This window comes from Paraburkholderia phenazinium (assembly GCF_900141745.1).
GTDB lineage: Bacteria > Pseudomonadota > Gammaproteobacteria > Burkholderiales > Burkholderiaceae > Paraburkholderia > Paraburkholderia phenazinium_B.
Map to the genome: position 1 here is coordinate 3,730,440 of NZ_FSRM01000001.1, position 115,343 is coordinate 3,845,782.

Below are 115,343 nucleotides of genomic sequence, written 5' to 3' on the forward strand. Positions count from 1 at the left end.
TCTCCGCCGTCGAACTTGCTCCCCGCGACCCGATCCTGGGCCTGAACGAAGCTTTCAACGCCGATACGCGTACCACCAAGGTCAACCTGGGTGTGGGCGTGTACTTCAATGAAGAAGGCAAGATTCCGCTGCTGCGCGCCGTGCGCGACGCGGAAAAGGCGCGTGTCGAAGCGGCGCTGCCGCGCGGCTACCTGCCGATCGAAGGCATTGCGGCTTACGACGCGGCCGTCCAGAAGTTGCTGCTCGGCAACGACTCGCCGTTGATCGCCGCGGGCCGCGTGGTCACCGCGCAGGCATTGGGCGGCACGGGCGCATTGAAGATCGGCGCCGACTTCCTGAAGCGCCTGAACCCGGCCGCCAAGGTCGCGATCAGCGATCCGAGCTGGGAAAATCACCGTGCGCTGTTCGAAAGCGCCGGCTTCGAAGTCGTGTCGTATCCGTACTTCGACGCGAAGACCAACGGCGTGAACTTCGAAGGCATGCTGAGCGCGCTGAACGGCTATGAGGCAGGCACGGTCGTCGTGCTGCACGCCTGCTGCCACAACCCGACCGGCGTCGACCTGAGCGCGGCCCAATGGCAACAGATCGTCGAAGTCGTCAAGGCGCGCGGCCTGGTGCCGTTCCTCGACATCGCCTATCAAGGCTTCGGCGACAACATCGAATCGGACGCGTCGGCTGTGCGTCTGTTCGCGCTGGCTGAACTGAATGTGTTCGTGTCGTCGTCGTTCTCGAAGTCGTTCTCGCTGTATGGCGAGCGCATCGGCGCACTGTCGATCATCACGGCCAGCAAGGAAGAGGCTTCCCGCGTGCTCTCGCAACTGAAGCGAGTGATCCGCACGAACTACTCGAACCCGCCCACGCACGGCGGCTCGGTAGTCGCAGCCGTTCTCGCTTCGCCGGAACTGCGCGCCACGTGGGAAACGGAACTCGCCGAGATGCGCGACCGTATCCGTGCGATGCGTAACGGTCTGGTGGAACGTCTGAAGGCAAGTGGTGTGGACCGCGACTTCAGCTTCGTGAACGCGCAACGCGGCATGTTCTCGTACTCGGGGCTGACGTCGGCGCAAGTGGACCGTCTGCGTGAAGAATTCGGCATCTATGCGGTGAGCACGGGCCGCATCTGTGTGGCTGCCCTGAATACGCGTAACCTCGATGCTGTCGCCAACGCGATCGCTCACGTTCTGAAGTAATGCTTTGAGGGAGAGCGGCGCGGTTAAGCGCCGCTCTTTCTCTAGTCAGGTTGTATGAACAACGGCGCCCATCACCTGGGCGCCGTTTTCATTTGGCCAGCGTTAGCGTTGTTGCCAGGAAACCTCAGCGTTGGCCTAGCGTTTGTCGCGGTGAATGTCGTGCGTGACGAAGCCAGCGTCGTTATCGGGCATTGCGAGCCAGTCGGGTTGTGCCAAAGAGGCCCGGATATCTTCCAGACCGCTTTCCCAATGTTCGCGCATGGTGGAGAGGCCGAACTGAAAATCCTTGAAATGCCCTTCGTACTCCTTCTGACGATAGATCAGATGGACAACGTTGTAGCGCTTCGAGCAGGAGAGTTCATCGGCGACCTTGCACCAGGCGTCCTCGCGATGTTCCGGTGCCACGCGGTCGAGCACTTCGCGCAGCACATGCCGGAAGCGTTGCGAGCGTTGCAGCATGTCGGTAACGAGACGCGTGCGGCTCGAATACTGGATGTCCTTCATGCGGCCCTGCACGTCCGTTATATTGTCCGGTACGGGCCCGATGGCACTCCACAGATCCACCTGAAACGCGAGTGTGTCGCGCCGCGGCGTGCTCTGCACGACTTCGTAGAGCGGCGTGTTCGACATCAGGCCGCCGTCCCAATAGTATTCCCCGTCGATTTCCATCGCGCCGAAGCCAGGAGGCAGCGAGCCGGATGCCATGAAGTGCTCCGGCCGCAGTTTCATCCGCGTGTTGTCAAAGTACGCGAAATTACCGGTACCGACGTTCACTGCTCCCACCGAGACGCGCGTTTCGCCGGAGTTGATCCGGTCGAAATCACACAGTCTCTCGAGCGTCGCCTTCATGGGCGACGTGTCGTAGTAGCTGGCATTTTGCGGCGGCCCGGAGACGGTGGGCATGGGCGGCGGAAAGCGCGGTACAAAGAATCCCTGCTGCCCTTGAACGATCGCGCCGGTTGCCTGCGCGGCGGTGAAAGCCTTGCGGACCGTGTCGCCGGAATTGAATAGCAGCTGCTCGAGGAACGGCGGCAATGGCGGCGCAAAAGCCGGTTGACAGATCGTCTCCCAGAATTCGAGCAGCCGCGTCACGCGATGTTCCGGCGCATTACCGGCAATGATCGCCGTATTGAGCGCGCCGATCGAGATTCCGGCGATCCAGTTTGGGTGAATACCGGTCTCGTGGAGCCCCTGATAAACGCCTGCCTGATAGGCGCCCAGCGCGCCGCCGCCTTGCAGCATCAGCGCGATGGTTTCGTACTGGGGTAACTGGGTATGCCGGCTGGCGCGAACGCCAGCCGCTGCTCCGGCGTGCTCGCCATCCCCGTCGCCGAGGGTGCCAGCCCGCGCCCGCTTGACATTGCGTTGCGCCATAGCGGCCTCCTTATTGCATGAACCAGCCGTGGCTCACAATGAAGGACTGACCGGTCAAGGCCGCGCTCGGGAAAGTGGAGAGGAACAGCACGGTTTGCGCGACGTCTTCCACCGTGGTGAAGATGCCATCCACCGTGCCGCCGAGCATCACATTGCGAATCACATCTTCTTCGCTGATGCCCAGTTCTTTGGCCTGCTCAGGAATCTGTTTGTCGACCAGCGGCGTGCGCACAAAACCCGGGCAGACGACATGCGAGCGCACGTTGTGCTTCGCGCCTTCCTTGGCCAGCACGCGCGCGAGACCCAGCAAGGCATGCTTGGCCGCGACATACGCCGACTTCAGCGGCGAGGCTTCATGCGAGTGGACCGAGCCCATGTAGATCACGATGCCGCCGCGATCGTCTTTATACATGTGCTTAAGGGCGGCCTTGGTGGTGAGGAACGCACCATCGACGTGAATGGCCTGCATTTTCTTCCAGTCCGAAAATGCATAGTTCTCGATAGGATTGACGATCTGGATGCCTGCGTTCGAGATCAGGATGTCGATCGAGCCGAATTCAGCGGCGACCTTGTCGATGCCCTGATTGACGGCTTCTTCGTTGGTGACGTCCATGGCGACACCGATGGCCTTGCCGCCGGCCTGTTTGATCTCTTCAGCAACGGCGTTCGCGCCATCCTGATTCAGATCGGCAATCGCGATGGCAGCACCCGCGGCCGACAACGTCAGCGCGATCTGCTTGCCGATTCCGCTCGCCGCGCCCGTAACAACCGCGACCTTGCCATTCAGATTCGTATTCAGTGACGACATCCAGAACCTCCATTGGGTTGATGAGCAATGAAACCACGGCACGCAAGCGGCGTGAAGCTAGCCGGACGGCATAGGCCGTTCGGACGAATGCTGCACTGCGGCCAATTTTGCTATTGTGCATGAAGCCCGGCAAAGGCATCCGGAATTCACGCGCAAATGCATATCTCTTTAAACTGTGCGTTTCGCGTCCGAATCTGCGTCTGAAATCAGCGCCGGATTCCACTGGCAGACCTGGATGCCCGTTGCATCAACTCGCAAGGAGAAATGCATGAACTATCGACGACTCGGCCGTTCCGGCCTGCAAGTCAGTGAACTATCCATCGGTTCCTGGGTGACCTACGGCAACCAGGTGGACACGCACGCAGCGCGCGAATCGCTGGCGGCCGCCCGTGACGCCGGGGTCAACTTCTTCGACAACGCCGAGGTCTACGCCGCCGGCAAGTCCGAAGAAATCATGGGACAGGCGTTGAAGGAACTGGCATGGCCGCGCATCAGCTACGTAGTGTCGACAAAGTTTTTCTGGGGCCTGCAGGAAGCGCCGAATCAATATCACACGCTTAACCGCAAGTATCTGCTGAACGCGATCGACGCGTCTCTTAAGCGGCTGCAACTCGACTACGTGGATCTGGTGTTCTGCCACCGCCCGGACCCAAATACGCCGGTCGAAGAAACTGTCTGGGCGATGAGCGACATGATTGCGCGCGGCAAGGCGCTTTACTGGGGCACGTCCGAATGGAGCGCGGACGAGATCCGGGCGGCCTACGAGATCGCGGAACGGCATCATCTTCATAAACCTGTCATGGAACAGCCACAGTACAACCTGTTCCATCGCAAGCGCGTCGAACAGGAATACGCGCGGCTCTACGAGGACATCGGTCTCGGACTTACAACGTGGAGCCCGCTTGCATCAGGCCTCCTGACCGGCAAGTACCGCGACGGCGTACCGGCGGACAGCCGGGCGCAATTGCAGGGCTACGACTGGCTGCGCAAGCAGGTGACGGATTCGGGCAAAAACGGCGTTGTCGGCAAGCTCGGCAACCTGGCGGACGAACTGGGCTGCACAGTCGGCCAACTCGCAATTGCATGGATTCTGAAGAACCCGCATGTCAGTACGGTGATCACCGGCGCGTCGCGGGTCGAGCAGATCGCCGAGAACATGAAGGCGCAGGACGTGGCGGCGAAAATCACGCCGGAGGTCAAGCTGAAGATCGAAGAGATCGTTGGGGACTCGTACGACTGATCTGGAGGGCGATGTGAGCGGTGGCTGCTGCGCGAGGGGAATCGGCCACGGGTGCCTTGAGCCCTTGATCACCCGGTCGCAGGGCCACTGCTGGCCCTTGGCTCGAGGCTCGGCCCACCCACCGTTCGGACCGCCGCGCCGGCTCGCGTACAATACCCGACCGTACTGCCCGCGCATCTCCGGTCACAACGCGGCGCCCCCGCACGGCCGGACCCGAATGCGTCCGGCCAGAAACGCCAATCGACCGGCACGCCCTCTTTCGAGTCTCACCTCATCATGCTTAGTTACCGCCACGCCTTCCATGCAGGCAATCATGCCGACGTCCTGAAGCACGCCGTCGTCGTGCAACTGCTGCGCTATCTCGCCCAGAAGGACAAGGCGTACTGGTACATCGATACGCACGCGGGCGCCGGTGTCTACTCTTTGCAGGAAGGCTACGCTACCAAGACCGGCGAGTTCGAGACCGGCATCGCCAAGCTGTGGGGACGTAAGGACCTGCCGCCCATGCTGGCCGACTATGTGGATGAAGTGGCGGCCCTCAACGCGGATGGCAACCTGCGCTTTTATCCCGGCTCTCCGTATCTCGCATGGCGGCTGATGCGTGAACAGGACCGCATGCGTCTGTTCGAACTGCACACCACGGAAATCGACGTGTTGCAGCACAACTTTCGCGATGCCGGCCGGCGCGCCATGCTCTACGCAGGCGATGGCTTCGAAGGCGTGAAGGCCTTGCTGCCGCCACCGCCTCGCCGGGCGCTGGTGCTGATCGATCCTTCGTTCGAAGACAAGCGAGACTACTCGCGCACGCTGAATTGCGTCGAGGAAGGTCTCAAACGCTTTGCGACCGGTACTTACGCGATCTGGTATCCGCAGGTGACGCGCCTTGAATCGCAGCGCTTTCCGGATCAGCTAAAGCGCTTGCAGGAACGCAACTGGCTGCATGTGTCGCTGACCGTCAGCAATCCGCCGTCGGATGGTTTTGGACTGTTCGGCAGCGGCATGTTCATCGTGAACCCGCCCTACACGCTGGCAAAAACGCTGAAAGAAACCATGCCGTGGCTAGTGCAGACACTAGGCCAGGACAAGGCCGCGCAATTCAAGCTGGAGCATCGCGGCGATTGAAAGATGAGCTGCCTGGCAGCGCATTCGCCCTGCCGCACATATCCGAATCGGCGGGCTCCCGAAGGCCGGTCCGGCGTCTACTGAGATGACTGCGCCGGCCTCACCTGCGATTTCGAATGAGACGATGACGTGCTTCCCCCGGCAGGCAACTGAACATACGGGGCAACGATGATCGGTGTGGACGAGTTCGAGTTGAGCTCGGTGGGCGTCGCGATCGGCTTCGCCTGAACGATGCGCTCGTGCGAAAGCGGTGCAGTCTGCAGCACCGTGCCGCTGTGGCCATCGCTGATACCGCTTTGCGTATCGAGTATCAACGGCTTCCCACCGCTGGACGAATCCGCAAACGCGGCTGGCGCACCGAGCATAAGCAGCGACGTCGCGGTAAATAGCGCGGGGACAACGGCGCCCTGAAAGGCGCGAATCAATCGGACAGGAGCCATGAGCGGACCGGGTTGGTTGCGGGAATGCCGGATTGCGCAAAAAACGCTTTACCTTACCGCGGTGGCAACGTTCAAGCTAGTCGATATTGAACGACGTGTGGACGTGAGCTGGTAGACGGACGCTGAGCGGCTAATCAACTGGCTGGCTAACGGCTCTGGCTAACGCAGACTCCAGATATGACAAAGCCCCGTCTACACGGGGCCTTACGCTCTACTGCTGCGACTGCGCGAACTGCGCTGCCGCGGGTCAAACGGACTTCAGACTGCTTTACAGCGAATAGCCGTTCGTTTCGAGCGAGCGGATGCGCTGTTCGAGCTGGACGATATCCGACGACGATGCGAGGTAAGCCTCACGGCGGCTACGTTCAGCGGTCTCAAACCAGGTGCTCAGCTTTTCAAGAAGGTATGCAAACATGATGTTCTCCAAGGATCAGAAATGAATCCCCGGTGGATTGGACATCAGGGATTTCCCTTATGAAGGGTTAACCCGGATTATAGCCTTCTGGTGCAACCTGGCTAGTGAAATGCCCGAATGACGTGCATTCCGTTTTGGAATGGTGCATCCGAAATTAGGCGCCAAGTGACTGATTTTGATAGATTAAATGGCCTTTCAATGCAGATTTCATGCGATCTGACGTCCAAAACGCACCAATTAGGTGCGAATGCGTGGCCTGGTTGCAACGAGTTGACGTCGAGGTTGCACCTTTCATCGTCAATCGGCATGACAAGTATGGCTAACGGCCGTCGCGGGATCCGCCAGACCCTCGATGATCGGGCAATCGGGCCGCTCGTCACCATGGCAGTGATCGGCCAGGTGCGAAAGCGTGTCGCGCATCTCCGTCAGTTCGGCGATGCGGCGATCGAGATCGGCCACGTGTTCAAGCGCGATCGCCTTGACTTCGGCGCTGGCGCGTGAGCGGTCCTGCCACAAAGCCAGCAGACGGCGGATGTCTTCGACGAGGAAGCCCATACGCCGCGCCTGGCGAATGAAGCGCAGCGAGTGCACTTCCTGCGAACCGTAAACCCGATAGCCGGCCGTGGTGCGAGCCTTTGCCGCCAGCAAACCGACACTTTCGTAGTAGCGAATCATCTTCGCCGTGACGCCCGATGCGCGGGCCGCTTCACCGATGTTCATGACTGTTTCCCTTGTCGACCAGAGTTCGCGCTTCAACTGGCGAGCAGAGTTCACGCTTTGGCGCATGACTCCGCTTCCATGCAGAACACTTACTCTGGTCCGTGCAATTCGCTAGTGATGTCTGCCGATCGTACACCTTCCCACCGTGGGAAGGTCAGTCCTCCAGTTGCGGTCTGGCAGGCATAATTCAACCGTTACACCATTCACGTTTCTCGAGGCAAAGCAGATGACGATCGAATTTCAGGTAGAAGGTATGAGCTGCCAGCACTGTGTGGCGGCAGTCACCAACGCGATTCGCGAGCAAGACGCCACGGCGCAGGTCAAGGTCGATCTGGAGACGGGCCGGGTGGCGGTCGAATCGACCCAACCGGTCAATGCGCTCAAGGCGGCGATCGACGAGGCCGGCTACACGGTCGTCGATACTCACTAAGGTGAGCGCGCCTATGTTCAAGGTTGCCGTGATCGGCGCGTCGGGCTTGCTAGGCTGCGCACTCGCTGACGAGTTGGCGCAGCAAGCGGACTGGCAGATCGTTTCGACGGCTTTCCGGCACGCCGGGCCGCATCACATCACGCTCGATATCCGTGATGCACAGGCGGTCGAGCAGTTTGTCGAGCGCGAGGCTCCCAATGCGATCGTGATTGCGGCGGCTGAACGCCGTCCCGATGTCTGCGAGCATGACCCGGCGCTGGCCCGTGCATTGAACGTCGACGCTGTGCGTACCTTGGCTGCAATGGCCAGGAAACGCGACGCCTGGGTGCTGTCGATCTCCACGGACTATGTGTTCGACGGCGCTCACCCGCCTTACCTCTACGATGCCCAACCGTCACCGATCAATGCCTATGGCCGCAGCAAGCTCGACGGTGAGCGAGCGCTCACTGAGACGACCGATCTTGGTTGCGTGCTGCGTCTGCCTCTTCTGTATGGGCCAATTGTCGATTGGGCGGAATCGGCAGTGACCAGTCTGGTACCGGCCATTGCCGCATCGGCGAGCTCTTCGCCGAACCCAAAGGCAGCCGTGATGGATGCATGGGCAATCCGTTATCCGACTTTTACGCCCGACGTTGCGTTCGTCATCCGTCAGATGCTCGAACGGCATGCGCATGGGGAAACCATTCGCGGCATCGTGCAGTGGTCGGGCAATGAGCCGATGACGAAGTACGAAATTGCGCTACGTCTGGCCGAGGCGCTGCAACTTGAGGCTCAGCTCACGCCGCAACGCACGCCGACGAATGCGACGCCGCGCCCGCACAATTGCCATCTGGATTCGAGCCGGCTCGAAGCGCTGCAGATCGGCCGCCGTACGCCGTTCGATACGGCGATCAGGCAGGTATTGGCGAAGTTTCCGTGGCAAGGAAGATGACGGAAGTGTACTCGGCGCAGGTCGGCATTGCGGCTCGTTATTACGAGCTGCAATAAGCCGCCATGGCCCGTTCGGACGGCGCGCCCTGCTCGCCGCCCAAGTCCGCCTGGTAGCGCAAGTTAAATCCGGTAAACAGGCAATCAGCAAAAATCCCTGCTGGTGGACTGCAGCCCACCCAGCAGATGCGACATATCTACCAGGTGATGCGCAACGAGGTGCTGCACTTCCCCTTCACGCTGCCAGACGCCGTACACCGCGAGCAGCGATGCCCCCAATACTTCCTTGCGCTGTCTCTCGAGCAGAGCTGGCCACACGATCACATTGACATTGCCCGTCTCGTCTTCGATTGTTACGAAGATCACCCCTTTCGCCGTACCTGGCCGCTGCCGAACCGTAACGATCCCGCAGGCGCGCGCCAGTCGTCCGTTAGGATAACTGCGTAGTATCGATGCCGGCATCAGCCGGTTGGCCAATAATTGAGGCCGCAGCAATTGAAGCGGATGACGGCCGAGCGTCAACCCCACCGAGCGGTAGTCCGCGACGATCTCATTGCTTTCCGATGGCGCGCCCAGTTCCGGCGTCTCATCCTGCACGGCAGCGATGGCCAGCATGTCCTTGTCGGGCACGGCGGCCACCGAATGCCACAAGGCCTCGCGACGATTGCCTGCGAGCGCAACCAGCGCATTCGCATCGGCCAGCACGTGCAGATCGTGGCGGTTGAGCTGCGCGCGGCGGGCCAGGTCATGCACGCTCCTGAACGGCCGCACCGCGCGAGAATTCTCAATGCGCTCTGCGGCGTTGTCTTTCATGCCGCGCAACAGCGATAGCCCCAAACGAACCGCAGGGCGCTCTGCATCTTCGATCGTTTCGAGCGTCGAATCCCATCCGCTGACGGTCACATCGACCGGCAACACCTTGACGCCATGCCGTTGCGCATCCTGCACGAGTTGCGACGGCGAGTAGAAGCCCAGTGGTTGACTGTTGAGCAGGCCGGCGAGAAATGCCTCCGGCTCATGACACTTCAACCAGCTACTCGTGTAGACAAGCAAGGCGAAACCCGCTGCGTGACTTTCCGGAAAGCCATATTCGCCGAAGCCCTTGATCTGTTCGAAGATCGCTTTGGCAAAGCCTGGATCGTAGCCATTTTTTTGCATCCCGGTCATGATGCGATCCTGGTACTTCTCCAACCCGCCCTTGCGCTTCCATGCGGCCATTGCACGGCGCAGTTCATCGGCTTCGCCTGCCGTGAAATCGGCCGCGATCATAGCAACCTGCATGACCTGTTCCTGGAAGATAGGCACGCCAAGCGTGCGGCCCAAGGCAACCTCCAGTTCTTCACTCGGATACGTGATGAGTTCCGGCTTCTGTCGCCTGTTCAAATAAGGGTGCACCGCTCCACCCTGAATCGGGCCAGGCCGCACGATGGCCACCTCGATGACGAGGTCGTAATATTCGCGTGGACGCAACCGCGGCAGCATACTCATCTGCGCTCGCGATTCGATCTGGAACACGCCGATGGTGTCAGCGCGGCAAATCATGTCGTACGTCTTTTCGTCACCCTCTGGTATGTCTTGCATCTCGATGCACTCACCTCGTCGCTCCGATACGAGATCAAGCGTGCGCCGGATCGCCGACAGCATGCCGAGCGCCAGGACATCGATCTTTAGCAATCCAAGCGATTCAAGATCGTCCTTGTCCCATTGAATCACCGAACGATCCGCCATCGCCGCGTTCTCGACTGGCACAAGACGCGTGAGCTTGCCGCGGCTGATTACGAAACCGCCGGAATGTTGCGACAGATGCCGCGGAAAGTTGAGCAATTGTGACGCGAGTTTCGCCCAGGCCTGAATCAACTGATTTTCTGGGTCGAGTCCTGATTCCTCGAAACGCTTTAGCAGATCATGACCGTTGTCGAACCAATGGTGTGACTTTGCGACCGCATCGACGATTTGCGGATCGATCCCCAGTGCCTTGCCCGTCTCACGCAATGCACCACGCGGCCGGTAGGTGGACACAGCAGCCGCAATTGCCGCGCGATCACGCCCATACTTGTCATAGATGTACTGAATGACTTCTTCGCGCCGCTGATGCTCGAAGTCGACGTCAATATCCGGCGGCTCGCCGCGCTCTTTGGAAATGAAACGCCCAAACAGCATGTTGCTGCGCTTCGGATCCACCTCGGTGATGCCCAGGCAAAAACATACGACAGAGTTTGCTGCCGACCCTCGCCCTTGACACAGAATGTGCTGACTGCGCGCGTAACGAACGATGTCATAGACAGTCAGAAAATACGGTTCGTATTCCAGGTCCGCGATGAGCGCCAGTTCGTCCTCAATCTGTTGCTGGATGCTGGCCGGAATGCCGGAAGGAAAGCGCCACTGTGCGCCGATATACGTCTCCTGACGAAGGTACACCGTAGGCGTGAAACCTTTGGGCACGAGTTCATCGGGGTATTCGTAGGCTACATCCTTCAGCGAAAATGAGCAGCGTTCGAGCACGTTGATCGTTTCGCGTACAGTGTGTTCAGGATAAAGATTTTCAATACGCAGCCGCGAGCGTAAATGCTGTTCGGCATTCGGCGCGAGATCGTAACCGCACTCATGAACCGGTTTGCCGACACGGATTGCCGTCATCGTGTCTTGCAATGGTTTGCGCGAGCGTACGTGCATCACGACGTTGCCGAGTGCGACGACGGGCACGTTCTGACGATCCGCGACATACTCCATTGCACCGCGATGAATATCGTCCATCGCGCGTTGATGCAGCACAAGACCCGCCCATGCGCGTCCGGGAAAAGTCCCGTCGAGCCATTCGATTTGAGCTTCCAATGCCTCTTCTTTGGCGGGAAATGTGGGCACCAGAATCGCGAGACAGTCAGGCATGCCACGCAGATGAACGTTTTCACGATCAGGCCGTGACAGATCGTGCGGCGTCAGCCGGTATTCCCCCTTCGGCGCACGGGTCCGCGCAAGTGTAATCAGCTCCGACAGGTTGCCGTAGCCCTCACGGTTTTGCGCAAGCAGGATGAGTCCGAACGCGGGCGTACCGTCGGCATTACGCAACTGAAAATACGACCCGATAACAAGCGGTAGCTCCGCTTTCCCAGCAGCGACGTGCGCGCGAACCACGCCCGCGAGCGAGCATTCATCCGTGATGGCCAATCCCGCGTAACCGAGTTGCTTTGCGCGCTCGACGAGTTCTTCCGCATGCGACGCGCCGTGCAGGAACGTGAAGTTGGAGAAGCAGAACAACTCGGCGTACGCCGGTAGCGAAGTGGAGGTGGGATCCATCGGGCGTCATCCGAACAGGCCGTGAAGGAACCAGCGTTGCTCTTCTTCGGCATCGCGGCTGCTGACGCGCTCACAATAGATCCAGTAGCAGGTGCGGTCCTCTGCTTGCGCAACGAAATAGTCGCGCGTGACGAGTTCTCCGTCGAACCAGCCGGCTTCGATACGCTCAGCCGGCGACATTGTCCGCAGAGACGAGCCATAAAACGGCCGATGCTGGCGCATCAGCAGACGCATGGGCGTAGCCAGCATCCATGTCGGACGCGGCAGGCTATCGGGAAACGTGCTGTTATTCGCCGTCTGGCTAACCGGCACCCACCGATTCGCGACCTCCGGCCGGTAATCCGCAGTCGGCGCAGGACGCAGCACGTTCTCGTCGCCAAGCCGCGCGATCAGCAATTCAATCAGACGTGCATGATCCTCCGGCGAGCCCCCGGGTTCGGGAAACAGGCTGTTTGTATCAGGCGTGGCCGCGTCGACCTTCGATGCATCGAGGCGCAACGCAATGGCCGGCGCCGCGAGCTCCACACGATGCAACCGCTCCTTCACGAGACGCAGCAGGTGGTCTTCATGCCACGTCGGTTCGCCGAGCGCAATTTCGATCAGCGTCGGCGCAAGCGCCTGCCTGCCTCGTTCGTGTTCGATAGACAGCGTGATCGCAGTGACCGCCAATTGCTTCGCGCACAACCATCCGCACAACTGCACGATCATCCTGTGTGCGGCGAATATTGCGCCGTCCGCATGTTCGAGCCGGTCGGGCAATTCGATGCGCGCGGAAAATGTGGGCGGCAACTCGAGCCAGTCGAACAACTCTGGCGCTGTACCGAAGGCACGATCCAGCGAATCCAGCAAATGTTCGCCGCAGCGACGCTGCAAACCTGCACGCGGCAAGCGACGCACGTCGCCAATCGTCTCGCTGCCAAGGCCCGAGAACCAGTCGGCGAACGGGCGAATCTCGGGCACTGCGAGCATAGGCAACGGGTGCAGCACGCGCTCGAGTGAGGGCAGCTGCACTACTCTGCGCGCACCACCACGTCCCTGTCCGTACTTCGCCAGTAGCCATGCGCCCTGCCCCGTCGGCGCAACACTGATGCGTGCGGTCAAACCAAACGTGTCGAGCATCGACTTAGCCTGCCGGCACAACGACAGCAGGCCGCCGAAAAGCCGTAGACTCGCGCCGACTTCGACGATTACCGTCGCCTCATCTAGCAACGCGACATCAGGCGAAAACCTCAGCAGCGCCATACCGACGTCCCACTGTGCAGCGGCCTCACGTGCAATGTCGCGCTCGTACATTGCGGTTTCCGGCGATAACGTCAGGACTCCACCGCGCTTCATGCCAAGCAGGACACCCGCTTCACGCGCCGCCCTGTCCGCGATCACCACCTTGTCTTTCTCGAGCACGGCACTGCCGTGCGCCGGTTCAGGCGACCACCTCGGCCGGAAGACTTCGAGGGACAACTTCGGCAAGTGAACGGCGAGAAAGACGCGCATGACGGGAAAACAAAACTGGAGTGGGTTGAAGAGAAATCGGCAGAGGCTCCGCGCGTATTGGACCTCGTCGTTTCACGATATCGACGATCAGGCCTTCTGCGGCCGGTCGTAAAGCCAGCCGCAGTAACGCCGGCGATGAATCCTGGGCCGCCGTGAGTGGCCGGACCATGATGAATAGCGTCTCAGATGATTGCGCAGCCAGATGCAGACGCCGCAGCGATGACGACTGCGCGTGTTGTGCCCACAAAATCAGCGCGCCACAGCTGCCGGCACGCAAAATCTGTTCGGCCGACCAAAGGACATCAGTTACCTTTGGCGGCTTGATTTGCAGCAGGCGATCGAGCGATAACCCGATATACCGGAGTCCCAATCCGTCAGGAATGTGCGGCGGCTGGACCAGCGCAATCGGCCGCTCTCCGAGCGAGCTAAGCGCAGGCTGCAAAAGCCGCATTTCCCCGACGCCGGGCTGCTGAACCAGCAGATCAATTAGCGCGCCAACTGGCCAGCCACCGCCGGGCAACTCCGTCGAAAGTGCTGGGTAGCCGGTGTCCACCATGTGGCCACGCCCACGCGCAAGCTGTGAGGCTCGCCAGAGCGACGGGTGAATCTCTTCGGCACTGATGGCGGAGACTGACATGGCGTGCGGGAACCTGTATATATATACAGTATCCTACACGGAAATTTCCTGCCGTGAATTGGCACTTTTAAGGGGATGGCGAGAGTTGCCAAGTGCGAGAATGCTGTTTATTTGGACAGCATTTTGAGGAAATTAGACTGCGTCGTTGGAAACTGGCGGGGAGCTTTGTTAGACCGGCCTTTGGTGGGTTCGCGGCCTTATGCGAGGAGCGTCAAGACGGTTGCGGTAATGCTAGGCGATTGCGTGGTTTTGCGCGCGTAAACGCAGAAACCCCACCTTTTCGGGGTGGGGTTTCTGATGCTGCTAGGGAGCCTGACGATTACCTACTTTCACACGGGTAATCCGCACTATCATCGGCGTGGAGTCGTTTCACGGTCCTGTTCGGGATGGGAAGGGGTGGTACCGACACGCTATGGTCATCAGGCATGACTTGTTGCTGCACTGCTCATGGAGCAGTACGGCCAATCGGGAAGAAGTAGTTTCTGGTGATGCTCACCAGCGGGAGCGTTCTGGGGTTGTGTTGTTTCTGGCACAACATCGATCACTCAACCGTGCGTTCTGCTACCCCCGTCTGGGGGTTCACACGCATCCCCTTCGGGGATCGGACCCGGGTAGGCGCTAAAGCGCCAACCCGGGTCGAGACACACCTGTTATAGGATCAAGCCTTACGGGCAATTAGTATCAGTTAGCTTAACGCATTACTGCGCTTCCACACCTGACCTATCAACGTCCTGGTCTTGAACGACCCTTCAAGGGGCTCGAAGCCCCGGGGATATCTCATCTTAAGGCGAGTTTCCCGCTTAGATGCTTTCAGCGGTTATCTCTTCCGAACATAGCTACCCGGCGATGCCACTGGCGTGACAACCGGTACACCAGAGGTTCGTCCACTCCGGTCCTCTCGTACTAGGAGCAGCCCCCTTCAAATATCCAGCGCCCACGGCAGATAGGGACCAAACTGTCTCACGACGTTTTAAACCCAGCTCACGTACCTCTTTAAATGGCGAACAGCCATACCCTTGGGACCGGCTACAGCCCCAGGATGAGATGAGCCGACATCGAGGTGCCAAACACCGCCGTCGATATGAACTCTTGGGCGGTATCAGCCTGTTATCCCCAGAGTACCTTTTATCCGTTGAGCGATGGCCCTTCCATACAGAACCACCGGATCACTATGACCTGCTTTCGCACCTGCTCGACTTGTCGGTCTCGCAGTTAAGCACGCTTATGCCATTGCACTATCAGCACGATTTCCGACCGTACCTAGCGTACCTTCGTACTCCTCCGTTACACTTTGGGAGGAGACCGCCCCAGTCAAACTGCCTACCATGCACTGTCCCCGACCCGGATAACGGGTCAAGGTTAGAACCTCAAACAGACCAGGGTGGTATTTCAAGGTTGGCTCCACGCAGACTGGCGTCCACGCTTCACAGCCTCCCACCTATCCTACACAGACCGGTTCAAAGTCCAATGCAAAGCTACAGTAAAGGTTCATGGGGTCTTTCCGTCTAGCCGCGGGGAGATTGCATCATCACAAACACTTCAACTTCGCTGAGTCTCGGGAGGAGACAGTGTGGCCATCGTTACGCCATTCGTGCAGGTCGGAACTTACCCGACAAGGAATTTCGCTACCTTAGGACCGTTATAGTTACGGCCGCCGTTTACCGGGACTTCAATCAAGAGCTTGCACCCCATCATTTAATCTTCCGGCACCGGGCAGGCGTCACACCCTATACGTCCACTTTCGTGTTTGCAGAGTGCTGTGTTTTTATTAAACAGTCGCAGCCACCAGTTTATTGCAACCCCTTCACCCTTTGCCCGCAGGGGCATCAAGCTACAGGGGCGTACCTTATCCCGAAGTTACGGTACCAATTTGCCGAGTTCCTTCTCCCGAGTTCTCTCAAGCGCCTTAGAATACTCATCTCGCCCACCTGTGTCGGTTTGCGGTACGGTCTTGTTAGACTGAAGCTTAGAGGCTTTTCCTGGAACCACTTCCGATTGCTTCTTCACCGAAGTGAATGGCCTCGCACCCTTGAATTCCGCGCCCGGATTTGCCAAAGCGCCTTCTCCAATGCAAGGACCGGGACTTCCAACACCCGGACAACCTTCCGCGATCCGTCCCCCCATCGCATCTAACAATGGTGCAGGAATATTAACCTGCTTCCCATCAGCTACGCATTTCTGCCTCGCCTTAGGGGCCGACTCACCCTACGCCGATGAACGTTGCGTAGGAAACCTTGGGCTTACGGCGAGGGGGCCTTTCACCCCCTTTATCGCTACTCATGTCAGCATTCGCACTTCCGATACCTCCAGCACACTTTTCAATGCACCTTCGCAGGCTTACGGAACGCTCTCCTACCATGCATATAAATATGCATCCGCAGCTTCGGTATATTGCTTAGCCCCGTTACATCTTCCGCGCAGGACGACTCGATCAGTGAGCTATTACGCTTTCTTTAAAGGATGGCTGCTTCTAAGCCAACCTCCTGACTGTTTTAGCCTTCCCACTTCGTTTCCCACTTAGCAATATTTGGGGACCTTAGCTGGCGGTCTGGGTTGTTTCCCTCTTGACACCGGACGTTAGCACCCGATGTCTGTCTCCCGTGATTGCACTCTTCGGTATTCGGAGTTTGCTATGGCGAAGTAATCCGCAATGGACCCTTCAACCATGACAGTGCTCTACCCCCGAAGGTGATACACGAGGCACTACCTAAATAGTTTTCGGAGAGAACCAGCTATTTCCAGGTTTGTTTAGCCTTTCACCCCTATCCACAGCTCATCCCCTAACTTTTCAACGTTAGTGGGTTCGGACCTCCAGTACGTGTTACCGCACCTTCATCCTGGCCATGGATAGATCACCTGGTTTCGGGTCTACACCCAGCGACTGAATCGCCCTGTTCGGACTCGCTTTCGCTACGCCTGCCCTAATCGGTTAAGCTTGCCACTGAATGTAAGTCGCTGACCCATTATACAAAAGGTACGCCGTCACCCCTTGCGAGGCTCCGACTGTTTGTATGCATGCGGTTTCAGGATCTGTTTCACTCCCCTCCCGGGGTTCTTTTCGCCTTTCCCTCACGGTACTGGTTCACTATCGGTCGATCACGAGTATTTAGCCTTGGAGGATGGTCCCCCCATCTTCAGACAGGATTTCACGTGTCCCGCCCTACTTGTCGTACACCTAGTTCTTCCTCGCTGTTTTCGTCTACAGGGCTATCACCTGCTATGGCGGCACTTTCCAGAGCCTTCGACTAACAATGAAGATAAAGAGTACAGGCTGGTCCCATTTCGCTCGCCACTACTCTGGGAATCTCGGTTGATTTCTTTTCCTGCGGCTACTTAGATGTTTCAGTTCGCCGCGTTCGCTTCGCACAGCCTATGTATTCAGCTGCGGATACTCCATACGGAGTGGGTTTCCCCATTCGGACATCTACGGATCAAAGCTCGTTTGCCAGCTCCCCGTAGCTTTTCGCAGGCTACCGCGTCCTTCATCGCCTGTGATCGCCAAGGCATCCACCACATGCACTTGTTCGCTTGACCCTATAACGGGTGTGTCTCATGCCGCATCCGCTGGGAATGCAACGCTTGCCACATCGTTACAGGTTGAGTATTCGTGTTGCGCCGTATTCCAAGGCAATCTTTCGATCACCTTTTCATACATTGATACAATCACAACCCTGATTCACCTACTCAATCACCCATCTCTAAGTGATCTTTCGTGAATCTCTTTACTACTTCTTCCTGATTGTTAAAGAACGACAGCCGATATCGCAATCTCTGATTGCGTATCACTCTGACTGGCTCAATCGCCAATGCTTGTTTCACTGCACCGCAAACATCTTTCAATGTTCGCTGCAGACAAACCAGCATTGAGGATTGGTGGAGGATGACGGGATCGAACCGACGACCCCCTGCTTGCAAAGCAGGTGCTCTCCCAGCTGAGCTAATCCCCCAGTCACACAGACATCTCTATCTGTATTGATGCCCCAGGGGTTTCAGTCATTAGCGCAGCCACCGCAGAAACAGTGGTGGGTCTGGATGGATTCGAACCATCGACCCCCGCCTTATCAAGACGGTGCTCTAACCGACTGAGCTACAGACCCCTGAGTCTGTCTTAAATCACAGCCGATAAGCGTGAGCGCTCAACGTTTGACACGTTAGCTCGAGAAAGGAGGTGATCCAGCCGCACCTTCCGATACGGCTACCTTGTTACGACTTCACCCCAGTCATGAATCCTACCGTGGTGACCGTCCTCCTTGCGGTTAGACTAGCCACTTCTGGTAAAACCCACTCCCATGGTGTGACGGGCGGTGTGTACAAGACCCGGGAACGTATTCACCGCGGCATGCTGATCCGCGATTACTAGCGATTCCAGCTTCACGCACTCGAGTTGCAGAGTGCGATCCGGACTACGATCGGTTTTCTGGGATTGGCTCCCCCTCGCGGGTTGGCGACCCTCTGTTCCGACCATTGTATGACGTGTGAAGCCCTACCCATAAGGGCCATGAGGACTTGACGTCATCCCCACCTTCCTCCGGTTTGTCACCGGCAGTCTCCCTAGAGTGCTCTTGCGTAGCAACTAGGGACAAGGGTTGCGCTCGTTGCGGGACTTAACCCAACATCTCACGACACGAGCTGACGACAGCCATGCAGCACCTGTGTATCGGTTCTCTTTCGAGCACCCCCACCTTTCAGCAGGGTTCCGACCATGTCAAGGGTAGGTAAGGTTTTTCGCGTTGCATCGAATTAATCCACATCATCCACCGCTTGTGCGGGTCCCCGTCAATTCCTTTGAGTTTTAATCTTGCGACCGTACTCCCCAGGCGGTCAACTTCACGCGTTAGCTACGTTACCAAGTCAATGAAGACCCGACAACTAGTTGACATCGTTTAGGGCGTGGACTACCAGGGTATCTAATCCTGTTTGCTCCCCACGCTTTCGTGCATGAGCGTCAGTATTGGCCCAGGGGGCTGCCTTCGCCATCGGTATTCCTCCACATCTCTACGCATTTCACTGCTACACGTGGAATTCTACCCCCTCTGCCATACTCTAGCCCGCCAGTCACAAATGCAGTTCCCAGGTTAAGCCCGGGGATTTCACATCTGTCTTAGCGGACCGCCTGCGCACGCTTTACGCCCAGTAATTCCGATTAACGCTTGCACCCTACGTATTACCGCGGCTGCTGGCACGTAGTTAGCCGGTGCTTATTCTTCCGGTACCGTCATCCCCTCAGGGTATTAGCCCAAAGGATTTCTTTCCGGACAAAAGTGCTTTACAACCCGAAGGCCTTCTTCACACACGCGGCATTGCTGGATCAGGCTTGCGCCCATTGTCCAAAATTCCCCACTGCTGCCTCCCGTAGGAGTCTGGGCCGTGTCTCAGTCCCAGTGTGGCTGGTCGTCCTCTCAGACCAGCTACAGATCGTCGCCTTGGTAGGCCTTTACCCCACCAACTAGCTAATCTGCCATCGGCCGCCCCTATAACGAGAGGTCTTGCGATCCCCCCCTTTCCTCCGTAGAGCGTATGCGGTATTAATCCGGCTTTCGCCGGGCTATCCCCCACTACAGGACACGTTCCGATGTATTACTCACCCGTTCGCCACTCGCCACCAGGATTGCTCCCGTGCTGCCGTTCGACTTGCATGTGTAAGGCATGCCGCCAGCGTTCAATCTGAGCCAGGATCAAACTCTTCAGTTCAATTCCTGTTACTGTTTTCGGTTCAATCAAGAACCGGTCGCTCACTCAACGTACTGACGAATTGTTCAATCATCTTGCGATGAAAAAACCTTCCTTTCATTACTGTGTGAGACTTGATACTTTCGCTTTCGCAGCAAACCCCGAAAGGCCCACCGCCGCGTCGCCATCAAGCGCCCACACTTATCGGCTGTTAATTTTTAAAGATCGGTTACGCATTCACCACCAAACCGGCACCGCGTTGCATCACCTTCACAACCCTTCGGTACCGCTTCGTTCTGCGTCGCTGCATCAGCAGCAGAGAAACGAGATTATGAAGAACTTCCGCTACGTCGTCAACAGGTTTTTTGCACCAGCCTGACCTGCCCAACCCGCCGAAAGCCTTGCCACTGCTGGCTCTCCCGCTCCCCGCGCTCCGCTGTCCGAAGCGCGAAAGAACGAGATTCTAGCGACCCAGCACATGGCTTGCAAGCGCTATCAGGAATTTATTTCACGGGGCCTTTTGAACCGGCTGCGCTTCCTCAATCGCTGCCGGCCCTGCCTTCGGAGCCAAGGTGCGTGCAGTCGAAGAGCCGATCGTCCAGTCATGCAGCACGGTGTATGCGACGGCTAGCAACGTGGGCCCAATAAACACGCCCAGGAAGCCGAACGCAAACGCACCACCAAGAATCCCCAGCATCACCAGAATCAACGGCATATCGCTGCTCTTGCCAATCAGGATAGGCTTGATGACGTTGTCCGACATACCCACCGCGACGACTCCCCAGATAACGAGAAAGATTGCCCAGCCGGTCGCGCCACCGTGGTAAAGCCAGATTGCGGCCGGCAACCAGACTATGACCGGACCGCCCGGAATGACGGACAGAAAGAAGGTTGCCAACCCAAGCAACGCGGGCGCCGGCACACCGGCGATCCAGCAGCCGAATCCGGCTAGTACCCCCTGCACCAGCGCCGTACCGAGAATGCCGTAGACAACGCCTCGCACCGTGCTACCCGCCAGCGCCAGCAGATAATCCGCCCGCTCGCCAGCAATGCGGCGCATGCCGGCGTTCAACCATGCTGCCGCACCCTCACCGCCGGTGTAGAAAAAGAACGCCAGCACAATACTGAGCGCCAGCAGCCCCAACCCATGCGTCACCGCAATCGCAGCAGCCAGAATCCATCTACCCGCAGGCGCGGCAAGGGTTCGCATCTGCGCAATCAACTCGGAATTGCCGCTTGTCAGATGCGCCCAGAAGGCCTCGATATTAGGACCGACCAGCGGTATCCTCACCACCCAGTCCGGCAGATCAGGCAAGCCGTCGTCGAACAGCTTGTGCACCAGAGCGATGATCTCGTGTACGTGGGCGCCGAAAGCAAATCCCGCGTAGACGAACGGACCCAGAACTACCACCAGGATAATGAGAACAATCAGTAACGCCGACAGCTTGCGTCGACCTCCGACGACCGCCGTCAGCTTGCGGTACAACCCCCAGGAGCTATAGCTAAGAATGGCGCCCCACAGCAATGCAGTCGTGAATGGCGCCAGCACAAGTAACGAACCGCCTACCAGTACGATCAATGCAAACACAGCGGCAAGCCGCTCGATCAGTTGGTCCGATTTCACTTTGAATCCCCTCGTTGTGTCAGACCACAACGCCACTCGGGTGCACACTCATAGGCGCGACGCCGAAGGCGGTCGGTATGGAAGTCCACCGCTTAACGACCTCTACCTTGCGTCAACCAGGACGTCCCGGTCAACCCGCCGGATGGCCTAAGACAGGTTGCTCCAGTCCTCCGCGACCACGCCTGCGCCGGGCTGCACGCGGCGCGATCCGCCACGGGTGACATACAAATGATAGGACGGCACAGAAAAGACTAGAATATACGGTTCTGTGCCCCCATTCCTGGATTTATGCGCTCGCGAATCGCCAAACGTCTCCCCCCTGATGCCGACAAGCTGGTCGGTCTTTCGCTCGCGCTATTCGCGTCGGGCAGCCGCACCGAAGACCGCTTCTGGGAAGCGAAGCTCGATGCGCTGCTAACCAAGATCGTTCGCAACGCCAACCAGACAACGCTGGACGCCGCGCTCGACCATCTCCAGCAGAATCATCCGGATGCATACGGTGCGCTCGCCGACATGGCGGAAACGCATAGCGAATCGTTCATCATCGAGCACGAGGGCATAACCTACGAAGCGTTGCTGATCGCCGCACCGGTGCTGGCCTGGACCCGCTATGCCATCCCGTCGGGTCCGCTGAAGAACGACTCGGCGGACGCGCTGCGCGCCCATCTGCAGGCGCACGTACTTGCCGCCGGCACACGCGTGGCCCTGGCGCCATTCCTGTACAGCATCGATCAGTTGCCCCGCCATCACGTCGAAACGTGGCGCATCGCGCAGCAACTCACGCAAGCGGCGCTCGGCGCAGGCGCTGTAAAAATCAATTTCGGCGAACTGCCCGAGACCTCGCCGATCCTGGCCGATCCGCGCTTTCTGCTGGCTGTGGTCGCGGCGCCCGTCGGCGCGCCGGTATTTCGCTGGCAGGAAGAGGAGCACGGCAACCGCATCGAGCGCGGTCAATGTCTCGAGCAATGGGCTACGCAAGGGGGTGCCAATCTGTCGCTGGCGCTTCCGGGTTGCGAATTCGAGTGTTTGTTGCCGGACGCCTACTATTCGGCTTGCCGCGACGCAGACGAACGCGTGCGTCCGCATACCGTGCGCACCGCCGTGCGCTATCTGTTCGACACCATCAGCGCGGCGCCAGCCGATTTGCGAGCGGTGGTCGCGGGCTTCGGCGAGCGTCGGATCGACGAATATCGCGTCGGCTTCACCCGCCGCGGCAGCAATGATGTGATCTACGGCGTCGTGTGGCCGTTGTACGGCCGTGAAAACGGCGAGCCGGGCATCGACGAGGAGCCGCAAGAAACGGCGGCCGACAACGGCCCGCTCGAAGAAATCGTCGCACTGCTGAAGGAAACCGGCGTAACGGACATCCGGCGTCACGCGGGCCGTTTCGAGCCTGAATATTGCGACGACTGCGGAGTGCCGCTCTACGCGGACCCGCTCGGCGAAATCGTACACGCCGAAATGCCGGAAGACGCAGAACCCGCGCAACCGCATTTCCACTGACGCGACCAACGGTGACCGCGCAAGCGGCACCAGGCTGGCGCGGCCAAACCGCCTGCCACAATGAAACGGCCCGATCGGCTTGCGCTGATCGGGCCGTTCGCTTTTTTCAGGACACCAGCACCGGCCATGACAATCATCCTATGTCTTCTGGCCAGGCCGTCAAGAAGCAAGGAATTTGTCATCATGGCGCTGGTGGCGCATCGCAATGCAACCGGCTTCCTCTGCCGCAAGCGAGCATCGCGCCACCACGAACGATTCATATGGAGGCATGGCATGCGATTCTTGGTTCTCAACTCCGACGCGGAACGACGTGACGGGCTCAAGGCTCTGTTGCGGCAAATCGACCGTCAGGCGCGTTTTAACGAAGCACAGGACTGGCGCCAGGCTGACCGGGCGTTGCGGCGGCAACCGCCCGATCTGCTGCTGATCGACTGGCAGGACTGGATGTCCGTCGCCGAAGTACGCCGGGTGTTGGCGGAGCACGCCGGCCTGAGAATCGCGGTGCTGACCCACGATACGTCGCCCAGATGTGTGCGCAGCCTGCTGGACAAAGGCGTGCTTGGCGTGGTGCTGCGCGACACCGACCCGCGCCTGATCGTGCGTGCGCTCGAGATCGTGCTGCTCGGCGGTCACTATGTCCCGGCCGGGGCACTGTCACTGCCGCCACCACCGCAAGCGGAACCCGGCCCTCGCGAACCCGAGGTCGTCAACATCAAGCCGCCGCCGAAGCGCACCCGGCTGGCGAGCGGCCTGTCGCCGCGCCAGGAGCAGATCATGCGTTGCGTGCACATGGGCAGCACCAACAAGATGATCGCCCGCACACTCGGTATCAGCGAAGGCACCGTCAAGATCCATCTGTCCAGCATCTTCCAGCAGCTTGGCGCTCCCAACCGGGCCGCCGCCGTGGCGCTCTACAACGGCTGGCTATCCGCCCAACTCGAAGTGCTGCGCAGCGACCAGAACGGCCCTGCGCGGCCGGTAATGGGCGAGCCCGGGGTGGTCCCGCTGCGCCGCCGCAGGCCGGCGCAGTTCACTTACCCGTTGCCGGCCAACGACACCACGGACACCCTGCCGATGGCCGCCGAAGCCGTCGTTCCATTTGGCGATCCCGAGCCCGACGAATCGACCTGACGCCCACCGGCAGGGCGCTTAAGAAGTTTGATCTGAGCCAGGCAAGCCGTGTCTTCTCCCGGCTGGCACGGAATCCGCTCACACCTTTTTCCGTCCAACGAGTAATATGAGATGTATGGGTTTCCTCTACACACCGCTTCCGCTATGGGTCGCTGTCGGTGGCTGGGTCGCCACCGCGCTGCTGCTCGCGCTCGCGCTGTGGAAAAATCCGTTCAAACGGCTACAAGACGGCACCCTGCAACACGTCTGGCTGGCGATCATCGTTGCCGTCTCGGTACTGTGGGCGAGCAATGCATGGCTCGACGACGGCACCGTGATGCATCTGCTCGGCGCGACGCTCGTCGTCACGCTGTTCGACTGGGCACTGGCACTCATCGCCATGGCTGCGGTCACTGGGCTCGCGGCGGTCGTGTTCGATGCACCGTGGCAAGGCATCGCGCTCACTTTTATCGTCTACGGTGCATTGCCGGTCGGTATCTCGGCGTTGCTGCAACGGGCTTGCATTGCCTGGCTGCCGCGCAACCTGTTCATGTTCATCTTTGGGCAAGGCTTCGTCTCGCCCGCTATTGCCGTTGCTCTAACCGCGAGTGCCGCGGTGGGCGTCCACATCGCGGTCTCCGGCGGCTCGATGACCGTCATACCGGTCGGCTACGCGTTCAGCATCTTCCTGCTGGCGACCGGCGAAGCATGGTTCACCGGCATGTCCACGGCGTTGATCGCAGTGTATCGGCCTGCGTGGGTCACCACGTACGACGTACGCCGCTACCGGCTCGGCGGCCCGCGCATCTGACGCACAACATCACGCCGGGCCACGGCATCTCTTCGAAGAAGAAGTTCCCGCGCCGCATCAGCATCAATCTGCTGCTACCGGTGGCAATCGACAGTAATAATCCGTCGTCTCCCAAGTACGATTGGAGAACGGCTACCACGACAAGTCAAAAATTTTGTGTCAGGATTGAACTCCTCCCTGCCGTCAGGCATCTTACGTGCCTGATGTCTCAATAGCGCCTACCGAACTAGATGGATCGCACCAACGTACCGCGCCGATTGCTGCGGGTGGCCGGCCGGTTAGCGACATATGCAGCAAGTCTCTCGCTCATGTGCATCGCTCCCGCATTCGCCGACCAACTCGAACAGCACAACGAACTCGTCCAGAAATTCGTCAATGATATGCACGCCGACCCGCTCGTGGCCGACTGTGCAGCGCATGGCAGTTTTGTCGCCAGCACCTCGACCGTTTTCGATCACGTTGAATTCCCGCCGAGCTCCTTCGATAGCGCTCATTCCGCGGTCACGCCGTGGAACGATTCGTTCGACGAAGGCAAGCAGCATGTCAAGGTCGACAGCATCGTCACCGTCGAAGGACTCGGCGTACGCAACGATGGCGGTGGCGACCCCTCCGACCTGAAATTCCGCTGCGGTTATCTGGGCAGCCAGATGCTCGCGTTTAGCTGGAACGATCCAGTGCCCATGCCTAAACCGCGCGCCGAGCCGTCATCCGGCAAACACAAAGGCGGTAAGGGCAAGCACTCGACGGGCGGCAAGTCGACGAAGAAATCGTCCGGCAAGAGTTCGAAGAAAAGCCACCACTAGCAAGTGCCGCAGCAGGAAAGCTGCGGCGAACCCGACGCAATGGCGCGCTAGCGCTTAGGTAAGCGCGCTTCCAGCAACCGCCCTAAGCAAACGTCTCCACGTGCCGCAAGATTGCCTGCAGCATCGCGGCGCCCAACGACGCACTGCGCTCGCCATTCCAGCCCACCCGCTCATCCGGCAGATTCGCGTTGTCCTTGAACGGCATCTCCAGCGTCAGCGACAGGCAACCGAACTCTTTGCCGATGTACTTCGACGCCAGCTTCAGCGCATCTTCACGATACTTGCTCGCCGCGTAGCCGTACTTGTCCTGGAAGTCCGGACTCGCGTGCTTGAACGCCTCGATAAAAGCCTTCTGCTCCTGTCCCTGCCGCTCGGTGAAGCCCGGCAACATCTCCGAACCCGCCACGAACACATACGGCAGCGCTTCATCGCCATGAATGTCGAAGAACAGATCGCAACCGGTCGCATGAATGGCGTCGCGCACCACCAGCACTTCAGGGCTGCGGGCCGCATCGGGCTCCATCCACTCCCGGTTCAGATTCGCGCCGGCCGCATTGGTCCGCAGATTGCCATGCACGCTGCCATCCGGATTCATGTTCGGCACGATGTAAAACACCGCATGGTCGTAGAGCTTGCGCGCGACCGGGTCGCCCGCCCAATCGCCCCAGCCGGCGAGGCGCTTGACCATCCCCTCGACGAACCATTCGGCCATCGTTTCGCCAGGATGCTGACGCGCGATGATCCAGATTTTCTTTTTCGGCACATCACCGGTTTGCGGCGTGCCGAGTGTGAGCAAGGACATCGGCCGGCCTTCGACCGTCACGCCGAGTTCGGTCAACGTCGCCTGCGGCATCTGTTGCACGGCGCCGAGAAACTCCGAATGACGCTCTTCGCCATACGGCTCGAAGTACGCGTAGTAGATACGGTCGAAGTCGGGCGTGTGGTCGATCGTCAGCACGCGGCCGTCGTACGAGGTCGGCACGCGGAACCAGTTCACGCGGTCATAGCTCGCCGCCGCCTGATAGTTGCGCCAGCCTTCGGGGAAGGTGCAGTCGGCCGCATTCTCGAAGGTCATCACGCAGCGCTCGCCCTGTGCGCCGGACAAGCGGAAGTAGAACCACTGCGCGAAGTCGGCGCGGCTGTCGGGCCTCACGCGCAGACGGATGTTGTCGGCCTGCTCGCAGGACAGAACTTCGATCGCGCCTGCGTCGAAGTTGCTAGTAATAGAAAGTGTCATGATCTTTTTCCCGGGTGATGTACCCGTTGCAGTCGGTGCGGTCCGCGTTCCTGCTCAGTATGAGCGCTCATCGGGCCGCTCACCTGGAGGCTCGCCCGGTCTCATTCGGCAATACGGCGGCGGAATACGTAAGTCGAATCGTTCGATGCGTCGGCGTCGAACGTATAACCCTCGGCATCGAAGCCCTTCAGTTGCTCAGGCGCGTCGAGACGGTTCTCGACCGCATAGCGCGCCATCAGGCCGCGGGCGCGCTTCGCATGAAAGCTGATGATCTTGAAGCGGCCGCCCTTCCAGTCTTCGAACACCGGCGTGATCACAGGCGCTTCGAGCAGCTTCGGCTTGACCGACTTGAAGTACTCGCCCGAAGCGCAGTTGACCAGCACCCGTGCCGCGCGCGCGTTCTTCTTCAGTTGCGCATTCAGGGCCTGCGTAATGCGCTCGCCCCAGAACGCGTACAGATCTTTGCCGCGCGCGTTGACAAAGCGCGTCCCCATCTCGAGCCGGTAAGGCTGTAGCAGATCGAGCGGCCGCAGCAGCCCATAAAGCCCAGACAACACGCGTACGTGCTTTTGTGCAAAGTCCAGATCCGCTGACGACAACGTCTTCGCGTCGAATCCTTCGTAGACGTCACCGTTGAACGCGAGCACCGCCTGCTTGGCATTGCGGGTGTCGAACTTCGGCGACCATTCGGCATAGCGCTGGAAGTTGAGCTGGGCCAGCGGATCGGAAATGCTCATCAGCGTGGAGATCTGTTGCGGCGACAGATGACGCAACCCGCCGATCAATTCGGCAGCGTCATCGACAAAATCGGGGATCGTATGCTTTTTGACGTGCGGAGGGGTTTCGTAGTCGAGCGATTTCGCCGGCGACAGAACGATTATCATAGAGGCTTGCAGGCACGCCGTGCCTGGCGTTAATGACGAAAGCCAGATTGTAACGAATGCCCGCCTCCCCTGCCGCACCCGCCCTGCGCGTGGTCCTCGATTCGAATGTCTGGATCGACATCCTCGTGTTCGACGATCCGCATACGCGCCCTATCCGCGCCGCCCTCGAGCGCGGCGCGCTCGAAGCGTTGATCGACGCCCGCTGCCTGGCCGAACTCACTTACGTGCTCGACTACCCGCAGTTCGCGAAGCGCGAGATCGACAAGGCGGCCGCCCTCGCCACCGTGACGCGCCTGACGCAACTCGTCGAGGTAGCGCCCGAACCGGAACCCGCAGAGACGGCTACGCCCGCTGAAACTCCGCGCCCGCTGCCAAAGTGCAAAGACCGCGACGACCAGAAGTTCCTCGAACTCGCCCATGCCGCAAAAGCCGACTGGCTGGTGTCGAAGGACCGCGCGGTGCTGAAACTCGCGCGCCGCATCGCCCGCGACTTCGGTTTCCAGATTGCCCAGCCGGCGCCGTTCGTCGCCGCCTGCGCGCTGCAGGCCGACGAGCCCGCGCCGGCCTGACGCACGCGGCGCGCCCCAATTCCCTACAATCGAAGTTCGCCCGTCTTCAAAACCACCGCATAAACACCGACAGCGCCATGAATTCACCGCACGACACGCCGATGATTCCGTCGTTTCCGTCCCGTCTGCCAAGCGTCGGCACCACGATTTTTACCGTGATGAGCGCGCTCGCCACGGAAAAAGGGGCCGTCAACCTCGGTCAGGGTTTTCCGGACTTCGATTGCGATCCGCGTATCGTCGACGCGGTGGCCAAAGCCATGCGCGACGGGCACAACCAGTACCCGCCGATGGCAGGCGCCGCACCGCTGCGCCAGGCCATCTCCGACAAGCTCGCCAACCTGTACGGGCGCCGCTACGACGCGAACACCGAGATCACCGTCACGGCGGGCGCCACCCAGGCGTTGCTGACCGCGATTCTGTGCGCAGTGCATCCCGGCGACGAAGTGATCGTGGTCGAGCCGACCTATGACAGCTACCTGCCGTCCATCGAACTCGCCGGCGGCAAGCCGGTGTTCGTGACGCTGGACGCGCCCGAGTACAAGATCCCGTTCGACGAGCTCGCCGCCGCGATTACGCCAAAAACGCGGCTTCTGCTGATCAACACGCCGCACAATCCGACCGGTACGGTCTGGCGTGCCGAAGACATGCGCAAGCTCGAAGAAATCGTGCGCGGCACCAACGTGCTGATCCTCTCCGACGAGGTCTACGAGCACATGGTGTATGACGGCGCGCCGCACGAAAGTGTTTCGCGCTATCCGGAGCTCGCGCAACGCAGCTTCGTGGTGTCGAGCTTCGGCAAGACCTATCACGTGACGGGCTGGAAAGTCGGCTACGTAGCCGCGCCAGCAGCGCTGACCGCTGAGTTCCGCAAGGTCCACCAGTTCAATGTATTCACCGTCAACACGCCGATGCAGGTCGGCCTCGCCGAATACATGCGCGACCCGGCGCCGTATCTGGACCTGCCGGCTTTCTATCAGAAGAAACGCGATTTCTTCCGCGCCGGCCTCGCGAACTCACGCTTCAAGCTGCTGCCCTGCACCGGTACCTACTTCCAGTGCGTCGACTATTCGGCGATCAGCGATCTGCCCGAAGCCGAGTTCGCACAATGGCTAACCAGCGAGATTGGTGTCGCGGCCATTCCGGTGTCGGCGTTCTATCACGAGTCGCATGAATCGGGCGTCGTACGCTTCTGCTTCGCGAAGCAGGAAAGCACGCTCGCTACCGCGCTCGAGCGGCTGGCGCGTCTCTAGCATGACGCCCGCGATGCCGCGAACGAACCCGCGTTCTTCGCCATCGCATGGGGTTGCGGCGCGCGCATGCGCGCCGCTGCCGCTGATGCACGCAGATCGCGCTTCAGGCCGCTCACTGCTTCGCAGTTGCCGCGATATAAGCCTTGCGATCCGCCGTCACGCGTTGCGCCGCCGGCCGTTCGCCGATCGTCTTAACATAGGCCTTCCAGTCGATACCGGCTTCGAGCAGAAAGTCGCGTCCGTAGATATTCTTCGTTGCCATGCCGACAAGCGGCAGATTCACAAAGCCCACGGCATCGGCCACACTGAATTTCTTCCCGCGCAGGAACGGCGCGAACGTCGCGAGCCGCTTGAACCCGGCAACGTGACGCGCCAGCCGCTTTTCCACGCGCCCTTTGGTCGCCTCGGTCAACGTGCCGCCGAAGAAGGCCTCCTTGTAGAGATCGCGCGCCACGAGTTCCAGATGCAGGTCGATGAACGTAATCAGCTCGCGCTCTTTCGCCGCTTCCCACGGGTCCGCGGAGAAAATTCCTTTCTCGGGAAAGCACGCGTGCAGATACTCGATGATGGCCTGCGACTCGCACAGATCGCCCTGCTCGGTCTGGATAAACGGCACCTTGCCGAGCGGCGAATGCACCAGCAGCGACTCGTCCTGGCTCGTCATCACGAAGCTTTCCTCGAATGGAATCTCGTGTTCAAGCAGCACGAATTTGACTTTGTTGTAGTAGTTGGACAGTGCAAAGCCGCACAGTTTGATCATCGGGTGTCTCCGTCTGACAGGTGGTCTAAGCCGCTCAATGGAATTGCGCTAGCGGCCTGTGAATCAATCATCCAGTAAATTGCACGAGCGTGCTATTCTAAAATAACCATGGAGTCGAGCAACCCAATGACCTCTCGCAATTACGCCATCGAGACTATCGGCATTGTCGGAACCGGCGCAATGGGGCGCGGCATCGCGCAGATCGCCGCCCTCGCAGACCTGAAGGTGCGTCTGTACGACACCAACCCGGCCGCCGTGAGCGCGGCGCTCGATTATCTCGCCGGCACCTTCGCCAAGCTCACCGCTAAAGGCAAGCTCGACGAAGCGCGCTCGGCAGCGGCTCTTGCCAACGTCGCCGGTGCGCAAACCATCGGCGATCTGGCGGATTGCGATCTGGTGGTCGAAGCGATCGTCGAAAAACTCGACGTCAAGCGCACGCTCTTTCGCGAACTCGAAACCGTCGTCAGCGGCCGCTGTGTGCTGGCGTCGAATACGTCGTCACTGTCGATCACCGCGATTGCCGCCGGCTGCACCGACCCGTCGCGCGTGGTCGGCTATCACTTCTTCAATCCGGTGCCGCTGATGAAAGTCGTCGAAGTGATCGACGGCCTGCGCAGCGATCCCGCAGCCGGCGATGCGCTGATGGACCTCGCGCGCCGCATGGGCCACACGCCGGTGCGCGCGAAGGATATGCCGGGCTTCATCGTCAATCACGCCGGCCGCGGGATGAATACCGAAGGCCTGCGGGTGGCGGGCGAAGGCGTCGCGGGCTTCGTCGAGATCGATCGCATCATGCGCGAGCAGGCGGGCTTCCGCCTCGGACCGTTCGAACTGCTCGATCTGACTGCGCTCGACGTCTCGCATCCGGTGATGGAGTCGATCTATCACCAGTTCTATGAAGAGCCGCGTTTCACGCCATCTCCGATCACCGGCGCTCGACTCGCGGGTGGCCTGATCGGCCGCAAGACCGGCGAAGGTTTTTATCGCTACGACGACGGCAAGCAGCAGGTGCCCGCCGAAACGCCCGCGCCGACGCAATTGCCTAAACGCGTGTGGGTCAGCAAGCGTCACCCCGAAGCACGTGAGGCGGTGCTGGAACTCGTAGCGAAGGCCGGCGTGACGCTCGATGAAGGCGACGCGCCTGCTGCAGACTCGCTTATCGTCGTCACGCCGTTTGGTTACGACGCGACCACGGCCGCAGTCGAAGAAGGTCTGGACGCAAGCCGCGTCGTTGCCGTAGACGCGCTATTCCCGCTCGTCGCCGCACAACGCCGCACGTTGATGACCACGCCGGCAACGACGCGCGCCGCGCGCGATACAGCGCATGCATTGCTCGCTGCAGACGGTGTCCCCGTCACCGTGATTCGCGATTCGACCGGTTTCGTCGCGCAACGCGTGGTGGCGACGATCGTCAATATCGGCTGCGAGATTGCGCAAAAGCAGATCGCCACGCCCGAAGACATCGACCTCGCCGTGACGCTCGGACTGGGCTATCCGCGTGGCCCGCTCGCGCTTGGCGACGCACTCGGCGCGAAAACCATCCTCACGATTCTGCGCAATATGTTCAGCGTGTTGGGCGATCCGCGCTACCGTCCGTCGCCATGGCTCGCGCGGCGTGCGCAACTCGGCCTCTCGCTGACGCAAGGCGATGCAGCCGACGCATCTGATGCAGCCAACCCTGTCAAAGCGGAGAACCAGTCATGAGCGCCGAACTGCTGACCTCGCGACCGGCCGAAAGCGAATCGACGCTCGTCCTGACGCTCTCCAACCCCGGAGCACGTAACGCGTTGCATCCCGACATGTACGCCGCGGGCATCGAAGCGCTCGATAGCGCCGAGCGTGACCCCTCCGTGCGCGCCGTGGTCCTGACCGGTGCCGATCGGTTCTTTTGCGCCGGCGGCAATCTGAACCGGCTGCTCGAAAATCGCGCGAAAGACCCTTCTGTGCAGGCGCAAAGCATCGACATGCTGGGCGAATGGATTGGCGCGCTGCGCGCTTCGTCGAAGCCGGTGATCGCAGCGGTCGAGGGTGCAGCAGCCGGCGCCGGCTTCTCGCTCGCGCTCGCCTGCGATCTGCTGGTCGCCGCCGACGATGCCAAATTCGTGATGTCCTACGCGCGAGTCGGTCTTACACCGGATGGCGGCGGTTCATGGTTCCTCGCGCAGGCCCTGCCCCGCCAGCTCGCGACCGAAGTCCTGCTTGAAGGAAAGCCGATTGGCGCGGCACGCCTGCACGAACTCGGCGTGGTCAACCGGATCGCCAAGCCCGGCGCGGTGCGCGATGCCGCCATCGCCTGGGCCGAGGATCTCGGCAAGATTTCGCCCAACGCCACGGCGCGCATCAAGACGCTGATCGCTGCCGCGGGTGCGCAACCCCTCGCCGAACATCTGATAGCCGAACGCGACAACTTCGTCGCTTCGCTGCACCACGGCGACGCGCTCGAAGGCATCACCGCGTTCCTCGAAAAGCGCGCCCCGAAGTACAAATGAGCCCCCTGACCCCGCGGATAAGCCAGTGAACCAGCGAGCCCGTCATGCCTGACTATCAACTGCCGAAGCGGCGCCGCATTTACCTGATGCGTCACGGCGACGTGACGTACTTCGACGCCACCGGCCGCGCGATCGATCCTGAAACGGTGCCGTTGAATGCGAGCGGTCGCGACCAGGCCAGCGCGGCTGGCCATGCCTTCGCCGCGCAACAGATTCGCTTCGACCGGGTGATCGTCAGCGGCTTGCCGCGCACCATCGAAACCGCTCAACGCGTGCTCGCCGAAACTCATCAGCACATCGAACTCGAAATCGAGCCCGCACTGCAGGAAATTCGCGGCGACAGGCTGAGCAACATTCCGGCGGCCGATATCGAAGCCGCATTCCTCGGCGTGTTCGACGGCGTTGTCCCCGAGAGCACGCGTTTTCTGGGTGGCGAGACGATCGGCGAACTGTTCGACCGCGTGCTGCCGGCAGTTGCGGCACTGCGCGACGACACCTCGTGGGACACCGTGCTGCTGGTCCTGCACGGCGGCGTCAATCGCGCCATCCTGTCGCACGCCATCACCGCGGGCGGGCGCACATTCTTCGGCCATCTGTCGCAAGCCACCGGCTGCATCAATGCACTGGACGTCGGCGCCACGCCGCGCGACTGGGTGGTGCGCATGCTCAACTACTCGCCGCCGTCGCCGCTGCATCGCGACGTGCGGAATACGACCATGGAAATGCTCTACGCCCAGTTCATCCAATACAGGCGCGAAGCGTAGCGAACTCTCTACTGGAGGAGACAATGGGCGAAGCCACGAAGACGGGCGAACCTGAACACAAGTCCGATTACTCAGCATTCGAGGGAACACGTCCAGTCAACGAGCGGCAACGCTTCGACAACGACGCGCTCGCTGCATGGCTCGCGCAGCATGTCGACGGCTTCGCCGCGCCATTGACGGTCGAACAGTTCGCCGGCGGCCAGTCGAATCCCACCTTCAAGCTGATCACGCCGTCGCGCACCTACGTCATGCGCGCAAAACCCGGGCCCTCGGCGAAACTGCTGCCGTCCGCGCACGCGGTGGAACGCGAGTACCGCGTCATGCATGCGCTCGCCGGCACCGACGTGCCGGTCGCGCAGATGCTCGCGCTGTGCGAGGACGAAAGCGTGATCGGCCGAGCGTTCTATGTGATGGAGTTCGTCGAAGGTCGCGTGCTGTGGGATCAGTCGCTACCAGGCATGACGCCCGCTGAGCGCAGCGCCATCTACGACGAGATGAACCGCGTGATCTCGGCATTGCATAGCGTCGATGTCGCCGCAATCGGGCTCGCCGATTACGGCAAGCCCGGCAACTACTTCGCACGACAGATCGGCCGCTGGAGCAAGCAATACATCGCCTCCGAAACCGAGCCGATCGAAGCCATGACCCGCCTGATCGAATGGCTGCCGCAGCATATGCCGGAGGAGACCGGTGCGCGCGTCTCGATCGTGCATGGCGACTACCGGCTCGACAATCTGATCTTCCATCCGGACGAGCCGCGTGTGCTCGCCGTGCTCGACTGGGAACTGTCGACGCTCGGCGACCCGCTCGCCGATTTCGCCTATCACTGCATGGCATGGCACGTCGACCCAGCGCAGTTCCGCGGCATCGCAGGGCTCGACTGGGCCGCGCTTGGCATCCCCGACGAAGCGCAGTACGTGCAACGCTATTGCGAGCGTACCGGCTTCGAGATTCACGGCGACTGGAATTTCTATCTGGCCTACAACATGTTCCGGATTGCCGCGATCCTGCAAGGCATTATGAAACGCGTCGTCGACGGCACCGCGGCGAGCGCGCAAGCGCTCGACGCAGGCCGGCGCGCAAAGCCCATGGCAGAGCTCGCCTGGCGCTACGCACAGAAAGTGCGCTAACCGAAACCCCCGTCATCCGCGAGGTCTTACATGAATTTCGATTACACCCCGAAGGTTCAGGCACTGCGCGAGAAACTGCTCGCCTTCTTCGACGAACACATTTACCCGAACGAACGGGCCTTTGCCGAAGAGATTGGACGCAACCGCGCCAACGGCAACGCCTGGTTGCCAACCGAACTGATCGAACAACTGAAGCAGAAAGCACGCGACGCCGGTTTGTGGAATCTGTTCCTGCCCAACTCGGAACGCGGCGCGGGTCTGACCAACCTCGAATACGCGCCGCTATGCGAGATTATGGGTCGCGTGCCCTGGGCGCCGGAGGTGTTCAATTGCAACGCGCCCGACACCGGCAACATGGAAACCATCGAGCGCTACGGCAGCCCGGACAACAAGCGCCAGTGGCTCGAACCGCTGTTGCAAGGTCAGATCCGCTCAGCGTTCCTGATGACGGAACCAGAAGTGGCATCGTCCGATGCCACCAATATCCAGACGAGCATCACGCGCGATGGCGACGATTATGTGATCAACGGTCACAAGTGGTGGTCGTCGGGCGCGGGAGATCCGCGCTGCAAGGTGTATATCGTGATGGGCAAGACGGATCCGGAAGCGCCACGCCATCAGCAGCAATCGATGATCCTCGTTCCTGCCGACGCGACCGGCGTCACGGTGCATCGTCCGTTGACGGTGTTCGGCTATGACGATGCGCCGCATGGCCACATGGAGATCACGCTCGAGAACGTGCGCGTTCCGGCGTCGAACATGCTGCTCGGCGAAGGACGCGGCTTCGAGATCGCGCAAGGCCGGCTAGGACCGGGACGTATCCACCACTGTATGCGGCTCATTGGCCTTGCGGAACGCGCGCTCGAGTTGATGGCGAAGCGCTCGCTGCAGCGCGTCGCGTTCGGCAAGCCGGTCGCGGCGCAAGGCGTCACGCAGGAGCGCATCGCCGAGGCTCGCTGCATGATCGAACAGGCGCGGCTGTTGACGCTCAAGACCGCATATATGATGGACACGGTCGGCAACAAGGGCGCGCGTGGTGAGATCGCGATGATCAAGGTCGTGGCGCCGAATATGGCGTGCCAGGTGATCGACTGGGCCATTCAGGCGCATGGCGCGGGCGGACTCAGCGACGACTTCCCGCTCGCCTATGCCTACACTTCAGCGCGTACGCTGCGCTTTGCCGACGGTCCGGATGAAGTGCATCGCAACGCCATCGCGAAGCTCGAACTGGCACGTCATATGGATGTCGACGCTGCGTCGCGCGTGGAGATGCCGATCACGCGTTCGTGATTTGATGCGGAGATTTGGAGAGGGCGTGAGCCGCATAGAGCCGCTCACGCCTTTTCGTCTTCTGTAACGCGCAGGCGGCGCTACGACGCCGTCATACGCACACATCACACCTCGACGGCTCGTTGCGTGCCGCTAAAAGCCGTCACTCGTCCAGCCAGCGCTAGAAGTAATGCCGTGTGATGAATTCCGCCACGCACACCGGCCGTTCATTGCCCTGGCGCTCCAGTGTCACGTTCCACACGACCTGCACTCCGGCGTCATCCACCTCGTCCACGCTTGCTACGGAAAAACGCCCGCGCACCTGCGAGTCGACAGGCACCGGCGCAGTGAAACGCACGCGGTTCAGACCATAGTTGACGCCCATGCGCTGCTTGAGCACCACAGTCTGTTGCAGCAAAGCAGGGATCAGCGACAAGGTCAGAAAGCCATGCGCAATCGGCCCGCCGAACGGAGATTCGCGCCGCGCCCGCTCAGGATCGACGTGAATCCATTGGTGATCGCCCGTGGCTGTGGCAAAGCCGTTCACGCTTGCCTGATCGACCGTCAGCCATTCGCTGATGAGCGGCTCGCCACCCACTAGCGAACGCAGCGCCTGCGCGTCGAGTCCTACCGAATCTCGCTTCATGCGGCCGCTCCCGGATGACGCAAGCCGAACAGCCCCTTCGAGCGAACGGTGATCACCGTCTCGCCGTGCTGGTTGATACCCTGCCATTCGGTGGAGACGAGGCCGCGGTCCGGCTTGCTCGACGAAACACGTTTGTCCAGAACCAGATTCGTCATGCGGATCGTGTCGCCGACGCGCACCGGCTTGAGCCAACGGATTTCATCGATGCCGGGCGAGCCCATCGACGTGGACCCGGCAAACGCGTTGCGCACCAGCAATCCCATCATCACCGAGCAGGTATGCCAGCCGCTCGCGATCAATCCGCCGAAGGGCGACGCGGCAGCCGCGTCGTCGTCGATGTGAAACGGCTGCGGATCGAACTTTTCGGCAAACTCCACGATCTCCTCACGCGTGAACGTGTGTTCGCCGCATTCGATGACCTTACCGACTTCCATATCTTCGAAACTCAATCCCATGGTGACACCTCACTCGTTAGGACCGGCCACCCCCCTCAAACTTCGGCGGTGGCAAAACCAGGTAGCGCGGCGAACCGCGCAAGATGATGGTCGACGTCGCCCAGCGTGGTTTCGATAATCGCGAGGCGCTTGAACAGATGGGCCGCCGCCACTTCGTTCGTCACACCCATGCCGCCGTGCAACTGCACCGCCTGCTGGCCTACGAAACGCGCCGCTTGGCCCACACGCACCTTCGCTGCGGAGACGACACGGCGCCGTTCATCGGCATCGGTGCTGGCGTAACGTCCCGCCGCCAGATAGGTCACCGAGCGCGCCTGCTCCGCGTGAATCAGCATCTCGACCATGCGGTGCTGCAAGGCCTGAAAACGTGCGATTGGCTGGCCGAACTGCTGACGCGTTTTCGTGTATTCAACCGTGGCGCGGTTTAGCGCATCGAGCGCGCCCACCGCTTCCGCGCACAACAGCACGGTGCCGTAGTCGGCGATCTGCTCGAGCGCCGCGGCTCCGGCATGCTGACCACTGAGGCGACGCGCGGCCGTGCTTTCGAACGACAACGAAGCAGCGCGTTGCCCGTCGATGGTGCGGTAATCCGTGATCTGCGTACCGGCTGCCTCGCGTGCGACCACGAACAGAGCGATCTCGCCGTTCAGGCGTGCAGGCACGATCCAGTGATCCGCCTGAGCGCCATGCAGCACGACCGATTTCTTACCGCTCAGCGCGTAATGCTCGCCTTGCTGCGTCGCCGTGGTATCGACGGCGAACAGATCGTAGCGGGCATGCGGCTCGTGAAAGGCGACCGCGAGCTTGATCTCACCTTGCGCCGCGCGTTCGAGCAGCGCGGCATCTTCGCCCTGCGCCGAACCTGCAACGCGCAATGCCTCGATGCCCACAGCCGTCGCCCAATACGGCTCGACCACCAGGGCGCGGCCCAGCTCCTGCATCACGACCAGCATATCCACAGGACTGCCATTGAAGCCGCCCTGCTCTTCCGGCACAGGCAACGCCGTCAAGCCAAGTTCCGTGAACGCCGCCCAATGCGTATCCGATGCGCCCGCGTCCGAATAAACAATAGCCTGACGCGCTTCGAAGCCGTAGTTCTTGTCGAGGTAACGGCGCAGTGCATCGGCGAATTGCTGCTGTTCGTCGGTAAAATTGAAGTCCATGCGCCGCTCCTCAGAGTCCGAGAATCATCTGCGCGATGATGTTCTTTTGAATTTCGTTCGAGCCGCCGTAGATCGACGTCTTGCGGAAGTTGAAGTAGTACGCGGCCAGCGGCGCGGCGTCATCGTCGCCGGCAATGCTGTGGGCGCGTTCGCCTTCGAGGAACGACACGTCGAACGGCGCGGCCAGTGGGCCGATGGCTTCAAACATCAGTTCGGTGAGGCCCTGCTGGACCTCAGTGCCCTTGATCTTCAGCATCGACGCTTCCGGTCCCGGCCCGCGCCCGCCTGCTTCATTGGCAACGACGCGTTGCACCGTGACTTCAAGCGCCATCAATTCGATTTCCAGACTCGCGACTTTTGCGGCGAACACCGGGTCGAGCAGAAGCGGCTTGCCGTTCTTCTTCTGGTCGAGCGCGAGGCGCTTCAGGAACACAAGTTCGCGCTTCGACTGACCGACGCGCGCAATCCCCGTACGCTCATGGCCCAGCAGATATTTAGCGTAGGTCCAACCGCGATTTTCGTCGCCGACCAGATTCTCGACCGGCACCTTCACGTCTTCGAAGAACACTTCGTTGACTTCATGATCTTCATCGAGCGTGATGATCGGGCGCACGGTGATGCCCGGCGTCTTCATATCGATCAGCAGGAACGAGATGCCCTCCTGCTTTTTCGCGCCGCTGTCGGTACGCACGAGGCAGAACATCATGTCGGCGTGCTGGCCGAGCGTGGTCCACGTCTTCTGACCGTTTACGACGTAGTGATCGCCAACCCGCTCGGCGCGCGTGCGCAGCGAAGCGAGATCCGAGCCCGAACCGGGTTCCGAGTAGCCCTGACACCACCAGTCCGAGCCGTCCAGAATCCGTGGCAAGTAGTGACGCTTTTGCGCCTCGCTGCCGTATTTCATCAAAACGGGCGCAACCATCGACACACCGAACGGCAACACCGAGGGCGCACCGATACGGGCGCACTCTTCGTCCCAGATGTGCCGTTGTGTAGCATCCCACCCCGGGCCGCCGTATTCGGTCGGCCAGGCGATCACCGACCAGCCGCGCGTGCCGAGCAGCTTGTGCCAGTTCGCGAAGTCTTCGCGATTCAGACGCTTGTGATTGAGTACTTTGTCGCTCAGCTCGTGAGGCAAATTCGCTTCGAGCCAGGCGCGGATGTCGGCGCGGAACGCGTCGTCAGCGGGGGAATAATCCAGATTCATGCGCAGTGTCTCCTGGCCGCGGCTGTCCCGCCGCCAGTGAGCCGCTGCGCTATTGCAACGGTTCCTTCAGAGCGGCCGGGATCGGCAGCGACATCACTTCAATGCCTTCTTCAACCAAGGCTTTGGCATCTTCCGGTGTCGTAACACCGCGAATGCTGCGTGCAGGCGCTTCATTGTAGTGAATGCGCCGTGCTTCCTCGGCGAAGCGGTCACCCACGTTCTCAGTCTTTTCCAGTACCTCGCGCAACGCGCGCATTACACGCGCCTGCTGCTCTTCCGTGCCCGCAGGGGCTTGCGCCGCCGCGCTCGCACCCGACAGATTCAGCCGGGGCGCCGACGGCAAACGGCTCACTTCGGTCGCGCCGCAAATAGGACATTCGACAAGCTTGCGGGACAACTGCGACTCAAAGTCTTCGGCGGAGGCAAACCAGCCTTCAAACCGATGGCCATGCGGGCACTGTAGATCGAGGACCTTCATGTGGAATCAGGGCTTGCGTATGAGTTTAGCGCAAAATAGAAATTTGTGAACGGTCGTTCGTAAATTTTGCTTGGGCGACTTCGGCACTCGGCTTTGACACATTTCCGTGCCCGGGAGCAATCGAGTGTGCGTGCGCGATTCTAACGCTTTGCGCCAATGCCCGCCGACACGCCATAAAACGGGGCTGCTAACGGGGCTACCAACAACAACGGCAGCCTTGTGGGCTGCCGTTTATTTGATCTCGTGACTCGTGGGTGCTCGCCTCGCGCCGCGCCGCTCGAAGCGGCCGCACGCGGTCAACCCATGTGATCGCCGGTCAGTCAGGTTCAGGCTCCGGCGAAACCCACGTGCCCGACAACACCTTCTCCAGCCAGAACGTGCCGATAATCGTCTTGACGTCGGTGATCTTGCCGGTCCGCACCCACTCCAACACCTCAGGCACCGTCGCAGTGAAGAGTTCGAGAAACTCTCCCTCGTCGAGTTTGCGATCGCCGGCAGTCAGGCCGCGTGCGAGGAAGATATCGATAAATTCGGTCGAGTACGAAATGATCGGATGGATGCGCGCCAGGTAGACGTATTCGCGCGCCGTGTAGCCGGTCTCTTCCTGCAGCTCACGCTTCGCGCAAGCAAGCGAGCCTTCGCTCGGATCCAGTTTTCCAGCCGGATACTCGTGCATCACCTTGCCGATCGGATAGCGATACTGGCATTCCATCAGCACGCGGCCATCGTCGAACAGCGGGATCACCATCACGGCGCCCGGATGTTTGACGTACTCGCGAGTCGCGCTCTTGCCGTCCGGCAAACGGACGGTGTCGCACTTCAGAGTCAGGAATGGACCTTGATGGAGCGTCTTGCTCTCAAGACAGGTCTCGGTAAGCGTAGCGTCGTGATCGGGAAGTTCAGCCATGTGCGACCTCAGGACAGCGTGGTGCGCGACGGCTCATGCCGTCAGCGCCGTTTGACGAGATACTGGAAGGTGAAGCCGGGGAACGCAAACACCAGAAACAGACTGAAGGTGATCGCGTAGAACTGCCAGCCCTGCTCGAAGCGGTTACCCGCCCGCGCTTCGAGCATAAAGCCGAACGCGCCCACGACAAAATAAAGCACGATCAGCTCGCCGATCCGCAGCCAGGCGCTCTTCCTTGCCGCCTTGAGCGGCACGAAGGCGAAGAGGCGTTGATTCACGAACGGCAGGTTGGCGCCCGCGAGCGCCAACAACACAATAAACCAGCCAGCAGCTGACATCAGAATGTCAGGGTGTGGGTGATCGCTTGCAGGCAAACCTTCAGCAGCGGATCCGGCACGATACCGAGCACTAGCACAGCCAAACCGTTAAGCGCCAGCAACGCACGGTTGCAGGTATCGGCCTGGATCGGCGTGGTGTCGAGCGGATCGTCGAAGTACATCAGCTTGACGATACGCAGGTAGTAGAACGCGCCAAACAGCGAGGTGATCACGGCCAGCACGGCGAGCCACGTCAGACCGGCGTTCATCGTCGCTTGCAGCACGGCGAGCTTCGCGTAGAAGCCGACTGCGGGCGGAACACCCGCGAGCGAGAACATCATGATCATCATCACGAACGCGAACACCGGACTGCGCTGATTGAGACCCTTGAAGTCGTCGAGCGTCTCGGCTTCGAAGTCGCGGCGCGCCAGCAGCATGACGATGCCGAATGTGCCGAGCGTCGTCACCAGGTAGACAATGCTATAGAACATCGCCGAGCCGTATGCGCTTGCCGCCCCGCTCGTCTTGCCGTCCACCACACCAGCCAGCAGGCCCAGCAGCACGAAGCCCATGTTCGAGATGGCCGAGTAGGCGAGCATCCGCTTGATGTTGCGCTGGACGATACCGGTGATATTCCCCACGATCAGCGACAGCGCCGCGAGGATCACCAGCATTTCCTGCCAGTCGACCGCCAGCGGCAGCAGACCCATCACGAGGAAGCGCAGGCCCCACGCGAAGGCGGCCACCTTCGGGCCACCGCCCGTCAGCAGCGTCATGGCGGTCGGTGCGCCCTGATACACGTCAGGCACCCACATGTGGAACGGCACCGCGCCCATTTTGAACGCCACGCCGGCCACCACGAAAATCACGCCGAACAGCAGCACCACGTCGTTGATACGGCCCGAAGCCACGGCCTTGAACACTTCGTTGATGTCCAGCGAACCGGTTGCGCCGTACAGCATCGAGATGCCATACAGCAGGAAACCGGATGCCAGTGCACCCAGCACGTAGTACTTCATCGCCGCTTCGTTCGACTGCGCAGCATCGCGGCGCAGCGCGATCACCGCATACAGCGACAGCGACATCAGTTCCAGACCGAGGTACAGCGTCAGGAAGTTGTTGCCCGAGATCATTACCAGCTGACCGAGCAGCGAGAACATGCCCAGCAGGAAGAAGTCGCCGCGGTACAGTTCGCGGTCTTCAAGATACCTGCGCGAGTAGATGATCGACACCGTGTAACCGAGCGACACCACCGCCTTCATCACGCTGCCGAAGGCGTCGACCACGTACATGTGCCCGAAGAAGTAATACACGTGCGGGTCGAAAGCGTTCACGCCGAACCAGATGCCCGCTATCAGCGTCGAGAACAGGGCGATGAAGTACGTGGTCCGTCGCGCCGCCTGGCCGAAGAACGTGTCGTTGAGCCACGCGAGAACTACGGCGAGCATCAACAGGCCGTCGGGCAACAGGGCAGTCATAGGTGCGTTTTGCATGGTGTTTAAATTCCTCCGCTCTGCGTTACTGTGGCAACGGCAGTTTCGACTGCGCAACGTGGGAGAGGAGGTTTTCCACGGATACGTGCATCACATCGGTAAAGGGCTTCGGATACAGGCCCATGAACAGCGTCAATACGGCCAGCACGATCAGCATGAAAAACTCGCGATTGTTGATATCGAGCAGCTTCTTCACGTGGTCGTTCGCCACCGCGCCAAAATACACGCGCTTGTACATCCACAGCGTGTAGGCCGCGCCGAGAATCAGCGTGACTGCGGCGCCGCCTGCAATCCAGAAGTTGTACTGGACCGCAGCCAGAATCACCATAAACTCGCCGACAAACCCGGAAGTGCCCGGCAGGCCGCAATTGGCCATCGAAAACAGCATCACCAGCGCCGCGAACTTCGGCATCACGTTGACGACACCGCCGTAATCGGCAATCTGGCGCGAGTGCAGGCGGTCATACAGCACGCCGATACACAGGAACATCGCGCCCGAGACGAAACCGTGCGAGATCATCTGCACGATCGCGCCTTCCGCACCGAGCTGATTGAAGATGAAGAAGCCGAGCGTGACGAAGCCCATGTGCGCAATCGACGAATACGCCACCAGCTTCTTCATGTCCGCCTGCACCATCGCAACCAGACCAATGTAGATAACCGCGATCAGCGACAGCGTGATGACGACTGGCGCCAGGAAGTGGCTGGCGTCCGGCGTGACCGGCAGCGAGAAGCGCAGGAACCCGTACGCGCCCAGCTTCAGCATGATGGCGGCCAGCACGACCGAGCCGCCCGTCGGCGCTTCCACGTGGGCGTCAGGCAACCACGTGTGGACCGGCCACATCGGCACCTTCACAGCGAAGGCAAGGAAGAACGCTATGAACAGCAATATCTGCGGCGTCATGGCGATCTTCGTGGTCTGCCAAGTCGCCAGATCGAAGGTGCCCGTCTGCGTGTACAGGTAGAGCAGCGCGACCAGCATCAGCAGCGAACCCATCAGCGTGTACAGGAAGAACTTGAACGCCGCATACACGCGGTTCGGTCCGCCCCACACGCCGATGATGATGTACATCGGGATCAGCGTTGCTTCGAAGAACACGTAAAACAGCATCCCGTCCGCTGCGCTGAACACGCCGACCATGATGCCGGACAAGATCAGGAACGAGGCGAAATACTGGCCCACGTTCTTCGTAATGACCTGCCACCCGGCAATCACGACGATCACGGTGATCAACGCGGTCAACACCACGAACCACATCGAGATGCCGTCTACCCCGAGATGATAGGCAATGTTGAAGCGCTCGATCCAATGCACATTTTCAACGAACTGCAGATCCGCCGTGCTCGAATCGAAGCTGGTGAACAGCGGAATCGTGACGATGAAGCTGAGAACCGAACCAACCAGCGCGAGCCAGCGCGCCGGACCAGGATTCTTGTCAGAGCCGATAGCAAGGACCAGGAGGCCGAACAGGATCGGCAACCAGATCGCGATACTTAAAATCGGATACGTGTGCATTGTGTGGTGTCCCCTCGCCTTCTCTTATTTGCCGCCAAGCGTTACAAACAGGGTCAGGAGCCCCAGCATGCCGATGATCATGGCAAACGCGTAATGGTAGATGTAGCCCGACTGGAGGAAGCGGATCACTCCGGCAAACCAGCCGATAAAGCGCGCGCTGCCATTGACGATACCGTCGATGACCACCACGTCGCCTTCTTTCCAAAGGCCCCGGCCGATCGCCACGGCGCCGCGCGCAAACACGACTTCGTTAATCTTGTCGAGGTAGTACTTGTTATCGAGCAGCGTATAGATCGGGCCAAAGGCGCGGCGGATAACCGGCGGCAGATCCGGACGCTTCAGGTACAGGAACCATGAGACGACCACACCGGCGAGCGCCAGCCAGACCGGCAGCCCCGACACCGAGTGCAGGCCCATCAGCACCCAGCCCTGGAACTCTTCCGCCATCTCGGACACCGCGGGATGGTTCGCGCCGATGTAGATGACCTTGTCGAACACCACGCCGTGCGCGAAGAAATCGCCGAACAGGAGCGGGCCGACCGCGATCGCACCGATGATGACCGACGGAATGGCCAGCAGCACCAGCGGCACCCATACCACCCACGGGCTTTCATGCGGCTCGTGCGCGTGGCCGTGATCGTCGTGGCCGTGCCCGTGCGCATCGTGGCCGTGGCCATGGTCGTCATGACCGTGCGCAGCGTGAGCGGCGGCTTCGATACCCATCGGCGAATCCGGATGCTTCGGCTTGCGGAAGCGCTCTTCACCGTGGAACACCAGGAAGTACATACGGAACGAGTACAGCGCCGTGACGAACACGCTCGCCACCACCGCGAAGTACGCGAAACCCGAACCCGGCAGATGCGACAGCTTCACTGCGTCGATGATCGAGTCTTTCGAGTAGAAGCCCGAGAAGAACGGCGTGCCGATCAGCGCCAGCGAACCGATCAGCGACGTGATCCACGTGATCGGCATGTACTTGCGCAGGCCGCCCATGTTGCGCATGTCCTGATCGTGGTGCATGCCGATGATCACCGAACCCGCGCCGAGGAACAGCAGCGCCTTGAAGAACGCGTGCGTCATCAGATGGAACATGGCGACCGGATAAGCCGAGACACCCAGCGCCACCGTCATGTAACCGAGCTGCGACAGCGTGGAGTAAGCCACCACACGCTTGATGTCGTTCTGGACAATCCCGAGGAAGCCCATGAACAGCGCAGTAATCGCGCCGATGACCGTCACGAACGACAACGCCGTATCCGACAGTTCGAACAGCGGCGACATGCGCGTGACCATGAAGATACCGGCCGTCACCATGGTTGCCGCGTGAATCAGTGCGGAGATCGGCGTCGGGCCTTCCATCGAATCCGGCAGCCAGACGTGCAGCGGGAACTGCGCCGACTTACCCATTGCGCCGATGAAGAGGCAAATACAGGCAACCGTCAACAGGCCCCAGCTGGTGCCCGGGAACGTCAGCGACGCGAGCTCATGGCTCTTCGCGAAGATGTCGCCGTAGTTCAGCGAGCCGCCAAACGCCAGCAGCAGGCCAATGCCCAACAGAAAACCGAAGTCACCCACGCGGTTCACGATAAACGCTTTCATGTTCGCGTAGATCGCGCTTTCACGCGTGAAGTAGAAGCCGATCAGCAGGTACGACACCAGACCCACCGCTTCCCAGCCGAAGAACAGCTGCAGCAGGTTGTTGCTCATCACGAGCATCAGCATCGAGAACGTGAACAGCGCGATGTACGAGAAGAAGCGCTGGTAGCCGTCGTCGTCGGCCATGTAGCCGATCGTGTAGATGTGCACCATCAGCGACACGAAGGTCACGACACACATCATCATCGCCGTGAGCGAATCGACGAGGAAACCGACTTCGAACTTCAGCTTGCCGACCGACATCCACTCGTAGATCGTCGCGTTGAAGCTCGCGCCGTTCATTACGTCGAAGAAGACGATGGCCGAAAGCACGAAGGCGATCGCAACACCGAGGATCGTGACCGTGTGGGCCCCTGCGCGCCCCACCGCCTTGCCGAACAGCCCGGCAATCAGAGAGCCGGCCAGCGGTGCAAGCGGTACCGCCAGCAACAGGTTTTCGTTGAGTGTGGTTGACATAACAGTCTTGCCTCGAGATTAACCTTTGAGCTGATCGAGATCCTCGACATTGATCGTGTCGAGACTACGGAACAGGGTCACCAGAATCGCCAGCCCGATCGCCGCTTCTGCCGCTGCAACCGTCAGCACGAAGAAGACGAAGATCTGGCCATGGACGTCGCCGAGGTAATGCGAAAACGCGACGAAATTGGTGTTCACCGCCAGCAGCATCAGCTCGATCGCCATCAGGATAATGATGACGTTGCGGCGGTTCAGGAAGATACCTACGACGCTGATCGCAAACAGGATCGCGCCGAGCACCAGGTAATGAGCAAGGGTCAGCATAATTTTTCTCCTGTCTCCTCTCAGCTATTCTTGGCTGCGGCCGTGGCCGTTGCAGCAGCCGCGGCTGCGGCGGCCGCAGCGGCTGCCGCGTCTTCTGCTGCGATAGTGGCTGCGGTCTTTTCCGACGGCATCTTCACCACCCGCACGCGGTCTTGCGCCCGCACCTTGACCTGATCGCTCACGCGCTGGCGCTTGCTGTCCTTCGCGTGACGCGTGGTCAGTGCGATCGCGGCGATAATCGCCACCAGCAGTACCAGACCGGCGACTTCGAACGCGAAGATGTAGTCGGTGTAGATGACTTTACCGATCAGGCGCGTATTCGACCAGTCAGCCATTGCGCTGCCAGCCGCCACCGTCGTATCGCGCAGCGGCGTGACCGTGGCGCCAAAGCCGTGCCACAGGATCAGCGCGGTTTCGATCACGATGATCGCCCCCACGACAGTCGCCACCGGCACGAAGCGTTTGAAGTCGCGGCGCAGCACGTCGAGGTTGATGTCCAGCATCATCACCACGAACAGGAACAGCACCATCACCGCGCCGACATACACGAGCACCAGCAGGATCGCGAGAAACTCTGCCTGCAGAAGCATCCAGATGGCCGCCGCGTTGAAGAACGCGAGCACCAGGAACAGCGCGGACGCCACCGGGTTGCGCGAGGTGATCACCTTCAGCCCGGACACCACCAGGAGCAGAGCGAAGATGTAGAACAGTACGGTCGTGAATTCCATGATTACCGGTTCATCGTTAGGCCATCGTCAGGCGTTGTTCTTTGGCACAAGCGCGCCACGCTACAGCGGTCAAGCAGCAGCCTACGGCCTGACTGCAGGCCGGTACAACGTGATACGTCAAACAAAAGCGTTTCAGTCAATCAACGATACGGCGCATCCGCTGCCTTGTTTGCCGCGATCTCCGCTTCGTAGCGGTCGCCCACGGCCAGCAACATGTCCTTCGTGAAATACAGGTCACCGCGCTTCTCGCCGTGATACTCGAGAATGTGCGTTTCGACGATCGAATCGACCGGGCAGCTTTCTTCACAGAAACCGCAGAAGATGCACTTGGTCAGGTCGATGTCGTAACGCGTGGTGCGACGGGTGTTGTCCGCGCGCGTTTCCGATTCGATCGTGATGGCGAGCGCCGGGCACACCGCTTCACAGAGCTTGCAGGCGATGCAGCGCTCTTCGCCGTTCTCATACCGGCGCAGTGCGTGCAGACCGCGGAAACGCGGCGAAATCGGGGTCTTCTCTTCCGGGAACTGCACCGTGATCTTGCGCTGGAACGTATAACGTCCGGTCAGCGCGAGACCTTTGAGCAATTCCGTGAGGAAGAAGGTCTTGAAGAAGTTTTGGATTGCGGTCATAGGTTCATCCGCCCTTTATTTCCAGATATTCAACGGCGACATGATCCAGAAGCCGACTACGATCAGCCACACCACGCAGACCGGAATGAACACTTTCCAGCCCAGACGCATGATCTGGTCATAACGGTAGCGCGGGAACGTGGCGCGTGCCCAGATGAATACCGACAACAGCAAGAACACTTTCAGGACCAGCCAGAAAATGCCCGGAATAAACGACAGGAAGCCGAACGGGGCACTCCAGCCGCCCAGGAACAGGGTCGATGCGAGCGCCGAGATCACGATCATGTTGATGTACTCGGCGAGGAAGAACAGCGCGAACGCCATCCCCGAGTAATCGATCATGTGGCCTGCGACGATTTCCGACTCCCCTTCCACCACGTCGAACGGGTGGCGGTTCGTTTCGGCGATGCCCGAGATGAAGTAGACGACGAACATCGGCAGCAACGGCAACCAGTTCCACGACAGGAAGTTCAGGCCATAGCTCGCGAACATACCGCGCTCCTGCGACCCGACGATGTCCGACAGGTTCAGGCTGCCCGAAGTCATCAGCACGACGACGAGCGCGAAGCCCATCGAGATTTCGTACGAGACCATCTGCGCCGCGGCGCGCATCGCACCGAGGAATGCGTACTTCGAGTTCGACGCCCAGCCGGCGAGAATCACGCCGTACACGCCGATCGACGAAATCGCCATCGCATACAGCAGACCCGCGTTGATGTCGCCAAGCACCGCGCCCGCCTGGAACGGAATCACCGCCCAGACCGCGAAGGCCGGCACCACCACCATGATCGGCGCGATCAGATAAGTCCAGCGGCTCGCCTGGGCCGGCTGAATCACTTCTTTGAGCAGCAGTTTGAGAACGTCGGCGATCGGCTGCAGCAAACCTGCCGGGCCCACGCGGTTCGGACCGAGACGCACGTGCATCCAGCCGATCAGCTTACGTTCCCAGAGGATCAGGTAAGCCACGCACAGCAGGATCACGACGGCTACCACCAGGATGCGCACCAGTGCCCACACCGTGGGCCATGCCGCACCGAGAAGTTGAGTGCCGCCCGAGTTGATCGATTCGAACATTTACGCCTTCTCCACCAGCAGTTCACCGAACAGGCTGCCCAGCGCTGCACCGGCAGGCGTGGCCGCCGATACGCGGACGACTGTCTCCGCAAGATTTGCATCGCGCACGGCCGGCAATTGCACCGAGTGCTCACCCTGGCGTACGCGCACTGCGTCGCCGTCTTTCAAACCCAGCTTGTCGAACAGCGCAGCCGGCAAACCGACCGACTTCGCCGCGCGTGCGGCTGCCGTCAGATGCAGCGATTCCGCACGACGCACCAGCGGATCGGCGTGATAGATCGGCACATCGGCGATGCGTTCAAAGGCGCCTTCAGCCGCCTTCGGCGCTGCACCGCGTGCGATCGCAACACCCGTCTTGTTCGACAGGCGCGCGCTCAGATCGCCGTCGCCGAGTGCCGCTGCGCGTACTTCTTCCGACGTATCGAATTCGAAACCCGGCACGCCGAGCAGGCTGCCCAGCACGCGCAACACCTTCCATGCCGGACGCGTGTCGCCAAGCGGGCGCACTACGCCGTTGAAGCTTTGTACCGTGCCTTCAGCGCTGACGAACGTACCGGCCGTTTCCGTGAACGGGGAGATCGGCAACAGCACGTCGGCGTATTCGGCGCCGGTCTGGAACGGCGAAAGCACGACGACCATTTCAGCCTGGTTCAGCGCGGCCAGTGCCTGCGCCGGATTGACCGTGTCGAACTCCGGTTCGACGTTCAGCAGCACGTAACCCTTGCGCGGCTGTTCGAACACTTCGCGAGCGTTCAGGCCACCCGCGCCCGGCAGCGCGCCGACGAGGTGAGCGCCAACCGTGTTGGCCGCTTCCGTGAGGAAGCCGAGCTTGGCGCCGGTGGTGTCTGCAATCCATTGAGCCGCGGCGTGGATACGGGCGAAGTCCGGATGACGGACCGCGCCGTTGCCGAGCAGCACGAGACGCAACTCGCCCGCTGCGAGCGACGTTGCAACCTGCTTGTGCGCATCGTTCGCTTGCGTGCCCGAGAACGCTTCCGGCAGCGCGACGCCGCGTGCTTCCGAAACCGCGGCAGCGATGCCGGCGATTTCATCGAGCCATGCGGACGGTGCAGCCACCACGCGTTGGGCTTGCGGAATCAGCGCATCGTCGTTCGTGGCCTGCACGAGCGTCAGCGCGGCACCATTCTTGGCGGCCTGGCGCAGGCGCGCAGCAAACAGCGGGTGATCGCGACGCAGATCCGAGCCGATGACGATCGCCGCGTCGACGTTCGACAGATCGGCGATCTTCGTGCCGAGCCACGGCGTGCCATTCACAGGCGCCGAGAAATCCGACTGACGCAGCCGGAAGTCGACGTTAGGCGTGCCGACCGCTTGCGCGAGTTGCTTGACGAGGAACAGTTCTTCGACGGTGCTATGCGGGCTGGCCAGTGCAGCGAGCGCTTCTGCGCCGTGGTCGTCCTTGATGCCCTTCAGGCCCTTGACGACGTACTCGAGCGCGGTCTGCCAGTCGGTCTCGACCCACTTGCCGCCTTGCTTGAGCATCGGCTGCGTGAGGCGTTCCGGGCTGTTCAGGCCTTCGTACGAGAAACGGTCCTTGTCCGAGATCCAGCATTCGTTGATGGCTTCGTTCTCGAACGGCAGCACGCGCATCACGCGGTTGTTCTTGACCTGCACCACGAGGTTCGCGCCGACGGAATCGTGCGGGCTCACCGACTTGCGGCGCGACAGTTCCCACGTACGGGCGCTGTAGCGGAACGGCTTGCTGGTGAGTGCGCCAACCGGGCACAGATCGATCATGTTGCCCGACAGTTCGGAGTCGACCGTCTTGCCGACGAACGAGGTGATTTCCGAGTGCTCACCGCGGCCCAGCATGCCCAGTTCCATCACGCCGGCCACTTCCTGGCCGAAGCGGACACAACGCGTGCAGTGAATGCAGCGCGTCATTTCTTCCATCGAGATCAGCGGGCCGACGTTCTTGTGAAACACCACGCGCTTTTCTTCGCTGTAGCGCGAGGCGGACTTGCCGTAGCCCACCGCCAGATCCTGCAACTGGCATTCGCCGCCCTGGTCGCAGATCGGGCAATCGAGCGGGTGGTTGATCAGCAGGAATTCCATCACAGCTTGCTGACCCTTCACGGCCTTGTCGGACTTCGTCCGCACGATCATGCCCGCCGACACCGGCGTGGCGCATGCAGGCACGGCCTTCGGCATCTTCTCGACATCGACCAGACACATCCGGCAGTTGGCCGCAATCGACAGCTTCTTGTGATAGCAGAAGTGAGGAATGTACGTGTCGACCTTATGCGCAGCCTGGATGACCATGCTGCCTTCGGGCACCTCTACCTTCTTGCCGTCTATTTCAAGTTCAACCATGATGGTCAATCTTCCTTAACCTGTTACCGCTCAATCGTTCGCCCGTTCACCGCCACTTGGCGATGACCCCCGCGGTTGACGCTTCCAGTGACCCGCCTTAGGCGGCCACCGTTTCCGAAGCCGTTGCTGCGCCGGCATGTCCGTCCACGAGGCAATGCTTGTGGGCGACGTGATATTCGAATTCGTCCCAGTAGTGCTTGAGCATGCCGCGCACCGGCATGGCCGCTGCATCGCCGAGCGCGCAAATCGTGCGGCCCATGATGTTTTCAGCCACTGAGTTCAGCAGATCCAGATCTTCCTGGCGGCCAAGGCCGTGCTCGATACGATGCACGACGCGATACAGCCAGCCCGTACCTTCGCGGCACGGCGTGCACTGACCGCAGGACTCTTCGTAATAGAAGTACGACAGACGCAGCAGCGAACGGACCATGCAGCGGGTCTCGTCCATCACGATGACCGCGCCTGAACCGAGCATCGACCCCGCCTTGGCGATCGAGTCATAGTCCATGTCGGTATTCATCATCATCTCGCCCGGGATAACCGGTGCAGACGAGCCGCCCGGAATCACGGCCTTGATCTTCTTGCCGCCACGCATGCCGCCGGCGAGTTCCAGCAGCTTCGCGAACGGCGTGCCGAGCGGCACTTCGTAATTGCCCGGCAGCTCGACGTCGCCCGACACCGAGAAAATCTTGGTGCCGCCGTTATTCGGCTTGCCGAGTTCGAGGTAAGTCTGCGGACCGACCGTCAGCAGGAACGGCACGGCTGCGAACGTTTCGGTGTTGTTGATCGTGGTCGGCTTGCCGTACACGCCGAAGCTCGCCGGGAATGGCGGCTTGAAGCGCGGCTGACCTTTCTTGCCTTCCAGCGACTCGAGCAGCGCAGTTTCTTCGCCGCAGATATACGCGCCGTAACCGTGGTGCGCGTGCAACTGGAACGAGAAGCCCGAGCCCATGATGTTGTCGCCGAGATAACCGGCGCGGCGCGCTTCTTCCAGCGCTTCTTCGAAGCGTCGATACTCAGCGAAGATTTCACCGTGGATATAGTTGTAGCCCACCGTGATGCCCATGGCGTACGCACCGATGGCCATGCCTTCGATCAGCGCATGCGGGTTCCAGCGCAGGATGTCGCGATCCTTGAACGTGCCCGGTTCGCCTTCGTCCGAATTGCAGACGAGGTACTTCTGTCCCGGAAACTGACGCGGCATGAAGCTCCACTTCAGGCCGGTCGGAAACCCAGCACCGCCGCGACCGCGCAGACCCGACGCCTTGACTTCGGCAATCACCTGCTCGGGCGGAATCTTCTCTTCCAGAATACGGCGCAACTGGACGTAACCGCCGCGCGACACATAGTCTTCGAGATGCCAGTTGTCGCCGTTCAGGCCAGCGAGAATCAGCGGTTTGATGTGACGATCGTGGAGAGACGTCATTTCGAGAGCTCCTCGAGCAGCTGATCGATCTTCGCGCGGCTCATGAAGCTGCACATGCGATGGTTGTTCACCAGCATCACCGGTGCATCGCCGCACGAGCCCATGCACTCGCCTTCTTTCAAGGTGAACTTGCCGTCTGCCGTGGTTTCGCCGAAGTCGATGCCGAGCTTCTGCTTCAGATATTCGGCAGCGCTTTCCGAGCCGCCATCCGGACCGAGCTGGCACGGCAGGTTCGTGCAGAGCGTGATCTTGTACTTGCCGACCGGCGACGTCTCGTACATCGTGTAGAAGGTCGCGACCTCCTGCACGGCGACCGCCGGCATGCCAAGATAGTCCGCGACGAACTGCATGAGTTCGGGCGACAGCCAGCCATGCTCTTCCTGAGCAACGGCCAACGCTGACATCACGGCGGACTGTTTCTGATCGGCGGGATACTTCGTCAACGCGCGATCGATTTCTTTCAGGCCTTCAGCTGAGATCATTTTCAGACACGACTCTTTCAATTCCTACCGAACGAAAACCTGTCGCGTGCTACCTGTTGCGACAGACCCGGCGTTCCTTTGCTTGACGTGCGCCTGCTGCAACTTCGACGCACACGCCACGATGAAAATCGCTCTTAACGATCGATTTCGCCAAACACGATGTCTTGCGTGCCGATGATCGTCACGGCGTCGGCGATCATGTGACCGCGCGCCATTTCGTCGAGCGCGGACAAATGCGCATAACCCGGCGCGCGAATCTTCAGGCGATACGGCTTGTTCGCGCCATCCGAGATCAGATAGATGCCGAACTCGCCCTTCGGATGTTCGACAGCGGCATACGCTTCGCCTTCGGGCACATGGAAGCCTTCCGTGAAGAGCTTGAAATGGTGAATCAGCTCTTCCATGTTCGACTTCATGCCGACGCGCGACGGCGGCGCAATCTTGTGATTGTCGATCATTACGGGGCCCGGATTCTTCCGCAACCATTCAATGCACTGTTTCGCGATTCGAGTTGATTGACGCATTTCTTCGACGCGTACCAGGTAGCGGTCGTAACAATCGCCGTTCACGCCAACTGGAATATCGAAGTCCAGCTTGTCATAGACTTCATACGGTTGCTTCTTGCGCAAATCCCACTCGATACCCGAACCGCGCAGCATGGCACCCGTCATGCCGAGTTGCAGCGCACGCTCCGGGCTGACCACGCCAATACCGACCAGACGTTGCTTCCAGATCCGGTTGTCGGTGAGCAGCGTTTCGTATTCGTCGACACAATGCGGGAAACGGGTAAAGAAGTCGTCGATGAAGTCGAGCAACGAACCCTGGCGGGTCTCGTTCATCTTCGACAAAGCCTTCGCATTGCGAATCTTCGATGCCTTGTACTGCGGCATGGCTTCCGGCAGATCACGGTACACGCCACCCGGACGGTAGTACGCCGCGTGCATCCGGGCGCCGGACACCGCTTCGTACACGTCCATCAGGTCTTCGCGTTCGCGGAACGCGTACAGAAACACGGCCATCGCGCCAACGTCGAGCGCGTGCGAGCCGATCCACATCAGGTGGTTCAGCACGCGTGTGATTTCGTCGAACAGCACGCGGATGTACTTTGCACGCACGGGCACGTCGATGCCCAGCAGCTTTTCGATCGCCATCACGTAGCCGTGCTCGTTGACCATCATCGACACGTAGTCGAGACGGTCCATGTACGGCACGGACTGGATGAAGGTCTTGGTTTCCGCGAGCTTTTCAGTGGCGCGGTGCAGAAGGCCGATGTGCGGGTCGGCGCGCTGGATCACTTCGCCGTCGAGTTCGAGCACGAGGCGCAGCACACCGTGCGCGGCCGGGTGCTGCGGGCCGAAGTTGAGCGTGTAGTTTTTGATCTCTGCCATGGCGTTCTCTTAGTGTTTCAGACCGCCATAGCGATCCTCGCGGATCACGCGCGGCGTGATTTCCCGCGGCTCGATCGTCACAGGCTGATAGACGACGCGCTTCTCTTCCGGGTCGTAACGCATTTCGACGTAGCCGGAAATCGGGAAATCCTTGCGGAACGGGTGACCGATGAAACCATAGTCGGTCAGGATACGGCGCAGGTCCGGGTGACCTTCGAAGACGATGCCGTACAGGTCAAACGCTTCGCGCTCGTACCAGTTGGCCGAACTCCAGATATCGACCACGGACGGGATCAGCGGCACATCGTCGTCCTGCGCGAACACGCGCACGCGCAGACGCCAGTTGTTCGTCACCGACAACAAATGCAGCACCGCCGCGAAACGCGGACCGTCGTACGCACCGTCGCCGTAGGTCTGGTAGTCGACGCCACACAGGTCGACCACTTGCTCGAAGCGCAGCGACGAATCGTCGCGGAGACGCGTCGCTATATCTTGATATTCTTTGGCACTCACGACAATCGTGAGCTCGCCGATCGCTTCGGTGACGCTCAGCAGGCGGCCGCTAAAGGCCGCCTCGAGGTTCGCTTTCAGGGTCTCGAGTTTGCTTGCCATATTGTGGGGAGCTCTGGCCTTATTGACGTGCGATGGTGTTGGTACGGCGGATCTTCGCTTGTAGCTGGATCACGCCGTAGACCAGCGCTTCCGCGGTCGGCGGACAACCCGGCACATAGACGTCGACCGGCACGATCCGGTCACAGCCACGCACCACCGAATACGAATAGTGGTAGTAGCCGCCGCCGTTCGCGCACGAGCCCATGGAGATCACCCAGCGCGGCTCGGCCATCTGATCGTAGACCTTGCGCAGAGCGGGCGCCATCTTGTTGCACAGCGTGCCGGCGACGATCATCACGTCCGACTGACGCGGACTCGGACGAAACACGACGCCGAAACGGTCGAGGTCATAACGGGCAGCACCCGCATGCATCATCTCGACCGCGCAACACGCAAGACCGAACGTCATCGGCCACAACGAGCCGGTGCGCGTCCAGTTGATCAGCTTGTCAGCCGTGGTGGTGACAAACCCTTCCTTCAAGACCCCTTCGATACTCATGTGCTTTCCACTCCAGACGGGGCGGCTAGCCTTGGCCGCCCACGCAAACCGGCGATTAATCCATCATTCCCAGTCAAGACCGCCCTTCTTCCAGATGTAGGCGAAGCCCAGCAGGAACTCGAGCAGGAAAATCATCATTGCCATGAAGCCGGGCCAGCCGATGTCGCGCAGGGCTACACCCCACGGAAACAGGAACGCGGTTTCAAGGTCGAAAATGATGAAGAGAATGGCGACGAGATAGTAGCGCACATCAAATTTCATGCGCGCATCTTCGAATGCTTCGAAGCCGCACTCGTATGGTGCGTTCTTCTCGGTATCGGGCCTGTTGGGACCGAGGATCTTGCCAATACTGACCAGTGCTACGCCTAAACCAGTGCCCACCAGGAGGAACAACAAGACGGGGTAATAGGCTGCGAGGTTCAAGACTGTCCTCAATCGGTTGGTTCTGAGTGCAGCTGGGGGAGACAAACACCCAGCACGAAATCACTTCGGCGTGCTTGACGTTGCAAGCTTAACGCAAACACCAAGCCAGAAGCGACAATGCCAGCCGAAGCGAAGCAAGCGGCTGGCATTAAGATAACATTGGTGCCGACGGCGAGACTCGAACTCGCACAGCTTTCGCCACTACCCCCTCAAGATAGCGTGTCTACCAATTTCACCACGTCGGCACTGTATGCAATCCGGGAAATAAACCAATAAAACCCGCGAATCGCTTCAAGACTTGAATTGTAACTGGTTTAAACAGTTTGTTCAACGCACCACAGGCACTTTTGCCGAAAATTTATTTCGGCACATCCTGGCCCGGAGCCGACGACGGAGCGGCCGGAAGAGCAGCCGACGAACCAGCCGGAGCAGCTGCTGACGACGCTGCAACCGGAGCGGTCGCTACCGCGCCAAGCAAGCCTGCAGAAGGCTTGGCGTGATACGAGCCGAGATACGTCAGCGCCAAAGTGCTGACAAAAAAGATCGCTGCGAGCACTGCCGTGGTACGCGACAGAAAGTTCGCCGAACCCGTCGCGCCGAACAGACTGCCCGACGCGCCGCTGCCGAATGCGGCACCCATATCGGCGCCCTTACCGTGCTGCAGCAACACGAGGCCAATGACCCCAAGCGCCGACATCAACTGAACGACGATAATCAATGTTTTCAAAACCAGCATCACACTCACCTGAGTCTTTATTTAATCGCGCGGCACAAGGTGCGCCGCACTCAATGGGTCTACTGCACCCGGGCAACCTGCTTATTGCGTGACGCTCACCGCGCCGGCCGCCTTGCAGATTGCCAGGAAATCCTGGTCCTTCAACGACGCGCCGCCAATCAGGCCACCGTCGATATCCGGCTGACGGAACAACTCTTCCGCATTGCCTGGCTTCACGCTACCGCCATACAACAGTGGTACATCAGCAGCCGCGGCACTTTTCGCTACGAGACGCGCACGCAGAAATGCATGAACGTCCTGTGCCTGCTGCGCTGTGGCGCTCTTGCCGCTACCGATCGCCCAGACGGGCTCGTACGCGACGACGATACGCGCCGCCTCTTGCGGCGACAACTTCGCCAGCACCGCATCCAGTTGCGTGCCGACCACCTGCTCGGTCTTGCCCGCATTGCGCTCTTCGAGCGTTTCGCCAACACAGACGATAGGGGTCAAACCGGCTTCGAGCACACGCTGTGCTTTGACAGCCACCAGCTCCGAACTTTCGCGATGATAGGCCCGACGCTCCGAGTGCCCGACGATCGCCAGCGACGCAGCGAAATCCACGGCCATCGGCGCAGCCACTTCACCAGTGTAGGCACCCTGCGTGAAGGCAGAAACGTCCTGCACGCCCCACACGACGCGGCTACCGTCCAGCAGCGCCTGCGCCTGGGCGAGATACAGGCCTGGCACGCACACGCCAACCCGCACGCTCTCCGGCAGTTCTCCGGCGCCTCGCGCGACAGCTTCGAGCAGAACCGCGTTCTCGGCGAGCCGCCCGTGCATCTTCCAGTTACCGACTACCAGCTTCGCTCGTTGTTTCGACATCGTCTCGTCTAGTCGTTTCGTCTTGCTGCGGCGGCGGACCCGGTTTGCACCTCGTTGGCCGCCCGTCGGAATCACGCGGCGCACGCAAAACACGCAATTTTACTGTGAGCAAGCGGATTGGGTCAAACTGCGCGCCCGCAAACCGCCCTTCTCACGCTCGGCCAGCGGCCTCGGCTACCGCTCAGGCAGTCCAATCCAGCATGATCTTGCCGACATGCGTGCTACTTTCCATCAACGCGTGTGCCTCGGCGGCCTGCGCGGCCGGAAACACCTTGTAGATCACCGGCTTGATGTGGCCGTCCTCGATATGGGGCCACACCTTTTCCTTCAGCTGGGCCGCGATCTTCGCCTTGAACTCCACCGGACGCGGACGCAGCGTCGAACCGGTCACCGTCAAGCGGCGGCGCATGATCTCGGGCAAATTCAGCTCCGCCTTCGCGCCACCCAGCGTCGCGATCAACACGATCCGGCCGCCGTCGGCCAACGCCGTCAGTTCGCGCGGCACGTAACTGCCGGCAACCATGTCGAGGATCACATCCACGCCGCGGTCGTTCGTCAGCGACTTGAGGACTTCGACGAAATCCTCAGTTTTATAGTTGATGCCACGCTCGGCACCGAGCTGCTCGCAGGCGCGGCACTTGTCATCGGACCCCGCGGTGGCGAACACGCGAAAACCCAGCGCATGCGCGATCTGGATGGCCGTCACGCCAATGCCGCTCGAACCGCCCTGCACCAGCAACGTTTCGTTCGCTCCGCCCTCGCCCGCGCCCAGATGCCCGCGTTCGAACACATTGCTCCAAACGGTAAAGAAGGTTTCCGGCAGCGACGCCGCTTCGATATCCGAGAGCCCCTTGGGCGCCGGCAGACATTGAGCGAGCGGCGCGGCGGCATATTCGGCGTAACCACCGCCAGCCAGCAACGCACACACGCGATCGCCAATCTTCAGACCGAACGGGTTGTGCTTTTCGTCGAGCGTCCCGCCGACAATTTCGCCCGCCACTTCCAACCCCGGCAGGTCCGACGCCCCCGGCGGCGGCGCATAACCACCCTTGCGCTGGAACACGTCCGGACGATTTACGCCCGAGGCCGAGACCTTGATCAGCACCTCACCCGCTTTCGGTTGCGGCGTGGGCCGCTCGGCGAGCTTCAAGACGTCCGGCGCGCCGAATTCGGTAATTTCGATCGCTTTCATCTGCGTCACCTCCAAGGTTTGGATTGGACTGCAAACCCGACCTTAGCCCAGTTTGCAATGCGATCCACCCTGCATGAAAAACGGCCGGCGCGCATTCACGCTGCCGGCCGTCCACTACCTTACTGCATTACTGCGGAGTCGGTTCGCCTTGCGGTGCACCCGACCCGGCGTCGTTCAGCAACGCCTTGGCCGAAAGGCGCACGCGGCCCTTCTCGTCCGTCTGGATGACCTTGACCTTCACCTGCTGGCCGTCTTTCAGATAGTCGTTGATGTCCTTGATGCGCTCGTTGGCGATCTCGGAGATGTGCAGCAGACCATCCTTGCCCGGCAGGATGTTCACGATCGCGCCGAAATCGAGCAGCTTGAGCACGGTGCCTTCGTAGACTTGGCCCACTTCGACTTCCAGCGTGATGTTCTCGATACGCTTCTTCGCTTCGGCCATGCCTTCGCTGCTGGTGCTGGCGATGGTGACGATGCCGTCGTCCGAAATATCGATCGTCGTGCCGGTTTCTTCGGTCAGCGCGCGGATCACCGAACCACCCTTGCCGATCACGTCGCGGATCTTTTCCGGATTGATCTTGATGGTGATCATGCGCGGTGCGAATTCCGACAGTTGCGTGTTGGCGCCCGACACAGCCGAGGTCATCTTGCCGAGGATATGCAGACGGCCTTCCTTCGCTTGCGCGAGGGCGACCTGCATGATTTCCTTGGTGATGCCCTGAATCTTGATGTCCATCTGCAGCGCGGTCACGCCGTTTTCGGTACCCGCCACCTTGAAGTCCATGTCGCCGAGGTGATCTTCGTCGCCGAGGATGTCGGAGAGGACAGCAAACTTGTTGTCTTCGAGAATCAGGCCCATGGCGATGCCGGCAACGTGCGCCTTCATCGGCACGCCGGCGTCCATCAGTGCGAGGCAGCCGCCGCACACCGAAGCCATCGACGACGAACCGTTCGATTCGGTGATTTCCGATACCACGCGAATCGAGTAGCCGAATTCGTCGGCGCTCGGCAGGCATGCAGCCAGCGCACGCTTGGCCAGACGGCCGTGACCGATTTCACGGCGCTTCGGCGAACCGACGCGGCCCGTTTCGCCGGTCGCGAACGGAGGCATGTTGTAGTGGAGCATGAAGCGTTCGCGGTATTCGCCTTCCAGCGCGTCGATGTTCTGCTCGTCGCCCTTCGTGCCGAGCGTTGCCACCACGAGTGCCTGAGTTTCACCACGCGTGAACAGCGCCGAGCCGTGCGTACGCGGCAGCACGCCGGTGCGGATCTCAATCGGACGCACGGTACGCGTGTCGCGGCCGTCAATACGCGGCTCGCCGTTCAGGATCTGCGAACGGACGATCTTCGCTTCGATGTCGAACAGCACGTTGCCGACCGTAGCCTTGTCGGCTGCAACCGTGCCGCTTGCTGCAGCGTCTTCTTCCAGCCTGGCCGACGTCGCTGCGCAAACTTCCTTCAGCTTGGTCGAACGCGCCTGCTTGTCGCGGATCTGATACGCGGCGAGCAGATCGGCTTGCGCCAGTTCCGCCACGCGAGCAATCAGCGGCTCGTTCTTCGCGGCCGGTTGCCAATCCCACTCCGGCTTGCCGCCTTCGCGGACCAGTTCATGGATCGCGTCGATCGCGATCTGCATTTGCTCATGGCCGAACACGACAGCGCCGAGCATCACTTCTTCGCTCAGTTGCTGCGCTTCCGATTCCACCATCAGCACCGCGCGTTCCGTACCGGCGACCACGAGATCAAGCGCCGATTCCTTCATTTGCGGACGCGTCGGGTTCAACACGTATTCGTTGTTGATGTAGGCCACGCGTGCAGCGCCGACCGGGCCGTTGAACGGCAGGCCAGACACAGCGAGCGCCGCCGACGCGCCGATCAGCGCGGGGATGTCAGCGGGGGTTTCCGGGTTCAGCGACAGGACGTGGATCACGACCTGAACTTCGTTGTAGAAGCCTTCCGGGAACAGCGGGCGCAGCGGACGGTCGATCAGGCGCGAGATCAGCGTTTCGCCCTCCGAAGGACGGCCTTCACGACGGAAAAAGCCACCCGGGATCTTGCCGGCGGCGTAGGTCTTTTCGAGGTAATCGACGGTCAGGGGAAAGAAGTCCTGACCCGGCTTGGCGGTCTTGGCGCCGACTACGGTTGCGAGCACAACGGTATCTTCGACATCGACAATCACAGCACCGCTAGCCTGACGAGCGATTTCGCCCGTTTCGAGGCGAACATTATGTTGCCCCCACTTAAATTCTTTGACGATTTTATTGAACATAGTCATTTTTTCACTCCATCGTTATGCCGCGCGGACCAGAAGCGGCGCGGCAACGCAAGGACCGGCGCTACATGGGAAGAGGAGTGTTATTTATGCCATTCCAGAGAACCACGCCCTACGCGGAGTACGTGCGCGAACCGCTGGAATGACACAAAGCTCTACCCTGAAGCCCGGCTGTGTTGAGTGTTGCCCGCCGCATGAACCGTCACGCTACCGCGGACAACCACCGGTGCACCTCACATGAAGCGCACCGTTCAAAAACAAAATGCCTGTATCAGTGAAACTGACACAGGCATCTTGCTGAGAGCGCCTTACCGCGCGCCCAATTACTTACGCAGACCCAGCTTCTCGATCAGTGCGCGGTAACGGTCCGCGTCCTTACCCTTCAGGTAGTCGAGTAGCTTACGACGACGGCTCACCATGCGCAGCAGACCGCGGCGGCTGTGGTGATCTTTCGTGTGAGCCTTGAAGTGAACGGTCAGTTCGTTGATACGGGTGGTCAGCAGAGCGACCTGAACTTCGGGGGAGCCGGTGTCGTTAGCAGCGCGTGCAAATTGCGCAACGACTTCGGACTTCTTGCTTGTTTCAACTGCGGTCATATCAAATTTTCCTTGAGAACTAAACAGGCGGTCACGGAAGAAAGGCCGTGCCGTGGCTTACAACGAGGGGCGTATTGTAGCACAGCCTGTACAGGCCGCCAGCCCGGTCTTATGGGCGAAATTCTGGCCGCGAGCTTGCCGGATCCGGGCCTGATCCAGGCCAGCGGCGGGTCGGTTGCGCGGGTGTCAGTTCAGACACGCGCTCAACGGCCTACCTATGGCCGCGTCATCCGGCAGGAGGTCGGTGGGACGGTGCGCTCGGGCGGCAGCGCCAGCACCGTGCGAAAGCCATAACCCGAACCCTCGTTGTCAAAGCGCACACCGGGCGTGCCGGCCTTGTCCATTTCCATCACGTAAAGGGGCTGGATCATTTGATGATCGTCGGCGCGCATCCACGACGGGTGGAAGCCGTTATCGAACTTCATCCCCTCCAGAGCCTTCGCGACCTTCTCAGGCTGTGCGCTGCCGGCTTTATTCATTGCCGCGGCGAGGATTTCGACCAGCAGTTCCATGCGTAACACCGGGTAGTCGTCCTGCGCGGCCGGGTAGCGGGCGCGGAAGGCCTTGTACCAGGCATCTGAGGCGTCACCGCCCGCGTTCGGGTGCCAGTCGGCCACCGCGATCACGCGCTTGACGCCAGCGTCGCCGAGCGCGGCCGGCGCACCGAGGCTGTTGCCGTAGAAGGTATAGAACTTGGTATCGAGACCCTGCTCGCGGGCCGCTTTGACGAGCAGCGTCAGATCGTTGCCCCAGTTCCCCGTCACAACCGCATCGGCCCCGCTGGCGCGGATCTTGGAGATATACGGCGCGAAATCCTTCACGCGGCCAATCGGGTGGAATTCGTCGCCGACAATCGCAATATCCGGGCGTCTCGCCGCCAGCGATGAACGGGCGAGCGCGCTGACATCGTGCCCAAAACTGTAGTCCTGGTTCAGCAGGTAGACCTTCTTGACCGACGGGTCGCGCTGAATCACATCGGCGAGCGCATCCATGCGCATACCCGCGTGCGCGTCGAAACGGAAGTGCCAGAAACTGCAAGCCGCGTTGGTTAGCGCGGGATCGTCGGCGGAGTAGTTGAGAAACAGCTCACGGTTGCCGGGCTCGCGGCTGTTCTGCTTGTCGATCGCGCCGATCAGCGCCGCCGCCACCGCCGAACTGTTGCCCTGCAGAATATAGCCGATATGGCGGTCCGCGGCCGCGCGAAGCTGCAGCAGCGCCTCCTCGGGACTGCCCTTGCTGTCCAGCACGACGAGTTCGAGCGGATGCGCGCCGTCGGCCAGTTTGACGCCGCCATGCGCATTAACCGTTTCGACGCCGAAGCGCAGATTGTGCTCGACCGCGGCCCCGGCGTTCGCGAACGGACCGGACATCCCTTCGATCAGCGCGAGCTGGATCGGCGTGCCGCCCGGCGCCGGGCTCGACTGTGCTCCTGGCGCATTGGCAACCTGCACGGCCGCCTGCGCCGCTGTCATCACTACCGCCGCCAGCGCCGCCGCTGCGACGCGCCCCCACTTCGCCGTCATGCGCAGCGCTCCTCTGAATCGTCCGAAGCGCGGATCATAGGGCGCACGGCGTGGAATAAGCAAGTGCGGCCGCTCGTTAACGGGATAACTGCAGGGATAACTGCAGTGCGGCTTCACCGCCTTGATACGTCGAGGAACTGCGGGCGTGTCAAAATATTGCGTATCGAGAATAAAAACCGCCATCCAATGCTATCGGAGGAATTCATGCTTACCCGCCTCACATCCGCGTTCGCCTCGACCATCGGGTCGGCACGGCAGCGGCACGGGCATCTGCGGCGCGCGGCGCTCGCCAGCCTCGGCGCGCTGCTGCTCGCGGGCTGCGTGCAGCCGTGGCAGCAATTCCAGCAGGGAGCGGACGAATCCACCATCGTCGCCAAGCTCGGCCCACCGCGCGAAGTCTACGATCTGCCCAACGGCGGCAAACGTCTGATGTGGCCCACCCAGCCGATGGGTGAAACCACCACCGCCGCGGATATCGACGGCTCCGGCAAGATCGTCAGCGTGCGCCAGGTCCTGCAGCCCAACGAGTTCTACAAGGCCGACATCGGCAAGTGGACCAAGAGCGACGTGCTGGTGAATTTCGGTCGTCCGGAAGAAACGTCGTACTACCCGTTGATGAAACGCGAGGTCTGGACCTATCGCTACCTGGAAGACAACGTCTGGTACATGATGTACAGCTTCTATTTCGACGATCAGGGCATCTTGAGGACCACGCAGAAATCGCCTGATCCGCTGCACGATCCGGATCGCCGCAGTTTCTTCTGAGCACGTGGCTCACGCACAGAAGCCTAAAGCCTGAACCACAAGCCAGATGCAACAAGGCCCTCGCCATTGTGCGGCGAGGGCCTTTTTTGTGAGCCGTGGTGCGGGTCGCGCCGCCGGCCTTACACGCCTTCCGAACGCTGCGGATTGAGCTTGTCGACGTTCGAATACAGTTTGTTGAGCGCCGAGATATAGGCTTTCGCAGATGCCGCGACGATATCCGGATCGGTGCCCACGCCGTTCACGATGCGTCCGCTCTTCGACAGTCGCACGGTCACTTCGCCTTGCGCCTGGGTACCGGTCGTAATCGCGTTCACCGAATACAGCAATAGCTCGGAGCCGCTGCCGACTTCCGTTTCGATCGCGTTGAGCGTGGCGTCCACGGGGCCGTTGCCGCGCGCTTCGCCGGTCACTTCCTTGCCTTCGACAGTGAACACGATACGCGCATGCGGCTGCTCGCCCGTTTCCGAATGCTGCGACAGCGACAGGAACTGGTAGTGCTCTTTCTGCTGCGCCTCGGCCGATTCTTCGGTGACGATCGAGATAATGTCTTCGTCGAAAATCTCCGACTTGCGATCGGCGAGTTCCTTGAAACGCGCGAATGCCGTATTCAACTCGCCTTCGCTCTCCAGCGAAACGCCCAGTTCCTGCAGACGCTGCTTGAACGCATTGCGGCCCGAGAGCTTGCCGAGCACGATCTTGTTCGCGCTCCAGCCCACATCTTCGGCACGCATGATTTCGTAGGTGTCGCGCGCCTTCAGCACGCCGTCCTGGTGGATGCCCGACGCGTGCGCAAATGCATTCGCACCAACCACAGCCTTGTTCGGCTGCACCACGAAACCGGTAATCTGCGACACCAGCTTCGAGGCCGGCACGATCTGCGTCGTGTCGATGCCGAGTTCGAGGCCGAAATAATCCTTGCGGGTCTTCACGGCCATCACGATTTCTTCGAGCGAGGTGTTGCCCGCGCGCTCGCCGAGACCGTTGATCGTGCATTCCACCTGACGCGCGCCGCCAATCTGAACACCCGCCAGCGAATTCGCCACGGCCATGCCGAGGTCGTTATGACAATGCACGGAGAACACCGCCTTGTCCGAATTCGGAATCCGTTCGCGCAGCGTCTTGACGAGCTGGCCGTACAGTTCCGGCACGCCGTAACCCACCGTATCCGCGATATTGATCGTGGTGGCGCCTTCTGCAATCACTGCTTCCAGCACCCGGCACAGGAAATCCATGTCCGAGCGGCTGCCGTCTTCCGGCGAGAATTCCACGTCATTGGTGAACTTGCGCGCAAAACGCACCGCCAGCTTTGCCTGCTCGAACACCTGGTCAGGCGTCATGCGCAGCTTCTTTTCCATATGCAGCGGCGACGTTGCAATGAACGTGTGGATGCGGAAGTGATCGGCGGGTTTCAGCGCATCGGCAGCGCGCTGAATATCCTTGTCGTTGGCGCGGGCGAGCGAGCAGACCGTGCTGTCCTTGATCATCGAAGCGATCGTCTGGATCGCATCGAAGTCGCCGTTCGAGCTGGCCGCAAAGCCGGCTTCGATGACGTCCACCTTCATGCGCTCCAACTGCTTGGCGATGCGGATTTTTTCTTCCTTCGTCATCGACGCACCGGGCGATTGCTCGCCATCGCGCAACGTCGTGTCGAAAATGATCAGTTTGTCTGCCATCTCGGGTCTCCTGGGAGGATTCGGTCAAATAGGGAGTCGGAAAACGAAATTCGGGTGTTTGCGCCACCGCAGGCGACGCCAAACAACGAACGAGGCAGACGGAGGGCGAAAACGATCAGCGCGGTAGACGCGCTAGCGCTAGCACGCATAGAAGCGCACCGGCTTGAAGAGACTGGAAGGAGAACTGTGGGGTAACCATCCGTAGACTATAGCGGCATTCGGAAAATCGTGCAATTGGCTCGGAACCTGATGCTGCGGCGGCGTCCGCGCCTGGCGGGGCGTCTGCCGCACAGCGTGTCCGCCAAAGAAAAACGGCAGCCGGAAGGCCACCGTTTCGATCGTAACAGGACGCAGAAAGCACCGCGCTGAACCGGGCGCAGGCTTGCAACCAAGCCGCGCTCACTTGGCACGTCAGCGCAAGTGTCGGAGTTCTGTCAGCGCTCGCGCTGCACCGAGCGAGCCGGATTGGCCCTGCCCCGCAACGCCTGGTAGCCCCAGAACACATAACCCGACAGGCCATACAGCACAAACAGTCCAAACAGCATCAGCGGCGGGTCGGACGACACCAGCACGAAGGCCATCACCACCAGCAGGATCACGCCGAACGGCACACGGTGCCTCACGTCGAGCGCCTTGCCGCTGTAGAACGGCGCGTTCGACACCATCGTCACGCCGGCATAGATGGTTAGCACGAAGGCGACCCACGGCAGCCAGACCAGCTTGACGGGCACGCGGTTATCGGTGGCGAGCCACACGAAACCCGCGATCAGCGCCGCCGCTGCTGGGCTCGGCATGCCCTGGAAGAAGCGTTTGTCGACCACGCCGATGTTGGTGTTGAACCGCGCCAGACGCAGCGCTGCGCCCGAGCAGTAGACGAACGCCGCGAGCCAACCCCAGCGCCCCAGGTCCTTCAGCACCCATTCGTACATGACGAGCGCCGGCGCGACGCCGAACGACACCATGTCCGAGAGGCTATCGAACTGTTCGCCGAAGGCGCTTTGCGTATGCGTCATCCGTGCGACGCGGCCGTCCATGCCGTCGAGCACCATGGCGACGAAAATCGCAATCGCGGCGACTTCGAAGCGCACGTTCATGGCCTGCACGACTGCGAAGAAGCCGCAGAACAGCGCCGCGGTGGTGAACGCATTAGGCAGCAGGTAAATGCCGCGCTTTCTCAGAAACTGCTGGCGCGCTGCGCGGCGGCTGTCGATCGGCACTGCGTCCTGCACCATCGGCTTGTTACGGCGGAACGGCCGCGGCTGCGGTGCAGCCGTGTTACGGGGACGACGCTTGAATGCGGCCATCGGAAAAACCTCCCTTGTGCCGCTTTATAGTTCGAGTTCGGCAAGAATGGTCGACGATGCCGAAACCTTCTCGCCAATCGACACCCGCGGACGGCTGCCCACCGGCAGATACACGTCGACACGCGAGCCGAAGCGGATAAACCCGTAACGTTGACCGCGCGTGAGCGGCTCGCCGGAGCGCACATAGCAAAGAATACGGCGAGCGATGAGACCCGCGATCTGCACCGAGGTCACGGTATGGCCGCTGGCCGTTTCGATTACCAGCGCGTTGCGTTCGTTTTCGGTCGAAGCCTTGTCCACCGCGGCATTCAGGTAGGCGCCCGGGAAATATTCGACCTTCGAAATCGCACCGTCCACCGGGGAGCGTTGCGAGTGCACATTGAACACGTTCATGAACACGCTGATTTTCAGCGCTTCACGGTTCGCATACGGATCGTGCGTCGTTTCGACTGCAACGATGCGTCCGTCAGCCGGGCACAGCACGGCATTGGGTTGCGTGGGGATAGGACGAGCCGGATCGCGGAAGAACTGCACGACGAAGATGAGCAGCAGCCAGAACAGCCAGGCAAAGCCGAATCCCGCGAAGGCTTGGATCAACAACGCAACGACGGCCGCGATGGCAATAAATGGCCAGCCTTCGCGCGCGATGATCGGATGAGGGTAATTCATGGATTGGCTTCTGTATTTTTGTAAAACCGTAGGATAGCAAAAGCCGCCCAGGGTTCAGCACCCTTGGGCGGCTTTTTGCATGACCGGCGCCTTTCGTAAAAGCGCCGCGCCGGTCAGGAACGACAGCTAGCTTAGTTCTTCGACTGGTCGACCAGCTTGTTCGCGGCGATCCACGGCATCATCGAACGCAGCTTTGCACCGACCGTTTCGATCTGGTGTTCAGCCGTCAGACGGCGGCGCGATTGCAGCGTCGGTGCGCCAGCCTTGTTTTCGATGATGAAGCTCTTGGCGTACTCGCCCGTCTGAATGTCGGTCAGCACCTGCTTCATGGCCTTCTTCGTTTCAGCCGTCACGATCTTCGGACCCGTCACGTACTCGCCGTATTCGGCGTTGTTCGAGATCGAGTAGTTCATGTTGGCGATGCCGCCTTCATAGATCAGGTCGACGATCAGCTTCAGTTCGTGCAGGCATTCGAAGTACGCCATTTCCGGCGCGTAGCCCGCTTCCACCAGCGTTTCGAAGCCAGCCTTGATCAGGTCGACCGTACCGCCGCACAGAACCGCCTGTTCGCCGAACAGGTCGGTTTCGGTTTCTTCGCGGAAGTTCGTTTCGATGACGCCGGCACGGCCGCCGCCGTTCGCTGCTGCGTACGACAGCGCGATGTCACGTGCTGCGCCCGACTTGTTCTGCGCAACCGCGATCAGGTGGGGCACGCCGCCACCTTGCGAGTAGGTGCTGCGCACCGTGTGGCCCGGAGCCTTCGGCGCGATCATGATGACGTCCAGATCCGCACGCGGGATCACCTGGCCGTAATGCACGTTAAAGCCGTGTGCGAAGGCCAGCGCTGCGCCTTCCTTGATGTTGGCGTGCACTTCCTTGGCATAGACTTCGGCGATCTGCTCGTCCGGCAGCAGCATCATGACGACGTCTGCGCCCTTCACGGCTTCCGCCACTTCCTTGACCTGCAGGCCGGCGTTCTCCGCCTTGCTCCACGATGCGCCGCCCTTGCGCAGACCGACCGTGATCTTCACGCCGCTTTCCTTCAGGTTCAGCGCGTGAGCATGGCCTTGCGAGCCGTAGCCGATGATGGTGACTTGCTTGCCCTTGATGAGGGAAAGGTCAGCGTCTTTGTCGTAGAAAACTTTCATGTCTGTTCCTTGGCTAAATTCAGTGAAATCGGTGAAATTCAAATAGTGCGAATGTATTGCATGGCCGGGTGGGTGCAGGCACTGCCCGGCCTCGATCGATACAAGCCGGCGTCAAACCTTCAGAATGCGTTCGCCGCGACCGATCCCCGAGCTGCCCGTGCGGACCGTTTCGAGAATCGCGGTGGCGTCGAGCCCTTCAATGAAGGCATCGAGCTTGTTGCTCGCGCCCGTCAGTTCGATCGTATAGGTCTTTTCGGTGACGTCGATGATGCGGCCGCGGAAAATATCCGACATCCGTTTCATCTCTTCACGTTCCTTGCCGACCGCCCTTACCTTGATCAACATCAGCTCGCGCTCGATATGGGCGCCCTCGGTCAGGTCGACCACTTTCACCACCTCGATCAGGCGGTTCAAATGCTTCGTGATCTGTTCGATCACGTCATCCGAGCCAATGGAAACGATGGTCATGCGCGACAGCGAATGGTCTTCGGTCGGGGCCACCGTCAAGGTTTCAATGTTGTACCCGCGTGCGGAAAAGAGGCCGACCACGCGCGAGAGCGCGCCCGGTTCGTTTTCCAGCAGGACGGAAATAATATGTCTCATGATTTCGCTTCTTCCAGATGTTTTGTCGACGTATGCGAGCCGGTTCGCGCCGCTTCGTTCGCCCTCGCCTTTTGTGGAGGCGCGCAGAAAGAAGCCGGCGCTACAGAACCGTCGTTATAGATCTTCCGCCCCGAGCAGCATCTCAGTGATGCCCTTGCCGGCCTGAACCATCGGCCAGACGTTTTCGGTCGGATCGGTCTGGAAGTCGAGAAACACGGTGCGATCCTTCAGGCGCAGCGCTTCCTTCAGCGCTGGCTCGACATCCGCTGTCCTCTCAATCCGCATGCCGACATGGCCGTATGCTTCGGCGAGCTTCACGAAATCCGGCAGCGCATCCATGTACGAATGCGAATAGCGCTTGCTGTATTCGATCTGCTGCCACTGGCGCACCATGCCCAGATAGCGGTTGTTCAGCGAAATGATCTTGATCGGCGTTTCGTACTGCTTGCAGGTCGAGAGTTCCTGGATGCACATCTGGATCGAGCCTTCGCCCGTGATACAGAGCACGTCGTCGTCCGGATGCGCCATCTTCACGCCCATCGCAGCCGGCAGGCCGAAGCCCATCGTGCCGAGACCACCGGAATTGATCCAGCGGCGCGGCTTGTTGAAGCGATAGAACTGTGCCGCCCACATCTGGTGCTGGCCGACGTCCGAACACACGAAGGCATTGCCGTCGGTGAGTTCATACGCCTTTTCCACCACGTACTGCGGCTTGATGATGTCGCTCTTGCGGTCGAACTTCAGACAGTCTTTGGCGCGCCAGGCTTCGATGTCCTTCCACCAGGAGGCGAGCGCCGCGGTGTCCGGGCCATGCTCGGCCGTCTGCAACTGCTCGATCAGTTCCTTCAGCACTTCCTTGACGTCGCCCACGATCGGAATGTCGACCTTGACGCGCTTGGAGATGGAGGAAGGATCGATGTCGATATGGATGATCTTGCGCGGCACCGACGAAAAATGCGCCGGGTCGCCGATCACACGGTCGTCGAAGCGCGCACCGATGGCGATCAGAACGTCGCAGTTCTGCATGGCCATGTTGGCTTCGTAGGTACCGTGCATGCCGAGCATACCGAGGAATTTCCTGTCGCTCGCGCGATAGCCGCCCAGACCCATCAACGTGTTGGTGACAGGGTAGCCGAGCAGATCGGCGAACTGGTTCAGCTCGCGCGACGCATCCGCCAGGATAATGCCGCCACCGGTGTAGATATACGGACGCTTCGCGCCGAGCAGCAAGGACACGGCCTTGCGGATCTGGCCCGAGTGACCCTTCGTCACCGGGTTATACGAGCGCAGCGACACGCTCTTCAGCGGTTCGTACTGGCAAGGCGCTTTCGACACGTCTTTCGGAATGTCGATCAGCACCGGGCCAGGCCGGCCGGTACGGGCGATGTAGAACGCTTTCTTGACGACGGCGGCGAGATCGCGCACGTCCTTCACGAGGAAGTTGTGCTTCACGCACGGACGCGTGATGCCGACCGTATCGCACTCCTGGAACGCATCCTGGCCGATGGCGGCTGTAGGCACCTGGCCGCTGATCACCACCAGAGGAATCGAATCCATGTAGGCGGTCGCGATGCCGGTCACCGCATTGGTGACGCCGGGGCCGGAGGTCACGAGACACACGCCGACCTTGCCCGTGGAACGCGAATACGCGTCTGCGGCATGGACAGCGGCTTGTTCGTGGCGCACGAGGATGTGCTGGAATTTGTCCTGCTTGTACAGCTCGTCGTAGATGTAGAGTACCGAGCCGCCAGGATAGCCCCAGACAAACTCGACGTCTTCGTCGGCCAATGCGCGCATGAGCACGGTGGCGCCAATCGAGGAGTCAGTTTCGCGATGGGGAGTCGTATCCGACGTGGAGAATTCCGCGCTGGGCATATTCATCACAATCACCTTTCGAATTTTCGGCAAAAAATTGATCGGGTGCTCTCTGCCGGGCTTGTGGCTCGGGTTCAAGCGGCGCGTCCACTTTGGCAGGTGAGCTTCTTGGGCCACACCTCAAATGAGACAAGTCACTTATGTTGCGAACCGTCGAAGATATCTGCTGACGGCGAGATGGTCAAGAAAATATTTCCGCGCCATCCGTCCCAGGATGGTCAAAACAGGACAAAAGGCTGTCGCAGGCATCGATAGGGCTTCGTGTTTTTCCCCAGCGGGGCGAAAGTTTGTTAGCATCCGCCAGTTTTACGACAATTTCGATCGATTACGCGCACGCTCGCTGCGCCGACCCCCAACGGATGGCATCAGACAAGGAACTCGCCGATTTTCTGGCGGGCGTCGAAAGGCGCGCGTTCAAGCAGACGGTCTACGCCGTGCGGGACGACGACGCCTCGCTCGACATCGTGCAAGACGCGATGATCAAGCTCGCCGAAAAATACGGCGACCGACCAGCAGCTGAACTTCCGCTGCTGTTTCAGCGTATTCTGCAGAATGCGATGCACGACTTTTTTCGTCGGCAGAAAGTGCGCAATACTTGGGTCAGTCTCTTCTCGTCGCTCGGGAACTCCGAGGATGACGAATTCGACCCGCTGGAGACATTCGAAGCACAAGAGGGCTCCGTCGGCGCCGAGAGCAATGAACAGAAGCTCGAGCGCGAACAAGTCTTACAGTTGATTGACGACGAGATCCAAAAATTACCGGCACGTCAACGGGAGGCGTTTCTCATGCGTTATTGGGAAGATATGGATGTCGCCGAGACTGCTGCTGCGATGGGCTGCTCCGAGGGCAGTGTAAAAACACACTGTTCGCGAGCCACGCATACGCTGGCACAAGCGCTCAAGGCCAAAGGAATCACGCTATGAGCTCCTCTCTCGATACAAAAGAACTCGAATTCGCGCGGCAAGTACGCCGCGCGCTCGACGAAAACGCCGCCAGTATTTCCCCCGCCGCCGTTGACCGGCTCGCCGTGGCGCGCCGCGCTGCGCTCGCCCGCAAGAAGCCCGAGCCAGTGAGCGCGCCCGTGTTCGTGCCCGCCTTCGCCGGCGCTGCCGGTGCGCTGTCCGGCATGCCGCAGGCCGAAGCCCCGCACCGCCGCCGTTCGCCGCTGCGCCGCTTCGCGCTTGCCTGGCCGCTGGCGGCGCTCGTGGTCAGCCTCGTGGCGATCGCCTACTGGGAAGACCAGCAACGCACCGCTGAACTCGCCGATATTGACGCCGCAATGCTGAGTGACGATCTGCCGCTCAACGCATACCTCGATCACGGCTTCAACGCGTATCTGTCGCGCGCGCACTAAGCGGGAGACTCTTCGGGTGAGTTACAAGCGCGGCCTCGCCGTTGTTTTCGGGTGTGCCATTGCGGCCCTCGTGTCATTTGCCGCCACTTATCCGCGCTTCTACCCGAGCGCCTCGACTGTTGCGGCGCCGACGGCTGCTGGCGGTTCGCCCGCCAAGCCTGCTACCCCGGCATTGGGCGTTGAAATTCCGGGACTGGCCAGCAACAGCAGTCCGCTGTCATGGTCGCGTCTCTCCGATGCCGAGCACGTTGCCCTGGCGCCGTTTGCCGACGTGTGGGATACCTTCAGCGTCGAACGTAAGCGAAAATGGATCAAGATCGCCTCACGTTACTCGAAGTTGACACCTGAACAACAAAAAGGCTTACACGACCGTATGACCGAATGGGTCCGTCTGACGCCGGACCAGCGCCGCGTCGCGCGGGAAAACTATCAGGTTTCGAAGGAACTGCCGCGGGAAGCCCGCCAGAAGGCCTGGAAGGCGTATCAGCAGTTACCTGAAGAGCAGAAAGAGCGGCTCGCGGCGAGCGAGCGTAAGCGGCGGCCAACGGTCGTGAGCGCTCCGCCCACCGGTAAAAGTGAGCTAAAAGACATCGAACGCCTCGTCAACGGCCGCGAACGGGCCGCGAGCGGTGTAGTGGCCACGGCCAGCGCATCGGCTACCGGCGGCGCACTGCCGGTCGCGCCTGCGCTGCCGCCCTCCGGCAGCCTTGTCCCGCCGGTGCCCGCGCCGACTCCGGCGCCGATCATGCCACGCGAAACACCGTCGATTTACAACGGCGGCTCCTGAGCACGGCGCGCCCGATCCGGCCTCGGCTCCTGTCTCCCACATATGAACGTGCCCACCGCGCCCAACGTGTCCGATCCGCTTGCCACGCCCCTACCGCCCGCGGCTCCGTTACCGGCCACGCCGTCCGTGCGCCGCCGGCTCGCAACGATGCTCTATGAGGGCGTCATCCTGTTCGGTGTGGTGTTCATCGCCGGATATCTTTTCAGCACATTGACGCAGCAACGCAACGGCCTGACCCATCACAACATCATGGCCGCATGGATCGGTTTCGTGGTCGGTCTGTACTTTGTGTGGTTTTGGACCCACAGCGGACAAACCCTACCCATGAAAACCTGGCGGCTGCGCGTAGTCGCCGCCAATGGCTCGCCGCTGTCCGCGCCACGGGCCGTCCTGCGCTATCTGCTGGCCTGGCTGTGGTTTCTGCCCCCGCTTGCGCTGCATCCCCTGCTCGGCCTCTCGCTGCCGCACACGCTGATGGTTGCCACGGTCTGGTTCGTCCTGTGGGCCGCCACCGGGCGCCTCGGCGCGAGCCGCCAGTTTCTGCACGACCGGCTCGCAGGTACACGCATCGTCGTTGCCGCCATGCCTTCCGCGTAATAAGAAGTTCTCGTGACTGTCACGGCACAGTCACACGCGGATGGCGCAATACGGGCACTGCAACTCGACGCGTGAGCCATGGACCCCAAAACGTCCGCGACTTCCTTGTTCCGCCAGACTGGCCCGAGCGTCGACCCCGTCGCTTTCCGGCCGGACTCTGCCTCCTTCGGTGCCGGCCTGCCGATCCCACTGCCACCGCTCTCCTCGGAACCGCAACCTGGCCATCAGGACGATGACCATGAGGAGCCGCACCGCTACCGCACGATCTGGCTGTCCGATATCCATCTGGGTTCGAGTGGTTGCCAGGCGTCGTATCTGCTCGACTTTCTGCGTCACAACGACTCGGAGTACCTGTACCTGGTCGGCGACATCATCGACGGCTGGCAGTTGAAAAAAGGCTGGTACTGGCCGCAGGCGCACAACGACGTCGTGCAGAAAATCCTGCGTAAAGCCCGTAAAGGCACCCAGGTCGTCTACATCCCCGGCAATCACGACGAAGCCGCGCGCCAGTTCTGCGACCTCGCGTTCGGCGACATCCATGTGCGCGGCGAAGCGTTTCACACCACGCTCGCCGGCAAGCGCCTGTGGATCGTGCATGGCGACCTGTTCGACGGCGTGATCCAGCATGCGAAGTGGCTCGCCTATCTCGGCGACACGCTCTACACGGTGATCCTGGTGCTGAACCGCTGGTTCAACCGGATCCGCAGCCGTCTCGGCTTCCAGTACTGGTCGCTGTCGCAGTACCTCAAGCATCAGGTAAAGAACGCGGTGAATTTCATCTCCTCGTTCGAACGTGTGATGACCGATGAAGCGCGTCGCCGCGGTTGCGACGGCGTGGTCTGCGGACACATCCACAAGGCGGAGATTCGCGATATCGACGGCGTGCTGTATTGCAACGACGGTGACTGGGTCGAAAGCCTGTCGGCGCTCGTCGAGACCTTCGAAGGTGAACTCAAGGTGATCTACTGGACCGTGATGCGTGCGCCGGAAGTGCGTCCGCAAAAGGCCCGCGCGACCGCCTAGTGGCCAATTAGCAGCCCCCCGCGTCATCACTTTTAACTTCTACTGGGCCAAAACCGATGAAGATCATGATCGTCACCGATGCATGGGAGCCGCAGGTCAACGGCGTGGTACGCACGCTGAAGAACACGACCCGCGAACTCACCGCGCTTGGCCACCGTGTCGACCTGTTGACGCCGCTCGAATTCAAGACGATCCCGTGTCCGACGTACCCTGAAATCCGCCTCTCGCTGTTCCCGAAGCGCAAGCTCCACGAACGCATCGACGGGTTCGCCCCGGACGCGCTGCACATTGCCACCGAAGGCCCGTTGGGTATGGCCGCGCGCGCTTACGCGATCAAGCATAAGCTGCCCTTCACGACGGCGTATCACACGCGCTTTCCGGAATATGTGCAGGCCCGTTTCGGCATTCCGCTCGCCGCAACCTACAAGTTCCTGCACTGGTTCCACAAGGCGTCGCTGGCCGTGATGGCGCCGACACCGGTCGTCAAGACCGACCTCGAAAAATTCGGCTTCACGAACGTAGTGCTGTGGACGCGCGGCGTCGACCTCGACATCTTTCATCAGATGGATTCGAAGGTGCTGAATACGGCACGGCCGATCTTTCTGTACGTCGGCCGCGTAGCCGTCGAGAAGAACGTCGAAGCGTTTCTCAAGCTCGATCTGCCGGGTTCGAAGTGGGTGGCCGGCGAAGGCCCGGCGCTCGCCGAACTGAAGTCGCGCTATCCGACGGTGAACTATCTGGGCGTGCTGACCCAGGCGGAACTCGCCAAGGTGTACGCCGCGGCTGACGTGTTCGTGTTCCCGAGCCGCACCGATACGTTCGGCCTCGTGCTGCTCGAAGCGCTCGCCTGCGGCACGCCGGTCGCCGCTTACCCGGTCACCGGCCCGATCGACGTGCTTGGCGACGGCGGCGCCGGCGCGATGAACGAAGATCTGCGCGAAGCCTGCCTCGAAGCGCTGAAAATCGACCGCAATCATGCTCGCGCATGGGCCGAGCGCTTTTCGTGGACCGCCGCTTCCGAGCAGTTCGCCGCGCATCTGAAGCCGCTGCCGCGGCCTACGTTCAGCGAGGAGAGCGCGGCCGCGTGACGCGCTCCGCCAAGCCCCCCATGCGAGCAAGCCCCTCCAGCGTCCGTCGTGCCCCGCACGACACGCTGCATTCCGTCGAAACGGATCAGAACGGCATCGATCCGTTCGACGACGTCCACGAAGCGAGCGCACCGCAAGCGACGGACGGCGCATCGCTGCGCCGCGGGCCTGGCCCTTCGCTGCAACCGAATTCACATTCTGCAAACGACGCGCAGACCCGTGGCCAAGCACGACAGTCCGCTGCCGCGACAGGCGCTGCTCACGACGCGCACGCTGAAGCCCATGAGCCGCTCGGTCCGGACGATCCCCTCGCGCCATTGCCGTTCAACCCGTACAAAGGCAATCGCGGCGTGACGCGTGCATGGCACGCGATGAAAAACTCGCTGGCCGGCTTTCAGGTCGCAATCCGCGAAGAAAGCGCGTTCCGCCAGGAACTGACGCTGGCAGCCATCCTCGTGCCCTGCGGCGTGATCGTCCCCGTCGATCCGGTGAGCCGCGTGCTGCTGCTCGGCTCGGTGCTGCTGGTGCTGATCGTCGAACTGCTGAATTCGAGCGTCGAGGCCGCTATTGACCGTATCTCGCTCGAACGGCACGAGTTGTCGCGGCGCGCCAAGGATCTCGGCAGCGCGGCCGTGATGGTGGCGCTCGGTATGTGTCTGATGACGTGGGTGCTGATTGTCGGCCCATTATTGGTGCATTGGATCGGCGCTTGGCTCTAGCCTCGCGCTGCGCATGCGGCCACGGCGTGAAAACCCTGACTTTGGCTTGGGTATCAGAACGGTCGGTTTATAATCGTTCGATAGTCTCGAAATATACCAACCGCGTCAGGGTTAGCAGGCAGCAGCGGCACAGCGCTGCGCGGCCGGCCCGGCGCTACCAGGGCCGGACGACATGGAAGCAAAACCTCCCCGCCGCACCCGCGAACGGATTCTCGAACTGTCGTTGAAGCTATTCAACGAAATCGGCGAGCCGAACGTCACCACGACGACGATCGCCGAGGAAATGGAAATCAGTCCGGGCAATCTGTACTACCACTTCCGCAACAAAGACGACATCATCAACAGCATCTTCAGCCAGTTCGAGCAGGAGATCGAAAAGCGTCTGCGCTTTCCGGACGATCACCGCGCGACGATCGACGAGATGTGGTCCTATCTGCAGTACATGGTCGATTTCACATGGCGCTATCGCTTCCTGTATCGCGACCTCAACGATCTGCTGGCGCGCAACCGCACGCTCGAGACGCACTTCAAGCAGATCATCAGCCATAAGGTGCGCTTTGCCAGCCAGTTCTGCGATCAACTCGTCGCAGACGGCGAAATGGTGGCGACGCCGGATGAACTGAACGTGATCGCCACCAACGTCGGCGTAATCGGCACTTATTGGCTGTCGTACCAGTTCGTGATGAACCCGCGCAAATACAACGAGCAGGAAGCGATTCGCGCTGAATTGCATCAGGTCAGCGTGCAGATCGTTTCGCTGATGGCGCCGTATCTGCGTGGCCGCTCGCGGCAACTGTTCGACGACCTGATTTCGGGCAAACTGCCCAAGCGCGAGTTCTACGACTACCTGCCGCAAAAAGAAGGCGCCACGCCGCGCAACGAACCGAAGGACGTTTGAACATGAAGGCGGTATGTGTGTACTGCGGCTCTTCTAACGGAGCCAAACCCCTCTACGCCGAGGCCGCCCGCAGCTTCGGCCGGGCTCTGGTCGCTGCGGACCTGGCGCTCGTCTATGGCGGTGGCAAGGTCGGCCTGATGGGCACGATTGCCGACGCGGTGATGGAGGCCGGCGGCCGCGCCATCGGCGTGATTCCAGAGCTGCTCGTCAACAAGGAAGTCGGCCACAACGGTCTGACCGAATTGCACGTGGTGCCCGACATGCACCAGCGCAAGAAGATGATGGCGGACCTGTCGGATGCGTTCGTTGCGATGCCCGGCGGCGTGGGGACGCTCGAAGAACTGTTCGAAGCCTATACGTGGGCGCAACTCGGCTATCACCAGAAGCCGGTGGCACTGCTCAACATAGACGGCTACTACGATCCGCTGATCGCGATGCTCGAGCATACGGTGCAGGAAGGCTTCATGCGCCAGACCTATCACGACATCCTGCAGGTCGATTCAGACCCGGCAGCGTTGATCGCCAGGCTACGCGGTTATCAGTCGCCGCCGAAAGACAAATGGGCCGATAACCGCGACGCAGTTTAAGCGCCGCAGGCCGCACGACGCTTACCGCTTACCGCTTACAGGGGTAGTCATTCATGACGAAGGTCGTTCTGATCACGGGCGCAAGCCGCGGCATCGGCCGCGCGACAGCGCGTTTGCTGGGCGCACGCGGCTGGTCGGTCGGTGTGAACTACGCTAGCAACGAAAACGCCGCGCAGGAAACCGCGGCGGAGGTCGTGCGGGCTGGCGGCCATGCCCGCGTGATCAAAGGCGACGTGGCGAGCGAAGCAGACGTGATTGGAATGTTCGATGCGGTCGTTGAGGCATTTGGCCGGATCGATGCACTGGTGAACAACGCGGGCATCGTCGCGCCCGGCATGCCGCTGGCCGATATGGATGTGGCACGCCTGCAGCGCATGTTCGACGTCAACGTTCTCGGTGCTTATCTATGCGCCCGGGAAGCTGCCCGCCGGATGTCGAAGGACCGCGGCGGCCAAGGTGGTGTGATCGTCAATCTCTCTTCGGCCGCCGCGCGTCTCGGGGCGCCGAACGAGTACGTCGATTACGCGGGCTCGAAAGGCGCCATCGACACGATGACGATTGGCCTCTCCAAGGAACTCGGCCCGCAAGGGATACGCGTGAACGCGGTGCGGCCCGGTCTGATCGATACCGAGATCCATGCCAGCGGTGGGCGTCCGGACCGCGCCGCGGTGCTTGGCTCGCAGACGCCGCTGGGTCGTCCCGGTAGCGCCGATGAAGTCGCGGAAGGCATCGTCTGGCTGCTGAGCGATGCGGCTTCGTATGTGACCGGCGCAGTGCTTGATATAGCCGGCGGACGCTGATTTTTCGTTCGTCTGCCGCGCTCGATAAGCTGGGCACAGCACGCGCGCCTCAGAACGACGATCCCGGTTTGCGCAGGAAATCCTGCTCTTCTTCGGTAGACACACGTCCCAACGCCGCGTTTCGATGTGGAAACCGCCCAAACCGTTCGATGACCGCCGCGTGTCTGACTGCGGCCTGGTAGTAACTTGCGATTCTCTGCGGCTGCGCTTCGAACGGTTTGAACAGCCGCAGCGATTCACGCTGACCGGCAAGCGACTCGTCGTGCTCGAACGGCAAATAAGCAAAGGCACGATGAAGCAGGGTCGGCAAAAGCTGGTCCGCACCGTCTGCGATCATTTGCCTGGCAATCCTCAGCGCATGCGCATCGCCAGCGAATGCTCGCGCTGTTCCGCGATATAGATTGCGTGAGAACTGATCGAGCACGATAACGAGCGCAAGACCCCCGAGCGGTGTAACAGCCCACGCGTCCAGGCCCCCCTGCGCAGCGAGCTCGAGCAGTTCACCGAAGCGCTCACGCAGCATGGCGTCGAACGCGGCATCGCGCTTGAACCACAGCTTTCTATCTAGCCCATAGGTAGCGGAATCCGGCGCACCGAACCAGCAATCGAGCACCACTCGCGCCCGCTCGTCGAGCGCGGCGTAATCGGCTGCGGCGTCATAGTCGACGGAACCAGACAGCCCGCTCATCTGACGTGTCTCCCCTTCCCCATCAATCCGGCCGATTCCGCATCCAGTCAGCGGTATCAAAGAACGAGTGCAGCAGGCGCTCACGCAGCGGCTCGTCCAGTCCCACGTCCTGCATCGCCCACGCCATACACCGCAGCCACTGATCGCGCTCACTCGAAGCAATCGCAAACGGCAGATGCCGGGCACGCAGACGCGGATGGCCGAAGCGGCTGATGTAGTGGTCCGGGCCACCGAGCCAGCCGCACAGGAACCAGAAGAACTTGTCGCGCGAGCCGTCGAGGGTCGGCGGATGCAGCGCGCGGATCCCCGCGAATTCGGGCTCGAGGTCCATCAGGTCGTAGAAACGGTCGATGAGTTCGCGCACGCGCGTCTCGCCGCCCACCAGTTCGAAGGCCGTCGGTTGCGCCGGCGCTTCGTTGATCGGATCGGTCATACGGTCAACTGCTATCTGCAAAAGGAATCGAAGAAAGAACTGCCCGGTTACTGCCGCTCAGGTATCACGCATCACGCAGCGATTGCAACGCGGGACGGGCCAGCACATGACGCAGGCTCAACCAGCCGCCGACACCCGCGCAAGCGATGCCTGCTGCGATACCGGCAGGCAGCAGCCATGGGTCGAAGTTCAGGTAGAAGAAAAACACCCGCGTCGCGAGTTGCCAACCCACCACTTCAGCGCCTGCCGCCGCCATCAGCCCGGCCAGCGCCCCTACCGCGACGAACTCCGCCACCTGCACGGCGCGCACCTGCCGATGCGACGCACCGAGCGCGCGCAGCAGCGCGGATTCTCGCATACGCTCGTCGCGCGTGCCCGCGAGCGCCGCGTACAGCACCAGCACACCCGCGGCGAGCGTGAAGGCAAACAGGAACTGCACCGCGCCGATCACCTGCTCCAGCATGCGTTGCATCTGCGCGAGAATCGGGCCCACATCGATGGCCGTGAGATTCGGATACGCACCGATCAGACCATCGATCGTCGCGCTCTTCTCAGGCGGCAAGTGGAAACTCGTGATGAAGCTGGCCGGGAAATCCTGCAACGCAGCAGGCGGCATCAACACGAAAAAGTTGACCTTGAACGAACCCCAGTCGAGCTTGCGGATGCTCGTCACCGGCGCATCGATCTGCAAACCGGTCACGTCGAAGCGCAGCGTGTCGCCGGTCTTCACGTGGATCGTTTTCGCGAGCCCTTCCTCGATCGAAATCTGCGGCGCCTTCGTGTCGCCGTACCACTTACCCCCAACGATCCGATTGTCGTCGGGCAGACTCGTCGTGTACGACAGGTTGAATTCGCGGTCGACGAGGCGCTTGGCATCATCGCTCTTGTACTGGTCCGGATTGATGGGCTTGCCGTTGATCGCAATCAGCCGCCCGCGCACCATCGGCGAGAGCGCCGCATCGGGCACGTCGTGGCTCTTGAGGTACTGCGTCACCCCTGCACGCTGGTCGGGCTGGATGTCGATGATGAACTGGTTGGGTGCGTCGGGCGGCGTCGATTTGCGCCAGCCGTCCACCAGATCGTTGCGTGTCATTGCAATCAACAGCAGACACATGAGGCCGATACCGAGTGCCGTGATCTGCAAGGCGCTGGAGCTGCTGCGCCGCTCGAGCGAGGCCAGCGCATAGCGCCAGCCAATGCCGGCATTGACGCGTTCGCTACGCACGATGCGCGCGGCGCCCCACAACGCGAGACGGGCGATCAAGGCAAAAACCAGCAGGCCGCCGGCAAAGCCGCCAGCGACGATCCCTCCCAGCTTCACTTCGCCGGCCGCCACGATCAGCAGTGCAGCGAACAGCACGATACCCAAGGCATACGCGGCCCATGCCGTGCGCGCCTCCTCGCCCCATTCGCGGCGCAGCACGCGCACCGGCGGCACACGCGTCAACGGCAACAACGGCGGCAACGCGAAGCCGAGCAGCAGCACGAGACCCGCCGCAATCCCTTCGACCGCGGGCCACGCGCCCGGATACGGCAGCACTACGTCGATCAACGTGCCCAGCCAGCTCAGCAACGCCAGATGTCCCGCATAGCCAAGCAGCACGCCGATTGCTCCGCCAAGCAGGCCGAGTCCGAGAAACTCCAGCAGAAACAGCGAACGCAGCGTGCGCTGACTGACACCGAGACAGCGCATCGCCGCGCAGCCATCGAGATGGCGCCGCATGTAGCGGTGCGAGGCCATCGCAATCGCGACCGCCGCCAGCATCGCGGTGAGCAGCGACACCAGGGTCAGAAAATGTCCCGCGCGATCGAGCGTTTCGCGCACCTGCGGCTGACCGTCCTTCAGCGATTCGAGCGCGACGCCGCGCATCTTGCCGTCGTCGACGCGAGCATGAGAAAAAGCCGCAAACTTCTCCACCGCCGGGCGCGCACCCGCTACCAGCAACCGGTACGTCACGCGGCTGCCGAACACGATCAAACCAGTGGATTTGAGTTCATCGTCACGCAGCATCAACCGCGGCGAAAAATTGACAAAGCCGAAGCCGCGGTCCAGTTCACGCGTGATGATCGCGGCGATCGTGAACGTGCGGTTGCCGACCCTCACCGTATCGCCGACATGCACCTTCAACGCGTCGAGCAGCGCCTGATCGACCCACACCGTGCCGGGCGCGGGAATCCCTCGCGCCTCGTGATCGGGCGCGTTCGGCGCAGTCGTAATGCGCAGCGCGCCACGCAGCGGATACGCCGATGTAACGGCTTTGAGCGCCGCCAGCCGCGAGACCGGCTGGGCGCCCATCGTACTGATCATGCTGGGGAAAATGGCGGTGTTCGCCATCTGCAGGCCAAGCGATTTGGCCTCGGTGCTGAATTGCGGATCGACGGGATGATCGGAGCGCACGATGAAGTCGGCGCCGATCATTCGCCGCGCATCGCGCTCAAGCCCCAGATGTAATCGGTCGGCGAGAAAGCCGACGCTCGAGAGGGCCGCCACGGCCAGCACCAGCGCCAGCAGCAGCATCGTCAACTCGCCTGCGCGCCAGTCGCGGGCGGTCATCCGCACGGCCTGCCGCACCAGATCGCCCGCGCTAAAACGACGCCCCGGCGCGGCGCGGACGACGGCCGCTGGCGGCGCCGGCGATACTCGTGCCGAATCGCTCAATCGTGCCGACTCCTGGCGAAGCGCGACACCATATGGGTCGCCATGCCGCGAAAGCCGCCCTGCACGCCGCGCCACAGACGCGGCAACACCCAGGCCGCCAGCATCAGAAAGCCGACCATCAGCAACAGGAACAGCACCGGGACGAAGAGCGCCAGCAACAAACCGCCGAACACGAGCCCATCCTCGGCGGTCGAGGTCACGATGTTCGAAACCGGCTCAGGCGAGAGGTTGATCAGCGCGCGCGTACCAGCCTTCGCCAGATGCGCGGTACCGGCCAACGTGCCGCCGGCGAGCGCCGCCACGGTCAGCAGCGCCGGATCGGCATGACCGAGCGCGCCGGCAGCCAGCACGGCACCGGCGGGAATCCGGATAAAGGTGTGAATCGCGTCCCAGAGGGAATCGAAAGCAGGAATCTTGTCGGCCAGAAACTCGGTGACCGTCAGCACAGCCGCCACCCCGATCACCCATGGCGAGGCCAGCACGGACAAGGTATCGGGAAGATGGACGAGACCGAGGCGCGCAAACACGCCGGCTAACAGGACGGTCAGATAGAGACGGAGGCCACTGCCCCAGGACAGGCCCGCCGCTAGCGAGAGAGGTTCAAGCATGGCAGCCTCCAGGCACGTTGCGCGTGCCGGGCGCTTCTGCCACTGCGGACACCCGCTGCAGCGAAGCTGTCAGACCCGCGCCAAGCCGGACGCGGGACAGATTAAATTGAGATCGACTTCATTATAGCCACGTTAATTCGCAGACCGCAGAGCAGACTGCAATTTCAGGCTCCAATATCCGCGAAAACCGGCTATAGACTGCAAAACGAGCAGTCAGGGGGCCGTTTTAATGGCCGGAGGAGAGTTTGAGTCCGATCAGGCCGATCACAATCAGGGACGCGCTGGCCACCCGCGCCACCGTCAACGCTTCGCCCATTATGACGATGCCAAAAATAAACGCGCCCACCGCGCCGATTCCGGTCCACACCGCGTAGGCGGTGCCGAGCGGCAACTGGCGCATGGCGATGGCGAGCAGCGCAAAGCTGCCGAGGGAAGTCACGACCGTGAACACAGACGGCCACAGCTTGGTAAAGCCTTCGGAGGTCTTGAGACCGGCCGCCCAAGCGACTTCGAGCAAACCGGCAATCAGCAGAAGAAACCAGGACATGAAACGACTCCATGATTCAGATGGGGCCGTCCCCGTTCGATGCAGATGCGCAAGGTCGTCCTTACGATCTGTAATTATATCAAGATTGGGCGCTCCTATGCGGCCCCAACCAGCCGGTATCCGACCCCCGTCTCGGTGACGATATGTTCCGGCTGCGCCGGGTCGCGCTCGAGCTTCTGCCGCAAATGGGCCATATAGATGCGCAGATAGTGATGGCTCTCCACATGCGACGGTCCCCACACATCGCGCAGCAACTGGCGGTGCGTCAGCACCCGGCCGGCATGCCGCACCAATGTGGCAAGGAGCCGGTATTCGATCGGCGTCAGATGGATCGCAGCGCCGTCGCGGCTCACCTGCCGCAACGCCAGGTCGACCGTCACCGCCCCGAAATGCACCTGCGGTGATTCATTGGCGCCGCCCTGGTTGCGCCGGCGCATATGGGCGCGAATCCGCGCCAGCAACTCCGACACGCCAAACGGTTTGGTCAGATAGTCGTCGGCACCGGCGTCGAGCGCGGCCACCTTTTCGGTCTCCTGGGTTCGCGCCGACAGCACGATCACCGGCAGGTCGCTCCAGCCGCGCAGTTCGCGGATCACGTCGAGCCCGTCGGTATCGGGCAAGCCGAGATCGACGATCACGAGGTCGGGCTTGCGCGTCGCGGCTTCCACGAGCCCTTGCTTGCCGGTCTCGGCGTCATGGACAACGATACCCTCGCCTTCCAGCGAGGCACGCACGAAACGGCGAATCTGTTTTTCGTCTTCGATCAGGACGACGGTGATGCTCGGGTCACTCATGGGTAGGCTTTGAAGTCTGCTTGGGGTACGGCTCGGGGGACATCCCCTCGTCGTTATCTTCCTGCACGTCGGGCGCAGGCGGGGGCGTCTCCACGGGCAGATTGAACCAGAAGCGCGCGCCTTCGACATGGCCGTCGCGCGCCACCCGGTTCATTGCGCCGATAGTACCGCCATGTGCTTCGACAATGGCCCGGCAAATCGCCAGGCCCAAACCGATACCAGGCTTGGCCGACTCTTTCTCGCCGCGGGTAAATTTCTCGAACACGCGCGCTTCCATGCCGACGGGCAGCCCTGGGCCGGTATCGTCGACGGTCACGCGGACGAACGGCTTGCCGTCCTCGTCGATGATGTCCGCGCCGATCGTGAGCGGAGTATCGGCCGGCGTGTACTTCGCTGCGTTCTCGAACAGGTTCGAGAAGAGCCGCTCCATCAGCACTGCGTCGAGTTGCAGCAGCGGCAGGTCCGGCGCCAGTTTCACCTGCACCGGGTGTTTCGCAAGCACGCGGCGGCATGCGCGCAGCGCGGCGCCCACGGTTTCTTCGAGCAGCGACCACTGGCGGTTCAGTTGCAAACCGCCCGCCTGCAAACGCGCCATGTCGAGCAGATTGGTGACGATGCCGGTCATGCGCAGCGCCTCCTCGTGGATCGCTTCCACGAGTTCGTCGCCAGGCTGCTTGACCGCCTGGCCTTCGCGGGTCTGCGCGAGCATCGACGAGAAGCCGACAATCGTCGTCAGCGGCGTACGCAGATCGTGCGAAATGGCCGACAGCAACGAATTGCGCAAGCGCTCCGACTCCATGTTGACGAGCGCGTCGCGCGCGATGTCGACGTAGTGCACCCGCTCCACGGCGAGCGCAATCTGCGCGGCAAACGCGTCGAGCATGCGCTGCTGCTCCGGTACGGCAAGCTCACGCTCGTCGCGCATCACCACCGCCAGCACGCCGCGCGTGCGCATCGGCGCCTTCAGCGGCAAATACAGTGCAGTGGCGGCCGGCAGCGTATCGGTGCCATGACCGGCCGGCTTCTGCTGGTCATACACCCACTGTCCGACGTCGATATCGAGCGATTCGCCTTCGAGCGTGATCGCTGCATCCGGATCTTCGATCTTCTGCTTCACCTGATCCGCGCTATCCGGCAACAGGATCGCGACGCGCGCGCCGAACACTTCGCTCACGTGACGGCTGCCGATGCCGACGATCTGCTCCATCGTCAGCGCCGCGGCCAGCTCGCGCGCCATCGCGTACATCGCGCCAGTGCGCTGTTCGCGACGCCGCGCGACGCTCGCCTCGCGGCGCAGGCTCGACGTCAGGTGGCTGATCACCAGCGAGGTCAGCAGCATGCCGAAGAAGGTCAGCAGATACTGGGTGTCGGACACCGAGAACGACATGCGCGGCGGCACGAAAAAGTAATCGAACGCCGCCACGCTGACAAACGACTGCACCACGCCCGGCCCGCGTCCCAGTTTGACCGCGGTGAAGATCACCCCGAGCAGGTACAGCATCACGAGATTGGTCAGGTCGATATGGGCGAACAGCTGGCTGGCCACTGCGGTGATGCCCGCGCAGATCGCAAGTGCCCAGCCGTATGCACCCGGCGGCGAACGCCGTTCGCGAGCTGCGGAAAGCGCCTCGCGCCACGCGTTCACGCCTTCGTCGGCGATCGTACGACGCTCGAGGCCGTCGCGTTCCGACGACGCGCGAATCAAGGTCAAGTCGAGATCGCCGGCCTTCTCCGCGATGCGATCGCCAAGCGGGCGGCGCAGCAAGCGCGCTACACCGATACGCGCGGACGCTCCTGCTACCAGCTTCGAGACGTTGCGCACGCGCGCATAACTGATTAATGCGGAGACCGCATCGGCGCCCGCGAGCGTGGCGGTTTCCGCGCCGAGTTCGGCGGCAAGCCGCAACGCGTTAAGCGTGCGCTCACGACGCGCTTCCGGCAGCCGTTGCAGCTTCGGTGTCTCGACATACACGGCCAGCCAGTCGGCTTTCAGACTGGAGGCAAGACGGGCCGCGGCGCGCACCAGAATCGGCGCTTCAGGACCTGGGCCCACGCACACCAGCAGCCGGTCGCGCGCCTGCCAGATACGTTGAATCGAACGATCGGCGCGGTACTCACGCATCTGCGCGTCGACCCGGTCCGCCGTGCGGCGCAGCGCCAGTTCACGCAGCGCGATCAGGTTACCCTTGCGAAAGAAGTTGCGCACCGCGCGCTCGGCCTGCTGCGCCAGATAAACCTTGCCGTCGCGCATCCGGTCGAGCAGTTCCTCGGCCGGCAAGTCGACCAGCGTGACTTCGTCGGCACGGTCGAACACGCGGTCAGGCACCGTCTCCCATACGCGGATGCCGGTGATCTGTCCGACCACGTCATTGAGGCTTTCGAGGTGTTGAACGTTGACCGTCGTGTAGACGTCGATGCCCGCATCGAGCAGTTCGTAGACGTCCTGCCAGCGCTTCAGATGGCGTGCGCCCTGCACGTTCGAATGCGCGAGTTCGTCGACGAGAATCAGTTGCGGCTTGCGGGCGAGCGCGGCATCGAGATCGAATTCTCCGAGCTTGCGGCCGCGGTATTCGATATGCGCGAGCGGCAAAACCTCGAGCCCCTCGAGCAGCGCCGCGGTCTCACCACGGCCATGCGTTTCGGCGATGCCGACCAGCACATCCACGCCTTCGTCGCTGCGCCGCTTTGCGGCCTGCAACATCGCATACGTTTTGCCCACACCCGCCGACGCACCGAAGAATATCTTCAGCTTGCCGCGCTGGCGTTTTTCTTCGTCGCGTTGCAGCTTGTCGAGCAACTCGTCTGGATCGGGTCGGTTCATGCGGTGTGGTTAGTTATGGTTCTGTTCTGTTCGATCATACAGCGCGCTCTACAAAAGCCAAAGACGGCGCCAAACCAGCCGCCGTCCTTGTCACGACTACAGACTTAGCCTTGATGCGCAGCGTCGAGTGCGAGATTGAGCTCCAGCACGTTGACGCGTGCTTCACCGAGCACGCCGAACTGACGGCCGCTGGTGTAGCGGTCGACCAGCGCCTGCACGTCGTTCGGCGACATCTTGCGCGCCTTCGCGACGCGGTCGATCTGGTAAGCCGCCGCAGCCGGGCTGATTTCCGGATCAAGGCCGCTACCCGACGAGGTCACGAGGTCGACCGGGACCGGCTTCGACATATCGGTACCCGCCGCCTTCAACGCGTCGAGACGGCCTTTGACTTCATCCGACAAAGCCGGGTTGGTCGGTCCGATGTTCGAGCCACCCGAACTCGTCGGGTCATACGGTTTCGGACTAATGGCCGACAGACGGCCCCAGAAGTACTGCGGCGCATCGAACTGCTGGCCGATCAGCTTCGAGCCGACCACCTTGCCGTTCTGCTCGATCATGCTGCCGTTGGCCTGATCGTGGAACGCAGCCTGGCCCACGGCCGTCATTACAGCGGGGTAAGCGAGTCCCGTGATCGCCGCCAGCACGACAAAGATCACGATAAGCGGACGAAAAAGTTTCATGATTGGCAATCCTTTTAGACGCAGCCGGCAGCCCACGCCGCCGGCCGCTGCCTGTTAAACCCAGCCGAACGCGGCCAGTACCATGTCGATCAGCTTGATGCCGATAAACGGCACGATGATCCCGCCGAGGCCATATATCAGCAGATTGCGGCGCAGCAGGATCGAAGCACCGAGCGGCCGGTACTTCACGCCCTTCAGTGCCAGCGGAATCAGCAGCACGATGATCAGCGCGTTAAAAATCACCGCCGACATGATCGCCGAGGCCGGCGTCGCCAGATGCATCACGTTCAGCGCGTTCAGCGCCGGATACGTCGTAGCGAACGCAGCTGGAATGATGGCGAAGTATTTGGCGACGTCGTTGGCAATCGAGAACGTCGTCAGCGAGCCGCGCGTCATCAGCATCTGCTTGCCGATTTCGACGATCTCGATCAGCTTGGTCGGGTTCGAATCGAGGTCGACCATGTTGCCGGCTTCCTTCGCCGCCTGCGTGCCGGTATTCATCGCCACTGCGACGTCGGCTTGCGCCAGCGCCGGGGCGTCGTTGGTACCGTCACCGGTCATCGCCACCAGCTTGCCTTCGGCCTGGTGCGCGCGGATCGTCGTCAGCTTGGCTTCCGGGGTGGCTTCCGCCAGGAAGTCATCCACGCCTGCTTCGGCTGCAATCGCGGCTGCCGTCAGACGGTTGTCGCCCGTCACCATGACGGTCTTGATCCCCATCTTGCGCAGCTCGGCGAAACGTTCCTTGATGCCACCCTTGACGATGTCCTTCAGCTCGATCACGCCAAGGACGCGTGCACCGTGCTCACCCTTCTCGGCCACCACCAGCGGCGTGCTGCCGCGCCGTGCCACTTCGGCCACCGCGTTGTTCACTTCAGCCGGATAGCGGCCACCGTTTGCTTCGACGTAGGTCTTGACGGCGTCGGCCGCGCCCTTGCGGATCTCGCGGCCAGGCAGATCCACACCGCTCATCCGCGTTTGCGCGGTGAAGGCGAGGAAAGTTGCCTGCAACGAAGCCATGTCGCGGGCGCGGATGTTGAAGCGCTGCTTGGCGAGCACGACAATACTGCGGCCTTCCGGCGTTTCGTCAGACAACGACGAGAGTTGCGCAGCATCGGCAAGCGCTTCTTCGGTCACGCCCGGCGCCGGCACGAAGGCCGAAGCCTGACGGTTACCGAGCGTGATCGTGCCGGTCTTGTCGAGCAGCAGCACGTCGACGTCACCGGCCGCTTCCACCGCACGGCCCGACGTCGCGATCACGTTGGCCTGCATCATGCGGCTCATACCGGCCACACCGATGGCGGACAGCAGGCCGCCGATCGTGGTCGGAATCAGACACACCAGCAGTGCCACGAGCGCGGTGACGCTCACCACCTGGCCAGCCTTGGCGGCTTCGACGGAGAAGATCGAGAACGGCAGCAGCGTCGCGGTAGCGAGCAGCATCACGATCGTCAGCGCGACCAGCAGAATCGTCAGCGCGATTTCGTTCGGCGTCTTTTGACGCTTCGCGCCTTCGACCATCGCAATCATGCGGTCGAGGAAGGCTTCGCCCGGATTCGCCGTGACGCGCACGACGATCCAGTCGGACAGCACGCGCGTGCCGCCCGTTACCGACGAAAAGTCGCCGCCCGATTCGCGGATCACCGGTGCGGATTCGCCGGTAATTGCCGACTCGTCCACCGATGCCACACCTTCGATCACTTCGCCGTCAGCCGGGATCACGTCGTTGGTTTCCACCAGTACGACGTCGCCCTTGCGCAGATCGGAAGCCGTCATGATGCGGATCGGCGACTTCGGATGCGGCTCGTTGAGCTTTTTGGCCATCACGTCTTTCTTCGCACTGCGCAGCGACGCAGCCTGGGCCTTGGAACGGCCTTCAGCGAGCGCTTCCGCGAAGTTGGCAAAGAGCACCGTGAACCACAGCCACAGCGACACCGCGAGGATGAACCCCGCGGGCGCTTCGGCCTGGCCGCCCAGCGCGGCGATCCAGAGGATCGTCGTCAGAATGCTGCCGACATACACGCAAAACATCACCGGGTTGCGAAACTGGGTGCGTGGCGTGAGTTTCTTGAATGAGTCCACGATCGCCGGACGCACTAGCGCCGGATCGAACATGGACCGCGTTGCATTATGTTCAGTCATTGAAGCCTCGTTTTTTCCTGGTTGCCCGGATCAATGGCCGGCGATCATCAACAGATGTTCGACGCCTGGGCCAAGAGCGAGCGCAGGCACGTACGTCAGTGCGCCGACGAGCAGCACGGTGCCAAGCAGCAGCACCACAAACAGCGGACCATGCGTAGGCAGCGTGCCGCCGGTGACAGCCAGGCGTTTCTTGGCTGCCAGCGAGCCGGCAATCGCCAGCACCGGCACGATCGTGCCGAAGCGGCCAAACCACATCGCGATCGCCGTCAGCCAGTTGTAGAACGGCGTATTCACCGACAGTCCCGCGAACGCGCTACCGTTGTTGTTTGCAGCCGAGCTGAACGCGTAGAGAATTTCCGAGAAGCCGTGCGGACCGGGGTTGGCGATACCGGCCTTGCCCGCATCGCTCAGCACTGCGATCGAGGTCCCCACGAGCACCAGCAGCGGCGTGAGCAGCACGACGATCGACACCATCTTCATCTCATACGCTTCAATCTTCTTGCCGACATATTCAGGCGTACGACCGATCATCAGGCCTGCGACGAACACGGCGAGCAGCGCGAACACGAGCATCCCGTACATACCGGAGCCCACACCGCCGAAGATCACTTCGCCCAACTGGATCAGCAACATCGGGTAGAGGCCACCGAGCGGGGTCAGCGAGTCATGCGTGTTGTCGACTGCACCGCACGACGCCGCCGTCGTGGCGACCGTAAAGATGCCCGACTGCGCGATGCCGAAGCGCGTTTCCTTGCCTTCCATGTTGCCGCCCGACTGCAGCGCATTGGCGGACTGATCGACATTCAGTGCGGTAAAGGCCGGGTTGCCTGCCTGCTCGGCGCTGATTTCACCCACCACACAGGCGGTGAAGGCAATCGTCATCACGGCAAGTACGGCGATACCCTGCCTGCGGTCCGCGATCATCCGTCCGAACACCAGAGCCAGCGCCGCGGGAATGATAAGGATCGCGACGATCTGCAGGAAGTTGCTGAACGGCGTCGGATTTTCATACGGATGCGCCGAGTTCGCGTTGAAGAAGCCGCCACCGTTGGTGCCGAGCATCTTGATCGCTTCCTGCGATGCCACCGGGCCCATCGCGATAGTCTGCGTCGTCAGCTTGGTGTCGACCGTCACCGCATTGCCCTTCGCATCCTTCACCGGGTTACCTTGTGCGTCGAGCTTCGGCGCGGCATAGGTAGTGGTCTGCAGGGTCGGCACGTCCTGATATGCCTTGAAGTTCTGGATCACGCCCTGGCTCATCAGCAACGCGGCGATGATGGCCGCCATCGGCATAAGCACGTACAGCGTTGCCCGTGTGATGTCGACCCAGAAGTTACCGATGGTCTGCGCCGTGTGCCGGGCAAAGCCACGAATCAGCGCGATCACCACGGCGATGGCTGTGGCTGCGGACAGGAAGTTCTGCACCGTGAAGCCAAGCATCTGCGTCAGATAGCCGGTGGTCTGCTCAGGCGTGTAATCCTGCCAGTTGGTGTTGGTGACGAAGCTGACAGCCGTATTGAAGGCGCTGTCGACCGACATCGGACCGAACTGCTGCGGGTTGCCTGGGAGCCAGCCCTGCACGCGCAATATCAGGTACAGGAATAGCGTGCCGAGCGCATTCAACGCGATGGTGGCGATCGCATAATGCTTCCAGCTCATCTCGGCCGACGAATCGACGCCGGCGATGCGATACAGCACGCGCTCGAGCGGACCGCCGAAGCGGACCACGCGGGAGGTGCCATCCATCACGCGCGTGATATAGCGCGAGACCGGTACGGCGAGTGCAAGCAGCACGACCAGATAAATGACCGTTTGAAGGACATTGTTCGAGTTCATTCAATGTCCTCCGCGCGCAGCAGCGCATAGACCAGGTATATGAAAAGCAGCGCAGTGGCAGCGCCCGATAACCACAGAATCCAGGTCATGAGCGTGCTCCCTGGCCACGCCGGAACTGCATCAACTTCTCGCAGCCGGCAATCAAAGCAAAGGTCAGCGCTGCAAATAGCACCATCCCCCCGACATACAGCACATCCATTTGTGTTCTCCAGTAGCGGACTTTGGATGGGTAGAACGTTATGCCGATCGGCGTAAAGTCCTGGTCAAAGATGGCAGGGGCGATGTAAAAAATGTGTAAACGAAAAAGGCCGTTCCGGTGTGGCTGGAACGGCCTGGCGCGCGTGGGGGCTGGCTTTTACGGCGGAGAGACCATGCTCGTGCGGAGCGTGGTGCGGCGCGGAATTTTTATGGCGCCGCTATTACACCTTGATGCGGACTGCGGCTACGGCAGCAGCACCGTCGAACCGGTGGTGCGGCGGCTTTCCAGTTCGGTGTGCGCCTTCCCGACTTCGGACAGCGGATAGCGCTGGTTGATGCTGGTCTTGACCTTGCCCGACACCAATACGTCGAACAGCTCCGCCGACATCGCCTCGTAATCGCTCCGCTTACCGATGTACGTAAACAGGGTTGGCCGGGTGAAGAAGAGCGACCCGCGTCCGGCGAACTCGGAGGAATCGATCGGCGGCAGCGGACCCGACGCATTGCCGAAGCTCACGAACAGGCCGAGTGGTGCGAGGCAGTCGAGCGAGGCGGTAAACGTGTCCTTGCCGATCGAGTCGTAGACAACCGGCACGCCCGCGCCGTTGGTGATCTCGCGCACGCGCTTGGTGAAGTTCTCGCGCGTGTAGACGATGGGGTGGTCGCAGCCATGCGCTTTAGCGATCTCCGCCTTTTCGTCCGAGCCGACCGTGCCGATCACCGTCGCGCCCAGCGCCTTTGCCCATTGGCACGCCAGCAGGCCGACGCCGCCAGCAGCCGCCTGGATCAGGATCGTGTCACCTGCCTTAACCGGATAGGTCCGCCGCAACAGATACTGCGCGGTCAAGCCCTGCAGCATCACCGAGGCGGCCTGCTCGTAGCTCAGCGCATCCGGCAGCTTGACGACCTGAACCGCGGGCAACACGCGCTCCTGGGCATAGGCGCCCGGCGGACGCGCCACATACGCGACCCGGTCGCCGGTCTTCAGACCCGTCACACCGGCGCCCACCGCCGTGATCTCGCCGGCCGCTTCCATGCCGAGACCGCCCGGCAGCGGCAAGGGGTACAAACCGGTACGGAAATAGACGTCGATATAGTTCAGGCCGACCGCATGCTGCCTGATGCGGATCTCGCCATTACCCGGTTCCCCTACCTCGACATCGACCCACTTCATCACCTCGGGGCCGCCTGTCTTATCGAAACGAATTGCCTTGACCATGATGTTTCCTGTCGACGTACAAGTTATCTGCGATGAGTGAATTCGAGGTGCGAATCTCAGACCTTCTCCGCGAGCCGCAAGGTCAGAACGTCAAGAATCATCCGCGCCGTCGAAATGTTGGTCGCACACGGCACGTTGTGGACGTCGCAGGCACGCACCAGCGCGTTGATATCCGGTTCGTGAGGCTGCGGCGTCATCGGATCGCGCAGGAAGATCACCATATCGACGCGACCTTCGGCGAGTTGCGCACCGATCTGCAGATCGCCGCCGTGCGGGCCGGACAGCATTCGCTCGACGTTCAGCCCATGCGTGTCCGCGATTCGCGAGCCGGTCGTGCCCGTTGCAACAATGTCGCAACGCCGTAGCGTGTCGACGTATTCGCCGGCAAGCTGGACGATGGCGTCCTTTTTGTGGTCGTGCGCAATCAGCGCGATGCGGGTCGTCATGAGGGACTCAATCTCCAGATCCAGATGTGTTGTTGTGGTTGTGATTTCGGGGTGTGGCGCTGAAACAGCGACCGCTCAGAAGGTGCCCGGATAGGCGCCTCCATCCAGCAGCCAGTTCTGCCCGGTGATGTAGCCGGCATGCACGCTGCACAGAAACGCGCAGGCGCGGCCGAATTCATCGCGATTGCCGAAACGGCCCGCCGGAATCGACGCCATGCGCTGCTTACGTGTTTCTTCGACGGACAGGTGTTGTGCCTTCGCCTGAGCGTTGATGGTCGTGGCAATGCGGTCGGTGTCGAACAGTCCCGGCAGGAGGTTGTTGACCGTCACGCCGTCGCGCGCCACCTTGCGCGCGAGGCCGGCGACGAAACCGGTCAGACCCGAGCGGGCGCCGTTCGAGAGGCCCAGCACGTCGATCGGCGCCTTCACCGCCGAACTCGTGATGTTGACGATCCGGCCGAAGCCGCGCGCGATCATCGGATCGATGGTAGCGCGGATCAGTTCGATCGGCGTCAGCATGTTCGATTCGAGCGCGCGGATCCAGTCGTCGTGCGTGAAGTTACGGAAGTCGCCGGGCGGCGGCCCACCTGCGTTGTTCACGAGGATGTCCGGCTCCGGACAGGCGGCGAGCGCAGCCGCGTGCCCTTCCGGCGTGGTGATGTCGCACGCCACGGTCTTGACCTTGACGCCGGTTTTGGCGCGGATTTCGGCGGCGGTGGCCTCGAGCGTCTCCGCCGTGCGGGCGACGATCACCAGATTCACGCCCTCGGCGGCCAGCGCTTCCGCGCAGCCGCGGCCGAGCCCCTTGCTTGCCGCGCAGACCAGCGCGGTGCGTCCTGCGATTCCCATGTCCATCTGCCCATCCTCCTCTATCTCTTCCTGATCCTATGACGGCGCGGCGGAGCCTCAGAAAGGGCAACGCCACGACTGCCGCTTGCGCCCGAGCGGACGGTTTCCCCCGATTCTAGAAGAAACGGTGCCTGACTGCCGGTGGCCCCCGCAATCTCCGGTATCTTCGGACAGCAGTTTCGGTAAACTTGCAGCGCGTGGCGAGCCCGCCTGCCGGTTTTGCCGGTTAAACGGGCCGCCGACCGATTCCTCTTGCCGCCGCTAGCGCTCCCGCCATGACACAGGACAGCCGTTTCCCCAATCTTTTCATCCTCGATCACCCGCTGATCCAGCACAAGCTGTCGCATATGCGCGACCGGGACACCTCGACGCGCACCTTCCGCGAGTTGCTGCGCGAGATCACGCTGCTGATGGGCTATGAGATCACCCGCAACCTGCCTATGACCACGCGACGCGTCACCACCCCGCTGCTCGAGATCGATGCACCGGTGATCGCTGGCAAGAAACTGGCGATCGTGCCGGTGCTGCGGGCCGGCGTCGGCATGTCCGACGGCCTGCTGGAGCTGATTCCGTCGGCCCGCGTCGGCCATATCGGCGTGTACCGGGCGGACGACCACCGGCCGGTCGAGTATCTGGTGCGGCTGCCGGATCTGGAAGACCGGATTTTCATCCTGTGCGATCCGATGGTGGCGACCGGCTACTCGGCGGTGCATGCCGTGGATGTGCTCAAGCGCCGTGGCGTGCCGGGCGAAAACATCATGTTCCTCGCGCTGGTGGCCGCGCCGGAAGGCGTGCAGGTGTTCCAGGACGCGCACGCGGACGTGAAACTTTACGTAGCGTCGCTCGATTCGCATCTGAACGAACACGCGTATATCGTGCCGGGGCTGGGCGATGCGGGTGACCGGCTGTTTGGGACGAAGAACTGAGTTTGAAAGAGTCGCAGCGGCGCTAAATTGGCGCCGCAACCCCAACAGGCACGCTCTTTCGCGTCGCCACCCCTCTGCCGCACCCCCGCGGCATGATAAAATTCGCATCCGCTCATCAAGCGGCTCAACTTGCACAATCGCCCGGCGCATCACGCCTTTGCGGGGTCCGCGGGACCCAGTTCAGACCGGTCCGGTCCGATTGCCGGGCGCTTCAGGTTCAAGATGAAATGGGTCGGACATCGCGGTCCGGCAGCGCGGTTTGACATCGAGGCGCGCCTTCCCAAGCGCCCGACATCGCAACGACAATTGCACTATGCGTGCGCCCCGCAGGCGCGCGCGACGGAGAAAGGTATGGCGGGTCATTCGAAATGGGCCAACATCAAGCATAAAAAAGCAGCGACCGATGCCAAGCGCGGCAAGATCTGGACGCGGCTCATCAAGGAAATTCAAGTCGCTGCCCGCATGGGCGGAGGCGAAATCGACACGAACCCGCGTCTGCGGCTCGCCGTCGAAAAGGCGTATGACGCCAACATGCCGAAAGACAACGTCAATCGCGCCATCCAGCGTGGCGTTGGCGGCGTCGACGGCGCAAGCTACGAAGAAATCCGCTACGAAGGCTACGGCATCGGCGGCGCGGCAGTGATCGTCGACACCATGACGGACAACCGCATCCGCACCGTCGCGGAAGTGCGTCACGCGTTCTCCAAGAACGGCGGCAATATGGGCACGGACGGCTCGGTGGCGTTCATGTTCGATCACGTCGGCCAGTTCCTGTTCGCGCCGGGCACGCCCGAAGACAAGCTGATGGAAGCAGCCCTTGAAGCCGGCGCCGACGACGTGGTGACGAACGAGGACGGCAGTATCGAAGTGCTGTGCCCGCCGAACGATTTCCCGAAGGTGAAGACTGCGCTCGAAGCCGCCGGCTTCAAGGCGGAACTGGCTGAGGTGACGATGAAACCTCAGACGGAAGTGGAGTTCACCGGCGACGACGCGGTGAAGATGCAAAAGCTGCTCGACGCACTCGAAAATCTGGACGACGTGCAGGAAGTCTATACAAACGCTGCCATCGCCGGCGAATGAGCGCCGCGCGGGCGCGCCATGCGTGGCGCCCGCAGGCTGTCGCGGCGCGTAGCACGCGTCTTGCATGAAGTCCTTTGCCGGTGCTGTCGGTCGCTGAGTCCCGCTGTCTGCCGTCTTTGCTTTGCCAACGTTTTTTGCAAACCAGCTGCACGTCAGGCGTCTTTTTGTGCCGGCGTCACAGGTTAGCCGTTCGCCTTGTGCGAACCTTGTGGTTATTCACGGTCGGCGCCGCCAATGCGCCGGTCGTTCATGGTTTTTAAGTCTTCGGGGAATCACATGAAGTTACTCGTCGTCGGGTCCGGCGGTCGCGAACATGCGCTCGCATGGAAGCTCGCGCAATCGCCGCGAGTCCAGCTCGTCTACGTGGCACCTGGCAACGGCGGCACCGCCCAGGACGAGCGTCTGCGCAACGTCGACATCACCGAGCCGGCTGCGCTCGCCGATTTCGTCGAGAAGGAACAGATCGCCTTCACGCTGGTGGGGCCGGAAGGGCCGCTCGCAGCGGGCATCGTCAATCTGTTCCGCTCGCGCGGCCTGAAGATTTTCGGGCCCACGAAGGAAGCTGCGCAGCTCGAAAGCTCGAAAGACTTCGCCAAGGCGTTCATGAAGCGTCATGCGATCCCGACGGCCGAATACGAAACCTTCGCAGATGTCGCTGCCGCCCACGCCTACCTCGACACCAAGGGTGCGCCGATCGTCATCAAGGCCGACGGCCTCGCCGCCGGCAAGGGCGTGGTGGTCGCGCTGACGCTCGAAGAAGCGCACGCCGCGGTCGACATGATGCTGTCGGACAACAAGCTTGGCGATGCCGGCGCACGCGTCGTGATCGAAGAATTCCTCGCTGGCGAAGAGGCGAGTTTCATCGTGATGGTGGACGGCAAGCATGTGCTGCCGCTCGCCTCGAGCCAGGACCACAAGCGGCTGCTCGACGGCGATCAGGGCCCGAATACGGGCGGCATGGGCGCCTATTCGCCCGCGCCGATCGTCACGCCGCAACTGCATGCCCGCGTGATGCGCGAAATCATTCTGCCGACCGTGCAGGGCATGGAGAAGGAAGGCATCCGCTTCACCGGTTTCCTGTATGCGGGCCTGATGATCGACGCCCACGGCAACCCGAAGACGCTCGAATTCAACTGCCGCATGGGCGACCCCGAAACACAGCCGATCATGGCGCGTCTGAAGGGCGACTACTCGAAGGTGGTGGAGCAGGCGATCGCCGGCACGCTCGACACGGTCGAACTGGAATGGGATCGCCGCACCGCGCTCGGCGTGGTGTTGGCTGCGCACAACTATCCGGACAGCCCGCGCAAGGGCGACCGGATCAGCGATATTCCGGCCGAGACCGACGATTCGGTAACGTTCCACGCCGGCACCACGCTGGCCGACGGCAAGCTGACCACCTCGGGCGGCCGGGTGCTGTGCGTGGTGGGGCTGGCGGATTCGGTGCGCAGCGCGCAATCTGTGGCCTACGAGACGATCAACCAGATTTCGTTCGACGGCATGCAATATCGTCACGACATCGGCTATCGTGCGCTGAACCGCAAACATAGCTGAGCCACAGCGCAACCCGACGAACCCGCGGCGCGCCCTGCGCGCCGCCCCAGCACCTGCATTCATGACGGATTCGAACTACGACGTACAGGCTGTACGTAGCTGGCTGCAAGGCCTGCAGACGCACATCGCCGAGACGCTCGGCGCGTTCGACGGCACCCCGTTCGCCACCGACGCATGGCAGCGCGCCCCCGGCGAGAAGCTGCGCGGGGGCGGCATCACGCGGATTCTGGAAGGCGGCCAGTTCTTCGAGCGCGCCGGAATCGGCTTCTCCGACGTCGCCGGCGACGCACTGCCGGGCTCGGCAAGCGCCGCCCGCCCGCAGCTCGCCGGACGCGGTTTCGAAGCGATGGGCGTGTCGCTCGTGCTGCACCCGCACAATCCGTACTGCCCGACCGTGCATATGAACGTGCGCCTGCTGATCGCCACCAAGGCAGGCGAAGCACCGGTGTTCTGGTTCGGCGGCGGCATGGATCTGACGCCGTACTATGGCTTCGAGGAAGATGCACAGCATTTCCACGGCGTCTGCCGCGACGCGCTGCAGCCTTATGGCACCGAGCTGTATCCGCGCTTCAAGCTCTGGTGCGACGAGTATTTCTTCCTCAAGCACCGCAACGAAGCGCGTGGTATCGGCGGGATTTTCTTCGACGATTTCTCGGAGCCGGGCTTCGAACAATCGTTCGCGATGCTGAAAAGCGTGGGTGACGGGTTCCTCAAAGCGTACCTGCCGATCATCGAAAAGCGCCGCAACATTCCGTACGGCGAGGCCGAACGCGAATTCCAGGCATACCGGCGTGGCCGCTATGTTGAGTTCAACCTGGTCTTCGACCGTGGCACACTGTTTGGGCTACAGAGCGGCGGACGCACCGAGTCGATCCTGATGTCGATGCCGCCTGTGGTGAACTGGCGCTACAACTGGCAGCCGGAGCCCGGCACGCCCGAAGCACGCCTTTACAGCGATTTCCTCGTGCCGCGCGAGTGGGTCTGAAGAGCACTGAACGCATCGATGCGCACCAAGGGCCACTGAAGGCCTGGGCTACCCGCCGGCCTCGCCGCCCGCTGGCGCCGTCACGACAAAGGATTCTCACCTGAACGCGAACGCTCACCCTGTTGCCCTGCCCCGCCGGATCGGCCTGCTGGGCGGCACCTTCGACCCGATTCACGACGGCCATCTGGCGCTTGCGCGCCGCTTCGCCGAGGTGCTGCAGCTCACCGAGCTGGTGCTGCTGCCAGCCGGCCAGCCCTGGCAGAAGCCGGACGTCTCGCCGGCCGCCGACCGCCTGGCGATGACCCGAGCCGCAGCCGGCTCGCTGGAGCTACCGGGCGTAAAGGTGAGCGTCGCCACCGACGAGATCGAACACGACGGCCCCACCTACACGGTGGAGACGCTGCAACGCTGGCGCGAGAAGGAAGGTTCGCAGGCATCGCTGTCGCTGCTGATCGGCGCCGACCAGCTCGTGCGGCTCGATACCTGGCGCGAGTGGCACCGTTTGTTCGAGTTCGCGCATATCTGCGCGTCGACCCGCCCCGGCTTCGAGCTCGCCTCGATCCCGCCGCCGGTCACCGCCGAAATCGCCGCACGCCAGGCTGACGCCAGCGTGCTGCAAGCAACACCCAGTGGTCATCTGCTGATCGATACCACGCTGGCCTTCGACGTTTCGGCCACCGATATCCGCGCGCATCTGCGCGAACGTCTAGCTCAGCATGCCGGCGGCCAGCAACAGAACGAGGCCGCGAGCCATGTCCCCACCGCGGTGTGGGACTATATTCTTCAACACCATCTGTACCACCGGTAACCCCATGGATATTCGCAAACTACAACGCACGATCGTCGACGCCCTTGAAGACGTGAAAGCGCAAGACATCAAGGTGTTCAACACCAGCCATCTGACCGGACTGTTCGACCGCGTGATCGTCGCCTCCGGCACCTCGAACCGTCAGACCAAGGCGCTCGCCTCCAGCGTGCGTGAAAAGGTCAAGGAAAACGGCGGTGAAATCATCAGCACGGAAGGTGAAGACGTGGGCGAATGGGTGCTGGTCGATTGCGGCGACGCGGTCGTGCACATCCTGCAACCGGCGCTGCGCCAGTACTACAACCTCGAAGAAATCTGGGGCGACAAGCCCGTGCGCATCAAGCTGACGAGCTCGAGCCCGTTCGGCGGCGCCAGCGCCAGCGAGCCGCTCGATGAAGACGAAGAGGACGAACCGGCCGCCAAGCCGGCTCGCAAGACGCCGGCGCGCCGTCGATAAGTACGTGGATGAGCACGAGAGCGGTTTGCTGTACGTAACGTTGACCGTCCGTCAGCGATTACATCCGCGAGTGCGTCCGCAATCACATCCGTAATGAAACTGCACATCCTCGCCGTCGGCCACAAGATGCCGGACTGGATCGCCACCGGCTTCGACGAGTACGCGAAGCGCATACCGCCCGAGCTGCGTATCGAGTTGCGCGAGATCAAGCCCGAACAGCGATCGTCGGGGCGTCCCGCCGAGAGCGTGATGGCGGCGGAGCGGTTGAAGATCGAAGCCGCGTTGCCGAAGAACGCGCGCATTGTCGCGCTCGACGAACGCGGCAAGGACTGGACCACCATGCAGTTCGCCGCCGCGCTGCCCGGCTGGCAGCAGGACGGACGCGACGTGGCGTTCCTGATCGGCGGCGCCGATGGACTCGACCCCGATCTCAAGGCGCGCGCCGACATGCTGTTGCGCGTCTCCAGCCTGACGCTGCCGCACGCCATGGTGCGTGTGCTGCTTGCCGAACAGCTTTACCGCGCGTGGACCATCACGCAAAATCACCCCTATCACCGCGTGTGAGCGGCTGAGGTAAGCGCCTACGGCTGTCCGGACATTCCGGCGCGCCTTTTGTTTAGTCGCTTGCGTCTTGCGTATATGCCACCTGCGCGCCGCGGTCATACGCGCTTTTCCGAATGTGCCTTTGATGTGCCCGGTAAATGCGCGCCATTCGCGTATGCCGTACGCTGTTCACGCGCGACCTCAACACCCATGCCCAACTGAGACCCTTTATGGCAACGCCCGCTGCTGCACTCCATTCGTTCGTCTATCTCGCCTCCCAAAGTCCGCGCCGTCAGGAGCTGCTGCAACAGCTAGGCGTGCGCTACGAGCTGCTGCTGCCCCGCCCCGACGAAGACGCCGAAGCGCTCGAAGCCGAGTTGCCCGGCGAGCTTGCACACGACTACGTAGTGCGCGTGTGCCAGGCGAAAGCGCAAGCGGCACGTGCGCGCCTGGTCGCGGGTGCTCATGTGTCTGCGCCGATCCTCGTTGCGGACACAACCGTCACGATCGATGACGCGATTCTCGGCAAGCCCACCGATGCCGACGACGCGCTCGCCATGCTCACGCGCCTCGCCGGACGCGAACACGAGGTGCTGACGGCGCTGGCCGTCGTCGATGCGAACGGGGCGCTGCTGCCGGCTGCGTTGTCGGTATCGCGCGTGCGTTTTGCTGCAGTGCAGGCGGGCGCCCTGCAACACTATGTGGACAGCGGCGAGCCGTTCGGCAAGGCAGGAGCGTACGGCGTACAGGGGCGTGCCGCGGAGTTTATCGAACGTATCGAAGGGTCCTATTCAGGTATCATGGGTTTGCCTCTTTTTGAAACCGCTGCACTCCTGCGTGCGGCGCGCATCGACTTCTAGAACAACACCATGAATGAAGAAATCCTGATCAATGTCACGCCGCAGGAAACGCGCGTCGCGCTGGTCCAGCAAGGCGCCGTCCAGGAACTTCACGTCGAACGCACACTGTCGCGCGGACGCGTCGGCAACGTCTATCTCGGCAAGGTCGTTCGCGTGTTGCCGGGCATGCAATCCGCTTTTATCGATATAGGCCTCGAGCGCGCAGCGTTCCTGCACGTGGCGGACATCTGGCATCCGCGCCTCGCGGGCGAACCTCAGCATCAGGCGCCGCATCAGCCGATCGAAAAGATCGTCTTCGAAGGTCAGACCTTGATGGTCCAGGTCGTCAAAGATCCGATTGGCACCAAGGGCGCGCGGCTGTCCACGCAGGTCAGTATCGCGGGGCGCACACTCGTTTATCTGCCGCAGGAACCGCATATCGGGATTTCGCAGAAGATCGAAAGCGAAGCAGAACGCGAAGCGATTCGCGCCCGGCTGACTGCCGTGTTGCCCGCTGACGAGAAAGGCGGCTACATCGTGCGCACGATCGCCGAGGACTCCACCAGCGAGGAACTGGCCAGCGACGTGGCATATCTGCGCAAGACGTGGACGACGATTCTCTCGCAGGGTCAGCGGATGCCGCCGACGAGCCTGCTGTATCAGGATCTGAATCTGGCTCAACGCGTGCTGCGCGATTTTGTAAACGACGAGACCTCGCGTATTCAGGTCGATTCGCGCGAGACGTTCCAGATGCTCTCCGATTTCGCGGCGGAATTTACGCCTGCGGTGTCATCGAAGCTGCATCACTACGCGGGCGAACGGCCGCTCTACGATCTCTACAACATCGAGACCGAAATTCAACGGGCATTGTCGCGGCGCGTGGATCTGAAGTCGGGCGGGTATCTCGTCATCGATCAAACTGAAGCAATGACGACCATCGACGTGAACACCGGTGGCTACGTCGGCGCGCGTAACTTCGACGATACGATTTTCAAAACCAACCTCGAAGCTGCGCATACGATCGCGCGGCAATTGCGCCTGCGCAATCTGGGCGGCGTGATCATCATCGACTTCATCGACATGGAGAACGTCGAGCATCGCGACCAGGTGTTGGGTGAACTGAAGAAGGCGCTGTCGCGCGATCGCACGCGGGTGACGGTCAACGGGTTTTCGCAGCTTGGGCTCGTGGAGATGACGCGTAAGCGAACTCGCGAGTCGCTGGCGCATGTGCTTTGCGAACCGTGTCCGGTGTGTCAGGGTAAGGGGCAGGTCAAGACCGCACGGACCGTTTGCTACGACGTGCTGCGCGAGATTCTGCGTGAGTCGCGACAGTTCAATCCGCGTGAGTTTCGCGTGGTGGCTTCGCAGCAGGTGATTGATCTATTCCTCGAGGAGGAGTCGCAACATTTGGCGATGCTGATCGATTTCATCGGCAAGCCGGTGTCGCTGCAGGTGGAGTCGAATTTGAGCCAGGAGCAGTACGACATTGTGCTGATGTAGTTCAAAGTAGTTCATATTCCAGAAGTTTCAATTCATCCCGTCCGCCGCACTGGCGGAAAACGCTTCGCACTGCGGTTAAACATCACGCGGCGGAACCGCTCTCTCTTGTGTTCGTCTTCGAAATGCGCGAGAGACGGCTTGATCAGATCGCTTCGCGAGACGATCCCGACCAGACGGAGCGTCTGCCTGTCGGCAACTACGGGCAAACGTTCGAGACCATGGACTGCGAGCCGCGTCGCGACCAGCCTGCAGGTTTCATCGGGCAACGCAACAATCGGCGCGTTTGCGCTCAACAGATCGGCAAGGCGCGCATCGGACGCCTGGGCGGCCCCTGCGGTCCCCTTGTCACGAAACCGCTCTAGCGCCGCGCGATCTACCATGCCGGTCACTACACCGTCCTTGAGCGCCGGATAGGCTCGATGCGTTTGCGTGGTGCCGAAGAATGTCGTCAGCGCCTCGCTCACCGACAGGTTGGCGTCGATCGTCTCGACGGACCGGGACATCACCTCATCGACGTAGTGGCGTTCGAGCGGATCGACACCATATTCCCGGTAGATGTGGTATCCGCGGCGAGCGATCTTCTCCGTCATGATGGAGCGCCGCATGACCGCGGTCGCAAAGCCGTGTGCCACGAGCGTAGCGGCGAGGAGCGGCAACAACGCGTTGCTATCGTGCGTCAGGCCAAACGCAAACACGATTGCCGTGAGCGGCGCACCAAGCGTTGCACCGAGTGTCGCTGCCATGCAAACGAGCGGCCACAGCGCTGGTTCGCCGCCTGGCAGCACGTGGCCAAGCACGGTGCCAAGTCCTGCACCCAACATGAGCAGCGGAGCGAGTACCCCGCCCGACGTGCCGGAGCCCAGCGCAACCACCCAGATAATGGCCTTCACAACCAGAATGGCGATAGCGACCTGCAGCACGACATGCTGATGCAGCAGGTCTCCGATCACGTCGTAGCCCACGCCAAGCGCGCGAGGTTCGAGAAATCCGCCGATCCCCACCACAAGGCCGCCGAGCGCGGGCCACCACATCCAGTGAACAGGCAGCTTGCCGAACAGGTCTTCGGTCTTGTACAAAGCAGCGGACAGGCCGGAGGCTAGCGCCCCGCTCAACAGGCCGGCAATCACGCATGACACGAGCGAGAGCGCGCCAGGAGGCGCCGTTTCGAGGGGAAACAGCGGACCTGTACCGAAGAATGCCGCACGCGCAAAGCCCGCGACTGCACACGCCAGTGCAACCGGCAAGAAGCTGCGCGGCCGCCATTCGAACAACAGCAGTTCAACCGCCAGCAGCACGGCGGCCACGGGCGTCCCGAAGACTGCTGTCATACCGGCAGCCGCACCGGCCACCAGCAGCGTTTTGCGTTCCGCCGACGTCACCTTCACGCACTGCGCGATCAGCGAACCGAGTGCACCGCCTGTCATGATGATCGGGCCTTCGGCACCAAACGGGCCGCCGCTGCCGATCACGATGCCGGACGACAGCGGCTTGAGAATCGCGACTTTCGGTGACATGCGGCTCTTGCCGAACAGGATGGCTTCGATTGCTTCCGGAATACCGTGGCCGCGGATTTTCTCCGAACCGTAGCGCGCCATGAGACCCACGATCAGGCCACCCACCACCGGTATCGCGATTACCCAGCCACCGAGCGTGTTCAGTGCCGGCGATCGATCCGCGAAAGAGAACGCACCGAAGAAAAACAGATTCGTGAACAGGTGAATCAGGCTCAGCAGCACAAACGCCGCGAGCGTGCTGAGCGCGCCAATTGCGGCCGCTAGCAGGGAAATTCCAGGAAGCCGCGCGTTGGATGAGAAGTCGCGCTTATGCGTATTGTGGTTCATGGTTACTCAACGTCGATCTGGGGAACCTTGAAGGCGCCCTTGAGGGATTTCAATTCGGCACGATGCATTTCCGCCAGACGGGAGAGCACCTGCTCGCCCGCTTTCAGCAGATGAACCTCGACCTGGCGGCGATCGGTGTCGCTGATCTTGCGCCGGACGAGATCGAGCGCCTCACAACGGGACACCAGGGCGACCACGCCGTGGTGCTGCGACTGGAGCCGTTCCGCGAGTTCGCCGATGGTCGCCCAGTCGCGCTCCGGATAGCCCTTGATATGCAGCAGCAACAGGTACTGCAAAGGGGTGATGCCTTCGCCCTGCGCGGCCTGCTCGGAAAATCGCTCGAAGCGGCGCATCTGGTAGCGAAACTCGGACAGTTGCTCGAAGTTCGTCTTGGTCAAACCGCGCGCGAGTGTTTTCATCGGAGTCCCGAAGGAAAATGCAAAAACCAAATTATATCACTTTGTGATACTTAGGCCCGCAATCGGATCCGCCACCGTAATCATCCCGGTGAGTCGCTCCTCGACAATGCCCAGCAAGGCACCGAGGCACGATCTCAGGCGCTCCGACCGGGAAGAAAGCTTCTTGTCAGAAAGTGCCGCCTCGTTCGCGAGAATCCCCGCCCGTGCGCTGCGCAAAAAAATCTCCTCGCAGCGACGGATTCCACGCTCCCAGCCGTTTAAGCATCAAAGGCACTCCTGCAAGTCGACGCGCCAGCCCACTCCGTACGAGCTCAAACGCCATGACCATTCGAATTCTTCTCGTTGATGACGATCCAGAACTGCGCACCCTGCTATGCGACTACCTGGGACGCCAGGGCATCGAAATCTCGACGCTGCACGACGCGGGTGCGCTGCAACACTGGCTCGAAAGAGACCGGCCGGACGTGATCGTCCTCGACGTGCTGATGCCGGGCGTGGATGGGCTAACCGCGCTGGGGCGCCTGCGTGCCTCAGGCGACGATATCCCCGTGATCCTGCTGACCGGACGTTCCGATGACATCGACCGGATCGTCGGACTTGAAATGGGTGCGGACGATTACATCGGCAAGCCGTTTAACCCGCGTGAACTGATCGCACGCGTAGAAGCCATCTTGCGGCGGCGTCGCGTGGCGTTGTCACCCACTGCGCTGGAACACCGCGAACCATTCCGCTTTGGACGCTTCACGCTCGATTTCGAGTCTCGCACCCTGAAAGCCGCAGACCGCTCGCAGATCCTGTCGGCCACCGAATTCGCCATGCTCAAGGTTTTCATCAATCATGCAATGCGCACGCTCACCCGCGAGCGCCTGATCGACCTGCTGTACGGTCCCGAAGACGAACATACCGATCGCGGCGTCGACGTGCAGGTCTGGCGTCTGCGGCAGATTCTCGAAACCAATCCGTCCTCGCCACGCCTGATTCAAACTGTCCGTGGTCGCGGCTACGTGTTCGTTCCCGACGGTGAGCAACGTGTGCCGCAACGGGAATACGCTTAGGGTCAAGAGCGTCGTAGCCGTAGTCGTAGGTAGCCGTAGCCCTCCGGATGCGAAACCTTAGTAACCCTTAGGATCGACGCAGTACGACCTCACCCGTTTTGCTCTCCTCCGCCAGACAACACCCAGAAGCCAGCCAGACCCGCCAGCCGCTCAATGAAGCCGCCCGCCCGACGGATTGCGCTGCGGCACGCCGCGATAGTGATTTTCGAAAGCCTCGTGCATGCGCCTGAGCAGCACGAGATACGGTTTGCCTTGCTCCGTGGAAACGAGTCGCGCGGCAATGGAATTCGCTTCATCCCATAGCCGTTCGAATTTTTCTCGTGCTACGGTAATGGGTAACCTCGAGGCCATGAGGTCCGTGAAATCGTTTTCGATCGCCTCCGGCGGGCGAGCCGGTTTTGCCGGGATGTCAGGCATGGGATGGTTCACCGAACACGTTTTAAGTGCTTTCCGAGCGTTAGCGGGCTGCTGCCCGCGCCCGGAGAAGCGGCTCGAATGAACCACGAGAGCGGAACAGCAGAAAAAACAGCAAATCCGGGATGACAGTTTCGATGCAGCGCCAGTCGAAGCGAGCCTGCCTTACCAGTCATTGTAGTGTCACATAAGTGCAAGACTCGATTGGCAGAATCCCGGTCACAATGAAAATACAGGCAACGGGGCAAAGAGGGTGACCAGAAAATATAAGGTGCTGTTTCTCTGTCGTGAGAACTCAGCACGCAGCATCATTGCAGAGGCTCTGCTGCGCGAGCTGGCGGGCCATCGGTTCGAGGTATTCAGCGCGGGATCCGATCCCGCTGCACGGGTTCATGCGCTGGCGATTGCGCAACTGCGCCCGGGTATCTCCGAGCTCGGCCTGCTCAATCCCAAGAGCTGGCTCGAATTCACCGGCGAATGGGCGCCGCACATGGATCTGATCGTCGCGCTGGACGAGCGGGTCGCCGAACACCATGCGCCGGTGTTTCCGGGCAAACCCCTATTTGTCAGCTGGGAGTTTGCGGACCCTCTGGCGGAAGGAATGACGCCAGAGGAGCGCGCCCGGTCGTTCGAAAAGGTCTTCTGGCAGATCGTGCAGCGCGTGACGCTGTTCATGGAGTTGCCCCGGTACGCATTGTCCGAGGCTCCGTCCGCGCTGCCCGAGGCGCCCGCCGGCATGGTGGACGAAGGGGTCGCGCGCGAGCCGGACATCGTCTGTCCTGGCTGAAGCAACCGGACGCTCAGCTGCACACTCCGGTTGCGCGCCGCACAAAGCCCATCGTTTCAGCCACTTGCGCCGCTTGCCCGCGAATTGTCCACAGCCTTATGAACGGTTTGTGTGGACAAAATTCAGCAAGCTCTGCACCGCCATCAGGCAGCGGACGGACTATGCTACGGCCATCATGAAGCCCAGCACCGAACGCGATTACCACCGGCGGATCGCCCGCGTCATCGAGGCGATCCTGGCAGACCCAGGCGCGCCCCACAACGTGGAGAGCCTCGCCGCGCTCGCGCATCTGTCGCCGTACCACTTCCACCGGATCTACCGTGCCCTGACCGGCGAAAGCATCGTCGAGACCGTTCAGCGGGTGCGGCTCGCGCGGGCGGCCCACCGCCTGACCGTGGCAGACGATTCGGTGACCACCGTCGCGGGGGCCGTGGGCTACGACAGCCCGCAAGCGTTCGCGAGAGCTTTCCGCGGCTTCACGGGTGTCAGCCCCAGCGCATTCCAGACGCGCCAGCGACGCCTGACTGTATCGCCGGCAGACGGATCTGAAGCCGCAGACGACGATGCATCTGCGACGCATGCCGACGTAACGTTCTACGAGCTCGTCGAACTCGTAGAACTCGCGCCGCTCGATCTGCTTTGTCTGCGGCACGAGGGTCCCGCCGCCACCATCAGCCAGACCTTCAGGACGCTATGGCAAATGCTGGGCTGCAGCGCCGACTGGGCGCTGGCTCAAGGCACGATCGGCATGAGTACCGGTGACCCCGAGGAGGATGGCGATTTCCGCTACCTCGCCGGCGTCGTTCCGGCTGCGGCAATGGAGGCGAGCGGCCAAGTCGAAGCCGTGCGGATCGAAGGCGGTCTGTATGCGGCCCACCGGCTCGTGGGTCCTTATGCGCTGATCGCACCGACCTTTCGGGCACTGTTCGGCGGCTGGCTGCCACGCAGCGGCTACGAACCCGACGACCGGCCCGCTCTCGAGTTCTATCGCAGCCGGCCCTCGCCCGACAGGCAGCACGAATACGTCACCGACCTCATGATTCCTATCCGCAAGGAGTGACCATGCTTCGCCTGTTTCTCTGCGCCCTCAAGTTCGTTGCACTCGTCGCTGCATGCGAAAGCGCCGCCGCTCTCGCCGCAGATAGCGGCAACGCTGTGCCCTATCACGTCGGCGCCGCCGTGCGTGTCTTTCACCCTGACGTTGCGCGCAACTGGCGTGGTGCGCACACCGAAGCGCTCGTGACAAGAATCTGGTATCCGGTCGACCCTGCCATACCTGAAACGCCTCATGCGATGGGTGATTCACCCTTCCAGGCGCACCCTTTTGCGAGCGGCGCGCCGCTGTCGCCCGCTCACGCCCGATACCCGCTTCTGGTGTTGTCGCACGGCACTGGCGGGACCGCCGAAACGCTCGACTGGCTCGCCTCCGCGCTTGCCGCAAACGGCTATATCGTGGCTGGCGTCAATCATCCGGGCAATAACGCACTTGAACCGGTGACCCTGGATGGCTTTCTGCTGTGGTGGGAGCGAGCCACCGACCTGAGCGAAGTGCTCGACGGCATGCTCGACGATCCGGTACTGGGTGCCCGTATCGACACGACCCGCATCGGCGCGGTGGGCTTTTCGCTCGGCGGCTATACCGTGCTCGAACTGGCCGGCGCACGAACGGACCTCAAACGATTCCAGGACTTCTGCGCGTCGCCCGCTGCCGACGCCATCTGCCATCCGCCCGAAATGAAGCGTCTTCCTGACGGCCCAGTGAAACCGGCGAGCTTCTCGCCCGCGACAATCGCATCCATGGCACGCTCCGGCGACTCGTATCGCGACGCTCGCATCAAGGCCGTGTTTGCGATCGCTCCCGCCCTGGGCGAGGCTTTCGGCACGGACGCCTTCGCAGGCGTCGACATCCCCATCTCGCTGACGGCGGGCACCAATGATCCGATCGCCCCGATTGCGACCAACATTCAGCGTATCGCCAGCCTCATGCCAAATGCGAAAGTCAGCATGGTGCCGGGTGCCTTGCATAACACCTTCCTGGATACCTGCATACCGGCGCTGGCTGATCAGGCCGCTGCAATCTGCAACGACGGGCCGGGGGTAGACCGTGACGCCGTCCATGCACAGACAGTCGAACGGGCGCTTGCGTTTTTCAAGGATGCCTTGCCCGCCAACGCGCAATGACGTGGAACGACTCCGCCAAGGCGTCGTCCGCGCCGTTCGTACAGCCTCTGCGATCCGTTTTATGCGCGGCCGCGCAACATCATCAATCCATTCGCATAACGAAGCATATATCCGAACGGGGAACCTATGCTCCGCACTGCTGTTACGGCACGAGCCGTTCCGGATCTCGCGGCACAAACGCCGCTTCCTTCACGTTCGACAACCCCAGCAATCTGGCGATCACCCGGTCGACGCCCAGGCCAAAGCCACCGTGCGGCGGACAACCGTAGCGAAAGTTGTCGAGATAATGCGTGATGGAAGCCAGTTCGACACCCTTCTCAGTAGCCTGCTCACATAAGACCTCGTACCGATGCTCGCGCACCGCTCCGGTCGTAATCTCAATCCCTTTGAAAATCAGATCAAAGCTCTTCGTGGTGTTTTGCTCGCGGTCCCACGCATGATAGAAAGGGCGCCTGGCGATCGGATAGTCGCTCACGAAGATGAGGTCGCTACCCAGCAGCTTGTGCAGCATGCTCTCGCCTTCATCCGGCAGGTCTTGCGCGGGACCGAGACTCATACCGTGGGCCGAGAGGATCTCCTTGGCTTCGCTCAGCGTGAGATACCTGACACTCGGCGCAAGCGGCAAGTCGACGCCGAACAGCGCTTTGACGTCTTCAGAAAACGGTTCGAGTTTCGCAAACGCATAACTCAGCATCTGCTCCTCGAACGCCATGACCTGAGCTGTTTCGAAAGCCCACGCGAATTCGACATCGAGGCCGGTGAACTCGGTCATATGGCGGCTGCTGCGGCTCTCCTCCGCGCGGAACACGGGACCGATCTCGAAGACGCCTTCGAGACCCGACGCAATCCCCATCTGCTTATAGAACTGCGGCGATTGAGCGAGAAACGCCTGCGTCTCGAAGTAGTCGACACGAAACACCTGGGCACCGCTCTCGCTGGCGTTGCCCATCAGCTTCGGCGTGTGCAACTCGGTAAAGCCGTGGCTCAGGGCGAACTCGCGGCACGCGAATTCGAACGCGCTGCGCAAGCGCAGCATCAGTTGCCACTTCGGCGCCTTCAGGTCCACCACACGAAAGTTGAAGCGCAGATCGACACTGCTCGCCTCGGTAACCGGATAAGGCTGCGCCTTGGAAAAAATCTCCACGGACTGTACCTGAATTTCCACGCCGTAAGTCTTGCTCTGCGTGGCAGCAACGATCCGTCCCGTCGTGGCGAAAGTCGAACCCACCAACAACTGCCCCACTTGCGGATGCTCCGCGACAGACGACTTGTCGACGACAAGCTGAATCTTCCCGGTCACATCATGAGCAAGCAGGAACTGCAGGTTTTTCTGGTCCCTCAGCACATCCAGCGTGAGATACAGCGTGACGACTTCACCCACATGGTGCTTCAGGTCTTCAACTAAGGTCCTCATGGTCTTCTGCCTTGATGAAAAGCGCGCGGAAATAAAAAAAGGCACTCAGTTTCGTGAGTGCCTTTGGCTTGACGGTGCTTATTTTTCAACAGACAAATAATCTCCTGTCACCCAAAGGCGACAAATTATTATTCAGGCTGAGACGGCTAAAACGGCACATGGTCTGGAGAAAAATAGTCAACGTGGCGGATCGAATGTCGGCTTGCCTGCGCCAGATTCACGTGCGAAGAACAGGCCGACCGCAGCTAAGGTAACAAAGTTTGGGCAAAAGCGCAAAGCGGCCACGCGGATCACTGCTCGGCCGCACGCATGGCCCGGTACTCCCGCCGCACGATATCCATCAATTCTGCGACCGAGGTGCTGGCCGCTTCCTTCTCGTACGTGACGCGGCCACGCTGCATCAGCATGACGCGGTCTGCGATATCGAGCGTCTGCGCGTAGTTGTGCATGATCATCACGATCGAGAGGCCGCCCTTCTCCTTCAGGCGCAACACGAGATCGATGATCAGGCCGGCCTCGCGCGCGCCCATTGCGGCGAGCGGCTCGTCGAGCAGGAGGATCTTCGCATTGGAGTTCACAGCGCGCGCCACAGCAATCGCCTGCCGCTGTCCGCCGGAAAGCTGCTCGACCGGCAAGTCGACGGAAGGGATCCGCACGCCGATCTCCTCGAGACATTCCGCCGCGCGATTACGCATCGCGCGGTTGTTCAACAGGCGGAATGGACCGGGATAGATGATCTCGCGGTTCAGGAACATGTTGTGGTAGATGCTCAGCGAATTCGCCAGCGCCAGATCCTGATAGACGCATTCGATGCCGAGCGCGCGCGCATGATCCACCGAGCGCAGCAACGTTTCCTCGCCGCCAATAAACAGCTTGCCGGTGGTCTGCTGATGAAAGCCGGTGAGTATCTTGATCAGCGTCGATTTGCCGGCGCCGTTGTCGCCGAGCACGCCGAGAATTTCTCCCTGCTTGAGCGTTAGCGACACACCATCGAGCGCGGTAACCGCACCGAAGCGTTTGACGATCTCTTCGCCGCGCAGCGCATACGCCAATTCGGACATCACGACTCTCCCTTACTTACGCGCGAGACGCACGACGTGGATGTTGAAGATCATCGCGCCGAGAATCGCAGCGCCAAGAATCATGTTGAAGGTGAAGGCGTTGATGCCGATCAGCGTGAAGCCGTCGTTCAGAATGCCCAGCACCGCTGCGCCGATCAGGCCGCCGATGATCGTACCCGACCCACCCGCGAGCGGCGTCCCGCCGATCACCGCCGCAGCCACCGCGAGGAACATGATCTGGTTGCCGCCGGCCTGCGGATCGATCGAGGTGATGCGAAAGCCTTCGAGAATCCCGGTAAAGCCGGCCAGCACCGCCGCGATAATGAAGTTGCCGAGCTTCAACCGCTTCACGTTGATACCCGCTTCGCTCGAACCTAATGGATTCGCTCCGGACGCAATCGTATGCAAGCCCCAGCGCGTATTGCGCAAAAGTACATGCATGATCATCGCGATCCCGACGGTCCAGATGATCTCGCTGTACCCCCAGGCGCCCATGAAGGAGGCGAAGCCTTCGCCCTCCGGCGTGGACACCGGTGTGCCGCGCGAGATCGTCAGCGTGAGACCGTTGATGAAGAACAGCGTGCCAAGCGTCGTCACGAACGAGGGAATGCGCAGATAGACCGTGACGGCCCCGTTGATAAGCCCTACCACCCCAGCGGCGGCCACGCCCACGATCAACGCAATCCAGGTCGGCGCCCCCGCCTCGTGCACAAAGTGCATGATGAACGGTGCAAAGGCGAACACCATGCCGGCAGAGAGATCGATCTCGCCGCCAATCATCAACATGATTTCGCCGCACGCGATAATCGCCACCGGCGCGATGAACTGCGACAGGTTCTCGAGGCTCGCGCTGGTCAGCAGAAAGTCGTGATTCGCGATCTCGAAGTAGGCGGCCAGAATCAGCGCGACCGCCAGAATGCGAATCTCGCTGGAGCGTCCTATCGCGCCAGGCCAGCGCCTGGCGCGACCACTGGATTTCGTCGCGTCTGTCACAGATGACATTACGACTTGATCCCGCCGCTATGCGGCACGATTTGCGGCTTGGTGCTCTTGCCTTCGTAACGCGTTTCGGTGTTCAGATACGGATCGACCGTGCCCTTGGTGACGAACTTCAGGCCGGAGTTGACGTTGGCCGGTCCGACGAGGCCACCCGAGGCGAGGAACGTAAACGCTTCCACCACGGTATAAAAGCCTTGCACGTAGGGCTGCTGATCAATCGTGAAGTCGAGGAAGCCGTCGTGAATCAGCTGCACCGTGCGCGGCAAAAGGTCGAAGCCACCGCCATGCACACCCTTGGCCGGCAGGTTCGATTCCTTCATCACCTCGGCCACACCTTGCGTGCTGCCCGCATCGACCGCGAACATGCCCTTCACATCCTGGTGTCCAAGATAGAACGACTTGATCTTCGAGAGTTCTTCGTTGACCGTAGCGCCCGTTGCAATCGTCTGCACGTCGATCTTCTTGCCGGACTTCTTGATCGCGTCCGATGCACCGTCCAGCCGGGGCTGGATGTTCAGCTGCCCTGGCGTGGCGATAAAGAGTGCGACAGTGCCGCTGTCGACCAGGCTGGCGATGCGCTCGCCCATCTGATAACCCGACAGGTACAGGTCCTGACCAATGTACGCGAGGCGCGGATTGGTGCTGCCGCGTGGCGCATCCGCGTTGTAGGCGAACACCGGAATGCCGGCATCCAGCGCTTTCTGGATCGGACCATCGAACGCCTTCGGATCGACGATCGGCACCGCGATAGCATCGGCCTTGGCGGCAATCGCTGCGTTCATCGCATTGACCATCTCGCCGACGTCGGCGTTCGCGGAACCCGTCCACTGATAATCCATTCCCAACAATCCACAGGCGTCCTCAATACCGTACTGGGTCGGTACGAAGAACGGATTGGTTGTAACGTGATTAACGAAGACAATCTTCCACTTCTTGTGCGAAGGGAACGGCGACCCTTCAGCTGCGAATGCCGGCGTCGATACACCGCCAAGCATTGCCATCGCTGCTGCCAGCCCCGCGCCTTGCAGCAAACCACGTCGCGTGGTCTGTATTACTTCGTCCCGTGCTTCACCCTTCTGGTCTTCCCGCTCCTCGGCCATATCAGTCTCCCGTCTCTCAGTTGTTCAACACGCACTGTTCATGACGACGCCGGCCGGGAAAGCGCCTTTGCCGGGCACTACCACGTACAACGAAACCCGCTTGCTCAAGCGCTTAAGGTTCCGCATCAAGGTCCACGGAAAATGCTATATCACGTGCCTGCACCCCATAATCGATGTATACCCTTAACTAGTCGGACTATTCCCCGGCATGCGCTGTACTAA

At 61.3% G+C, this 115,343-nt stretch carries 107 protein-coding genes, 3 tRNA genes and 3 rRNA genes (1 of these 113 only partly in view); 40 read left to right on the plus strand and 73 right to left on the minus strand.

Annotation, left to right across the window (positions count from 1 at the left end; genetic code table 11):
• Positions 1–1,190: the 3' portion of an amino acid aminotransferase gene (locus BUS06_RS16670; protein ID WP_074265269.1), read on the plus strand. Its footprint begins 10 nt before the window's first position; 1,190 of the gene's 1,200 nt are visible here — the last part of the coding sequence; its start codon lies off the left edge, out of view; its stop codon occupies positions 1,188–1,190.
• 135 nt (positions 1,191–1,325) lie between these two features.
• Here the strand turns inward: BUS06_RS16670 and BUS06_RS16675 are convergent, their stop codons facing one another.
• Together BUS06_RS16675 and BUS06_RS16680 are read right to left on the minus strand one after the other, a co-directional pair.
• Positions 1,326–2,564, minus strand: coding sequence for a DUF3734 domain-containing protein (locus BUS06_RS16675; protein WP_074265270.1), 1,239 nt, complete (start codon positions 2,562–2,564; stop codon positions 1,326–1,328).
• A 10-nt stretch (positions 2,565–2,574) separates the two neighbouring features.
• A complete protein-coding gene (locus BUS06_RS16680) occupies positions 2,575–3,372 on the minus strand; it encodes a 3-hydroxybutyrate dehydrogenase (RefSeq protein WP_074265271.1) in 798 nt (265 codons plus the stop codon).
• A 268-nt stretch (positions 3,373–3,640) separates the two neighbouring features.
• Between BUS06_RS16680 and BUS06_RS16685 the strand changes: the two genes are divergently transcribed.
• Positions 3,641–4,612, plus strand: a complete 972-nt coding sequence (locus BUS06_RS16685; protein ID WP_074265272.1) for a potassium channel beta subunit family protein — start codon at positions 3,641–3,643, stop codon at positions 4,610–4,612.
• Between the two features lie 276 nt (positions 4,613–4,888).
• The gene (locus BUS06_RS16690) at positions 4,889–5,734 is read left to right on the plus strand and encodes a 23S rRNA (adenine(2030)-N(6))-methyltransferase RlmJ (RefSeq protein WP_074265273.1); all 846 of its coding nucleotides are present in this window, start codon (positions 4,889–4,891) and stop codon (positions 5,732–5,734) included.
• Positions 5,735–5,811: 77 nt separating this feature from the next.
• On the opposite strand, the gene BUS06_RS16695 is transcribed toward BUS06_RS16690, so the two are convergent.
• The 3 genes from BUS06_RS16695 to cueR all read right to left on the minus strand — a co-directional run bounded on the left by BUS06_RS16695 (position 5,812) and on the right by cueR (position 7,309).
• Positions 5,812–6,174, minus strand: a complete 363-nt coding sequence (locus tag BUS06_RS16695; RefSeq protein WP_074265274.1) for a hypothetical protein — start codon at positions 6,172–6,174, stop codon at positions 5,812–5,814.
• A gap of 268 nt (positions 6,175–6,442) precedes the next feature.
• Positions 6,443–6,589, minus strand: coding sequence for a DUF3563 family protein (locus BUS06_RS16700; RefSeq protein WP_074265275.1), 147 nt, complete (start codon positions 6,587–6,589; stop codon positions 6,443–6,445).
• Positions 6,590–6,886: 297 nt separating this feature from the next.
• Positions 6,887–7,309 carry a Cu(I)-responsive transcriptional regulator gene (cueR, locus tag BUS06_RS16705; protein WP_074266142.1) on the minus strand — a complete coding sequence of 141 codons (423 nt, stop codon included), beginning with the start codon at positions 7,307–7,309 and terminating at the stop codon, positions 6,887–6,889.
• 226 nt (positions 7,310–7,535) lie between these two features.
• Between cueR and BUS06_RS16710 the strand changes: the two genes are divergently transcribed.
• Both BUS06_RS16710 and BUS06_RS16715 read left to right on the plus strand, forming a co-directional pair.
• Positions 7,536–7,739, plus strand: a complete 204-nt coding sequence (locus BUS06_RS16710) for a heavy-metal-associated domain-containing protein (protein WP_074265276.1) — start codon at positions 7,536–7,538, stop codon at positions 7,737–7,739.
• A gap of 13 nt (positions 7,740–7,752) precedes the next feature.
• Positions 7,753–8,670, plus strand: coding sequence for a dTDP-4-dehydrorhamnose reductase family protein (locus tag BUS06_RS16715; RefSeq protein WP_074265277.1), 918 nt, complete (start codon positions 7,753–7,755; stop codon positions 8,668–8,670).
• A 140-nt stretch (positions 8,671–8,810) separates the two neighbouring features.
• On the opposite strand, the gene BUS06_RS16720 is transcribed toward BUS06_RS16715, so the two are convergent.
• The 9 genes from BUS06_RS16720 to BUS06_RS16760 form a co-directional block, all read right to left on the minus strand.
• Positions 8,811–11,960, minus strand: coding sequence for an error-prone DNA polymerase (locus BUS06_RS16720; protein WP_074265278.1), 3,150 nt, complete (start codon positions 11,958–11,960; stop codon positions 8,811–8,813).
• Between the two features lie 6 nt (positions 11,961–11,966).
• Positions 11,967–13,451: a Y-family DNA polymerase gene (locus BUS06_RS16725; protein ID WP_254368865.1), complete on the minus strand. Its 1,485-nt coding sequence runs from the start codon at positions 13,449–13,451 to the stop codon at positions 11,967–11,969.
• Positions 13,381–14,088: a translesion DNA synthesis-associated protein ImuA gene (imuA, locus tag BUS06_RS16730; RefSeq protein ID WP_074265279.1), complete on the minus strand. Its 708-nt coding sequence runs from the start codon at positions 14,086–14,088 to the stop codon at positions 13,381–13,383. The genes BUS06_RS16725 and imuA overlap by 71 nt, the downstream gene beginning before the upstream one ends.
• A gap of 310 nt (positions 14,089–14,398) precedes the next feature.
• A 5S ribosomal RNA gene (rrf, locus tag BUS06_RS16735) occupies positions 14,399–14,512 on the minus strand.
• A gap of 230 nt (positions 14,513–14,742) precedes the next feature.
• Positions 14,743–17,622: ribosomal RNA gene (locus BUS06_RS16740) — 23S ribosomal RNA — on the minus strand.
• A gap of 337 nt (positions 17,623–17,959) precedes the next feature.
• Positions 17,960–18,035, minus strand: a tRNA-Ala gene (locus BUS06_RS16745).
• Positions 18,036–18,108: 73 nt separating this feature from the next.
• A tRNA-Ile gene (locus BUS06_RS16750) sits at positions 18,109–18,185 on the minus strand.
• A gap of 64 nt (positions 18,186–18,249) precedes the next feature.
• Positions 18,250–19,779: ribosomal RNA gene (locus BUS06_RS16755) — 16S ribosomal RNA — on the minus strand.
• The 16S, 23S and 5S rRNA genes sit together here with 2 tRNA genes alongside, the layout of an rRNA operon.
• Before the next feature lie 487 nt (positions 19,780–20,266).
• Positions 20,267–21,382 carry an AI-2E family transporter gene (locus tag BUS06_RS16760; RefSeq protein WP_074265280.1) on the minus strand — a complete coding sequence of 372 codons (1,116 nt, stop codon included), beginning with the start codon at positions 21,380–21,382 and terminating at the stop codon, positions 20,267–20,269.
• Positions 21,383–21,670: 288 nt separating this feature from the next.
• On the opposite strand from BUS06_RS16760, the gene BUS06_RS16765 reads away from it, so the two are divergent.
• The 4 genes from BUS06_RS16765 to BUS06_RS16780 all read left to right on the plus strand — a co-directional run bounded on the left by BUS06_RS16765 (position 21,671) and on the right by BUS06_RS16780 (position 25,609).
• On the plus strand, positions 21,671–22,885 hold the full coding sequence (locus BUS06_RS16765) for a DUF2863 family protein (RefSeq protein ID WP_074265281.1): 1,215 nt from the start codon (positions 21,671–21,673) through the stop codon (positions 22,883–22,885).
• Between the two features lie 273 nt (positions 22,886–23,158).
• A complete protein-coding gene (locus BUS06_RS16770) occupies positions 23,159–24,016 on the plus strand; it encodes a LuxR C-terminal-related transcriptional regulator (protein WP_074266144.1) in 858 nt (285 codons plus the stop codon).
• 115 nt (positions 24,017–24,131) lie between these two features.
• Positions 24,132–24,806: an energy-coupling factor ABC transporter permease gene (locus tag BUS06_RS16775; protein ID WP_074265282.1), complete on the plus strand. Its 675-nt coding sequence runs from the start codon at positions 24,132–24,134 to the stop codon at positions 24,804–24,806.
• 230 nt (positions 24,807–25,036) lie between these two features.
• Positions 25,037–25,609 carry a BspC domain-containing protein gene (locus BUS06_RS16780; protein ID WP_074265283.1) on the plus strand — a complete coding sequence of 191 codons (573 nt, stop codon included), beginning with the start codon at positions 25,037–25,039 and terminating at the stop codon, positions 25,607–25,609.
• A gap of 82 nt (positions 25,610–25,691) precedes the next feature.
• Here BUS06_RS16780 and BUS06_RS16785 read toward each other — a convergent pair whose 3' ends face one another.
• Both BUS06_RS16785 and yaaA read right to left on the minus strand, forming a co-directional pair.
• A complete protein-coding gene (locus tag BUS06_RS16785; RefSeq protein ID WP_074265284.1) occupies positions 25,692–26,846 on the minus strand; it encodes a M14 family metallopeptidase in 1,155 nt (384 codons plus the stop codon).
• Positions 26,847–26,947: 101 nt separating this feature from the next.
• Complete coding sequence (gene yaaA / locus BUS06_RS16790; protein ID WP_074265285.1) at positions 26,948–27,730, minus strand: peroxide stress protein YaaA; 783 nt, start codon at positions 27,728–27,730, stop codon at positions 26,948–26,950.
• Between the two features lie 56 nt (positions 27,731–27,786).
• Here yaaA and BUS06_RS16795 point away from each other — a divergent pair, with 56 nt between their 5' ends.
• Both BUS06_RS16795 and BUS06_RS16800 read left to right on the plus strand, forming a co-directional pair.
• Entirely contained in the window at positions 27,787–28,299 is a 513-nt protein-coding gene (locus BUS06_RS16795; protein ID WP_074265286.1) for a putative toxin-antitoxin system toxin component, PIN family, read from the plus strand.
• Positions 28,300–28,376: 77 nt separating this feature from the next.
• A complete protein-coding gene (locus BUS06_RS16800; protein ID WP_074265287.1) occupies positions 28,377–29,549 on the plus strand; it encodes a pyridoxal phosphate-dependent aminotransferase in 1,173 nt (390 codons plus the stop codon).
• A 112-nt stretch (positions 29,550–29,661) separates the two neighbouring features.
• On the opposite strand, the gene BUS06_RS16805 is transcribed toward BUS06_RS16800, so the two are convergent.
• Entirely contained in the window at positions 29,662–30,309 is a 648-nt protein-coding gene (locus BUS06_RS16805; RefSeq protein ID WP_074265288.1) for a glutathione S-transferase family protein, read from the minus strand.
• Positions 30,310–30,435: 126 nt separating this feature from the next.
• Here BUS06_RS16805 and BUS06_RS16810 point away from each other — a divergent pair, with 126 nt between their 5' ends.
• The 5 genes from BUS06_RS16810 to BUS06_RS16830 are packed head-to-tail and all read left to right on the plus strand — an operon-like array spanning position 30,436 to position 35,982.
• Positions 30,436–32,013, plus strand: a complete 1,578-nt coding sequence (locus BUS06_RS16810; RefSeq protein ID WP_074265289.1) for a 3-hydroxyacyl-CoA dehydrogenase — start codon at positions 30,436–30,438, stop codon at positions 32,011–32,013.
• A complete protein-coding gene (locus BUS06_RS16815; RefSeq protein ID WP_074265290.1) occupies positions 32,010–32,798 on the plus strand; it encodes an oxepin-CoA hydrolase, alternative type in 789 nt (262 codons plus the stop codon). The genes BUS06_RS16810 and BUS06_RS16815 overlap by 4 nt, the downstream gene beginning before the upstream one ends.
• A 44-nt stretch (positions 32,799–32,842) precedes the next feature.
• Positions 32,843–33,562 carry a histidine phosphatase family protein gene (locus tag BUS06_RS16820; protein WP_074265291.1) on the plus strand — a complete coding sequence of 240 codons (720 nt, stop codon included), beginning with the start codon at positions 32,843–32,845 and terminating at the stop codon, positions 33,560–33,562.
• Between the two features lie 23 nt (positions 33,563–33,585).
• Positions 33,586–34,692 carry a phosphotransferase gene (locus BUS06_RS16825; protein ID WP_074265292.1) on the plus strand — a complete coding sequence of 369 codons (1,107 nt, stop codon included), beginning with the start codon at positions 33,586–33,588 and terminating at the stop codon, positions 34,690–34,692.
• A 30-nt stretch (positions 34,693–34,722) separates the two neighbouring features.
• Positions 34,723–35,982, plus strand: a complete 1,260-nt coding sequence (locus BUS06_RS16830; protein WP_074265293.1) for an acyl-CoA dehydrogenase family protein — start codon at positions 34,723–34,725, stop codon at positions 35,980–35,982.
• 160 nt (positions 35,983–36,142) lie between these two features.
• Here the strand turns inward: BUS06_RS16830 and BUS06_RS16835 are convergent, their stop codons facing one another.
• From BUS06_RS16835 to BUS06_RS16970, 28 genes are all read right to left on the minus strand, one after another.
• Complete coding sequence (locus BUS06_RS16835) at positions 36,143–36,607, minus strand: MaoC family dehydratase (protein ID WP_074265294.1); 465 nt, start codon at positions 36,605–36,607, stop codon at positions 36,143–36,145.
• Positions 36,604–37,062 carry a MaoC family dehydratase gene (locus BUS06_RS16840; protein ID WP_074265295.1) on the minus strand — a complete coding sequence of 153 codons (459 nt, stop codon included), beginning with the start codon at positions 37,060–37,062 and terminating at the stop codon, positions 36,604–36,606. The genes BUS06_RS16835 and BUS06_RS16840 overlap by 4 nt, the downstream gene beginning before the upstream one ends.
• 35 nt (positions 37,063–37,097) lie before the next feature.
• A complete protein-coding gene (locus tag BUS06_RS16845; RefSeq protein WP_074265296.1) occupies positions 37,098–38,225 on the minus strand; it encodes an acyl-CoA dehydrogenase family protein in 1,128 nt (375 codons plus the stop codon).
• Between the two features lie 10 nt (positions 38,226–38,235).
• Positions 38,236–39,432, minus strand: coding sequence for an acyl-CoA dehydrogenase family protein (locus BUS06_RS16850; RefSeq protein ID WP_074265297.1), 1,197 nt, complete (start codon positions 39,430–39,432; stop codon positions 38,236–38,238).
• Positions 39,433–39,481: 49 nt separating this feature from the next.
• Positions 39,482–39,910, minus strand: coding sequence for a DUF1178 family protein (locus BUS06_RS16855; RefSeq protein ID WP_074265298.1), 429 nt, complete (start codon positions 39,908–39,910; stop codon positions 39,482–39,484).
• A 316-nt stretch (positions 39,911–40,226) separates the two neighbouring features.
• Complete coding sequence (locus tag BUS06_RS16860) at positions 40,227–40,817, minus strand: NUDIX domain-containing protein (protein ID WP_074265299.1); 591 nt, start codon at positions 40,815–40,817, stop codon at positions 40,227–40,229.
• A 41-nt stretch (positions 40,818–40,858) separates the two neighbouring features.
• Complete coding sequence (locus tag BUS06_RS16865) at positions 40,859–41,155, minus strand: DUF2818 family protein (protein WP_074265300.1); 297 nt, start codon at positions 41,153–41,155, stop codon at positions 40,859–40,861.
• Positions 41,155–42,627 carry an NADH-quinone oxidoreductase subunit NuoN gene (nuoN, locus tag BUS06_RS16870; protein WP_074265301.1) on the minus strand — a complete coding sequence of 491 codons (1,473 nt, stop codon included), beginning with the start codon at positions 42,625–42,627 and terminating at the stop codon, positions 41,155–41,157. Before nuoN ends, BUS06_RS16865 begins: the two co-directional genes overlap by 1 nt.
• A gap of 25 nt (positions 42,628–42,652) precedes the next feature.
• A complete protein-coding gene (locus BUS06_RS16875; RefSeq protein ID WP_074265302.1) occupies positions 42,653–44,143 on the minus strand; it encodes an NADH-quinone oxidoreductase subunit M in 1,491 nt (496 codons plus the stop codon).
• Between the two features lie 24 nt (positions 44,144–44,167).
• A complete protein-coding gene (gene nuoL / locus BUS06_RS16880; protein ID WP_074265303.1) occupies positions 44,168–46,255 on the minus strand; it encodes an NADH-quinone oxidoreductase subunit L in 2,088 nt (695 codons plus the stop codon).
• Between the two features lie 18 nt (positions 46,256–46,273).
• A complete protein-coding gene (gene nuoK, locus BUS06_RS16885) occupies positions 46,274–46,579 on the minus strand; it encodes an NADH-quinone oxidoreductase subunit NuoK (RefSeq protein ID WP_013339863.1) in 306 nt (101 codons plus the stop codon).
• Positions 46,580–46,599: 20 nt separating this feature from the next.
• Positions 46,600–47,307 (minus strand): NADH-quinone oxidoreductase subunit J, encoded by a 708-nt coding sequence (locus BUS06_RS16890; protein WP_074265304.1) that lies wholly within the window; start codon positions 47,305–47,307, stop codon positions 46,600–46,602.
• Between the two features lie 140 nt (positions 47,308–47,447).
• A complete protein-coding gene (gene nuoI / locus BUS06_RS16895; RefSeq protein WP_012401389.1) occupies positions 47,448–47,936 on the minus strand; it encodes an NADH-quinone oxidoreductase subunit NuoI in 489 nt (162 codons plus the stop codon).
• Between the two features lie 15 nt (positions 47,937–47,951).
• The gene (nuoH, locus tag BUS06_RS16900; protein WP_074265305.1) at positions 47,952–49,010 is read right to left on the minus strand and encodes an NADH-quinone oxidoreductase subunit NuoH; all 1,059 of its coding nucleotides are present in this window, start codon (positions 49,008–49,010) and stop codon (positions 47,952–47,954) included.
• Positions 49,011–51,344, minus strand: a complete 2,334-nt coding sequence (gene nuoG / locus BUS06_RS16905; RefSeq protein ID WP_074265306.1) for an NADH-quinone oxidoreductase subunit NuoG — start codon at positions 51,342–51,344, stop codon at positions 49,011–49,013.
• A gap of 97 nt (positions 51,345–51,441) precedes the next feature.
• A complete protein-coding gene (gene nuoF, locus BUS06_RS16910) occupies positions 51,442–52,770 on the minus strand; it encodes an NADH-quinone oxidoreductase subunit NuoF (protein WP_074265307.1) in 1,329 nt (442 codons plus the stop codon).
• Positions 52,767–53,252 carry an NADH-quinone oxidoreductase subunit NuoE gene (gene nuoE, locus BUS06_RS16915; protein WP_074265308.1) on the minus strand — a complete coding sequence of 162 codons (486 nt, stop codon included), beginning with the start codon at positions 53,250–53,252 and terminating at the stop codon, positions 52,767–52,769. The genes nuoF and nuoE overlap by 4 nt, the downstream gene beginning before the upstream one ends.
• A gap of 134 nt (positions 53,253–53,386) precedes the next feature.
• On the minus strand, positions 53,387–54,640 hold the full coding sequence (locus BUS06_RS16920) for an NADH-quinone oxidoreductase subunit D (RefSeq protein ID WP_074265309.1): 1,254 nt from the start codon (positions 54,638–54,640) through the stop codon (positions 53,387–53,389).
• Between the two features lie 9 nt (positions 54,641–54,649).
• Entirely contained in the window at positions 54,650–55,252 is a 603-nt protein-coding gene (locus BUS06_RS16925) for an NADH-quinone oxidoreductase subunit C (protein ID WP_074265310.1), read from the minus strand.
• A gap of 19 nt (positions 55,253–55,271) precedes the next feature.
• Complete coding sequence (locus BUS06_RS16930; protein WP_006052903.1) at positions 55,272–55,751, minus strand: NuoB/complex I 20 kDa subunit family protein; 480 nt, start codon at positions 55,749–55,751, stop codon at positions 55,272–55,274.
• Positions 55,752–55,814: 63 nt separating this feature from the next.
• Positions 55,815–56,174: an NADH-quinone oxidoreductase subunit A gene (locus BUS06_RS16935; protein ID WP_074265311.1), complete on the minus strand. Its 360-nt coding sequence runs from the start codon at positions 56,172–56,174 to the stop codon at positions 55,815–55,817.
• Between the two features lie 160 nt (positions 56,175–56,334).
• Positions 56,335–56,419: transfer RNA gene (locus BUS06_RS16940), tRNA-Leu, on the minus strand.
• Between the two features lie 113 nt (positions 56,420–56,532).
• Positions 56,533–56,910, minus strand: coding sequence for a preprotein translocase subunit SecG (secG, locus tag BUS06_RS16945; RefSeq protein WP_074265312.1), 378 nt, complete (start codon positions 56,908–56,910; stop codon positions 56,533–56,535).
• Between the two features lie 81 nt (positions 56,911–56,991).
• Positions 56,992–57,771, minus strand: a complete 780-nt coding sequence (gene tpiA, locus BUS06_RS16950; RefSeq protein ID WP_074265313.1) for a triose-phosphate isomerase — start codon at positions 57,769–57,771, stop codon at positions 56,992–56,994.
• A gap of 181 nt (positions 57,772–57,952) precedes the next feature.
• On the minus strand, positions 57,953–58,963 hold the full coding sequence (locus tag BUS06_RS16955; RefSeq protein WP_074265314.1) for an NAD(P)H-quinone oxidoreductase: 1,011 nt from the start codon (positions 58,961–58,963) through the stop codon (positions 57,953–57,955).
• A 127-nt stretch (positions 58,964–59,090) separates the two neighbouring features.
• Positions 59,091–61,238, minus strand: coding sequence for a polyribonucleotide nucleotidyltransferase (gene pnp / locus BUS06_RS16960; protein WP_174567515.1), 2,148 nt, complete (start codon positions 61,236–61,238; stop codon positions 59,091–59,093).
• Positions 61,239–61,558: 320 nt separating this feature from the next.
• Entirely contained in the window at positions 61,559–61,831 is a 273-nt protein-coding gene (gene rpsO, locus BUS06_RS16965) for a 30S ribosomal protein S15 (RefSeq protein WP_074265315.1), read from the minus strand.
• A gap of 215 nt (positions 61,832–62,046) precedes the next feature.
• Positions 62,047–63,354 carry a branched-chain amino acid ABC transporter substrate-binding protein gene (locus BUS06_RS16970; protein ID WP_074265316.1) on the minus strand — a complete coding sequence of 436 codons (1,308 nt, stop codon included), beginning with the start codon at positions 63,352–63,354 and terminating at the stop codon, positions 62,047–62,049.
• Positions 63,355–63,558: 204 nt separating this feature from the next.
• Between BUS06_RS16970 and BUS06_RS16975 the strand changes: the two genes are divergently transcribed.
• Positions 63,559–64,119, plus strand: coding sequence for a hypothetical protein (locus BUS06_RS16975; protein WP_174567516.1), 561 nt, complete (start codon positions 63,559–63,561; stop codon positions 64,117–64,119).
• Positions 64,120–64,238: 119 nt separating this feature from the next.
• On the opposite strand, the gene BUS06_RS16980 is transcribed toward BUS06_RS16975, so the two are convergent.
• The 6 genes from BUS06_RS16980 to BUS06_RS17005 form a co-directional block, all read right to left on the minus strand.
• Positions 64,239–65,792, minus strand: coding sequence for a 2-isopropylmalate synthase (locus tag BUS06_RS16980; RefSeq protein WP_074265317.1), 1,554 nt, complete (start codon positions 65,790–65,792; stop codon positions 64,239–64,241).
• A gap of 434 nt (positions 65,793–66,226) precedes the next feature.
• Positions 66,227–67,096: a CDP-diacylglycerol--serine O-phosphatidyltransferase gene (gene pssA / locus BUS06_RS16985; protein ID WP_074265318.1), complete on the minus strand. Its 870-nt coding sequence runs from the start codon at positions 67,094–67,096 to the stop codon at positions 66,227–66,229.
• 24 nt (positions 67,097–67,120) lie between these two features.
• A complete protein-coding gene (locus tag BUS06_RS16990) occupies positions 67,121–67,765 on the minus strand; it encodes a phosphatidylserine decarboxylase (protein WP_074265319.1) in 645 nt (214 codons plus the stop codon).
• 131 nt (positions 67,766–67,896) lie between these two features.
• Entirely contained in the window at positions 67,897–68,913 is a 1,017-nt protein-coding gene (ilvC, locus tag BUS06_RS16995; protein ID WP_074265320.1) for a ketol-acid reductoisomerase, read from the minus strand.
• Between the two features lie 111 nt (positions 68,914–69,024).
• Positions 69,025–69,516, minus strand: a complete 492-nt coding sequence (gene ilvN / locus BUS06_RS17000; RefSeq protein WP_074265321.1) for an acetolactate synthase small subunit — start codon at positions 69,514–69,516, stop codon at positions 69,025–69,027.
• 114 nt (positions 69,517–69,630) lie between these two features.
• The gene (locus tag BUS06_RS17005; protein WP_074265322.1) at positions 69,631–71,397 is read right to left on the minus strand and encodes an acetolactate synthase 3 catalytic subunit; all 1,767 of its coding nucleotides are present in this window, start codon (positions 71,395–71,397) and stop codon (positions 69,631–69,633) included.
• 353 nt (positions 71,398–71,750) lie between these two features.
• Between BUS06_RS17005 and BUS06_RS17010 the strand changes: the two genes are divergently transcribed.
• The 10 genes from BUS06_RS17010 (at position 71,751) to BUS06_RS17055 (ending at position 79,244) form a co-directional block, all read left to right on the plus strand.
• The gene (locus BUS06_RS17010) at positions 71,751–72,314 is read left to right on the plus strand and encodes an RNA polymerase sigma factor (RefSeq protein ID WP_074265323.1); all 564 of its coding nucleotides are present in this window, start codon (positions 71,751–71,753) and stop codon (positions 72,312–72,314) included.
• Positions 72,311–72,745, plus strand: coding sequence for a DUF3619 family protein (locus tag BUS06_RS17015; RefSeq protein WP_074265324.1), 435 nt, complete (start codon positions 72,311–72,313; stop codon positions 72,743–72,745). The genes BUS06_RS17010 and BUS06_RS17015 overlap by 4 nt, the downstream gene beginning before the upstream one ends.
• A gap of 16 nt (positions 72,746–72,761) precedes the next feature.
• Positions 72,762–73,532, plus strand: coding sequence for a DUF3106 domain-containing protein (locus tag BUS06_RS17020; RefSeq protein ID WP_074265325.1), 771 nt, complete (start codon positions 72,762–72,764; stop codon positions 73,530–73,532).
• A 66-nt stretch (positions 73,533–73,598) separates the two neighbouring features.
• The gene (locus tag BUS06_RS17025; RefSeq protein ID WP_074266147.1) at positions 73,599–74,129 is read left to right on the plus strand and encodes an RDD family protein; all 531 of its coding nucleotides are present in this window, start codon (positions 73,599–73,601) and stop codon (positions 74,127–74,129) included.
• Positions 74,130–74,207: 78 nt separating this feature from the next.
• On the plus strand, positions 74,208–75,152 hold the full coding sequence (locus tag BUS06_RS17030) for a UDP-2,3-diacylglucosamine diphosphatase (RefSeq protein WP_074265326.1): 945 nt from the start codon (positions 74,208–74,210) through the stop codon (positions 75,150–75,152).
• Between the two features lie 56 nt (positions 75,153–75,208).
• Complete coding sequence (locus tag BUS06_RS17035; protein ID WP_074265327.1) at positions 75,209–76,240, plus strand: glycosyltransferase family 4 protein; 1,032 nt, start codon at positions 75,209–75,211, stop codon at positions 76,238–76,240.
• A 20-nt stretch (positions 76,241–76,260) separates the two neighbouring features.
• Positions 76,261–76,959 (plus strand): diacylglycerol kinase, encoded by a 699-nt coding sequence (locus tag BUS06_RS17040; RefSeq protein ID WP_074266148.1) that lies wholly within the window; start codon positions 76,261–76,263, stop codon positions 76,957–76,959.
• Between the two features lie 172 nt (positions 76,960–77,131).
• Positions 77,132–77,857, plus strand: a complete 726-nt coding sequence (locus BUS06_RS17045) for a TetR/AcrR family transcriptional regulator (RefSeq protein WP_074265328.1) — start codon at positions 77,132–77,134, stop codon at positions 77,855–77,857.
• 2 nt (positions 77,858–77,859) lie between these two features.
• Entirely contained in the window at positions 77,860–78,444 is a 585-nt protein-coding gene (locus BUS06_RS17050) for an LOG family protein (RefSeq protein WP_074265329.1), read from the plus strand.
• Between the two features lie 53 nt (positions 78,445–78,497).
• Positions 78,498–79,244 (plus strand): SDR family oxidoreductase, encoded by a 747-nt coding sequence (locus tag BUS06_RS17055; RefSeq protein ID WP_074265330.1) that lies wholly within the window; start codon positions 78,498–78,500, stop codon positions 79,242–79,244.
• Between the two features lie 49 nt (positions 79,245–79,293).
• Here the strand turns inward: BUS06_RS17055 and BUS06_RS17060 are convergent, their stop codons facing one another.
• The 15 genes from BUS06_RS17060 to BUS06_RS17130 all read right to left on the minus strand — a co-directional run bounded on the left by BUS06_RS17060 (position 79,294) and on the right by BUS06_RS17130 (position 95,167).
• A complete protein-coding gene (locus BUS06_RS17060) occupies positions 79,294–79,932 on the minus strand; it encodes a DUF924 family protein (protein WP_074265331.1) in 639 nt (212 codons plus the stop codon).
• Positions 79,933–79,954: 22 nt separating this feature from the next.
• On the minus strand, positions 79,955–80,365 hold the full coding sequence (locus tag BUS06_RS17065; protein ID WP_074265332.1) for a group II truncated hemoglobin: 411 nt from the start codon (positions 80,363–80,365) through the stop codon (positions 79,955–79,957).
• Positions 80,366–80,429: 64 nt separating this feature from the next.
• Positions 80,430–82,919, minus strand: a complete 2,490-nt coding sequence (locus BUS06_RS17070; RefSeq protein ID WP_143787614.1) for an ABC transporter permease — start codon at positions 82,917–82,919, stop codon at positions 80,430–80,432.
• A gap of 101 nt (positions 82,920–83,020) precedes the next feature.
• The gene (locus BUS06_RS17075) at positions 83,021–83,632 is read right to left on the minus strand and encodes a DUF4126 domain-containing protein (protein WP_074265334.1); all 612 of its coding nucleotides are present in this window, start codon (positions 83,630–83,632) and stop codon (positions 83,021–83,023) included.
• Positions 83,633–83,858: 226 nt separating this feature from the next.
• Positions 83,859–84,179 (minus strand): quaternary ammonium compound efflux SMR transporter SugE, encoded by a 321-nt coding sequence (gene sugE / locus BUS06_RS17080; RefSeq protein ID WP_074265335.1) that lies wholly within the window; start codon positions 84,177–84,179, stop codon positions 83,859–83,861.
• Positions 84,180–84,274: 95 nt separating this feature from the next.
• A complete protein-coding gene (gene kdpE / locus BUS06_RS17085; RefSeq protein WP_074265336.1) occupies positions 84,275–84,973 on the minus strand; it encodes a two-component system response regulator KdpE in 699 nt (232 codons plus the stop codon).
• Positions 84,966–87,794 carry a DUF4118 domain-containing protein gene (locus BUS06_RS17090; RefSeq protein ID WP_074265337.1) on the minus strand — a complete coding sequence of 943 codons (2,829 nt, stop codon included), beginning with the start codon at positions 87,792–87,794 and terminating at the stop codon, positions 84,966–84,968. Before BUS06_RS17090 ends, kdpE begins: the two co-directional genes overlap by 8 nt.
• Before the next feature lie 104 nt (positions 87,795–87,898).
• Positions 87,899–88,477 (minus strand): potassium-transporting ATPase subunit KdpC, encoded by a 579-nt coding sequence (gene kdpC / locus BUS06_RS17095; protein WP_143787615.1) that lies wholly within the window; start codon positions 88,475–88,477, stop codon positions 87,899–87,901.
• A gap of 51 nt (positions 88,478–88,528) precedes the next feature.
• Positions 88,529–90,613, minus strand: a complete 2,085-nt coding sequence (kdpB, locus tag BUS06_RS17100; RefSeq protein WP_074265339.1) for a potassium-transporting ATPase subunit KdpB — start codon at positions 90,611–90,613, stop codon at positions 88,529–88,531.
• Between the two features lie 30 nt (positions 90,614–90,643).
• Positions 90,644–92,449 (minus strand): potassium-transporting ATPase subunit KdpA, encoded by a 1,806-nt coding sequence (kdpA, locus tag BUS06_RS17105; RefSeq protein ID WP_074265340.1) that lies wholly within the window; start codon positions 92,447–92,449, stop codon positions 90,644–90,646.
• Positions 92,446–92,538, minus strand: coding sequence for a K(+)-transporting ATPase subunit F (gene kdpF, locus BUS06_RS17110; protein ID WP_074265341.1), 93 nt, complete (start codon positions 92,536–92,538; stop codon positions 92,446–92,448). The genes kdpA and kdpF overlap by 4 nt, the downstream gene beginning before the upstream one ends.
• The gene (locus BUS06_RS17115) at positions 92,535–92,648 is read right to left on the minus strand and encodes a hypothetical protein (protein ID WP_063495261.1); all 114 of its coding nucleotides are present in this window, start codon (positions 92,646–92,648) and stop codon (positions 92,535–92,537) included. The genes kdpF and BUS06_RS17115 overlap by 4 nt, the downstream gene beginning before the upstream one ends.
• Positions 92,649–92,891: 243 nt before the next feature.
• Positions 92,892–93,866 carry a quinone oxidoreductase family protein gene (locus BUS06_RS17120; RefSeq protein WP_074265342.1) on the minus strand — a complete coding sequence of 325 codons (975 nt, stop codon included), beginning with the start codon at positions 93,864–93,866 and terminating at the stop codon, positions 92,892–92,894.
• A 56-nt stretch (positions 93,867–93,922) separates the two neighbouring features.
• A complete protein-coding gene (locus BUS06_RS17125) occupies positions 93,923–94,312 on the minus strand; it encodes a methylglyoxal synthase (RefSeq protein ID WP_074265343.1) in 390 nt (129 codons plus the stop codon).
• A 75-nt stretch (positions 94,313–94,387) separates the two neighbouring features.
• Positions 94,388–95,167 carry an SDR family oxidoreductase gene (locus tag BUS06_RS17130; protein WP_074265344.1) on the minus strand — a complete coding sequence of 260 codons (780 nt, stop codon included), beginning with the start codon at positions 95,165–95,167 and terminating at the stop codon, positions 94,388–94,390.
• A 269-nt stretch (positions 95,168–95,436) separates the two neighbouring features.
• Here BUS06_RS17130 and upp point away from each other — a divergent pair, with 269 nt between their 5' ends.
• The 9 genes from upp to rng all read left to right on the plus strand — a co-directional run bounded on the left by upp (position 95,437) and on the right by rng (position 103,850).
• Positions 95,437–96,087, plus strand: coding sequence for a uracil phosphoribosyltransferase (upp, locus tag BUS06_RS17135; RefSeq protein WP_074265345.1), 651 nt, complete (start codon positions 95,437–95,439; stop codon positions 96,085–96,087).
• A gap of 351 nt (positions 96,088–96,438) precedes the next feature.
• On the plus strand, positions 96,439–97,167 hold the full coding sequence (locus BUS06_RS17140; protein ID WP_074265346.1) for a YebC/PmpR family DNA-binding transcriptional regulator: 729 nt from the start codon (positions 96,439–96,441) through the stop codon (positions 97,165–97,167).
• A gap of 276 nt (positions 97,168–97,443) precedes the next feature.
• Positions 97,444–98,721: a phosphoribosylamine--glycine ligase gene (gene purD / locus BUS06_RS17145; protein ID WP_074265347.1), complete on the plus strand. Its 1,278-nt coding sequence runs from the start codon at positions 97,444–97,446 to the stop codon at positions 98,719–98,721.
• Positions 98,722–98,782: 61 nt separating this feature from the next.
• Positions 98,783–99,706, plus strand: coding sequence for an oxygen-dependent coproporphyrinogen oxidase (gene hemF, locus BUS06_RS17150; RefSeq protein ID WP_074265348.1), 924 nt, complete (start codon positions 98,783–98,785; stop codon positions 99,704–99,706).
• Between the two features lie 100 nt (positions 99,707–99,806).
• Positions 99,807–100,514 (plus strand): nicotinate-nucleotide adenylyltransferase, encoded by a 708-nt coding sequence (locus tag BUS06_RS17155; protein ID WP_254368910.1) that lies wholly within the window; start codon positions 99,807–99,809, stop codon positions 100,512–100,514.
• Between the two features lie 4 nt (positions 100,515–100,518).
• Positions 100,519–100,968 carry a ribosome silencing factor gene (rsfS, locus tag BUS06_RS17160; RefSeq protein WP_074265350.1) on the plus strand — a complete coding sequence of 150 codons (450 nt, stop codon included), beginning with the start codon at positions 100,519–100,521 and terminating at the stop codon, positions 100,966–100,968.
• A gap of 93 nt (positions 100,969–101,061) precedes the next feature.
• Positions 101,062–101,532, plus strand: a complete 471-nt coding sequence (gene rlmH / locus BUS06_RS17165) for a 23S rRNA (pseudouridine(1915)-N(3))-methyltransferase RlmH (RefSeq protein ID WP_074265351.1) — start codon at positions 101,062–101,064, stop codon at positions 101,530–101,532.
• Between the two features lie 209 nt (positions 101,533–101,741).
• The gene (locus BUS06_RS17170) at positions 101,742–102,371 is read left to right on the plus strand and encodes a Maf family protein (protein WP_074265352.1); all 630 of its coding nucleotides are present in this window, start codon (positions 101,742–101,744) and stop codon (positions 102,369–102,371) included.
• A 9-nt stretch (positions 102,372–102,380) separates the two neighbouring features.
• Positions 102,381–103,850 (plus strand): ribonuclease G, encoded by a 1,470-nt coding sequence (rng, locus tag BUS06_RS17175; protein ID WP_074265353.1) that lies wholly within the window; start codon positions 102,381–102,383, stop codon positions 103,848–103,850.
• A gap of 32 nt (positions 103,851–103,882) precedes the next feature.
• Here rng and BUS06_RS17180 read toward each other — a convergent pair whose 3' ends face one another.
• Positions 103,883–105,691, minus strand: coding sequence for a chloride channel protein (locus BUS06_RS17180; RefSeq protein WP_074265354.1), 1,809 nt, complete (start codon positions 105,689–105,691; stop codon positions 103,883–103,885).
• A gap of 2 nt (positions 105,692–105,693) precedes the next feature.
• On the minus strand, positions 105,694–106,110 hold the full coding sequence (locus BUS06_RS17185; protein WP_074265355.1) for a MarR family winged helix-turn-helix transcriptional regulator: 417 nt from the start codon (positions 106,108–106,110) through the stop codon (positions 105,694–105,696).
• Between the two features lie 320 nt (positions 106,111–106,430).
• On the opposite strand from BUS06_RS17185, the gene BUS06_RS17195 reads away from it, so the two are divergent.
• A complete protein-coding gene (locus BUS06_RS17195) occupies positions 106,431–107,165 on the plus strand; it encodes a response regulator (RefSeq protein WP_074265357.1) in 735 nt (244 codons plus the stop codon).
• A 150-nt stretch (positions 107,166–107,315) separates the two neighbouring features.
• Here the strand turns inward: BUS06_RS17195 and BUS06_RS17200 are convergent, their stop codons facing one another.
• The gene (locus tag BUS06_RS17200; RefSeq protein WP_074265358.1) at positions 107,316–107,582 is read right to left on the minus strand and encodes a hypothetical protein; all 267 of its coding nucleotides are present in this window, start codon (positions 107,580–107,582) and stop codon (positions 107,316–107,318) included.
• Positions 107,583–107,832: 250 nt separating this feature from the next.
• Here BUS06_RS17200 and BUS06_RS17205 point away from each other — a divergent pair, with 250 nt between their 5' ends.
• The 3 genes from BUS06_RS17205 to BUS06_RS17215 all read left to right on the plus strand — a co-directional run bounded on the left by BUS06_RS17205 (position 107,833) and on the right by BUS06_RS17215 (position 110,547).
• Positions 107,833–108,366 carry an arsenate reductase ArsC gene (locus tag BUS06_RS17205; protein WP_083611448.1) on the plus strand — a complete coding sequence of 178 codons (534 nt, stop codon included), beginning with the start codon at positions 107,833–107,835 and terminating at the stop codon, positions 108,364–108,366.
• 175 nt (positions 108,367–108,541) lie between these two features.
• Positions 108,542–109,426, plus strand: coding sequence for an AraC family transcriptional regulator (locus tag BUS06_RS17210; RefSeq protein WP_074266149.1), 885 nt, complete (start codon positions 108,542–108,544; stop codon positions 109,424–109,426).
• A gap of 2 nt (positions 109,427–109,428) precedes the next feature.
• The gene (locus BUS06_RS17215; protein ID WP_074265359.1) at positions 109,429–110,547 is read left to right on the plus strand and encodes an alpha/beta hydrolase family protein; all 1,119 of its coding nucleotides are present in this window, start codon (positions 109,429–109,431) and stop codon (positions 110,545–110,547) included.
• Positions 110,548–110,689: 142 nt separating this feature from the next.
• Here BUS06_RS17215 and aspS read toward each other — a convergent pair whose 3' ends face one another.
• From aspS to BUS06_RS17235, 4 genes are all read right to left on the minus strand, one after another.
• Positions 110,690–111,961 carry an aspartate--tRNA(Asn) ligase gene (gene aspS / locus BUS06_RS17220; RefSeq protein WP_074265360.1) on the minus strand — a complete coding sequence of 424 codons (1,272 nt, stop codon included), beginning with the start codon at positions 111,959–111,961 and terminating at the stop codon, positions 110,690–110,692.
• 290 nt (positions 111,962–112,251) lie between these two features.
• Entirely contained in the window at positions 112,252–113,022 is a 771-nt protein-coding gene (locus BUS06_RS17225; protein WP_074265361.1) for an ATP-binding cassette domain-containing protein, read from the minus strand.
• A gap of 12 nt (positions 113,023–113,034) precedes the next feature.
• Positions 113,035–114,024 carry an ABC transporter permease gene (locus tag BUS06_RS17230; protein ID WP_074265362.1) on the minus strand — a complete coding sequence of 330 codons (990 nt, stop codon included), beginning with the start codon at positions 114,022–114,024 and terminating at the stop codon, positions 113,035–113,037.
• Positions 114,024–115,121, minus strand: coding sequence for a sugar ABC transporter substrate-binding protein (locus tag BUS06_RS17235; protein ID WP_074265363.1), 1,098 nt, complete (start codon positions 115,119–115,121; stop codon positions 114,024–114,026). The genes BUS06_RS17230 and BUS06_RS17235 overlap by 1 nt, the downstream gene beginning before the upstream one ends.
• Positions 115,122–115,343: the final 222 nt, after the last annotated feature.

Coding starts and splice junctions, on each gene's coding strand:
- BUS06_RS16675 (WP_074265270.1), bottom strand. CDS start 2,564: ATGGCGCAACGCAATGTCAAGCGGGCGCGGGCTGGCACCCTCGGCGAC.
- BUS06_RS16680 (WP_074265271.1), bottom strand. CDS start 3,372: ATGTCGTCACTGAATACGAATCTGAATGGCAAGGTCGCGGTTGTTACG.
- BUS06_RS16685 (WP_074265272.1), top strand. CDS start 3,641: ATGAACTATCGACGACTCGGCCGTTCCGGCCTGCAAGTCAGTGAACTA.
- BUS06_RS16690 (WP_074265273.1), top strand. CDS start 4,889: ATGCTTAGTTACCGCCACGCCTTCCATGCAGGCAATCATGCCGACGTC.
- BUS06_RS16695 (WP_074265274.1), bottom strand. CDS start 6,174: ATGGCTCCTGTCCGATTGATTCGCGCCTTTCAGGGCGCCGTTGTCCCC.
- BUS06_RS16700 (WP_074265275.1), bottom strand. CDS start 6,589: ATGTTTGCATACCTTCTTGAAAAGCTGAGCACCTGGTTTGAGACCGCT.
- cueR (WP_074266142.1), bottom strand. CDS start 7,309: ATGAACATCGGTGAAGCGGCCCGCGCATCGGGCGTCACGGCGAAGATG.
- BUS06_RS16710 (WP_074265276.1), top strand. CDS start 7,536: ATGACGATCGAATTTCAGGTAGAAGGTATGAGCTGCCAGCACTGTGTG.
- BUS06_RS16715 (WP_074265277.1), top strand. CDS start 7,753: ATGTTCAAGGTTGCCGTGATCGGCGCGTCGGGCTTGCTAGGCTGCGCA.
- BUS06_RS16720 (WP_074265278.1), bottom strand. CDS start 11,960: ATGGATCCCACCTCCACTTCGCTACCGGCGTACGCCGAGTTGTTCTGC.
- BUS06_RS16725 (WP_254368865.1), bottom strand. CDS start 13,451: ATGCGCGTCTTTCTCGCCGTTCACTTGCCGAAGTTGTCCCTCGAAGTC.
- imuA (WP_074265279.1), bottom strand. CDS start 14,088: ATGTCAGTCTCCGCCATCAGTGCCGAAGAGATTCACCCGTCGCTCTGG.
- BUS06_RS16765 (WP_074265281.1), top strand. CDS start 21,671: ATGCGCTCGCGAATCGCCAAACGTCTCCCCCCTGATGCCGACAAGCTG.
- BUS06_RS16770 (WP_074266144.1), top strand. CDS start 23,159: ATGCGATTCTTGGTTCTCAACTCCGACGCGGAACGACGTGACGGGCTC.
- BUS06_RS16775 (WP_074265282.1), top strand. CDS start 24,132: ATGGGTTTCCTCTACACACCGCTTCCGCTATGGGTCGCTGTCGGTGGC.
- BUS06_RS16780 (WP_074265283.1), top strand. CDS start 25,037: ATGGATCGCACCAACGTACCGCGCCGATTGCTGCGGGTGGCCGGCCGG.
- BUS06_RS16785 (WP_074265284.1), bottom strand. CDS start 26,846: ATGACACTTTCTATTACTAGCAACTTCGACGCAGGCGCGATCGAAGTT.
- yaaA (WP_074265285.1), bottom strand. CDS start 27,730: ATGATAATCGTTCTGTCGCCGGCGAAATCGCTCGACTACGAAACCCCT.
- BUS06_RS16795 (WP_074265286.1), top strand. CDS start 27,787: ATGCCCGCCTCCCCTGCCGCACCCGCCCTGCGCGTGGTCCTCGATTCG.
- BUS06_RS16800 (WP_074265287.1), top strand. CDS start 28,377: ATGAATTCACCGCACGACACGCCGATGATTCCGTCGTTTCCGTCCCGT.
- BUS06_RS16805 (WP_074265288.1), bottom strand. CDS start 30,309: ATGATCAAACTGTGCGGCTTTGCACTGTCCAACTACTACAACAAAGTC.
- BUS06_RS16810 (WP_074265289.1), top strand. CDS start 30,436: ATGACCTCTCGCAATTACGCCATCGAGACTATCGGCATTGTCGGAACC.
- BUS06_RS16815 (WP_074265290.1), top strand. CDS start 32,010: ATGAGCGCCGAACTGCTGACCTCGCGACCGGCCGAAAGCGAATCGACG.
- BUS06_RS16820 (WP_074265291.1), top strand. CDS start 32,843: ATGCCTGACTATCAACTGCCGAAGCGGCGCCGCATTTACCTGATGCGT.
- BUS06_RS16825 (WP_074265292.1), top strand. CDS start 33,586: ATGGGCGAAGCCACGAAGACGGGCGAACCTGAACACAAGTCCGATTAC.
- BUS06_RS16830 (WP_074265293.1), top strand. CDS start 34,723: ATGAATTTCGATTACACCCCGAAGGTTCAGGCACTGCGCGAGAAACTG.
- BUS06_RS16835 (WP_074265294.1), bottom strand. CDS start 36,607: ATGAAGCGAGATTCGGTAGGACTCGACGCGCAGGCGCTGCGTTCGCTA.
- BUS06_RS16840 (WP_074265295.1), bottom strand. CDS start 37,062: ATGGGATTGAGTTTCGAAGATATGGAAGTCGGTAAGGTCATCGAATGC.
- BUS06_RS16845 (WP_074265296.1), bottom strand. CDS start 38,225: ATGGACTTCAATTTTACCGACGAACAGCAGCAATTCGCCGATGCACTG.
- BUS06_RS16850 (WP_074265297.1), bottom strand. CDS start 39,432: ATGAATCTGGATTATTCCCCCGCTGACGACGCGTTCCGCGCCGACATC.
- BUS06_RS16855 (WP_074265298.1), bottom strand. CDS start 39,910: ATGAAGGTCCTCGATCTACAGTGCCCGCATGGCCATCGGTTTGAAGGC.
- BUS06_RS16860 (WP_074265299.1), bottom strand. CDS start 40,817: ATGGCTGAACTTCCCGATCACGACGCTACGCTTACCGAGACCTGTCTT.
- BUS06_RS16865 (WP_074265300.1), bottom strand. CDS start 41,155: ATGTCAGCTGCTGGCTGGTTTATTGTGTTGTTGGCGCTCGCGGGCGCC.
- nuoN (WP_074265301.1), bottom strand. CDS start 42,627: ATGCAAAACGCACCTATGACTGCCCTGTTGCCCGACGGCCTGTTGATG.
- BUS06_RS16875 (WP_074265302.1), bottom strand. CDS start 44,143: ATGCACACGTATCCGATTTTAAGTATCGCGATCTGGTTGCCGATCCTG.
- nuoL (WP_074265303.1), bottom strand. CDS start 46,255: ATGTCAACCACACTCAACGAAAACCTGTTGCTGGCGGTACCGCTTGCA.
- nuoK (WP_013339863.1), bottom strand. CDS start 46,579: ATGCTGACCCTTGCTCATTACCTGGTGCTCGGCGCGATCCTGTTTGCG.
- BUS06_RS16890 (WP_074265304.1), bottom strand. CDS start 47,307: ATGGAATTCACGACCGTACTGTTCTACATCTTCGCTCTGCTCCTGGTG.
- nuoI (WP_012401389.1), bottom strand. CDS start 47,936: ATGACCGCAATCCAAAACTTCTTCAAGACCTTCTTCCTCACGGAATTG.
- nuoH (WP_074265305.1), bottom strand. CDS start 49,010: ATGTTCGAATCGATCAACTCGGGCGGCACTCAACTTCTCGGTGCGGCA.
- nuoG (WP_074265306.1), bottom strand. CDS start 51,344: ATGGTTGAACTTGAAATAGACGGCAAGAAGGTAGAGGTGCCCGAAGGC.
- nuoF (WP_074265307.1), bottom strand. CDS start 52,770: ATGACGTCTCTCCACGATCGTCACATCAAACCGCTGATTCTCGCTGGC.
- nuoE (WP_074265308.1), bottom strand. CDS start 53,252: ATGATCTCAGCTGAAGGCCTGAAAGAAATCGATCGCGCGTTGACGAAG.
- BUS06_RS16920 (WP_074265309.1), bottom strand. CDS start 54,640: ATGGCAGAGATCAAAAACTACACGCTCAACTTCGGCCCGCAGCACCCG.
- BUS06_RS16925 (WP_074265310.1), bottom strand. CDS start 55,252: ATGGCAAGCAAACTCGAGACCCTGAAAGCGAACCTCGAGGCGGCCTTT.
- BUS06_RS16930 (WP_006052903.1), bottom strand. CDS start 55,751: ATGAGTATCGAAGGGGTCTTGAAGGAAGGGTTTGTCACCACCACGGCT.
- secG (WP_074265312.1), bottom strand. CDS start 56,910: ATGCTGGTTTTGAAAACATTGATTATCGTCGTTCAGTTGATGTCGGCG.
- tpiA (WP_074265313.1), bottom strand. CDS start 57,771: ATGTCGAAACAACGAGCGAAGCTGGTAGTCGGTAACTGGAAGATGCAC.
- BUS06_RS16955 (WP_074265314.1), bottom strand. CDS start 58,963: ATGAAAGCGATCGAAATTACCGAATTCGGCGCGCCGGACGTCTTGAAG.
- pnp (WP_174567515.1), bottom strand. CDS start 61,238: ATGACTATGTTCAATAAAATCGTCAAAGAATTTAAGTGGGGGCAACAT.
- rpsO (WP_074265315.1), bottom strand. CDS start 61,831: ATGACCGCAGTTGAAACAAGCAAGAAGTCCGAAGTCGTTGCGCAATTT.
- BUS06_RS16970 (WP_074265316.1), bottom strand. CDS start 63,354: ATGACGGCGAAGTGGGGGCGCGTCGCAGCGGCGGCGCTGGCGGCGGTA.
- BUS06_RS16975 (WP_174567516.1), top strand. CDS start 63,559: ATGCTTACCCGCCTCACATCCGCGTTCGCCTCGACCATCGGGTCGGCA.
- BUS06_RS16980 (WP_074265317.1), bottom strand. CDS start 65,792: ATGGCAGACAAACTGATCATTTTCGACACGACGTTGCGCGATGGCGAG.
- pssA (WP_074265318.1), bottom strand. CDS start 67,096: ATGGCCGCATTCAAGCGTCGTCCCCGTAACACGGCTGCACCGCAGCCG.
- BUS06_RS16990 (WP_074265319.1), bottom strand. CDS start 67,765: ATGAATTACCCTCATCCGATCATCGCGCGCGAAGGCTGGCCATTTATT.
- ilvC (WP_074265320.1), bottom strand. CDS start 68,913: ATGAAAGTTTTCTACGACAAAGACGCTGACCTTTCCCTCATCAAGGGC.
- ilvN (WP_074265321.1), bottom strand. CDS start 69,516: ATGAGACATATTATTTCCGTCCTGCTGGAAAACGAACCGGGCGCGCTC.
- BUS06_RS17005 (WP_074265322.1), bottom strand. CDS start 71,397: ATGAATATGCCCAGCGCGGAATTCTCCACGTCGGATACGACTCCCCAT.
- BUS06_RS17010 (WP_074265323.1), top strand. CDS start 71,751: ATGGCATCAGACAAGGAACTCGCCGATTTTCTGGCGGGCGTCGAAAGG.
- BUS06_RS17015 (WP_074265324.1), top strand. CDS start 72,311: ATGAGCTCCTCTCTCGATACAAAAGAACTCGAATTCGCGCGGCAAGTA.
- BUS06_RS17030 (WP_074265326.1), top strand. CDS start 74,208: ATGGACCCCAAAACGTCCGCGACTTCCTTGTTCCGCCAGACTGGCCCG.
- BUS06_RS17035 (WP_074265327.1), top strand. CDS start 75,209: ATGAAGATCATGATCGTCACCGATGCATGGGAGCCGCAGGTCAACGGC.
- BUS06_RS17040 (WP_074266148.1), top strand. CDS start 76,261: ATGCGAGCAAGCCCCTCCAGCGTCCGTCGTGCCCCGCACGACACGCTG.
- BUS06_RS17045 (WP_074265328.1), top strand. CDS start 77,132: ATGGAAGCAAAACCTCCCCGCCGCACCCGCGAACGGATTCTCGAACTG.
- BUS06_RS17050 (WP_074265329.1), top strand. CDS start 77,860: ATGAAGGCGGTATGTGTGTACTGCGGCTCTTCTAACGGAGCCAAACCC.
- BUS06_RS17055 (WP_074265330.1), top strand. CDS start 78,498: ATGACGAAGGTCGTTCTGATCACGGGCGCAAGCCGCGGCATCGGCCGC.
- BUS06_RS17060 (WP_074265331.1), bottom strand. CDS start 79,932: ATGAGCGGGCTGTCTGGTTCCGTCGACTATGACGCCGCAGCCGATTAC.
- BUS06_RS17065 (WP_074265332.1), bottom strand. CDS start 80,365: ATGACCGATCCGATCAACGAAGCGCCGGCGCAACCGACGGCCTTCGAA.
- BUS06_RS17070 (WP_143787614.1), bottom strand. CDS start 82,919: ATGACCGCCCGCGACTGGCGCGCAGGCGAGTTGACGATGCTGCTGCTG.
- BUS06_RS17075 (WP_074265334.1), bottom strand. CDS start 83,632: ATGCTTGAACCTCTCTCGCTAGCGGCGGGCCTGTCCTGGGGCAGTGGC.
- sugE (WP_074265335.1), bottom strand. CDS start 84,179: ATGTCCTGGTTTCTTCTGCTGATTGCCGGTTTGCTCGAAGTCGCTTGG.
- kdpE (WP_074265336.1), bottom strand. CDS start 84,973: ATGAGTGACCCGAGCATCACCGTCGTCCTGATCGAAGACGAAAAACAG.
- BUS06_RS17090 (WP_074265337.1), bottom strand. CDS start 87,794: ATGAACCGACCCGATCCAGACGAGTTGCTCGACAAGCTGCAACGCGAC.
- kdpB (WP_074265339.1), bottom strand. CDS start 90,613: ATGACTGAACATAATGCAACGCGGTCCATGTTCGATCCGGCGCTAGTG.
- kdpA (WP_074265340.1), bottom strand. CDS start 92,449: ATGAACTCGAACAATGTCCTTCAAACGGTCATTTATCTGGTCGTGCTG.
- kdpF (WP_074265341.1), bottom strand. CDS start 92,538: ATGACCTGGATTCTGTGGTTATCGGGCGCTGCCACTGCGCTGCTTTTC.
- BUS06_RS17115 (WP_063495261.1), bottom strand. CDS start 92,648: ATGGATGTGCTGTATGTCGGGGGGATGGTGCTATTTGCAGCGCTGACC.
- BUS06_RS17120 (WP_074265342.1), bottom strand. CDS start 93,866: ATGGTCAAGGCAATTCGTTTCGATAAGACAGGCGGCCCCGAGGTGATG.
- BUS06_RS17125 (WP_074265343.1), bottom strand. CDS start 94,312: ATGACGACCCGCATCGCGCTGATTGCGCACGACCACAAAAAGGACGCC.
- BUS06_RS17130 (WP_074265344.1), bottom strand. CDS start 95,167: ATGGACATGGGAATCGCAGGACGCACCGCGCTGGTCTGCGCGGCAAGC.
- upp (WP_074265345.1), top strand. CDS start 95,437: ATGACACAGGACAGCCGTTTCCCCAATCTTTTCATCCTCGATCACCCG.
- BUS06_RS17140 (WP_074265346.1), top strand. CDS start 96,439: ATGGCGGGTCATTCGAAATGGGCCAACATCAAGCATAAAAAAGCAGCG.
- purD (WP_074265347.1), top strand. CDS start 97,444: ATGAAGTTACTCGTCGTCGGGTCCGGCGGTCGCGAACATGCGCTCGCA.
- hemF (WP_074265348.1), top strand. CDS start 98,783: ATGACGGATTCGAACTACGACGTACAGGCTGTACGTAGCTGGCTGCAA.
- rsfS (WP_074265350.1), top strand. CDS start 100,519: ATGGATATTCGCAAACTACAACGCACGATCGTCGACGCCCTTGAAGAC.
- rlmH (WP_074265351.1), top strand. CDS start 101,062: ATGAAACTGCACATCCTCGCCGTCGGCCACAAGATGCCGGACTGGATC.
- BUS06_RS17170 (WP_074265352.1), top strand. CDS start 101,742: ATGGCAACGCCCGCTGCTGCACTCCATTCGTTCGTCTATCTCGCCTCC.
- rng (WP_074265353.1), top strand. CDS start 102,381: ATGAATGAAGAAATCCTGATCAATGTCACGCCGCAGGAAACGCGCGTC.
- BUS06_RS17180 (WP_074265354.1), bottom strand. CDS start 105,691: ATGAACCACAATACGCATAAGCGCGACTTCTCATCCAACGCGCGGCTT.
- BUS06_RS17185 (WP_074265355.1), bottom strand. CDS start 106,110: ATGAAAACACTCGCGCGCGGTTTGACCAAGACGAACTTCGAGCAACTG.
- BUS06_RS17195 (WP_074265357.1), top strand. CDS start 106,431: ATGACCATTCGAATTCTTCTCGTTGATGACGATCCAGAACTGCGCACC.
- BUS06_RS17200 (WP_074265358.1), bottom strand. CDS start 107,582: ATGCCTGACATCCCGGCAAAACCGGCTCGCCCGCCGGAGGCGATCGAA.
- BUS06_RS17210 (WP_074266149.1), top strand. CDS start 108,542: ATGAAGCCCAGCACCGAACGCGATTACCACCGGCGGATCGCCCGCGTC.
- BUS06_RS17215 (WP_074265359.1), top strand. CDS start 109,429: ATGCTTCGCCTGTTTCTCTGCGCCCTCAAGTTCGTTGCACTCGTCGCT.
- aspS (WP_074265360.1), bottom strand. CDS start 111,961: ATGAGGACCTTAGTTGAAGACCTGAAGCACCATGTGGGTGAAGTCGTC.
- BUS06_RS17225 (WP_074265361.1), bottom strand. CDS start 113,022: ATGTCCGAATTGGCGTATGCGCTGCGCGGCGAAGAGATCGTCAAACGC.
- BUS06_RS17230 (WP_074265362.1), bottom strand. CDS start 114,024: ATGTCATCTGTGACAGACGCGACGAAATCCAGTGGTCGCGCCAGGCGC.
- BUS06_RS17235 (WP_074265363.1), bottom strand. CDS start 115,121: ATGGCCGAGGAGCGGGAAGACCAGAAGGGTGAAGCACGGGACGAAGTA.